At 71.1% G+C, this 115343-nt stretch carries 91 protein-coding genes (2 of these 91 only partly in view); 57 read left to right on the top strand and 34 right to left on the bottom strand.

Annotated elements, in window-relative coordinates:
- Positions 1-2568 carry the 3' portion of an efflux RND transporter permease subunit gene (locus tag K8625_RS07600; RefSeq protein ID WP_223782291.1) on the top strand. Its footprint begins 633 nt before the window's first position, so 2568 of the gene's 3201 nt are visible here — the last part of the coding sequence; its start codon lies beyond the left edge, outside the window; it ends in the stop codon at positions 2566-2568.
- A gap of 126 nt (positions 2569-2694) precedes the next feature.
- The gene (locus K8625_RS07605; RefSeq protein ID WP_223782292.1) at positions 2695-4659 is read left to right on the top strand and encodes a 4-alpha-glucanotransferase; all 1965 of its coding nucleotides are present in this window, start codon (positions 2695-2697) and stop codon (positions 4657-4659) included.
- Positions 4660-4825: 166 nt separating this feature from the next.
- On the opposite strand, the gene K8625_RS07610 is transcribed toward K8625_RS07605, so the two are convergent.
- Together K8625_RS07610 and K8625_RS07615 are read right to left on the bottom strand one after the other, a co-directional pair.
- Entirely contained in the window at positions 4826-5635 is an 810-nt protein-coding gene (locus K8625_RS07610) for a hypothetical protein (protein WP_223782293.1), read from the bottom strand.
- 108 nt (positions 5636-5743) lie between these two features.
- A complete protein-coding gene (locus K8625_RS07615; RefSeq protein WP_223782294.1) occupies positions 5744-6754 on the bottom strand; it encodes a DUF1028 domain-containing protein in 1011 nt (336 codons plus the stop codon).
- Positions 6755-7132: 378 nt separating this feature from the next.
- Between K8625_RS07615 and K8625_RS07620 the strand changes: the two genes are divergently transcribed.
- From K8625_RS07620 to K8625_RS07630, 3 genes are all read left to right on the top strand, one after another.
- Positions 7133-8431 carry a pyridoxal phosphate-dependent aminotransferase gene (locus K8625_RS07620; protein ID WP_223749812.1) on the top strand — a complete coding sequence of 433 codons (1299 nt, stop codon included), beginning with the start codon at positions 7133-7135 and terminating at the stop codon, positions 8429-8431.
- A gap of 152 nt (positions 8432-8583) precedes the next feature.
- Positions 8584-9879, top strand: a complete 1296-nt coding sequence (locus K8625_RS07625) for an NTP/NDP exchange transporter (protein ID WP_223749813.1) — start codon at positions 8584-8586, stop codon at positions 9877-9879.
- 45 nt (positions 9880-9924) lie between these two features.
- Positions 9925-11118 (top strand): NAD-dependent epimerase/dehydratase family protein, encoded by a 1194-nt coding sequence (locus K8625_RS07630; RefSeq protein WP_223749814.1) that lies wholly within the window; start codon positions 9925-9927, stop codon positions 11116-11118.
- Here the strand turns inward: K8625_RS07630 and K8625_RS44130 are convergent.
- The 3 genes from K8625_RS44130 to K8625_RS07640 all read right to left on the bottom strand — a co-directional run bounded on the left by K8625_RS44130 (position 11115) and on the right by K8625_RS07640 (position 13281).
- A complete protein-coding gene (locus tag K8625_RS44130; RefSeq protein WP_305070871.1) occupies positions 11115-11435 on the bottom strand; it encodes a hypothetical protein in 321 nt (106 codons plus the stop codon). The two genes, K8625_RS07630 and K8625_RS44130, sit on opposite strands and share 4 nt — an antisense overlap.
- A gap of 87 nt (positions 11436-11522) precedes the next feature.
- Positions 11523-12665, bottom strand: a complete 1143-nt coding sequence (locus K8625_RS07635; RefSeq protein WP_305070872.1) for a hypothetical protein — start codon at positions 12663-12665, stop codon at positions 11523-11525.
- Between the two features lie 79 nt (positions 12666-12744).
- Complete coding sequence (locus K8625_RS07640; protein ID WP_223782295.1) at positions 12745-13281, bottom strand: SHOCT domain-containing protein; 537 nt, start codon at positions 13279-13281, stop codon at positions 12745-12747.
- 170 nt (positions 13282-13451) lie between these two features.
- Here K8625_RS07640 and K8625_RS07645 point away from each other — a divergent pair, with 170 nt between their 5' ends.
- Positions 13452-14954: a hypothetical protein gene (locus K8625_RS07645; protein WP_223782296.1), complete on the top strand. Its 1503-nt coding sequence runs from the start codon at positions 13452-13454 to the stop codon at positions 14952-14954.
- Positions 14955-15245: 291 nt separating this feature from the next.
- Here K8625_RS07645 and K8625_RS07650 read toward each other — a convergent pair whose 3' ends face one another.
- Entirely contained in the window at positions 15246-15443 is a 198-nt protein-coding gene (locus tag K8625_RS07650) for a hypothetical protein (protein ID WP_223782297.1), read from the bottom strand.
- A gap of 548 nt (positions 15444-15991) precedes the next feature.
- On the opposite strand from K8625_RS07650, the gene K8625_RS07655 reads away from it, so the two are divergent.
- Both K8625_RS07655 and K8625_RS07660 read left to right on the top strand, forming a co-directional pair.
- Positions 15992-20767: a DNA topoisomerase 3 gene (locus K8625_RS07655; RefSeq protein ID WP_223782298.1), complete on the top strand. Its 4776-nt coding sequence runs from the start codon at positions 15992-15994 to the stop codon at positions 20765-20767.
- Positions 20768-21223: 456 nt separating this feature from the next.
- Positions 21224-22618, top strand: a complete 1395-nt coding sequence (locus K8625_RS07660) for an MBL fold metallo-hydrolase (RefSeq protein WP_223749819.1) — start codon at positions 21224-21226, stop codon at positions 22616-22618.
- 16 nt (positions 22619-22634) lie between these two features.
- Here the strand turns inward: K8625_RS07660 and cls are convergent, their stop codons facing one another.
- On the bottom strand, positions 22635-24089 hold the full coding sequence (gene cls, locus K8625_RS07665; RefSeq protein ID WP_223749887.1) for a cardiolipin synthase: 1455 nt from the start codon (positions 24087-24089) through the stop codon (positions 22635-22637).
- A 478-nt stretch (positions 24090-24567) separates the two neighbouring features.
- Between cls and K8625_RS07670 the strand changes: the two genes are divergently transcribed.
- Positions 24568-25386, top strand: coding sequence for a M57 family metalloprotease (locus tag K8625_RS07670; protein WP_223782299.1), 819 nt, complete (start codon positions 24568-24570; stop codon positions 25384-25386).
- 148 nt (positions 25387-25534) lie between these two features.
- Here the strand turns inward: K8625_RS07670 and K8625_RS07675 are convergent, their stop codons facing one another.
- Together K8625_RS07675 and K8625_RS07680 are read right to left on the bottom strand one after the other, a co-directional pair.
- Complete coding sequence (locus K8625_RS07675; RefSeq protein ID WP_046710694.1) at positions 25535-25918, bottom strand: DUF5335 family protein; 384 nt, start codon at positions 25916-25918, stop codon at positions 25535-25537.
- Between the two features lie 108 nt (positions 25919-26026).
- Positions 26027-27172, bottom strand: a complete 1146-nt coding sequence (locus K8625_RS07680; protein WP_223749821.1) for an AAA family ATPase — start codon at positions 27170-27172, stop codon at positions 26027-26029.
- Between the two features lie 198 nt (positions 27173-27370).
- Between K8625_RS07680 and K8625_RS07685 the strand changes: the two genes are divergently transcribed.
- From K8625_RS07685 to K8625_RS07700, 4 genes are all read left to right on the top strand, one after another.
- Entirely contained in the window at positions 27371-27868 is a 498-nt protein-coding gene (locus tag K8625_RS07685) for a hypothetical protein (RefSeq protein WP_223749822.1), read from the top strand.
- A 128-nt stretch (positions 27869-27996) separates the two neighbouring features.
- On the top strand, positions 27997-29865 hold the full coding sequence (gene treZ / locus K8625_RS07690; RefSeq protein ID WP_370641888.1) for a malto-oligosyltrehalose trehalohydrolase: 1869 nt from the start codon (positions 27997-27999) through the stop codon (positions 29863-29865).
- Between the two features lie 175 nt (positions 29866-30040).
- The gene (locus tag K8625_RS07695; protein ID WP_223749824.1) at positions 30041-31480 is read left to right on the top strand and encodes a M20 family metallopeptidase; all 1440 of its coding nucleotides are present in this window, start codon (positions 30041-30043) and stop codon (positions 31478-31480) included.
- 366 nt (positions 31481-31846) lie between these two features.
- The gene (locus tag K8625_RS07700) at positions 31847-33436 is read left to right on the top strand and encodes a carboxylesterase/lipase family protein (RefSeq protein WP_223782301.1); all 1590 of its coding nucleotides are present in this window, start codon (positions 31847-31849) and stop codon (positions 33434-33436) included.
- A 26-nt stretch (positions 33437-33462) separates the two neighbouring features.
- Here K8625_RS07700 and K8625_RS07705 read toward each other — a convergent pair whose 3' ends face one another.
- The 4 genes from K8625_RS07705 to K8625_RS07720 form a co-directional block, all read right to left on the bottom strand.
- Positions 33463-35103 (bottom strand): serine/threonine-protein kinase, encoded by a 1641-nt coding sequence (locus tag K8625_RS07705; protein ID WP_223749826.1) that lies wholly within the window; start codon positions 35101-35103, stop codon positions 33463-33465.
- A 99-nt stretch (positions 35104-35202) separates the two neighbouring features.
- Entirely contained in the window at positions 35203-35964 is a 762-nt protein-coding gene (locus tag K8625_RS07710; protein WP_223749827.1) for an ABC transporter permease, read from the bottom strand.
- An 81-nt stretch (positions 35965-36045) separates the two neighbouring features.
- Positions 36046-36987, bottom strand: a complete 942-nt coding sequence (locus K8625_RS07715) for an ABC transporter ATP-binding protein (protein ID WP_223749828.1) — start codon at positions 36985-36987, stop codon at positions 36046-36048.
- 158 nt (positions 36988-37145) lie between these two features.
- Positions 37146-37535 carry a hypothetical protein gene (locus tag K8625_RS07720; RefSeq protein WP_223782302.1) on the bottom strand — a complete coding sequence of 130 codons (390 nt, stop codon included), beginning with the start codon at positions 37533-37535 and terminating at the stop codon, positions 37146-37148.
- Between the two features lie 192 nt (positions 37536-37727).
- Here K8625_RS07720 and ettA point away from each other — a divergent pair, with 192 nt between their 5' ends.
- The 3 genes from ettA to K8625_RS07735 all read left to right on the top strand — a co-directional run bounded on the left by ettA (position 37728) and on the right by K8625_RS07735 (position 42177).
- On the top strand, positions 37728-39407 hold the full coding sequence (gene ettA, locus K8625_RS07725) for an energy-dependent translational throttle protein EttA (RefSeq protein ID WP_223782303.1): 1680 nt from the start codon (positions 37728-37730) through the stop codon (positions 39405-39407).
- Positions 39408-39559: 152 nt separating this feature from the next.
- Entirely contained in the window at positions 39560-40012 is a 453-nt protein-coding gene (locus tag K8625_RS07730; protein ID WP_223782304.1) for a hypothetical protein, read from the top strand.
- A 536-nt stretch (positions 40013-40548) separates the two neighbouring features.
- Positions 40549-42177, top strand: coding sequence for a LysM peptidoglycan-binding domain-containing protein (locus tag K8625_RS07735; RefSeq protein WP_223782305.1), 1629 nt, complete (start codon positions 40549-40551; stop codon positions 42175-42177).
- 580 nt (positions 42178-42757) lie between these two features.
- Here the strand turns inward: K8625_RS07735 and K8625_RS07740 are convergent.
- Together K8625_RS07740 and K8625_RS07745 are read right to left on the bottom strand one after the other, a co-directional pair.
- Positions 42758-43513, bottom strand: a complete 756-nt coding sequence (locus K8625_RS07740; RefSeq protein WP_223782306.1) for a PH domain-containing protein — start codon at positions 43511-43513, stop codon at positions 42758-42760.
- Entirely contained in the window at positions 43506-44111 is a 606-nt protein-coding gene (locus K8625_RS07745; RefSeq protein ID WP_223749834.1) for a PH domain-containing protein, read from the bottom strand. Before K8625_RS07745 ends, K8625_RS07740 begins: the two co-directional genes overlap by 8 nt.
- A 392-nt stretch (positions 44112-44503) precedes the next feature.
- On the opposite strand from K8625_RS07745, the gene K8625_RS07750 reads away from it, so the two are divergent.
- The 3 genes from K8625_RS07750 to K8625_RS07760 all read left to right on the top strand — a co-directional run bounded on the left by K8625_RS07750 (position 44504) and on the right by K8625_RS07760 (position 47574).
- Positions 44504-45211 (top strand): hypothetical protein, encoded by a 708-nt coding sequence (locus K8625_RS07750; protein WP_223749835.1) that lies wholly within the window; start codon positions 44504-44506, stop codon positions 45209-45211.
- Positions 45204-46253, top strand: a complete 1050-nt coding sequence (locus tag K8625_RS07755) for a GNAT family N-acetyltransferase (protein ID WP_223782307.1) — start codon at positions 45204-45206, stop codon at positions 46251-46253. Before K8625_RS07750 ends, K8625_RS07755 begins: the two co-directional genes overlap by 8 nt.
- Before the next feature lie 154 nt (positions 46254-46407).
- Positions 46408-47574, top strand: a complete 1167-nt coding sequence (locus K8625_RS07760) for an acetyl-CoA carboxylase biotin carboxylase subunit family protein (RefSeq protein ID WP_223749837.1) — start codon at positions 46408-46410, stop codon at positions 47572-47574.
- Between the two features lie 7 nt (positions 47575-47581).
- Here K8625_RS07760 and K8625_RS07765 read toward each other — a convergent pair whose 3' ends face one another.
- Both K8625_RS07765 and K8625_RS07770 read right to left on the bottom strand, forming a co-directional pair.
- Positions 47582-48154, bottom strand: coding sequence for a TIGR02265 family protein (locus tag K8625_RS07765; protein WP_223749838.1), 573 nt, complete (start codon positions 48152-48154; stop codon positions 47582-47584).
- Complete coding sequence (locus K8625_RS07770; protein ID WP_223782498.1) at positions 48151-48924, bottom strand: alpha/beta hydrolase; 774 nt, start codon at positions 48922-48924, stop codon at positions 48151-48153. The genes K8625_RS07765 and K8625_RS07770 overlap by 4 nt, the downstream gene beginning before the upstream one ends.
- 201 nt (positions 48925-49125) lie before the next feature.
- Here K8625_RS07770 and K8625_RS07775 point away from each other — a divergent pair, with 201 nt between their 5' ends.
- From K8625_RS07775 to K8625_RS07800, 6 genes are all read left to right on the top strand, one after another.
- Positions 49126-49323, top strand: a complete 198-nt coding sequence (locus K8625_RS07775; RefSeq protein ID WP_223782308.1) for a hypothetical protein — start codon at positions 49126-49128, stop codon at positions 49321-49323.
- Positions 49324-49478: 155 nt separating this feature from the next.
- The gene (locus tag K8625_RS43670; protein ID WP_255665507.1) at positions 49479-51515 is read left to right on the top strand and encodes a hypothetical protein; all 2037 of its coding nucleotides are present in this window, start codon (positions 49479-49481) and stop codon (positions 51513-51515) included.
- A 112-nt stretch (positions 51516-51627) separates the two neighbouring features.
- Positions 51628-53529 carry a lamin tail domain-containing protein gene (locus K8625_RS07785; protein WP_223782309.1) on the top strand — a complete coding sequence of 634 codons (1902 nt, stop codon included), beginning with the start codon at positions 51628-51630 and terminating at the stop codon, positions 53527-53529.
- The gene (locus K8625_RS07790) at positions 53517-54029 is read left to right on the top strand and encodes a thermonuclease family protein (protein WP_223782310.1); all 513 of its coding nucleotides are present in this window, start codon (positions 53517-53519) and stop codon (positions 54027-54029) included. Before K8625_RS07785 ends, K8625_RS07790 begins: the two co-directional genes overlap by 13 nt.
- A gap of 270 nt (positions 54030-54299) precedes the next feature.
- Positions 54300-56567 carry a PAS domain-containing sensor histidine kinase gene (locus tag K8625_RS07795; protein WP_223782311.1) on the top strand — a complete coding sequence of 756 codons (2268 nt, stop codon included), beginning with the start codon at positions 54300-54302 and terminating at the stop codon, positions 56565-56567.
- A gap of 125 nt (positions 56568-56692) precedes the next feature.
- Complete coding sequence (locus tag K8625_RS07800) at positions 56693-57532, top strand: hypothetical protein (protein WP_223749843.1); 840 nt, start codon at positions 56693-56695, stop codon at positions 57530-57532.
- A gap of 33 nt (positions 57533-57565) precedes the next feature.
- On the opposite strand, the gene K8625_RS07805 is transcribed toward K8625_RS07800, so the two are convergent.
- A complete protein-coding gene (locus K8625_RS07805; protein ID WP_223782312.1) occupies positions 57566-58495 on the bottom strand; it encodes a TerC/Alx family metal homeostasis membrane protein in 930 nt (309 codons plus the stop codon).
- 275 nt (positions 58496-58770) lie between these two features.
- Between K8625_RS07805 and K8625_RS07810 the strand changes: the two genes are divergently transcribed.
- A complete protein-coding gene (locus K8625_RS07810; protein WP_223749845.1) occupies positions 58771-59190 on the top strand; it encodes an arsenate reductase ArsC in 420 nt (139 codons plus the stop codon).
- A 160-nt stretch (positions 59191-59350) separates the two neighbouring features.
- A complete protein-coding gene (locus K8625_RS44400; protein WP_223782313.1) occupies positions 59351-60847 on the top strand; it encodes a DUF4173 domain-containing protein in 1497 nt (498 codons plus the stop codon).
- Here the strand turns inward: K8625_RS44400 and K8625_RS43680 are convergent.
- Entirely contained in the window at positions 60828-61673 is an 846-nt protein-coding gene (locus K8625_RS43680; RefSeq protein ID WP_255665508.1) for a TonB family protein, read from the bottom strand. The genes K8625_RS44400 and K8625_RS43680 overlap by 20 nt on opposite strands.
- 203 nt (positions 61674-61876) lie before the next feature.
- Positions 61877-62941: an ATPase, T2SS/T4P/T4SS family gene (locus tag K8625_RS07825; protein WP_223782314.1), complete on the bottom strand. Its 1065-nt coding sequence runs from the start codon at positions 62939-62941 to the stop codon at positions 61877-61879.
- A gap of 74 nt (positions 62942-63015) precedes the next feature.
- On the opposite strand from K8625_RS07825, the gene K8625_RS07830 reads away from it, so the two are divergent.
- Positions 63016-63561 carry a DUF1579 domain-containing protein gene (locus K8625_RS07830; RefSeq protein WP_223749848.1) on the top strand — a complete coding sequence of 182 codons (546 nt, stop codon included), beginning with the start codon at positions 63016-63018 and terminating at the stop codon, positions 63559-63561.
- Positions 63562-63714: 153 nt separating this feature from the next.
- Complete coding sequence (locus K8625_RS07835) at positions 63715-65325, top strand: hypothetical protein (protein ID WP_223782315.1); 1611 nt, start codon at positions 63715-63717, stop codon at positions 65323-65325.
- A gap of 5 nt (positions 65326-65330) precedes the next feature.
- On the opposite strand, the gene K8625_RS07840 is transcribed toward K8625_RS07835, so the two are convergent.
- Positions 65331-65693: an AraC family ligand binding domain-containing protein gene (locus tag K8625_RS07840; RefSeq protein WP_046710723.1), complete on the bottom strand. Its 363-nt coding sequence runs from the start codon at positions 65691-65693 to the stop codon at positions 65331-65333.
- Between the two features lie 39 nt (positions 65694-65732).
- On the bottom strand, positions 65733-66458 hold the full coding sequence (locus tag K8625_RS07845) for a hypothetical protein (protein ID WP_223749850.1): 726 nt from the start codon (positions 66456-66458) through the stop codon (positions 65733-65735).
- Positions 66459-66696: 238 nt separating this feature from the next.
- Between K8625_RS07845 and K8625_RS07850 the strand changes: the two genes are divergently transcribed.
- Genes K8625_RS07850 through K8625_RS07875 form a run of 6 tightly spaced genes read left to right on the top strand, consistent with a single transcriptional unit; the run spans position 66697 to position 77723 of the window.
- Positions 66697-67599, top strand: coding sequence for a DUF2135 domain-containing protein (locus K8625_RS07850; protein WP_223782316.1), 903 nt, complete (start codon positions 66697-66699; stop codon positions 67597-67599).
- Positions 67600-67631: 32 nt separating this feature from the next.
- On the top strand, positions 67632-68441 hold the full coding sequence (locus K8625_RS07855) for a DUF1175 family protein (RefSeq protein ID WP_223782317.1): 810 nt from the start codon (positions 67632-67634) through the stop codon (positions 68439-68441).
- Positions 68438-70060: a hypothetical protein gene (locus K8625_RS07860; RefSeq protein WP_223782318.1), complete on the top strand. Its 1623-nt coding sequence runs from the start codon at positions 68438-68440 to the stop codon at positions 70058-70060. Before K8625_RS07855 ends, K8625_RS07860 begins: the two co-directional genes overlap by 4 nt.
- Positions 70057-74775 carry an MG2 domain-containing protein gene (locus tag K8625_RS07865; RefSeq protein WP_223782319.1) on the top strand — a complete coding sequence of 1573 codons (4719 nt, stop codon included), beginning with the start codon at positions 70057-70059 and terminating at the stop codon, positions 74773-74775. The genes K8625_RS07860 and K8625_RS07865 overlap by 4 nt, the downstream gene beginning before the upstream one ends.
- 3 nt (positions 74776-74778) lie before the next feature.
- Positions 74779-77016 (top strand): hypothetical protein, encoded by a 2238-nt coding sequence (locus K8625_RS07870; RefSeq protein WP_223782320.1) that lies wholly within the window; start codon positions 74779-74781, stop codon positions 77014-77016.
- A 2-nt stretch (positions 77017-77018) separates the two neighbouring features.
- A complete protein-coding gene (locus K8625_RS07875; protein ID WP_223782321.1) occupies positions 77019-77723 on the top strand; it encodes a hypothetical protein in 705 nt (234 codons plus the stop codon).
- 2 nt (positions 77724-77725) lie between these two features.
- On the opposite strand, the gene K8625_RS07880 is transcribed toward K8625_RS07875, so the two are convergent.
- The 3 genes from K8625_RS07880 to K8625_RS07890 are packed head-to-tail and all read right to left on the bottom strand — an operon-like array spanning position 77726 to position 80157.
- Positions 77726-79108: a cell wall metabolism sensor histidine kinase WalK gene (locus tag K8625_RS07880; RefSeq protein WP_223782322.1), complete on the bottom strand. Its 1383-nt coding sequence runs from the start codon at positions 79106-79108 to the stop codon at positions 77726-77728.
- Entirely contained in the window at positions 79105-79821 is a 717-nt protein-coding gene (locus K8625_RS07885) for a response regulator transcription factor (RefSeq protein ID WP_223749858.1), read from the bottom strand. The genes K8625_RS07880 and K8625_RS07885 overlap by 4 nt, the downstream gene beginning before the upstream one ends.
- A 9-nt stretch (positions 79822-79830) precedes the next feature.
- Positions 79831-80157: a hypothetical protein gene (locus K8625_RS07890; protein WP_223782323.1), complete on the bottom strand. Its 327-nt coding sequence runs from the start codon at positions 80155-80157 to the stop codon at positions 79831-79833.
- 508 nt (positions 80158-80665) lie between these two features.
- On the opposite strand from K8625_RS07890, the gene K8625_RS43685 reads away from it, so the two are divergent.
- From K8625_RS43685 to K8625_RS07900, 3 genes are read left to right on the top strand one after another with little or no spacing between them, the layout of a single operon-like run.
- Complete coding sequence (locus K8625_RS43685) at positions 80666-80797, top strand: hypothetical protein (protein WP_255665509.1); 132 nt, start codon at positions 80666-80668, stop codon at positions 80795-80797.
- Positions 80798-80808: 11 nt separating this feature from the next.
- The gene (locus K8625_RS07895) at positions 80809-81030 is read left to right on the top strand and encodes a hypothetical protein (RefSeq protein WP_223782324.1); all 222 of its coding nucleotides are present in this window, start codon (positions 80809-80811) and stop codon (positions 81028-81030) included.
- Between the two features lie 34 nt (positions 81031-81064).
- Complete coding sequence (locus tag K8625_RS07900; protein WP_223782325.1) at positions 81065-81364, top strand: hypothetical protein; 300 nt, start codon at positions 81065-81067, stop codon at positions 81362-81364.
- Between the two features lie 13 nt (positions 81365-81377).
- Here K8625_RS07900 and K8625_RS07905 read toward each other — a convergent pair whose 3' ends face one another.
- Positions 81378-82607: a S9 family peptidase gene (locus K8625_RS07905; RefSeq protein WP_223782326.1), complete on the bottom strand. Its 1230-nt coding sequence runs from the start codon at positions 82605-82607 to the stop codon at positions 81378-81380.
- Positions 82608-82761: 154 nt separating this feature from the next.
- Positions 82762-83649, bottom strand: coding sequence for a zinc metalloprotease (locus K8625_RS07910; RefSeq protein ID WP_223749861.1), 888 nt, complete (start codon positions 83647-83649; stop codon positions 82762-82764).
- A 315-nt stretch (positions 83650-83964) separates the two neighbouring features.
- Here K8625_RS07910 and K8625_RS07915 point away from each other — a divergent pair, with 315 nt between their 5' ends.
- The 4 genes from K8625_RS07915 (at position 83965) to K8625_RS07930 (ending at position 88066) form a co-directional block, all read left to right on the top strand.
- On the top strand, positions 83965-84630 hold the full coding sequence (locus K8625_RS07915; RefSeq protein ID WP_223749862.1) for a DUF4142 domain-containing protein: 666 nt from the start codon (positions 83965-83967) through the stop codon (positions 84628-84630).
- Positions 84631-84785: 155 nt separating this feature from the next.
- Positions 84786-85766 (top strand): hypothetical protein, encoded by a 981-nt coding sequence (locus tag K8625_RS07920; RefSeq protein ID WP_223782327.1) that lies wholly within the window; start codon positions 84786-84788, stop codon positions 85764-85766.
- Positions 85767-85790: 24 nt separating this feature from the next.
- Positions 85791-86543, top strand: a complete 753-nt coding sequence (locus K8625_RS07925; protein WP_223782328.1) for an ATP-binding cassette domain-containing protein — start codon at positions 85791-85793, stop codon at positions 86541-86543.
- Positions 86540-88066 carry a glycine betaine ABC transporter substrate-binding protein gene (locus K8625_RS07930; protein WP_223782329.1) on the top strand — a complete coding sequence of 509 codons (1527 nt, stop codon included), beginning with the start codon at positions 86540-86542 and terminating at the stop codon, positions 88064-88066. The genes K8625_RS07925 and K8625_RS07930 overlap by 4 nt, the downstream gene beginning before the upstream one ends.
- Positions 88067-88070: 4 nt before the next feature.
- On the opposite strand, the gene K8625_RS07935 is transcribed toward K8625_RS07930, so the two are convergent.
- Positions 88071-89045, bottom strand: a complete 975-nt coding sequence (locus K8625_RS07935; RefSeq protein WP_223782330.1) for a heme A synthase — start codon at positions 89043-89045, stop codon at positions 88071-88073.
- 528 nt (positions 89046-89573) lie between these two features.
- Positions 89574-92519 (bottom strand): sigma-54 dependent transcriptional regulator, encoded by a 2946-nt coding sequence (locus K8625_RS07940; RefSeq protein ID WP_223782331.1) that lies wholly within the window; start codon positions 92517-92519, stop codon positions 89574-89576.
- A gap of 192 nt (positions 92520-92711) precedes the next feature.
- On the opposite strand from K8625_RS07940, the gene K8625_RS07945 reads away from it, so the two are divergent.
- On the top strand, positions 92712-93722 hold the full coding sequence (locus K8625_RS07945) for a hypothetical protein (protein WP_223749868.1): 1011 nt from the start codon (positions 92712-92714) through the stop codon (positions 93720-93722).
- A 4-nt stretch (positions 93723-93726) separates the two neighbouring features.
- Here K8625_RS07945 and K8625_RS07950 read toward each other — a convergent pair whose 3' ends face one another.
- The gene (locus K8625_RS07950) at positions 93727-95136 is read right to left on the bottom strand and encodes an NAD-dependent succinate-semialdehyde dehydrogenase (RefSeq protein ID WP_223782332.1); all 1410 of its coding nucleotides are present in this window, start codon (positions 95134-95136) and stop codon (positions 93727-93729) included.
- A gap of 135 nt (positions 95137-95271) precedes the next feature.
- On the opposite strand from K8625_RS07950, the gene K8625_RS07955 reads away from it, so the two are divergent.
- The 7 genes from K8625_RS07955 to K8625_RS07985 all read left to right on the top strand — a co-directional run bounded on the left by K8625_RS07955 (position 95272) and on the right by K8625_RS07985 (position 103036).
- Positions 95272-97005, top strand: a complete 1734-nt coding sequence (locus K8625_RS07955) for a sigma 54-interacting transcriptional regulator (protein WP_223782333.1) — start codon at positions 95272-95274, stop codon at positions 97003-97005.
- A gap of 217 nt (positions 97006-97222) precedes the next feature.
- On the top strand, positions 97223-97960 hold the full coding sequence (locus tag K8625_RS07960; protein ID WP_141331118.1) for a Dickkopf N-terminal cysteine-rich domain-containing protein: 738 nt from the start codon (positions 97223-97225) through the stop codon (positions 97958-97960).
- 107 nt (positions 97961-98067) lie between these two features.
- On the top strand, positions 98068-99120 hold the full coding sequence (locus tag K8625_RS07965) for a hypothetical protein (RefSeq protein WP_223749871.1): 1053 nt from the start codon (positions 98068-98070) through the stop codon (positions 99118-99120).
- Positions 99121-99166: 46 nt separating this feature from the next.
- Positions 99167-101455 carry a serine/threonine-protein kinase gene (locus K8625_RS07970; protein WP_223782334.1) on the top strand — a complete coding sequence of 763 codons (2289 nt, stop codon included), beginning with the start codon at positions 99167-99169 and terminating at the stop codon, positions 101453-101455.
- Positions 101455-102186: a hypothetical protein gene (locus K8625_RS07975; protein ID WP_223782335.1), complete on the top strand. Its 732-nt coding sequence runs from the start codon at positions 101455-101457 to the stop codon at positions 102184-102186. Before K8625_RS07970 ends, K8625_RS07975 begins: the two co-directional genes overlap by 1 nt.
- 66 nt (positions 102187-102252) lie before the next feature.
- On the top strand, positions 102253-102495 hold the full coding sequence (locus K8625_RS07980) for a hypothetical protein (protein ID WP_046710746.1): 243 nt from the start codon (positions 102253-102255) through the stop codon (positions 102493-102495).
- Between the two features lie 106 nt (positions 102496-102601).
- Complete coding sequence (locus K8625_RS07985) at positions 102602-103036, top strand: biopolymer transporter ExbD (protein WP_223749874.1); 435 nt, start codon at positions 102602-102604, stop codon at positions 103034-103036.
- Positions 103037-103053: 17 nt separating this feature from the next.
- Here K8625_RS07985 and K8625_RS07990 read toward each other — a convergent pair whose 3' ends face one another.
- A complete protein-coding gene (locus K8625_RS07990; RefSeq protein WP_141327902.1) occupies positions 103054-103362 on the bottom strand; it encodes a hypothetical protein in 309 nt (102 codons plus the stop codon).
- Positions 103363-103542: 180 nt separating this feature from the next.
- Between K8625_RS07990 and K8625_RS07995 the strand changes: the two genes are divergently transcribed.
- A complete protein-coding gene (locus K8625_RS07995) occupies positions 103543-104028 on the top strand; it encodes a hypothetical protein (RefSeq protein WP_223782336.1) in 486 nt (161 codons plus the stop codon).
- A 59-nt stretch (positions 104029-104087) separates the two neighbouring features.
- Positions 104088-104435 (top strand): hypothetical protein, encoded by a 348-nt coding sequence (locus tag K8625_RS08000; protein ID WP_223782337.1) that lies wholly within the window; start codon positions 104088-104090, stop codon positions 104433-104435.
- A gap of 30 nt (positions 104436-104465) precedes the next feature.
- Here the strand turns inward: K8625_RS08000 and K8625_RS08005 are convergent, their stop codons facing one another.
- Positions 104466-105032 carry a pyridoxamine 5'-phosphate oxidase family protein gene (locus tag K8625_RS08005; RefSeq protein WP_223782338.1) on the bottom strand — a complete coding sequence of 189 codons (567 nt, stop codon included), beginning with the start codon at positions 105030-105032 and terminating at the stop codon, positions 104466-104468.
- A 134-nt stretch (positions 105033-105166) separates the two neighbouring features.
- On the opposite strand from K8625_RS08005, the gene K8625_RS08010 reads away from it, so the two are divergent.
- From K8625_RS08010 to K8625_RS08030, 5 genes are all read left to right on the top strand, one after another.
- The gene (locus K8625_RS08010) at positions 105167-105871 is read left to right on the top strand and encodes a phosphatase PAP2 family protein (RefSeq protein ID WP_223749879.1); all 705 of its coding nucleotides are present in this window, start codon (positions 105167-105169) and stop codon (positions 105869-105871) included.
- 205 nt (positions 105872-106076) lie between these two features.
- A complete protein-coding gene (locus K8625_RS08015) occupies positions 106077-107825 on the top strand; it encodes a histone deacetylase (RefSeq protein WP_223782339.1) in 1749 nt (582 codons plus the stop codon).
- Between the two features lie 38 nt (positions 107826-107863).
- Positions 107864-108523 (top strand): DapH/DapD/GlmU-related protein, encoded by a 660-nt coding sequence (locus K8625_RS08020; protein WP_046710754.1) that lies wholly within the window; start codon positions 107864-107866, stop codon positions 108521-108523.
- Between the two features lie 240 nt (positions 108524-108763).
- The gene (locus K8625_RS08025; RefSeq protein WP_370641898.1) at positions 108764-110800 is read left to right on the top strand and encodes an ATP-binding protein; all 2037 of its coding nucleotides are present in this window, start codon (positions 108764-108766) and stop codon (positions 110798-110800) included.
- Between the two features lie 691 nt (positions 110801-111491).
- Entirely contained in the window at positions 111492-113066 is a 1575-nt protein-coding gene (locus K8625_RS08030; protein ID WP_370641890.1) for an LVIVD repeat-containing protein, read from the top strand.
- Here the strand turns inward: K8625_RS08030 and K8625_RS08035 are convergent.
- Both K8625_RS08035 and K8625_RS08040 read right to left on the bottom strand, forming a co-directional pair.
- Complete coding sequence (locus tag K8625_RS08035; RefSeq protein ID WP_141327915.1) at positions 113063-114217, bottom strand: hypothetical protein; 1155 nt, start codon at positions 114215-114217, stop codon at positions 113063-113065. The genes K8625_RS08030 and K8625_RS08035 overlap by 4 nt on opposite strands.
- A 116-nt stretch (positions 114218-114333) precedes the next feature.
- Positions 114334-115343, bottom strand: the 3' portion of a protein-coding gene (locus tag K8625_RS08040; protein ID WP_223782342.1) for a HEAT repeat domain-containing protein. It continues 952 nt past the right edge of the window; only the last 1010 of its 1962 coding nucleotides appear in the window; its start codon lies off the right edge, out of view; it ends in the stop codon at positions 114334-114336.

Raw genomic sequence — 115343 nt, forward strand, 5'->3', positions numbered from 1 at the left:
CAGAACCTGGCCGCGCCCGTCGGCCGCATCAACTCGCCGCTCGGGGAGGAGTCCATCCGCCTCAAGGGGCGCCTGGAGAACGTGGACGAGTTCCGCGACATGGTCGTGGCCACGCGCGACGGGCAGGTCATCCGGCTGAGGCAGCTGGCGGATGTCTTCGTGGGCTCCGAGGAGCCCCGCACGCTGGCGCTCTACGACGGCGCGCAGGCGGTGGGCATCGACGTGCTGAAGTCGAAGGGCTACAGCACCACGGAGGTCGCGGACGCGGTGCGAGCGCGCGTGGAGGCGCTCCAGAAGAAGCTGCCTCCGGACGTGAAGCTGGCCATCGTGCGCGACGCGGGCGTGCGTGTGGAGAGCGCGGTGGAGAACGTGCAGTCCGCGCTGGTGGAGGGCGCGCTGCTCACGGTGTTGGTGGTGTTCATCTTCCTCAACTCGTGGCGCTCCACCGTCATCACGGGGCTGGCGCTGCCGGTGAGCGTGCTGGCGGCGTTCATCAGCGTGTGGGCCTTCGGCTTCACGCTCAACACGATGTCGCTGCTCGGCCTGACGCTGGCCATCGGCATCCTCATCGATGACGCCATCGTGGTGCGCGAGAACATCGTCCGCCACATCGAGATGGGAAAGGACCACTACACGGCGTCACGCGAGGGTACGTCGGAGATTGGCCTCGCGGTGTCGGCGACCACGTTCTCCATCGTCGCCGTCTTCGTGCCGGTGGCCTTCATGTACGGCGTGGCCGGACAGTGGTTCAAGCCGTTCGCGCTCACCATCGCCTGCGCGGTGCTGGTGTCGCTGTTCGTCTCCTTCTCGCTGGACCCGATGCTCAGCGCGTACTGGGCGGACCCACAGGTGGAGAAGGGGGCTCGCAAGGGCTTCATCTCGCGCATCCTCACGCGCTTCAACGATTGGTTCGACCGGCAGGCGGACCGCTACAAGCGCGTCATCGCCTGGGCGCTGGACCACCGGCTCATCATGGTGCTGGTCGCGGTGGGCTCGCTCGTGGGCGCGCTGGTGCTCCAGGGCACCGTCGGTGGCGCCGGCTTCGTGCCGGTGAGTGACCGCTCGGAGGTGGAGCTGCTGGTGGAGACGCCGTCCAGCTCCAGCCTCGAGTACACGCGGCGCAAGGTGGAGGAGGTGACGCGCATCGTCCGCGCGCACCCCGAGGTCGCCTATACGTACAGCACCATCGGCGTGCCGCTGCCGCTGAGCGCTCCGGGCGTGGACCAGGCGTTGGTGTACGTGAGGCTCACGCCCAAGGCGGACCGTGATTTGAGCCAGGATTCGCTCGGCAGCAAGCTGCGCCAGGAGCTCGCGGCGGTGGGGGGCGCGAAGGTGTCTGTCTTCACCTCGGGCTTCGGCGGGGCGATGAAGCAGATCCAGCTGGAGCTGCGCGGGCCGGACCAGAAGACGCTCACGCAGCTCGCGCAGCAGGTGCAGCGTGAGGTGGAGCAGGTGCCCGGCGCGGTGGACGTGGGCCTGTCCACGCGAGGGCAGAAGCCGGAGCTGGTGGTCGACCTGAATCGAGGGCTCGCGGGTCAGCTCGGGGTGACGGTGGGGCAGGTGGCGCAGGTGCTGCGGCCGGCCTTCGCGGGGCTGGACGTGGGCGACTGGGTGGACCCGATTGGTGAGACTCGGGATGTGATGGTGCGCCTCGCGCCCGAGGCGCGGGACAATCCGGATGACCTGGCTCGGCTGCCCATCCGCGTGGGCGCGGTGCCGGGAGGGACGCCGCAGCTCGTCCCATTGGGACAGGTGGCGGACATCCAGCAGGCGCTCGGCCCCGCGCAAATCACGCACCTCAACCGCGAGCGGGTCATCAACATCCAGGCGAACGTGCAGGGGCGCTCGTTGACGGAGGTGATGCGGGACATCCAGGCGCGGGTGGACAAGGTGCAGATGCCCGCGGGCTACGAGCTGACCACGGGCGGTGAGTCCGCGGACCAGGAGGAGGTGTTCTCGCGGGTGTTCATCGCGCTGGGTGTGGCGGTGATGCTGATGTACCTCATCCTCGTCATCCAGTTCGGCTCGTTCCTGGACCCGCTGGCCATCCTCATCTCGCTGCCGCTGTCGTTGATTGGCGTGGTGGGCGCGCTGCTGATTACCGGGGACACGCTGAACATCATGAGTCTCATCGGCGTCATCCTGCTGATGGGCATCGTGGCGAAGAACGCCATCCTCCTCATCGACTTCGCGAAGTGGTCCCACGAGAAGGGCATGCCGTTGCGCGAGGCGCTCATCGAGGCGGGGCGCATCCGTCTGCGACCCATCATCATGACGACCTTCGCTCTGGTGGCGGGCATGATTCCGGTGGCGATTGGCGCGGGCGAGGGCGGTGACTTCCGGGCGCCGCTGGGCCGCGCGGTGATTGGCGGCACGATTACGTCCACGCTGCTGACGCTGCTGGTGATTCCGACGGTGTACGAAATCCTGGTGGATGGCCGGACGTGGATGGGGCGCAAGCTGCGCAAGGTGTTCCACTTCCGCGCGCCCCAGGGCCCGGGACATCAGGGCCCGCCGCAGAGTGGCGGTGGGGAGCCGCGTCCCGTGCCCCAGTCGCCGCAGAAGTGACACTGGGTCCGCTCCGGGTGTCCGCGTGCACGCTCGGAGTGTCGTCCTCGGACGGATGTTGAACGTCGGCTCAGATGAAGGGTTGGCGTGTCCGGCTCGGGCACCTAGGGTCGGTCGTCATCCGCCATGTCCCGAGCCCCGCTGCCTGAAGACCATCATCGACTCGTCACCCAAGCCCTGGCCGCGCTCGATGTCCGTAACCTGGTGCTGAGCATCCACGACCCCAGCTTCCCCAGCCTGCCGTCCGAGGACTCGGGACGGGGCTCGCCCTACTCCGAGGGCGCCGCACTCTTCCTGGAGTCCGCGCGCGCCCTGGGCTTCACCGGCATCCAACTGGGGCCCCAGGGGCAGACGACGGAGGCGAACGCGTCGCCGTATGACGGCACCCTGTTCTCACGCAACATCCTCAACATCGCGCTCGCGCCACTGGAGCACGAACCGTGGGGCGCGCTGCTGCCTCCTGGCCGCGTGGAGGCGCTCTCACGGTCCCGGCCCCATGCGGCCCATCCCGGGGAGCGCTACCGGTGGGCGTTCCGCGCGCAGCTCGCGGTGCTCGATGAGGCATGGGCGTCTTTTCGACGGCAGCGCGCGGAGCCGAAGCCGTCCGCTGCCATCCAGGACCTGTCCCGGCGCTTCACCTCCTTCCGGCAACGCCACCGCGCATGGCTCGTGCGCGATGCCCTGTTCGAGGTGCTGTGCGAGGAGAAGGGCGTTCCGGACTGGCGGCCCTGGGCGGACTCGCTGGACGGGCGTTTGTGGAACCCGGCTCCAGGTGAAGAGTCCGCGGCGGCGGCTCGGGTGCTCGCGCTGGAGTCGCGATACGGCGACACGTTGGAGCGCTATGCGTTCCTCCAGTTCCTCGTGCACACGCAACACGAGGTGCTCCGGGAGCGGACGGCCACGTGGCGCCTGAAGCTCTATGGCGACCTGCAGATCGGCTTCTCGCCGCGCGACGCGTGGGCGTGGCAGGGACTGTTCCTGCGCACGTACCTGATGGGCGCGCCGCCCAGTCGCACGAACCCCGACGGCCAGCCGTGGAACTACCCGGTGCTGGACCCGGAGCAGTTCTTCATGGAGGGCGGAGAGGGCCCGTCCCAGGGCTTCCGCCCGGGCGCGGTGCTGCGCTTCATGGATGCTCGGATGGACAAGATGCTCGCCGAGTACGACGGGCTGCGGCTGGACCATCCGCATGGGCTCGTGTGCCCCTGGGTGTATCGCTCCAACCAGTGGGACCCCGTGGCCGCCGTTCAACAGGGCGCGCGGTTGTTCTCGTCACCCGACCTGCCCGAGCACCCCGAGCTGGCGCGCTATGCGCTCGTGTCACCGGAGCAGGTGGACCGCTCGGTGCCTCGCTATGTGGACGGAGAGGTGAAGTCGCTGACGCCCGAGCAGGTGGAGCGCTTCAGCGTCCTCTTCGACACGGTGGTCGCCGCGGCCAGGCGCAATGGTCGCGAGCTGGGGGACCTGCTGGGCGAGGTGCTGAGCACGATGCCGTATCCGCTGGGACGCGTGCTCGCGCGATACGGGATGGGCCGCTTCCGCGTCACGCAGAAGGCGGACCTGCGCAACCCGGCGGACGTGTATCGCAGCGAGAACGCGGCGGCCGAGGACTGGATGATGGTCGGCAACCACGACACGAAGTCGCTGTGGCGCCTCGTCGGCGACTGGCAGTGGCGCGGGACGCTGCGGGCGCAGGCGGACTATCTGGCGACGCGGCTGTGCCCGGAGGTCGAGCACCGTGAGGCCTTCGCGCGCGAGCTGGCGACGGACCCGGGGCGACTCGCGCAGGCGAAGCTGGCGGACCTGTTCGCCAGCCGCGCGCGCAATGTCATGGTGTTCTTCACGGACCTGCTCGGGATGCCGGAGACGTACAACGAGCCGGGCACCATCGACGAGCGCAACTGGTCGCTGCGCGTGCCCTCGGACTGGATGCGTGAGTATCGCGAGCGGCTTCGCGGCGATGCGGCCATGAATCTTCCGGGTGTCCTGGCGATGGCGCTGCGCGCGGGGGGCGCTCCCGTGAGACAGAAGCACCGCGAGCTGCTCGCGGGACTGGACCGATTGGCGGCGGAGCTGCGTGGCGGGGCGTGAGGGGCCCCTGCCCGTTGCTTGATGACAATGGGGCCGACCCGCGAACGCATCGAGGCGAGCAGGACTCAGGGTGGGCGAGAGATGCGGTGAGGTGCTACCGCATCAGACTCGTTCCCGCGCACGACCGAGGGAGCGCAGTGCAAGCGCTCGCCCCGGAACAGGCACCTCAGTGCTTCACGTCCACCACGAGTCGCGTCGGCTCGCGCAGCTCCAGGATGCGGAACGGCGCGTGGCTCTTGTTGCCCAGCACCCACGTCACCTCGCCCTCGAAGTCACACGTGCGCTCCAGCTCGAGCAACACCGGCAACGCGGGCTTCAGCTCTCGCGTGGCCACCGTGGGCTCACCTGCCTCCGTATGCGCCTTCGCCGGCGTGAAGCTCACCTGGAGCTGGCCCTTGCCCGCCAGCGTCACCGGGTTGCCCGAGCCACACTGCACCACGGGCTCCTTCGCGTACTCCACGCGATAGCCCGGCAGCTGCGTCCCCTCGAACTCGAACACCACGCGGTCGTAATCCGGATGCGCTCCCGCGCGCACCGAGCGCAGCGTGGCCTGCGGCACGTCCCTGCGGTCCAGACTCACCGCGTCCGTGGTCCACTCGCGGTTCTTCGGGTTCTCGGGCGTGATTCCACCCGACCCACCACCCGACGGTGTCCCCGCGCCACCCGGTGCCGTGCCGCCCGTGCCTGACGGAGCGCCCGCGCCCGCCGACGGCGAGCCCGCTCCCGAAGGCGTCTCTGGCTCCGCACCAGGCTCCTCGGGAGGCAGCTCTCCCACGGCCACGGGAGGCTTCGCGGCGGCTTCACCTCCCCGCGCCACGGCGCCCTCGGACGCACCCGAGAGCCGCGCGGGAGTGTCATCGGGCGCTGGCAGCTCGGCCGCCGGATGCGGCGGGGCCTCTTCCTTCTTCGAGCACCCGGTGCCCACGAGGCATCCGGCCAGCCACAGCGATGACAGCCAGCGTCCCGCACGCTTCATCGTTCCTCCCCAGGGGGCCCGCGAAAGAGGGGCCACGGAGGACACCCTCTCTCACGACAGGGGGGCCACGTGCCAGCACCACCGGCCCGTGACGAGAAGCCGACAGTGTCACTCCGCCGAGGCCGTCGCCCGCGTCAGCGCCCCCAGGTCCGCGTCCCGCAGGAACTTCACCAGCACCCCGTCCATCTTCCGCGTGCCGTTCTCCACCACCGTCGGCTTCAGGAAGAAAAGATTGTTCCAGTTGAAGTCGTACAGCGCCTGCTCCGCCGCGTCGGACCAGCTCCCATCCATGGGCCCGCGGTAGTACCCGAGCTTGCGCAGCACCTGCTTCACGTCCCGCGCGATGTCCGCCGTCAGCGTCACGCGGTCCTGGGCGTACACGTCCGCGAGCGTGCCCTGGTAGCGGTTGAGCTGCACGCCCAGCTCCTGGAGCGCCTTCGTGCTGCCGTGCACCACCGCCTCCGCGAGCACATGCGTGTAGAACGCCGTCTCGCTCGTGGTGTTCCACACCCGGATGACACCCGAGCGCTCGCCGTTCTTGTCCCCGCCCACGCGCGCGCCGTGCGCGAGCGACGCATACAGCCGCTGCGGCAGGCTGCCCTTCGCGCGCTGGAAGCCCGCGGCCATGGCCGTGCACATGTCCGGCGTGGACATGTTGTTCGCCTGCACCACGAACGTCGCGCCCTGGATGGCACAGGTGTGCGCGCTCGTCTGCGCGCCCGAGCGCTGCCCCGTCGTCACGCTCCCGTCCGGGTGCAGCTTCACCGCGGCGAGCTGACGGATGGGCGCGTACGGGTCCAGCGCCAGCACCGCGTCGATGGCGGCCTGGGGCGCCTCGCCCGCGTCGATGCGCGCGATGACACCCTGGGCATCATCCACCGAGGGCAGCGCCATGGTGGCCACCGCGATGTCCGAGCGCCCATACGGCACCAGCCCGCTGACCCCGCTCGGGAAGGAGATGACGGCCATCCCGCACGACTGCTCCACCGCGTCACACGCGACGATGGCGCGCGTGCCGAACAGGCTCCGGTTGAGGGGCCGGCTGCCTTCCGCCGACGCCTGGGTGGAAGCGAGCAACAGGAACGCCATGAGCCACGAGCCCCGCTCGAACAGCTTCATACGGACACCTCTGGGCAAGGCGCTCCCGTGGCGGACCGCGACGTCCCGCGTGGAGGAGCCCTTCCTGTCAGGGATTGATGTCGGTGCGCGGAACCCGCCCACGCCCCGAAACTGCTGGAGCCCTGAACGGAAGGCCCTTCCGGGACATATCGGGAAGGCTCGCCAACCGTTGCGCCCGGCAAACACCCGTGGGCCGGGCCGGGGAGGGCCCGCCGGGCCGGGTGCCCCGCGTGTTCCGCTTCCGGTACGTGCGAAGCCGTGGCACTCCCACTCCGGGATTGCAGGACGCACCCCACAAGTTGCCGGGTGGCGGGTATGGTGCGCGCCCGGCCGCAGCCCGCGTCCCCCTTACGCGCACGAACCGGAGACACATCCCCCATGGCTCTCGACCTCACCTCCCTCCCCCGTCCCTCGAGGGACGACGCCACCGTCGGCACCATGGCGCGGGGCCTCGTCGGCAGCGAAATCCTCCGCATCGCCGCGGAGGTCCGGGAGCTCGTCGCCAAAGGTCGCAAGGTGTGCAACCTCACCGTGGGCGACTTCAGCCCGCGCGAGTTCCCCATCCCCGAGGGCCTGCGCACGCACATCACCACCGCGCTCCAGGCGGGCGAGACGAACTATCCGCCCTCGGACGGCGTGCTGGACCTACGCCAGGCGGTGCAGCGCTTCTACGAGCGCGCCCTGGGCCTGAAGTACCCGCTGGAGGGCATCGTCATCGCGGGCGGCGCCCGGCCCATCATCTACGGCACCTTCCGCAGCGTGCTCGATGACGGGGAGACGGTCGTCTACCCGGTGCCGTCGTGGAACAACAACCACTACATCCACATGATGAACGCGAAGGGCGTCGTGGTGACGACGGACCCCTCGCATGGCTTCATGCCCACGCTGGAGCAGCTCACGCCGCACCTGGGCACCGCGCGCCTGTTGTGCCTGTGCAGCCCGCTCAACCCCACGGGCACCATGATTTCGAAGGACGTGCTCGGCGCCATCTGCGAGCGCGTGGTCGCGGAGAACCGCGAGCGCGAGAAGACGGGCAAGAAGCCCCTCATCCTGATGTACGACCAGATCTACTGGGTGCTGAGCTTCGGCTCGGAGAAGCACGTGACGCCGGTGGAGCTGGTGCCGGAGGTGGCGCCCTACACCGTGTTCGTGGACGGCATCTCCAAGGCCTTCGCCGCCACGGGCGTGCGCGTGGGCTGGGGCGTGGGCCCGCCGAGCATCATCGCGCGCATGCGCGACGTGCTGGGCCACGTGGGTGCGTGGGCGCCCAAGGCCGAGCAGGTCGCCGTGGCCCGCTACCTGGACGACGTGCCCGCCACCGAGTCCTTCCTGAAGGAGATGCACCAGCGCGTGGACGCGCGCCTGGAGGCGCTGCACAAGGGCCTGTCGCGCATGCGCGAGGCGGGGCTGCCGGTGCGCCACATCGCGCCCCAGGGCGCCATCTACCTGTCCGTCCAGTTCGACCTGGTGGGCAAGAGCGGCCTGAAGACGAATGACGACATCCGCAAGCTCCTCCTGGAGAAGGCGGGCCTCGCGGTGGTGCCCTTCCAGGCGTTCGGCCTGAAGGAGGACACCGGCTGGTTCCGCCTGTCCGTGGGCGCCACGTCCGTGGCGGAAATCGAGGACGTGCTGCCCCGCGTGGAGGCCACCCTGCGCGAGGCGCTCGGCGCGAAGTAGTCGAGCCGGCTCGAAGCCCGGGCCCACGTCCCCCTGGACGCGGATGTGGGCCCGGGAATACACGGAAAGGACCGGAGTTCAGCCAGGGACGCGCCCGGCTGACGCATCCGTTGTCGCCGGTCCCCACCCGAGACGCGCGCGCCTTCGTGCCCATGCTCAAGCGATTCGTGGATGTCCGTGACGAGGAGGTCCGCGCAGTCCTCGGGTCGTTCGTCTATTTCTTCACGCTGATGTGCGGCTACGCCATCCTGCGCCCCATCCGCAACGAGATGGGGACGGCGGGCAGCGTGAAGGGGTTGCCGTGGCTGTTCACGGCGACGTTCCTGGTGATGCTGCTGGCGGTGCCCGCGTTCTCCGCGCTGGTGGCGCGCTGGCCCCGGCGGGTGGTGCTGCCGCGCATCTACCGCTTCTTCCTGGTGTCGCTGCTGGTCTTCTTCGCGCTCCTGAAGCTGGAGGTGGCGAAGGAGCCGGTGGCGCGCGTCTTCTACATCTGGCTGAGCGTCTACAACCTGTTCGTGGTCTCCATCTTCTGGAGCTTCATGGCGGACGTCTTCGCCAGCGAGCAGGGCAAGCGGCTGTTCGGCTTCATCGCCGCGGGTGGCACCACGGGCATGCTGGTGGGGCCGTTCCTGGTGGGGCGGCTGGCGGAGCCGGTGGGGCCGGTGAACCTCATCCTCATCTCCGCGGTGCTGCTGGAGGTGAGCGCGCAGTGCGTGCGGTGGCTGAGCCGCTGGGCGCGTGACGTGCAGCACCAGCCGCCCTCGGCCGAGGGGCCCGTGGGAGGCGGGGTGCTCGCGGGGCTGAAGCTGCTGGTGGCGTCGCCGATGTTGTTGGCGCTGGGGCTCCAGGTGCTGCTGTACGCGGCCACGTCCACGTTCCTGTACTTCCAGGAGGTGCAGCTGGTGGCGCAGGTGGGCAAGGACGCGGCGTCGCGGACGGCCCTCTTCGGGGACATCGACTTCTATGTGCAGTTGTTGACGTTGGCGCTGCAGACGCTCGTCACCGGGCGCATCATCTCGCGCCTGGGGTTGGGGGCGGCGCTGGCGGTGGCGCCGGTGGTGACGGGGCTGGGCTTCCTGGGGCTGGCGGCGGTGCCGGTGCTGGGCGTGCTGGTGGCGTTCAAGGCGCTGCGCGGGGCCAGCCACTACGCGCTGGAGCGGCCCTCGCGCGAAATCCTCTTCACCACGGTGGACCGCGAAGCGCGCTACAAGTCGAAGAGCTTCATCGACACGGTGGTGTACCGGGGCAGCGACACGGTGAGCGCGTGGTTGCAGGGTGGGCTCACCGCGCTGGGGTTGGGGATGACGGGGCTGTCGTTGGCGGCGGTGCCGTTGGCGGGGCTGTGGTGGGGGGTGTCGCTGTACCTGTCGCGGGAGCAGCGGCGGCTGTCTCGCGAGGGTGGGGATGAGCTGGCGCGCGCGGCGCCGGACAATGCCGCCGCCCGTTGAGCAATCTTCCTCGCAGTGCTTCCTCGTGGCAGGAGACGACACGCTATGAAGCTGTCTCGCAGGGATGTGATTCAGGGTGCCGTGGTCGCGGGCTCGTTGTTCGCCATGGGCTGTGCGTCCTCGAAGGGCGCGTCGGGTGGTGGCACGGCGGAGCCGGCGCCGCAGGGGCAGGGGAGCGGAGGGACGAAGGCGGACAAGTCCCTGAGCATCCTCATCCTGGGGGGCACGAAGTTCCTGGGGCCGGCGCTGGTGGAGTCCGCGCAGGCCCGGGGGCACACCGTCACGCTGTTCAACCGCGGCAAGACGAACCCGGGCCTCTTCCCCAACGTGGAGAAGCTGCAGGGAGACCGCGACCCGAACAAGGGCGAGGGGCTCAAGGCGCTCCAGGGCCGCAAGTGGGACGCGGTGGTGGACACGTCGGGGTACGTGCCGCGCATCGTGAAGGCGTCCGCGGAGCTGCTCGCGCCGAACGTGGGGCACTACACCTTCGTGTCCAGCATCTCGGTCTACAAGGACGCGTCGAAGCCGGGCCTCACGGAGACGGCGGCGGTGGCCACGGTGGACGAGCCGAACTCGGAGGACGTGAACAAGTACTACGGCGGCCTGAAGGCGCTGTGCGAGAAGGCGGCGGAGACGGCGATGCCGGGCCGCGTGTTCAACGTGCGCCCGGGGCTCATCGTCGGGCCGGACGACCCGACGGACCGCTTCACGTACTGGCCGGTGCGCGTGGCCCAGGGCGGCGAGGTGCTCGCGCCGGGCACGGGGCATGACCCCACGCAGTTCATCGACGTGAGGGATCTGGCCGCGTTCATCATCCTGGGCGTGGAGAAGAACCTGGCGGGGCCCTACACGGCGACGGGGCCGGACAAGCCGCTGTTGATGCGGGACTTCCTGGAGCGCAGCAAGAAGGCGCTGCGCAGTGACGCGACGTTCATCTGGGCGCACCCGTCCTTCCTGGCGAAGCACAAGGTGGAGGCCTTCGGAGACATGCCGGTGTGGGTGACGCCGACGGGCGAGGAGGCGGGCCTGCTCCGGGTGAACATCGACAAGGCGCTGGCGGCGGGGCTCACGTTCCGGCCGCTGGAGGAGACGGTGCGCGACACGGTGGAGTGGTTCAAGTCGGAGCCGCCCGAGCGTCAGGCGAAGCTGAAGGCGGGCATCGCTCCGGCGCGCGAGAAGGAGGTGCTCGCGGCGTGGCACCAGGAGCACGACCAGGGCACCGCGACTCCCACGCGCTAGGCGCGGATGACGGTGACCTGACGTCCCGAGGGCGTCCGGGCCTGTTCGGCCCGGGTGCGCTCGGCGATGGGCGGCTGGTTCGAGCGACGGTCGAAGAGCATCAGCCAGCCGCTGTCCAGACCCAGGCCCTGGAGATAGCCGTCGAGCTGCTCCAGGCCGTCGTTCAGCGGGTCCGACTCCCTGTCGCGCCAGACCTTGATTTCGATGGCGAGCGTGTCCGGTCCATGGCGCACGCACAGGTCCATGCGGCCCCGGCCGACGGCGTACTCGCGCTCGATGGTGCCCCCGCCGTTGACCACACGGAGGAGGAAGACCATGAGCACCAGATGCGGCGCCACCTCGTGGTACGGCGCCGTGGCGAGCAGCGGCTCGCCGTGCTGACGCCAGAAGGAGAGGAACGCCTCTCACAACTGTTCGAGGTCCATTCGCCCGTCGGCACGCAGCCACGATGGGTGGATGGAGGGAAGCGCCGCTCGTGACGGGAAGGCCAGCTCCCGGACGATGATCTCCCGATAGATGGGGTTGACGACCTCCAGGCCTCCTTCTGGTTTGAACCGGACGAGGCCCAGGTCGACCGCGAAGCGAACGTCATCCGGAGGCAACGGAGGCGGAATGTCGCCGGAGAGCATCGGCTCGAGGATGGCTTGGATGCGAGGCTCGCGAAGACGGGCCGCGAGGCTGTCCAGGTGGGTCTCCTGGCGATAGATGAGAGTCGCCTTGGCGCGCTCGATGTCCTGACGGCGCACGGGCTGGCTCACGTCGGTGACCAGCTCCTCCACGGCCACCTTGGCCAGCGCGTTGACGAGCCAGGGCTGTCCCTGGGTGAGTTCGAAGGCGAGTGAGATGGCCTCGGGCTCGAAGCCTTGTCCCGTGTCGGCGGTGTGCTGGGCGTAGAGCTCTGCGACCTCCTCCTCCGTGAAGTCGCGCACCGTCAGCGAGCGCACCTTGATGTTGAAGGGGCTGGAGGTTCCCAACCGGCTCGAGTCCCCCGAGGCCACGTTGTAGTCGCGGACGTCCCTCAAGCCGATGAGCGCCATCGACGAGGGGAAGTGCAGGGGGCGGTTGCGATAGCCGTCCCGGAGCTGGCGCAGCACGGAGACGAGGACTTCGTTCTTCAGTGCATCGACCTCGTCCAGGAAGACGACGAGCGGCTTGCCCGTGGCTTCGGACCAGGCCGAGAGCGCGGAGGCGATGCGGTATCCAGGAGGCGCGTCCGGGAACTCCGGAGGCTGCTGCGTGGCGGGCAGCTGTGCTCGCGCGGCGGACCGCCAGCTCGAGAGGGCGGCATCCTCGGCGGCGCCGGTGTCGTCGGGAAACCCCGCGCCCACCTCCATGCTGACGAGGGCCGCCACGTAGCGTCCCTCCATCGTGAGCTCGCGAGCGAAGGACAGCAGTGCCGTCGTCTTGCCCACCTGCCGAGGTGCGTGGACGACGAAGTAGCCCTGCTGCTCGACGAGCCGCCGGACCTCGGGCAGCCGGCGCATGGCCGGCAGCATGTAGTGGTGGTCCGGATTGCACGGACCGGCGGTGTTGAACCAACGGGGCATGCCCGGAAGGTACTTGCGTCTCCTTCCTGGGCAAAGGCCCATGGACCCGAGGGTGTCCGGACCTGTTCGGCCCGGATGCTCAGAGTCGCCCGAGGATCTCCGCCTTCTTGCGCTCGAAGTCGTCCATGGTGATGAGCCCCTCGCCCAGCATCCGCTGCAGGTCCGCGAGGGACTTCACCGGGTCCTTCGGAGCGCTGACAGGTTTGCCCGCCAGGAGCGCGGCGAGCTGGCTCAGGTCCTGCTCGACGACGGGCCCGACGACGGCGACCCGCTGGGGGTCATCGGGGGCGACCTTGACGTTGAGCTCCAGGCCCGGCGTGAACACCCGCACGTTCCAGTCGTGGTAGCGGTCCAGCACCCAGACCTCGTAGCTCGGGCGGTCCGGCAGGGTGACCTCGAGCAGGTGGTTGTAGCGGGCGCGCTTCTGGTTGCTCATCGCCGTGCGCTCGCTGCGCAGCAGGATGGCCCGGGCCGGCAGTCCCTGCTCACGCACCTTCCGGTGCTTGAGCCACGTCCCGAGGAGGTGAACGGTGATCCAAACGCCGACGCCGGTGCCTATCAGGATGAGCAGGGGAACCAGGAACCGGGCTGCGGACAAGGGCGTTTCGGCGTTCATCGTGCTCTCTCGACGGTGACGGCACGGCCCCGACCGCGGCCGCGTCCAGCGACTCTAAACGCCCGGCCTCCGACTCGAAACCCGTCATGTCCGCACGACATGCCATGATGTCGCGGAATGCGGGGCCGATTCCCGGACGCAGCGGCTCCGACAACCGAAGAGGACTCACGATGATGTCTCGCCTGTCCTGGTGCTCGCCCCGGCGGCAGGGTGCCGTCGCGCTGCTCGCCCTGTCGCTCGTGGCCTGTGGTGGCAAGGAGGTCCGTCCGGAGGGCAACGCGGGGACTCCGGACGCGGGCCCCGGTCAGGCACATCCCTGCGTCCCGGTGAGCCTGGAGCGCGACGTGGACCTGGAGGGCTTCCACACGGACCGCTACACGTGGCGCGACGGCGACTGCGCGCCCCGCTCGGCCTTCCTCGTGCGCAACGACGCCCAGGACCCCGCGGGCTGGCACGGCGGCTACCTCCGCCGCTACGTCTACGAGGCCCACGGCGCCGCGCGTACCTGCGACGGCGCCACCAACGAGGTCCCCGGCTGGGGCATGGTGACCTGCCACGTGCGCGCCGGCGCCGACTGGGGCAACTGGACCGAGAAGGTGACGGGCACGGGCCGCACCCTCTTCGAGGGACGCCACCACGCACTGCACGAGTTCCGCTGGCCACTGCCGCTCGATGGCCACATCGTCGACGTCACCGTCCACTACCTCTTCGCCACCGGACGCGACCACCCGCTCTACGCCATCACCCACGATGTCTCGCGCGTCGCGCCCGACGCGCTGGAGGCGGACGTGCGCTCGCCCTATGGCGACCTGCTCTTCGACGGCAACGCGAACGCCGAAATCGCCGGGCTGGGCTGGGGAGACCGCTACCGCTTCCGCACGCTCGCCTCGCCGGTGACGATGGCCAGCGGCTGGGACTACCGCGAGCCCAACGTCGTCCCCTTCACCCGCATGTGGACCACCACCCCGGACGCGGAGATGGGCGTGGTGCAGACGCAGACCTGGCAGCAGAAGCCCGCGGGCGGCTACTGGCTCTACTCGAGCTGGGGCCAGCGCAACGAGCGCGGCCCGCTGCCGGACGACTGGAACTGGACCTTCCAGCTCAACCAGTACCAGCTCCCCTCCACCACGCGCTCCCACCGCATGGCATGGGGCAGCAACTACGGCGCGCTCGGCCGGCGCCAGTACGCGCGCTACGGCGACGACGGCATGCTCTCCGGCCACCCCTACCAGAGCTACTCGGTCTTCATGGTGCTGGGCACGCACACGGAAGACTCCGTGCTCCGCCGCGTCTCGGAGGTCGAGTCCTGGCAGCGCGTGCGCCTCACCGCCACCCGGGGCACCGTGGTGACGCAAGGGCCCGGCGGCGTGGGCCGCACCGACTCCGTGCCCTTCGACGTGCCCGGCTACAACCCCGTCTACGCGACGTGGGAGGCCCGCGCCGCGGACAACCGCGCCGAGCTGCGCTTCGACACCGGCACCCAACCGCTCGAGCACCCCGTGCTGGTGCTGCGCGGCTACACCGCTACGACGCCCCCTTCGCGCGTGCTCCTGGACGAGCGGGTGCTCACCGCGGACGCGGACTACTTCGCCTCCGTCGACGACGCGGGCGACGCGCTGTGGCTCACCCTCCACCGCACCCTCACCGGCACCGCGACGCTGCGCCTGGAGTGACGTACCCTGGAAAAGCAACGGGGGATGCTCCGGTGTACGCGGAGCACCCCCCGGATGAATGACCCTGACTCGGAGTCCGCTCTCCCCCTCTGGCGAGCGTCACTCCTCCGGGTCCCCTGCCACGGATGACGCCGCCCCCGCGACGCCACCCTCCTACCCGCCCTGAGTGTCCGGAGGGCCTTGGACCCCTCCAGCGAAGACCTCGACTGCGACTCGAGCGCTCCCCCCGGTGCGCTCGCCGACGGCCGGACCCTCGGGTGCCCCAAGCACCCGGTGTCTCAGCTACCGGCTTCAGGGCCAGGACCGCGCCGGCTGCGAGATGGCTCGCATCCGCGCCAGCGTCTGGGCCCAACCGGACGTCTGCGGGCGCATGGAAGCCACCCGCGTCACGTGCTCCATCTCCTGCCTCAACACCCCCAGCGCCTTCGACTTCGTCAGCGCCACGAGCTCCCTGCGCTTCGCCCCCGCGAAGACAGCCAGCTCCGGCACCGCGATGTCCCCCTCTCGTGCTTCGAGAGCGCTGGGGTGTCCCCCCTGGATGCGACCCCGGGCCCTGTGTGCCGCGGCCCCCCGTCCCCTGTCCGTACGCTTCACACCGCCTGGCCCGCTGTTTCCCCCCGGAACCCGCTGGCCCGACTCATGCGCGACGTGCGACATTCGCCTCTCCCTTCGCACCCACTGATGACCGCCGTCCCCCCGGCCACACGCGCCGTGGCGTGTGTCGACCAGGGCATACTGGCTCAGTCCGTGGAACGAGTTTTCCGCGCTAGCGCCAAATGCTTGCGCGAACGCGCCAGCTTGTCGGCAGGGCTGGCGGCGGGACGAACGTGGCGGGTTCCACCCGGAGTGGAGGGAGACCTGGGAGGTGGGTGGGTGGAGTGAGAGGGTCCGCCTCGACTGGCGGAGGGGCGAGCGGGCGTCGTGGGTAGGGACAGTGAGGGGCTGGCCATGTCAGCCTGACGCGGTAGGGAAGACGGTTGCGACGTGTGCCTGGGGCGGATGTCCCGGGTATTGGGCGGCGGGAGGGGACAGGTTTCATGAGGTGGGAAGCGATGGGCCAGGTGCCCGGCGAGGACAGGCGAGGTGGGGAGGGCGCGGCGGCGCGGGGCGCGGGGCGCTCGTCGTTGCTGGCGGTGTTGGCGGAGAAGCCAGCCGTGGCGCGGGACATCGCGCGGGTGTTGGGCGCGCAGGAGCGGGGTGACGGCTTCCTGCGTGGCAACGGCTACGTGGTGACGTGGGCCATCGGCCACCTGGTGGGCCTGGCGCAGCCGCACGAGATAAGGCCGGACTGGAAGAAGTGGAGCCGCGCGCTCCTGCCGATGCTGCCGGAGGGCTGGCCCCTGGTGGTCTCCGAGCAGACGCGCTCGCAGTTCGACGTGGTGCGCCGGGTGCTGACCTCGCCGGAGGTGGGCGCGGTGGTGTGCGCCACGGACGCGGGCCGCGAGGGCGAGCTCATCTTCCGCTACATCTACGAGGCGGCGGGGTGTCGCAAGCCGGTGCGGCGGCTGTGGGTGTCGTCGCTCACGGAGCGGGCCATCCGGGACGGCTTCCAGAAGCTGAAGGACGGGCGGGAGTACGAGCCGCTCGCGGCGGCGGCGATGGGGCGCAGCCGGGCGGACTGGTTGGTGGGGATGAACCTGTCGCGCCTGTACACGCTGGCGCATGGCGGGCAGGGGGAGATGTTGAGCGTGGGGCGGGTGCAGACGCCCACGCTGGCCATGGTGGTGGAGCGGGAGTGGGCCATCCGCAACTTCGTGCCCCGCGACTACCTGGAGGTGGTGGCCACCTTCGCGCCCCGGAGCAAGGACGTGGCGCCGGGCGCGCGGTACGACGGGACGTGGTTCCGCTCGGGGCCGGATGGCAAGCCGGTGATTCCTCCGGGGATGGAGGGCGTGCGCGAGGCGCGCCGGCTGGACGCGGACGGGGTGGAGGCCCAGGCCATCATCGCCCGCGTGAAGCGGGGGCAGGCGACCATCGAATCGCTGGAGGCGGAGGAGAAGAAGATGGCGCCTCCGCTGCTCTACGACTTGACGGAGCTGCAGCGCCACGCGAACCGGCTGTATGGCTTCAGCGCGCAGCGCACGTTGGAGGTGGCGCAGGCGCTCTACGAGAAGCACAAGCTCTTGAGCTATCCGCGCACGTCGAGCCGGCACCTGTCGCAGACGGTGGCGGACACGCTGCCGGAGGTGGTGGGCACGGTGCGCGGGCCCTACGAGGAGGACCTGGCGCCGGGCACGGGCGTGCGTCCGCTGGGTCGGCGCTACGTGGATGATGGGAAGGTGACGGACCACCACGCCATCATCCCCACGCCCACGTCGCCGCACGGGCTGCGCCTGTCCTCGGACGAGCAGCGCATCTACGACCTGGTGTGCCGGCGCCTGTTGCAGGCGTGGCACGAGGACCATGTGTGGCGCGTCACCACGGTGGTGACGGCGGTGACGTCGCCCGGGCCGAAGAGCGCGGTGCCGGTGGTGGACCGCTTCCAGAGCACGGGCACGCAGGTGGAGCGCATCGGCTGGAAGGTGCTGGACATCGGCGGGGGCAAGAAGGCGCCGAAGCCGAAGTCGGACGCGCGCAAGGGGGACGAGGAGGCGGAGCCGGAGGATGACTCGCAGTCGTTGCCCTCGGGGCTGGCGCGGGGGCAGCCGCAGACGGTGGAGGACGTGGAGGCGGTGAAGAAGCGCACGCGTCCGCCGCCGCGCTTCACGGACGCGACGTTGCTGACGGCGATGGAGACGGCGGGTCGGCTGCTGGACGAGAAGGAGCTGGCGGAGGCGATGCGCGAGACGGGGCTGGGGACGCCCGCCACGCGCGCGGCCATCATCGAGGTGTTGCTGGACCGCGAGTACCTGGTCCGCAAGGGCAAGGTGCTGGAGGCGACGGAGAAGGGGCTGAACCTCATCCACGTGGTGCACCCGGACGTGAAGACGCCGGCGATGACGGGCCAGTGGGAAGCGTGGCTCCAGCGCATCGAGCGGGGCGAAGGGCAGCTCGACGAGTTCATCCGGGGCATCGAGAAGTACGTCATCGAGGTGGTGGGGCAGGGGCCCTCGGGGCCGGTGCGCGCCGGTGTCCCGGGTGGGCGCGGTGGGCCGGTGGCTCACGAGGGTGGGGTTGGAGGGTGGGGCGGCGCGATGGGGACGGAGCATCGTGCGGAGACCTCGTTCTCACGGGGCACTTCGGACGCGCCCGGTGGCGCACGACGTACCTCGACGGACTCGTTCACTGGCGCATCGAGGGATGAGGTGTCACGTGGAGGCGACTTCGCGACGGCAGGCCGTGGCTCTCCGCGCAACGCTTCGCTTGGAACTCCCGCCTCGTTCGGCGGTGGCTCCTCGGAGCTGGAGCCTGCTCGTCGCACGGCGCGAGGCACTTCGCCCGGTGGTGCCGCCGACGGTGGAGGGGCCTGGCGCGCGGAGGCCTCAGCCGGCTCGCGCTCCTCACAAAGTGCAGGGTTCTCGGAAGCAGCCGTGGTGTCGGCGCCTCGTCGGACGAGCGCTCAGGGCGCGTTCAACACGGGCGTGTCTCGTGGGCCGGGCTCCTCACGGGGCGGTGTCTCCGTGTCGACGGGGGGTCGCCCGGAGCGTGTCCCTCGCGCTCCCACGCCTCCGGACCGGCTCCGACCGCTCCTGAAGGAGGCCTTCGGCTTCTCCGACTTCCGTCCGTACCAGGAGGCCGTGTGCCGCGCGGCCACGGCGGGCGAGGACCTGCTGCTCGTCATGCCCACGGGCGCGGGCAAGTCGCTCTGCTATCAGCTCCCGGGTCTGGCGCGGGCGGGGACGACCATCGTCGTCAGTCCGCTCATCGCGTTGATGGAGGACCAGGTGCTGCGGCTCCAGTCGCTCGGCTTCGCGGCGGACCGCATCCACTCCGGCCGGGACCGCGCCACCTCGCGACAGGTGTGCTTCGACTACCTGGAGGGGAAGCTCGACTTCCTGTTCATCGCGCCGGAGCGACTCGGCGTGCCGGGCTTCGTGGAGTTCCTCGCGCGGCGCCCTCCCACGCTCATCGCCATCGACGAGGCGCACTGCATCTCGCAGTGGGGCCACGACTTCCGTCCCGACTACCGGCTGCTCGGCGCGCGGCTGCCCCTGCTGCGTCCCGCGCCCGTGGTGGCCCTGACCGCCACCGCCACGCCGGACGTGCAGCGGGACATCGTGCAGCAGCTCGGCCTGCTGGGCGCGGGAGGCAAGGCGCGCACCTTCATCCACGGCTTCCGCCGCACCAACATCGCCATCGAGGTGCGCGAGCTGAACCCCGGCGCTCGCGGAGACGCCATCCACGGGCTGCTCCAGGACGAGGAGAACCGGCCCGCCATCGTCTACGCGGCCACGCGCAAGCACGCCGAGCAGCTCGCGGAGTTGCTCGCGGGCGACTTCCCTTCGGCCGCGTACCACGCGGGCCTGCCGCCGGGAGACCGCGACAAGGTCCAGGCGGAGTTCCTCGGGGGCTCGCTGGAGGTCATCGTCGCCACCACGGCCTTCGGCATGGGCATCGACAAGCCGGATGTCCGCACCGTCATCCACGCCGCGCTGCCGGCCAGCCTGGAGGGGTACTACCAGGAGCTGGGGCGCGCGGGCCGTGACGGGAAGCCGTCTCGCGCCGTGCTGCTGCACTCGTACATCGACCGGCGCACGCACGAGTTCTTCCACAAGCGCGACTACCCCGAGGCGTACGTCCTGGAGCGCCTGTTCCAGTCCACGGCGCTGGAGCCCGAGCCGAAGCCGTCGCTCCAGGGCCGCGTGCGCACGGACCCGGAGGTGTTCGACAAGGCGCTCGAACAGCTCTGGATTCACGGCGGCGTGGTGATGACACCCGACGAGACGGTGCGGCGCGGACGTCCCAACTGGTCCGCGGCGTACAACGCCCAGCGTGAGCGCAAGCTCCTGCACCTGGAGCAGATGGGGCGCTACGCGGAGGCCCATGGCTGCCGGATGAAGCAGCTGGTCTCTCACTTCGGTGACACCCAGGACTCCGGTGAGGCGTGCGGCCTGTGTGACGTGTGCTCGCCCGAGTCGTGCGCCACGCTGCGCTTCGCCGAGCCGTCGGCGTCCGAGCGCCACTGGCTCGAGCGCATCCTGGAGTCCCTCCAGGAGCGGGATGGACAGGCCACCGGGCGACTCCACCGCGAGCTGTTCGGGGATGCGCTGCCCCGGCGTGACTTCGAGCGACTGGTGGGGGGGCTGGTGCGCGCGGGGCTGACGCGGCTGGAGGTCGACTCGTTCGACAAGGACGGCCAGGTCATCTCCTTCCAGCGCCTGTCGCTGACGGACGAGGGCCGCCGCACGCGCGTGGTGGACCCGCAGCAGGTCTTCCTGCCGCTGGCGCTGGAGAAGGCGTCCAAGAAGAAGCGCGGGAAGACGACCAGACGCGCGACGAAGAAGCGCGCGGGCTCCAGTCGGAGCGAGGCCGGCGGCCGACAGTGGCGGGCCTCCTCTCCCTCGGACGACTTCGAGCAGCGCTCCTCATGGAATGCGTCCAGGACCGCGCTGTCTCCCGAGTCCCGCATCCCCGTGGGGCGAGGCACCCCCGAGGAGCCCGTGTCACGGGGGGCTCGCTCCTCGCGCGGCCGTGGGGTGACGCAGGAGGAGGCCCCCGCGGGGCTGGTGGATGCGCTGAAGGCGTGGCGGCTCGCCGAGGCGCGCAAGCGCAAGGTGCCCGCGTTCCGCATCCTCACGGACCGGGTGCTGGGCGCCATCGCCGCCGCCCGGCCGGAGAACGGCGCCGCGCTGATGGCCGTCCACGGTGTGGGGCCCGCGCTCACCGAGCGCTACGGCTCCCAGATTCTCTCGCTCGTGGCTCGCAAGCGCTGAGGGACGCCCACGCTCGGAGCGGGGCTCGCGCCTGGGTGCCTGCTCCAAGCGCCGCGCCCCTCCCGAGCCATGTCTCGAACCGGGAGGCCCTGGTGTCTCCACTCGCGAACATCGTCGACGTGGACGCGGGTGGCTGCCTCCTCTCACGCGAGGGCGGTCGACCCGCCCGCCCGCGCCGTGCACTTGTCACCCGTGACGGTGTGTCCCTCGCGCGCGGCGACCCCTCGCGAGGCTCCATCGCGCCGTGTCCGTGCCGTTCCGGCTCCGCGGGAGGGCGTGCCCGATGCCGTGCCCGGGGAAAACATCTTCCCCTCCACCGGGCCTCGGGCAGCCTGCCGGGCGTGCAGTCCTTTTCGCTGCACGCGGGGGCAGTGGGTCTCTCCCCCGTTGCGCGTCACCTTCCGGCCTGTGACCGCGATGGCGAGCAACCGCGCGGGCCTGAGGGGGGAGCGGAAGATGGAACTCGGATTCGAGACAATCGGAAACGCCACACTCATCTGCCACGACAACGGACCGGTGCTGGTGACCGACCCGTGGACTCACGGTGCCGCGTACTTCGGCAGCTGGACCCTGTCCCACGACATTCCCGAAGAGCAGCGCGACACCATCCAGCGCTGCCAGTACGCGTGGCTGTCCCACGGACACCCGGACCACCTGAGCCCCGAGTCCCTGGAGAAGCTGCGCGAATTGACCATCCTGGTCCCCAACCACTTCGGCGGACGCATCCGCGATGACCTGCGCGAGCAGGGCTTCAACGTGCACGTGCTGGTGGACCGCGTGTGGACGCAGCTGTCGCCGCGCATCCGCGTCATGTGCATCCCCGACATGAACCAGGACGCGGTGCTGCTCGTCGACGTGGGCGGACGGCTGCTCGTCAACCTCAACGACGCGGGAGACCGGGGCTGGGGCCGCTTCGTGCGCGGCCTGGTGCGCCGGTATGACCAGTCCTACCTGCTGGCCCTGTCCGGTTACGGCGACGCGGACATGATCAACTACTTCACCGAGGACGGGCAGCGAATCGCGCCCTACGCCGCGGCGAAGACGCCCGTGGGGCGCACCATCGCCCGGCAGGCGGAGTTCTACGGCGCGCGCTACTTCGTGCCCTTCAGCTCCATGCACAAGTACCAGCGCGCCGACAGCATCTGGGCCTCCGAGTACACCACCACGCTGGAGGACTACTCGCGCGGCTTCGAGTCCCCGACGTGCTCGCTCCTGCCCGCCTTCGTCCAGGTGGACTTCGCCCAGGACGACGTGCGGCTCATCCGCCCCACCGAGCGCGCGCTGACGCCCGTGGACCCGACGGAGTTCGGGGACGACTGGGGCGAGATGCTCGAGGCCGACGAGTCCCGCATGCTGCGCGAGTACTTCGGCGCCATCGAGCACCTGGGCTCGGTGCTGGACTTCCTGCGCTTCCGCGTGGGCGGCCAGGACCACGTCATCGAGTTCCACCGCCGCCGCTTCCGCCGGGGCATCACCTTCGAGGCCCCGCGCCACTCGCTGATGACCGCGGTGCGCTACCGCGTCTTCGATGACCTGCTCATCGGCAACTTCATGAAGACGACGCTGCACGGCGACTTCGGCGAGGGCCGGCTCTACCCCGACTTCAGCCCCTACGTGGCCAAGTACGCGGACAACGGCAAGGCGCGCACGCGCAACGAGCTGCGCACGTACTTCTCCGAGTACCGCCGCAGGGACCCGGTGGGCTTCCTGCGCGGCCAGGTGGAGGCGCACTGCGTGCGGCCGCTCCAGACGCAGTCGGCGGAGCTGTTGCGCTCGTTCCTGCCGCCGGACTCGCAGGCCTTCCGCACCGCCAAGGAGGCCTTCTGGAAGGTGCGCCGCGTGCTGCTGTAGCGCGGCGCGCGTCGCTTCAGAGGTACGGGGACAACAGCCGCGCCAGCCCATCCCTCAACCGGATGGGCAGGGGCCGCGCGTCCACCTGCTCCCGGGTGAGGGGACGCGCGCGCGATAGCCGCTCGTCCACCACCGCATCCAGGCGCCGGGCCAGCCCGGCGTCGTAGCACTCCACGTTCAGCTCGAAGTTGAGCCGCAAGGAGCGCGGGTCCCAGTTCGCCGAGCCGATGAGGCCCCACTCGCCATCCACCACCATCAGCTTGGTGTGGTCGAACGGGGGCTCGGTGAGGAACACCCGGCACCCGTCCGCCAGCACCTGCCAGAGCTGCGCGGTGCTCGCCCACTGCACCACCGGCAGGTTGCCCTTCCTGGGCAGCACCACGTCCACCCTCACCCCGCGCAGCGCCGCCACGTTGAGCGCGGTGATGAGCGACGCGTCCGGCAGGAAGTACGGTGTGACGATTCGCACCGACGCCCGCGCGGTGGACAGCGCCCCGAGCAGCACCGTGCGCAGCGTCTCGAAGTTCTCGTCCGGCCCGTCCGGCACCACCCGCGCGAGCACCGCCCCCGCCGACTGCTGCTCCGGGAACCACGCGTCCCCGCTCAGCCGCTCGCGCGTGGTGAACACCCAGTCCTCGGCGAAGGTCTCCTGCAGCTGCGCCACCACCGGGCCCTCCAGCTTGAAGTGCAAGTCCCTCGCGGCCTGCTCCCCCGGCCAGAAGTGCTCGCGGATGTTCATGCCCCCGGTGAAGCCCACCTGTCCGTCCACCACCAATATCTTGCGGTGGTTGCGCAGGTTCATGAACGGCAGCCGGTACGGCATCAGCGAGGGCAGGAAGCGCGCGGCCGTCACACCCTCACGCGACAGCCGCCCCAGGATGGTCGGCCACGTGTAGCGCGCGCCCACCGCGTCCACCAGCACCCGCACCTGCACCCCACGCCGCACCGCCTCACCCAGCGCCCCCGCGAAGTGCCGGCCCGCCACGTCGTTGTCGAAGATGTAGCTGCACAGCGAGATGGAGGTCCTCGCCCGGGCAATCGCCTCCAGCATGGCGGGGTACGCGTCCGTGCGGGACTCCAGCACCGTCACCTGGTTGCCCGGCAACAGCGGCCGGTGCAGCACCGCGTCCCCCAGCCGCGCCAGGGGCGCCAGGTGCGCGGCCTCCGGCTTCACCCGGGACACGCCCTCGGCCACCACCGCCTCCACGCCGCGGATGGGCGGGAACATCCCGTGCCCGCGCCGGGGCGTCAGCGAGCGCGCGCGCCGTCGAATCCGGTTGATGCCCAGCACCAGGTACAGCGCCGCGCCCAGCACCGGCACCAGCCACACCAGCCCCACCCAGCCCACCGCCGCGCGGACGTCCCGCTTGTGCAGCACCACGTGCGCGCTGGCCAGCACGCTCACCAGCACCGTCAGCCCCGCCGCCAGGTGCGGCCACACCGCCTCCAGCCAGGACAACCACCACGCCATGTCGAACGGAAGAGGGCCCACGACGCCTTCGGCTATACACGACGCCACGGCGCGGCGCGCCGCGAGCTGTCCGCCGCGCCGCAGCTGCTTGACGCGCCCCGGCGGTGATTGCATGGTGCGTGGCTGATTGCGCCCCCAAGCGTGTGCGGGGAAACCCTGACCCGGTTTCCGACAGCCCCTGGGCGACTGACTGATTCGCAGACAGAACCGTCTGATTCCCGAACAGTCCCGGCGCGAAACGAAAACCCTCACCGCCACGCCGACTTCCACCGGACTTTGTCAGGCCCATTTACAGTCGGTCTGTTTTGACCTGGAGTGCTTACTATCCAGTTTGTGCTCGAAAAACAGTCTATCCAGCTATGTGGGCGTCGTTGGCCCGACAGTTGCTCAAGGCCGGGGCGCGCCGTTGCCGCGGCTGGTGGAGGGACCAGGTGGGGCGGCGCATCCCCCGCAGTCGTGTGTTTCCGAGGAAAGACCGATGCTCAAGTTCCGCTCCATGGCGCTGCTGGCTGGTGTGACGCTCCTGGGTTCCGCGTGTGGTCCCGACAGCGCCGAGACGCTGGCGCCGAAGATGACGTGGGAGGAGTTCAAGGCGGGCGCCGTGCAGGATCCGGAAGGCAAGTGGATCTTCGACATGGACCAGGCCGTGGACAGCGAGGAGGAGCTGCGCGCCTACTACGACAACAACGTGGTCGCGGACCATGGCAAGACCCAGAACGGGCTGGCCGTGTACAACAGCGGCGGCACCGCGGCGGGCGACATCAAGTGGAGCTCCGCGCAGAAGGGCAACCTGACGTACTGCATCAGCAACACCTTCGGCACCACCAACAAGGCGAAGATGGTGACGGCGATGAACAGCGCGACGGCGGCCTGGGAGGCCACCGCCAGCGTGAACTTCACGCACAGCACCAGCTACGACGCCAGCTGCACCGCGTCCCAGACGGGCGTGCTCTTCGACGTGCGCCCGGTGAACTCCGGTGGCCAGTACCTGGCGCGCGCGTTCTTCCCGAACTCGGGCCGCTCGGGCCGCAACGTGCTCGTGGACAACACGGCCTTCGGCAGCATCGCGCCCTGGACGCTGGCGGGCATCCTGCGCCACGAGCTGGGCCACGTGCTGGGCTTCCGCCACGAGCACACGCGCGTCAACGGCTCCTGCTACGAGGACGCGAACTGGCGCGCGCTGACGTCCTACGACCGCTCCTCGGTCATGCACTACCCGCAGTGCAACGGCACCCAGACGGGCGACCTCATCCTCACCACCCTGGACAAGCAGGGCGCCCGCGCGCTGTACCCGTGATTCGCGCTTGACGCACCGGCCGACCCCCATCCCCGTCGCGACGGCGGGGACGGGTGAAGGCCACAGGCCGGAAGGTTCCTTCTCCCGCGGAGGGGGGTGCCTTCCGGCCTTTCTGATATGGGCGCGGGGGGGGGGCGCCCTCCCAGGCTCAGTCCATCTTGCGCGCGCCGGCCGTGGTGGCCTGGCCGAAGTAGATGAGCGTCTTGGTGTTGTCCTCGCTGCTCTCGATGTCGAGGCACTCCAGCTCGCCGCTCTCGCTCTCGTCCGCGTAGATGTGGTCCGGCTTCTGGATGCGGTGGGTGATTTCGCCGCCGGGGCCGCCGACGATGATTTCCACCACGCCCCGGTCGCTGCCCTTCTCCTCCAGGCTGATCTCCACCAACGGCAGCCCCGAGGCGAGCGGCTGGTCTCCCAGCTCCATCCCCTCCACCTCGATGCGGACGGGCTGCTCCTTCTCCATGTTGCTGAGCAGGGCCAGATAGTCCGCCCAGCCCTCCCGGGGAATCTCTCGCGTGTGGTCCGTGTGCGCCATGTGTGCGACCCTCCGGTGTTCGTGTTCCCGCTCAAACCGTAAGGTGCGTGCGGGCGGGATGGAGGCCGGACCCGGTTCCCCGCTCGGTGGGGGAGGGAGCGTCGGGCGCTATTCCGTGCAGGAGCGCACCCGGTCACCCTCCAGCACCAGCCGCACGGTGGAGGCCGCGTCCGGGCGGCCGAAGTGCTCGTAGGCCGCCTGCTCCAAGAGCGGCGCCAGCGTGGTGCGCAGGCCGCGCGCGCCCGTCTCGCGCTTGAGGGCGCCAGCCACCACGTGCTCGCGCACGGCCGGCTCCACGTGCAGGCGCAGGCCCTCCTGCTCGAACTCGCGCTCGTACGCGCGCAGCACGTTCTGCTGGAGGATGTCGCCCAGCGTGGCCGCGTCCAGCGGGGTGAAGGAGACCAGGCGGTTGAAGCGGCCGATGAGCTCCGGGATGAAGCCGTAGCGGGCGAAGGCGGTGGTCTGCTCCAGCTGCTCCTGGGTGACGGCGGTGGCGATGGACTCCTCGGGCTCGCGGCGGGGCTCGCGGCCGAAGCCGAGCCGCTCGGTGCGCGCCATGCCCTCCGCCGTCGCGCGCAGGCCGCTGAACGCGCCGCAGGCGATGAAGGTGACACACGCCATCTCCATGGAATCCGGCGGCATCCGGCTGGTGAAGCCGAAGTCCGGCGGGAAGTCCGCGTGCGCCGCGGACAACAGATGCAAGAGGCTGCGCTGCACGCCGAAGCCGCTGACGTCCTTCGTCGTCTGTTGTCCGGCGAAGCGGCTGTCGGAGCGGCTGGTGGCGAGCTTGTCGAACTCGTCCATGCAGATGACGCCGCACGCGGCCCACTCGGTGTCGCGGTCGGCGGCCTCGTACAGGCGCGACAGCAGGGTGTTGACGTCGTCACCCACGTAGCCCGTCTCGGAGAACTGGGTGGCGTCCGCGAGCACCGTGGGTACCGCGAGGATTTCGCGGAAGAGCAGCTCCACGAGGAACGTCTTGCCGGAGCCGGTGGGCCCCAGGAACAGGCAGTTCTCCCGCAGGCCCGGCTCGGGGGCGAGCCCCTCCAGGTGGAGGCGGCGGATGCGGCGCAGGTGGCGGTAGGCGAGCACGGACGCGGCGCGGCGCGCCTCGGGCTGGCCGCGGTAGCCCAGGTCCGTGAGGCGCGCGTCGATTTCGCGCGGGGACAGGACCTCGATGGCGGCGACCCGCTCGACGACATCCTCGCCGCGGGGAGAGGGCCGGGGCTCCAGGCCATGGCGGACGACAGTCATCGAGGATGGCTCCGGGGGCGTCGGGCCGGAGGACCCCGGACCCGAGAGGCCGCATCATCCCGGCGCTCCGGGGTGTCCACAAGCAGCCCGGCGAGCTCGAGCCCCCTCCCGAGCGGCAGGGCCCGGCGCCCAGCCCCCGGGAGGGCGGACGGGCAGGTGCGCGCGGGCGCGGGGCGTCCGGCTGCATAGCGTGGGGGAATGAGCCTCCCATCCCTGTCCCTGCCCTCGCTCGTGCCCGTGACCCAGCCGCGCCGGTACGGGGAGTGGCGAGCGCTGTTCCGCACCCTCCCCACCCCCGCGCGCGACACGCTGCCGGGGCGCTACCGGGGAGAGCTGCTGGGGCCCGCCTGGTTCCAGGGCCTGGTGCGACAGGGGCTGGGGCTGCTGGGCTTGCGCGGCTGGTGGGGCAAGGACTTCGCGGCGGGAGGGCGCGACGGGGTGAACCTGGTGCGGCGCGAGGGGGGGCTTTCGCGCTCGGTGCCGCTGGTGCTGCGCGACGGCGTCTCTCGCGTGGACGGACGCGCCTCGCTCCAGGTGGAGTACCCGCGTGGGGCCGGCTGGCAGTGGCGTCCCTTCGTGGACGAGGTGCGCTGGCTGGAGGGGCACACGCTGCTGGCGATGACGCACCTGGAGCTGCCGCTGCTCCGCCACGTCATCATCCCCTTCCTCCTGCACCGCGAGCCCACGCTGCACTGAGGCGGACGAGCGGTGGCCCCGTGTCGGGCGGGAACGCCCACCCGTGAACATCCGCGGGGGACGGCTCGGACCTCCTCGCGCGCAAGTGCTCCCCAGGCAGGCCCGAGCGCATTACAGGGATGCCCCTCATGGGTGCTCTGTCGGAGAAGCGGAACGTGAAGCCGTCTCAAACCTCTTCGTTGGGTGCATGGGTGGAGGCGGGCCCCCGGGTGCGCTGGCGGGTCTGGGCTCCCAGTCACTCGCGGGTCGAGGTGGTCCTGTTCGACGCGAAGGGCGCGCCGGGTCGCGCGCTGCCCATGACGCCGGAGGCGGATGGCTGCTTCGGCGCGGTGCTGGAGGGGCAGGGCGCGGGCGTGCGCTACAAGCTGCGCGTGGACGGGGAGGGCCCCTTCCCGGACCCGTGGTCGCGCTCGCAGCCGGAGGGCGTGCATGGCCCGTCCGAGGTGGTGACGGCGGACTTCGCGTGGACGGACGCGGGCTGGGAGGGCGTGGAGCCCCGCTCGCTCGTCCTGTACGAGGTGCACGTGGGCACCGCCACGCCCGAGGGCACCTTCGAGGCGCTCATCCCCCGGCTGCCCGAACTCAAGCAGCTGGGCATCACCGCGCTGGAGCTGATGCCGGTGGCGAGCTTCCCCGGCCGTCACAACTGGGGCTACGACGGCGTGGACCTCTTCGCGCCGGCCCAGGTGTACGGGGGACCCCAGGGGCTGCGCCGCCTGGTGGACGCCGCGCACGCAGCGGGGCTCGCGGTGATGCTGGACGCCGTCTACAACCACTTCGGCCCGGACGGGAACTACCTGCGGGCCTTCTCGCCGCACTACTTCACCGGCCGCCACCACACGCCGTGGGGCGACGCGGTGAACTACGACGGCGAGCACAGCCGTTTGGTGCGGGAGATGGTGCTCGCCAACGTGGAGATGTGGATTCGCGACTACCACCTGGACGGCCTGCGGCTGGACGCGGCGCACGCCATCGTCGACGACGGCACGCCCCACCTGCTCACCGAAATCTCCGAGCGCGCCCGCGCCAGCGCTCCGGGCCGCCGCGTGGTGCTCATCGCCGAGGACGAGCGCAACGAGCGCAAGCTGATGTTGCCCGCATCCGAGGGCGGCCACGGCCTGGACGGCGTCTGGGCGGATGACTTCCATCACCAGATGCGCCGCGCCTTCGCGGGGGACTCGGAGAGCTACTACCAGGACTACACGGGCAGCGCGGAGGACCTGGCGCGCACGCTGGTGCGGGGCTGGTTCTACGAGGGTCAGCCGTCGAAGAACCTGGGCCACGCGCGCGGCACGAAGGCGGAGGGCCTGGAGCCGTGGCGCTTCGTGTACTGCATCCAGAACCATGACCAGGTGGGCAACCGCCCCCTGGGTGAGCGACTGGGCCACGACGTGTCCCCGGCGGCCTTCCGCGCCATGAGCACGCTGCTGCTCGCGTCGCCGTACACGCCGCTCATCTTCATGGGCCAGGAGTGGAACGCGAGCACGCCGTTCCTCTACTTCACGGACCACCACGCGGAGCTGGGGCGGCTCGTCACGGAGGGACGCCGTCGCGAGTTCGCCGGCTTCTCGCGCTTCGCGGGCGAGGAGGTCCCCGACCCGCAGGCCCAGGACACCTTCACGCGCTCCCGGCTCGACTGGAGCGAGGCCCAGCGGCCCGAGCACGCGGGCGTGCTGGCCCTGTACCGCGAGCTGCTCGCGCTGCGTGCCTCGGACCCCACGCTCACGGACGCGCGCCGGGGCACCTATGACGCTCGCGCGGTGGGCCCGGACGCGCTGGTGCTGGAGCGGCGCGGCGGAGGCCAGGTGCTCCAGGTGCTGGTGGCCCTGCGCGGCGAGGTGGAGCACGCGGTGCCCGCCGACGCCCAGGTGGTGCTGTGGAGCGACGCGCCGCGCTTCGGCGGGGACGTGTCGGCCTCGCCGCTCACCGGCGGCACGCTCCGGCTGCGCGGCCCCGGCGCCGTCGTCGTGCGATACGCGGATGCGAAGCGGGGCTGACCGCCCGTGAAGTCCCACGGGGGCACCGCGCGCTGACGCGGTGCTTCCTCGTGTGGGCGCCAGGGAAGCAGGTGACAGGCGCGCCGATGGGCCCCATCAGGGCGGCGCGTCATGGCCTTACGAGGGGCCTTGCCGGTGTCGACAGGGGGGCCCTCCCGTGCTCAGCATCGCGGCCATGAACGTCCTGAACGTCCAGACCGCCACCGAGTCCTCCGACCGCATCTGGGAGAAGGAGATCCTCCCGGCGCTCGAGCGCTACATCCGCATCCCGAACAAGTCGCCCGCCTTCGACCCGGACTGGGTGAAGGCCGGACACATGGAAGCCGCGGTGCAGCTCATCGTGGAGTGGTGCCGCGCGCAGGCCCCGCACCTGCCCGGCCTCACGCTGGAGGTCATCCGCCTCAAGAACGAGCAGGGCGCGGAGCGCACGCCGGTCATCTACATGGAGGTGCCGGGCACCAAGGGGGACGACACCGTCCTCATGTACGGCCACCTGGACAAGCAGCCGGAGATGACGGGCTGGCGCGAGGGCCTGACGCCGTGGACCCCCGTGCGCGAGGGCGACAAGCTCTACGGCCGAGGCGGCGCGGATGACGGCTACTCGGCGTTCGCGTCCCTGGCGGCGCTGCGCTTGTTGCGCGAGCAGGGCGTGGGCCACGCGCGCACGGTCATCCTCATCGAGGCGTGCGAGGAGAGCGGCAGCTATGACCTGCCGGCGTACATCGAGGCGCTGGCGCCGCGCATCGGCAAGCCGTCGCTGGTGGTGTGCCTGGACTCGGGCTGCGCCAACTACGACCAGCTCTGGATGACCACGTCGCTGCGCGGCATGGTGGCCGGCAACCTGCGCGTGGACGTGCTCACGGAAGGCGTGCACTCCGGTGACGCCAGCGGAATCGTGGCGTCGAGCTTCCGCGTGCTGCGCCAGGTGCTCTCGCGCGTGGAGGACGAGTCCACGGGCCGCGTGAAGGTGGACGGCCTGCACGTGGAGATTCCGAAGGAGCGCCGCGAGCAGGCGAGCGCCGCGGCGAAGGTGCTGGGCGAGGAGGTCTTCGGCAAGTTCCCCTGGGTGTCCGGCATGAAGCCCATGTCCGAGGACGGCGCGGAGCTGGTGCTCAACCGCACCTGGCGTCCGGCGCTGTCGGTGACGGGCGTGGACGGCCTGCCGCCCCTGCAGAGCGCGGGCAACGTGCTGCGGCCCTTCACCACGGTGAAGCTGTCCATGCGCATCCCCCCGCGCCTGGAGCCGAAGGCGGCGCAGAAGGCGCTCAAGGACGCGCTGGAGCAGGACCCGCCGTACCAGGCCAAGGTGTCCTTCGAGGGTGACAAGGCCAGCATCGGCTGGGACGCGCCGCCGCTGGCCAGCTGGCTGTCGCGCGCGGTGGAGTCCGCGTCCGGCACGTACTTCGGCCGGCCCGCCATGGCCATGGGCGAGGGCGGCACCATCCCCTTCATGGGCATGCTGGGCGAGCGCTTCCCGGAGGCGCAGTTCCTCATCACCGGCCTGCTGGGCCCGGGCAGCAACGCGCACGGCCCCAACGAGTTCCTGCACATCCCCACCGGCAAGAAGCTCACCTGCTGCGTGGCCAGCGTCATCGCGGACCACTTCCAGCGCTAGGCCCCGCCTCCGCCGGCGCGTGGCCCCCGCCGCTCCCCGCACATGGGAGCGGCGGTGCGGGGCCCGCCTCGCGAAGCCCGTCCCACGCCGACTCCAGGGCGCATCGATACATCCACCGAGACATCCGCCTCCGACCCGGGGGAGGGGCGTCGAGGTGTGTCTGTCTTCCAGCGCCCGTTCCACGAGACACGCGTGGATGCGTGGTTGCGAGGGATTGTCCCGAAGTCCTATCACCCGGCCCGCGCATCCAGATGGATTCACGGCGTTCGGGTCCGTGCTTCCCGACGAGCAGCGGTCTCGTCGGAGTCTGGTGGCGTGTGTCTTTTCACCCGAATGGACAGTCATCCAAGCAACGGAGCCAAGCGAATGAACGCCAGCAGGTCGCCCGTGGTCAGCACGAAGGAAGGGCAGGTGCAGGGTCTGGTGGAGGGCCCGGTCTTCGTCTTCAAGGGGATTCCCTACGCGCAGCCGCCGGTGGGCAACCTGCGCTGGAGGGCGCCGCTGCGGGCCCAGCCGTGGCGTCACATCCTGGATGCATCCGAGTACGGCCCGGCCTCCATGCAGTCGAGGCAGGCTTGCATCGAGTCCGGCGGCGGGGACCCCGGGGAGCCGGACGAGAACTGCCTGCACCTCAACGTCTGGACGCCGAAGCTGGACGCGGGCGCGAAGCTGCCCGTGGTGGTGTGGCTCCACGGCGGCGCCTTCGTGCTCGGCGCCTCGCGCTTCGAGGCCTACGACGGCTCGCCGCTGGCGATGAAGAACGTGGTGGTCGTCACCCTCAACTACCGCCTGGGCCACCTGGGCTTCTTCGCGCACCCGAAGCTGCAGGAAGAGCAGCCGAACGGCCCCGCCAACTTCGGGCTCCTGGACCAGATGCTCGCGCTGGAGTGGGTGAAGGACAACATCGCCTTGTTCGGCGGGGACGCCGGCAATGTCACCCTCATGGGCGAGTCCGCGGGCGCCAAGAGCGTGCTGGCCCTCTACTGCTCACCGCTCATGCGCGGCCGGGACCTGTTCCACCGGGGCGTGGCCATGAGCTCGTATGTGCTCGCGGAGAAGCCCCTGGCGGACGCGAGATACTGCGGCGAGGCCACCGCCCAGCGGCTGGGCCTGGACTGGCACGAGGTCTCCATGGAGAAGCTGCGGGCCCTCCCCGCGGAGCGCTTCTGGCCGCTGCCGTCGGACGTGAACAACGCCCCCTGCCCCATCGCGGGGGACTCCGTGCTGCCCCTGGGCATCCGGGAGACCTTCCTGGCCGGGGAGCAGCTGGACCTGCCGCTCGTCATCGGCAACACCAGCGATGATTCCAGCGTGGTGGCCTCCTTCGGCATCGACCCGGGCACCATCCTGGAGAAGCTCGGCGGGCTCGCGGACACGGTTCGCGCGCTGTACGGAAAGCAGCTGGGGGACCGGGAGATTGGCCGGAGGATGTGTCGCGACTTCGTGTTCGCCGTGCTGCCGCGCTACCTGGCCACGCTCCACGCGTCCCGCGGCAACCCGGTGTGGCGCTACGCCTTCGACTACACCGCGGAGATGCTGCGCCCCCGCAGCCCGAACGGTGTGCCCCACGGCCAGGAGATTCCGTTCTTCCTCGGGACGACGGAGCTGGGCCCGCCGAACCAGGGGTTCATGAATGACAAGGACAGGGCCTGGGCCGGCCACATGCTCGACGCCATCGTCCGCTTCGCGCGCGACGAGAAGCCGGGGAGCGTGGGCGGCGTCGACTGGCACGAGCACACCCAGGAGGCGGACCGGCTGCTGCGGCTCGCGCCCACGGTGACGGCGGAGACGGACTTCGACAAGGCCATCCTCGACGTGGCCACGCTGTGCATCCCCCTCATCGATGCCTTCGCCAAGCCCAAGCCCCCGGCGATGCCTCGGGGGGCCGCGGGCGGCTCGAAGGGCGCCACCTCCACCGCCGCGAAGAGCAAGGGGCGGCCCCAGGCCACCCCTTGAGTTTCACGCGGGGATGAGGCGGGCCGTCAGCGGCCCGTCTTGATGCCCAGGTTGCCGCTCGGGGTGCCCCCGGGCGGCCGCTTCGTGGTGCCAGGGGACTTGCCGCCCTGGCGCCGCAGCTCCAGGCGCAGCTCGTCGTCCGCGGCGGAGACCTCGCGCGTCACCGGCTCGTAGCCCGCGAGCGCGAGCGTCACCGACACGATGGGCGCGCCCTTCTCCAGCGCCAGCTTCATGGGCGTCACGCCGCGCTCCTCGCCGGCGATGCTCACCGTGGCGCCGGGCGGCTCGGTGATGACGGGCAGCTCCACCGTCTTCACCGGCTCCACGGGCGGCGGCTTCGTGGGCTGCGCGGGCGGCTTCTCCGGCTCCACCACCACGGCCTGCACGGGCGGCTTCTCCGTCGGCGGGGTGACGCTCGCGGGGCCGCGCAGGAAGACGATGGCGGCGCCGGCCACCAGCAGGGCCGCGCTCACGACGATGACGGGCACCCACGGCACGCGCCTGGGCTCCACCACGCGCTCCATGGGCGAGGTGCCCCGCGTGCGGTCCTGCACCACCGGCCCGCCCACCGCGGCGGCCACGGCCTGACGCGAGCGCGTGCCCGGCGTGACGTTGCGCTGCTGGCGCGAGGCCGACGTGCGCGCGCCCTGCGCGGAGGGGCCCACGCCGCTCAACGACGAGTTGGAGCGCGAGTCCAGGTCCGCGTCCTCGGCCAGCTGGTCCAGCTTCGCCGGGTCCGTCTCCGTGGAGATGCGCTCGTTGTAGAGCTCGCGCAGGTACGCGGACAGGTGCGCGCTGCTCGTGGGCAGCCGCAGGTTGAGCGCGTAGTCCTCCAGCGCCAGCCGGAACGCGCCGCAGTCCGGGTAGCGCTCCTCGGGCGTGGGCGCCAGGGCCTTGAGCACCACCTCATCCAGCCCCGGTGGCAGCTTGGGGTTCAGCTGCGAGGGCCTGGGCACCTGGCAGTCCTTCACCAGCCGCAGCGTCATCAGGTCGGAGTCGCCCTTGAACAGCCGCTTGCCGGTGAGCAGCTCCCACATCACCACGCCCAGGGCGAACAAGTCGCTGCGCGCGTCGATGGCCAGGCCGCTCGCCTGCTCCGGGGACATGTAGGGGTACTTCCCCTTCAGCACACCCGTGGCGGTGTTGGCGCTGCTGGTGGCCGCCTTGGCCACACCGAAGTCGATGACCTTCACCCCGCCGTCGAAGCCGACCAGGATGTTCTGCGGGGACACGTCGCGGTGCACCAGCCGCATGGGCCGGCCTTGCGGGTCTCTTGCCTGGTGCGCGTAGTGCAGCCCCGCGGCCGCGTCCGCGATGATGCGCAGGATGAGGCCCACCGACAGGGGCTTGCCCTGGGTCCGGGAGAACTTCTCCAGCCGCCGCACGTCGTCGCCCTGGACGTACTCCATGGCGAGACAGTGACGCCCTTCAATCTGCGTCAGGTCGAGGATGGTGATGAGGTTGGGGTGGGTGAGACGGGCCACCAGCCCGGCCTCGTCCAGGAACATGGACAAGAACTCATCGTCCTCCGCCAGGTGCGGGAGGATGAGCTTGAGGACCACCAGCCGCTCGAATCCCGTGCCGTGCTCACGGGCCAGGAACACCTGGCCCATTCCGCCCGACGCAATCTTCCGCAGCAACTCGTACTTACCGAATGGCACCGCCATGATGTGTCCGGGAGGATATCTCCCTTTCTCACCGTGCGGGAAATGGCCAGTCGTCTGTCACCCCACATTGACGGGATGGGGTGAAGGTCCGGGTGGGTCTCATGCCTTCATCCGGTAGCCTGAACGGAGCACGAAGTAAACGGCGGCGGTGGCCACCAGCGCGACGCCCGCGAGGATTCCGGCGCCCAGCGCGGGGGAGAACATGCTCTTGCCGAGCATGCCGTAGCGCAGCCCCTCCACCATGTAGACCATGGGGTTGAAGAGGCTGATGGTGCTCCAGGGCGCGGGCAATTCGCGCACCGAATAGAAGACGCCGCCCAGGAACGTGAGGGGCAACATCACGAAGGTGGGGAAGAAGTTGATCTGCTCGAACTTCTCCGCCCACACGGCAGCGAGCAGGCCCAGCACGCTGAAGACGTAGGAGGCGATGAGCAGGAAGTAGGCGGCCACCCACGCGTGCTCCAGGCTGAAGCCGGTGAACAGGCCGGCCACGGCCCAGGTGAGGCCACCGACGACGAGGCCGCGCACCATGGCGCCGCCGATGAAGCCCGCCATCAGCTCGCCGGGGCCCAGCGGGGCCACGAGCAGGTCCACCACGGTGCCCTGGATCTTCGTGATGAACAGCGACGAGGAGCTGTTGAGGAAGGCGTTGTTGGCGATGCCGAGGAAGACCAGGCCCGGCACGATGAAGTGCAGGTACGGCGAGCCCTCCACCTCGGCGACGCGGCCGGAGATGGAGTAGCCGAAGACGATGAAATACAGCGTGGTGCTGATGAGCGGAGAGAGGACCGTCTGCCCCGGCACGCGCATGAAGCGCCGGACCTCCTTCACGAACAGCGTCTGCATCCCGAGGACGTTCATGGTGGTGTCATGGCGGCGCGGCCCCGAGGCGTCGCCTTGGGAAGGCGCGTCCTCGTGGGCGGGCGCGAGAAAGGGGTGGGGTCAGGCGGCCTGGGGCGAGGGACGACCGCGGAGCACTTCCAGGAGGACATCCTCGAGGCGCGAGCGGCGCGTCTCCACGTCGGCGATGGGGAGCCCCTCCGCGTACAGCACGCGCAGCAAGTCCCCGGCGGGGGCGGCGCCCTCGCGCTCGACGTAGGTGAGCGAACGGCCGTCCTCGGACAGGCGCGAGGTGAAGCGGCGCGCGGCCTCCGACAGGCTGGACTGCGGCTCGGTGAAGCTGACGACGACGCGCTTCTCGCCGAAGCGGCGCAAGAGCGTGGCCTTGTCCTCCACCATGAGCAGGCGGCCCTCGTTGATGATGCCCACGCGGTCGGCCAGCTCCTCCGCCTCCTCCAGGTAGTGGGTGGTGAGGACGATGGTGGTGCCCTCGGAGGCGAGCTTGCGCACGTACGTCCAGAGGTCGCGGCGCAGCTCCACGTCCACGCCCGCGGTGGGCTCGTCGAGGAACACCAGCCTGGGCTTGTGCACCAGGGCCTTGGCGATGAGCAGGCGGCGCTTCATGCCGCCGGACAAGGCGCGCGTGAGCGAGTCCTTCTTGCCTTGGAGGTTGAGCGCGGTGAGCACCTCGTCCACGCGGGCCTCGTCCTGCTTCTGGCCGTAGAAGCCCTGCTGGATGCGCAGGGACTCCGCCACGGTGAAGAACGGGTCGAAGTTGATCTCCTGCGGCACCAGGCCCACCTGGTAGCGCGGGCCCACGCTGTCCTGGTCCAGGTCCTGGCCGAAGACGCGGATGGTGCCGGCCGTCTTGCGGACCAGGCCGCACACGCTGCCGATCATCGTCGTCTTGCCGGCGCCGTTGGGGCCGAGCAGCGCGAAGATCTCCCCTGCCCGGATGGTGAGGTCCATCTGCTGCAAGGCGGTGAAGTCGCCGTAGCGCTTGGTGAGTCCCTGGAGCTCCAGGGCGGGGGTGGGGGTCGACATGGCGCCGCCTCGTGTAACACCTTCGATGGCGGGGCGCTTGGCTTGTGAGAGCCCGCATGCGCCCGGGGATGACGAGGTGTGTCGTGTCGACCCTCACCCCGCGAGGAGGCAGCGTGCCTTGCGCCCTCGGGAGAGGGACGGCGCGTCCGGGCGCCCTGTCACACCGTGCAGGGGAAGAAGACGTCCGTGGTGACGGAGGCGCCCGCGGAGTCCCAGACGATGTACTGGACGTGGGCCTGGAGGCCGGCGGTGCAGCGGCCGTTGGCGCGCGACAGCACGTCGCCCATGGGCAGCATGGTGAGGATGGTGGCGTTGCTGACGCCGACCCAGTTGAAGCCGTAGGGCGGGGTGCCGCCGCTGATGATGCCCTCGCACGTGAAGGTGGGGCGACCGAAGCCCTGCATGTTGCAGTAGTTGATGGTGCCGGTGAGCGGCGTGGTCAGGGACTGCTGCTCGCCCTGGGTGGGGGCGGGCGTGTCCTGGGCGACCTCGGGGCCTCCGCAGGCACACAGGAGCAGGGGGACGGCGAACAGGGGAAGGCGGCGCATGGCGACCTCGGGGGTGCGAAGTGGGTCGTGGTGCCGGACGCGATGAGCCTGGGAGCCAAGCACGGCGGGGTGGAGAGGGGAAGGTGAGGCGGGCAGTGGACTTCCGCCGAGGGGCGGGACGCTCTCGCCTTGAGTGCGTTGTTCCACCCTGGTATCCGCGAGCCCCCACCCGCTCAGAGCAGGAAGCCCCAGATGGCCCAGAATTTCATCTTCACGATGCAGGACCTGCGCAAGGTCAAGAACGGCAAGGAGATCCTCAAGGGCATCTACCTGTCGTTCTTCCCCGGCGCGAAGATTGGCGTCATCGGTCCGAACGGCTCCGGCAAGTCGACGCTCCTGCGCATCATGGCGGGCGTGGACACGGAGTTCTTCGGCGTGGCCAAGCCGGACCCGGGCGCGAAGGTCGGCTACCTGGCGCAGGAGCCGCAGCTGGACCCGTCGCTGGACGTGAAGGGCAACGTGGAGCTGGGCCTGAGGGAGATTCGCGCCTCGCTGGACCGCTTCAACGAGGTCAGCGCGAAGTTCGCCGAGCCCATGAGCGACGCGGAGATGGAGAAGCTCCTGGCGGAGCAGGGCCGGCTGCAGGACGCCATCGACGCGGTGAACGGCTGGGAGCTGGACCGCACCATCGAGATGGCCATGGACGCGCTGCGGCTGCCGCCGGGCGACGCGGACGTGACGAAGCTGTCCGGCGGTGAGAAGCGCCGCGTGGCGCTGTGCCGCATCCTGCTGGAGAAGCCGGACCTGCTCCTGCTCGACGAGCCCACCAACCACCTGGACGCGGAGAGCGTCGCGTGGCTGGAGCAGGCGCTCAAGGAGTACAAGGGCACCATCGTCTGCATCACCCACGACCGGTACTTCCTGGACAACGCGGCCGAGTGGATCCTGGAGCTGGACCGCGGCGAGGGGGTGCCCTGGAAGGGCAACTACTCCAGCTGGCTGGACCAGAAGCAGAAGCGGCTGGAGCTGGAGGAGAAGTCGGAGAGCCACCGCCAGAAGACGCTCAAGCGCGAGCTGGAGTGGGTGCGCCAGTCGCCCAAGGCCCGCCAGGCCAAGAGCAAGGCGCGCATCGCGGCGTACGAGGAGCTGCTCAACCAGGGCCAGGAGAAGCGCGACGCCACGGGCGAGGTCATCATCCCGCCCGCGCCCCGCCTGGGCGGGCTGGTGGTGGAGGCCAAGGGCCTGCGCAAGGCGTACGGCGACCGGCTGCTCATCGACGACCTGAGCTTCAAGCTGCCGCCGGGCGGCATCGTGGGCGTCATCGGCCCCAACGGCGCGGGCAAGACGACGTTGTTCCGGATGATGACGGGCACGGAGAAGCCCGACGCGGGCGAGCTGAAGATTGGCGAGACGGTGGTGATGGCCTACGTGGACCAGAGCCGCGACGCGCTCAACGGCGACAACAGCGTGTTCGACGAGGTCAGCGGCGGGCTGGACCACCTGGACCTGGGCCGCGCGGGCCAGGTGCCCAGCCGCGCGTACCTGGCGGGCTTCGCCTTCAAGGGCCAGGACCAGCAGAAGCGCGTGAAGGACCTGTCCGGCGGCGAGCGCAACCGCGTGCACCTGGCGAAGATGCTCAAGAGCGGCGGCAACCTGTTGCTGCTCGACGAGCCCACGAACGACCTGGACGTGGAGACGCTGCGCAGCCTGGAGGACGCGCTCTTGAGCTTCGCGGGCTGCGCGGTGGTCATCAGCCACGACCGCTGGTTCCTGGACCGCATCGCCACGCACATCCTCGCGTTCGAGGGGGACAGCAAGGCCTTCTTCTTCGAGGGCAACTTCGAGGACTACGAGGCGGACAAGAAGAAGCGCCTGGGCCCCGACGCCCTCAATCCGCACCGCATCCGCTACCGCCCCGTCTCCAAGTCCTGAGCGCCGGGCCGCGCGTGGGAAGGTCTCCCACTCTCTCCTGGTAGAGAGGGTGTGGAGACCTTTCCGTTCTTGATGTGGCTTCACGGGGGGTTCTAGCGTCCCGGCGCATGAACCTTCGAACCCGTGGGCTGTTGAGTGTGGTGGCTGTCGTGATGTTTGGACTGACGGCGTGCAACGCCGGGGACGTGAGCGAGGAGCAGGGCGCGCTCGAGTCCTCCGAGGCGGCGCTGTGCAGCGTGGAGCAGTCCTGTCCGAGCGGGATTCCGGTGACGTGCTCGTCGGCGGGCAGCACGTGCACCTCCAGCCCGGACAACGGCGGCTGGGTGGAGTGTGATGGCATTCGCACCTATTGCCCGCCCGCGTGTACGTGCGGGAGCACGCGCTACACGGCGACGCGCTCGGGTGAGGGCGCCACCTGCGGCGCGGCGATGAGCCAGGCGCGCACGCTGCTGACCTCCACGGTGGCGGCGAACTGCCCGGCGGGCGGCTGCAACATCTCCGACACCCTGGGCCAGTGCATCCCGCTGGGCCCCAACCGGACGGATGGCTTCCGCGCCAGCGTGACCCGGACCTACTCGTGCAAGGAGCCGGCGAACTGCCAGTAACCCCCGTGGCACCGCGACGGTCCCGGTTTGACTCATTCGTGACATTCATTGAGGTCGGAAACTTTGAATGTCGTGGGATTGAGTCGCCGGGACCTGTCGCTGGCTGTGGCGTCTTGAAGCGCCCGTGAGTGCTCGACGCTGATTTCAGTCAGACAGAACCTTTCGGCTGCTACTGCGTCGCGGGCCTCGTCCGCCCGGGAAGCGTCGGCGTCCAGACAGACTCACTGTCGGCCAGAGCAGACACCCGACCCGCAAGTGATTGCAGGTGATTGGGTCAAAAAATAGTCGTGAGGCTGAAAATTGAGTGTGGCAATCAGGTCACGGGCTGTCCGGAATTCCCCAGATAATGCACCGCATTAACAGGCGGACCGGGGGTGCGGGAGCGCGTGGTTTCCCTCTGTAGGGGAAGGTGAATTTGGGTGGGTTCGCAACTTTAGGTGGGTGATCTGGAAAATCCGTTTGGCGTCTGTTGATGCGCTTTCCCGGCTGACAGCCATTGGGGAGGGGCGCGTCGGACCTCATAGGGAGCCATCCACATGTCTGTCAGGAACGTCAGCAACCGCGAGCGCGACACCCGCAGCTACAAGATCCAGGAGCGGGACACGCTCACGAAGATCGCCAAGCGCGAGGGCACCACGGTCGACGAGTTGGCCCGTCTCAACAACCTGGCGGACCCGAACAAGATTCGTGCGGGAGCCACCCTGCGGCTGCCCGGCCAGCAGGACGGCTTCGAGGCGGCGGCGTCCGCGCAGAACAACCAGGGCCTGCGCCGCCAGCAGACGCAGACCCCCGGCGACACCTTCGACGCGGGCACCACGGCGGCCGCGGGCATCACGTCCAACAACGTGTCCGGCACGCAGAACGGCTACCGCAACATCCAGGACCTGGGCGCCTTCACGCGCGGCGGCTCCAACTCCGAGGCGGCCATCATCGTCGGCACCTCCGAGGGCAACCGCCGCCCCGACGGCTCCACCACCTCCAGCTACGGTGGTCACACGGACCCGGGCAACGCGAAGCACAACCGCGGCTCGTTCTCCTACCAGGGCGGCGGTGCGCGCTCGCCCGAGCACGCGGACCAGATCTGGAACCGCGAGCTGACCAACGCCACCCCCGCCTACGAGCGCGCCGCTCGCGCCGCGGGCCTGGACCCGAACAACGCGCTGCTCGCGTCCACGTTCTTCGACCTGCACACCCAGTCGCCTCGCGCCGCGCAGAACTTCATCAACCGCGAGATGCCCAGGCTGGCCCAGGACCCGCGCGGCGTCACCCGCGACTCGCTCATCGACGCGCGCGTGAACGCGTACCGCAACGACCAGGGTGTCCTGCGCGCCGCGGGCTTCGACCACAGCGAGAGCCGCCTGCGCGCGGACCAGACGCGCCGCGAGACGGCGCTCGTGTCGGCGCTCGACGCGCGCGGCTACCGCACCGGCAACACCGACCAGGCCCAGCCGAGCAACGTCCCCATTCCCCAGCCGCGCCCGGTCTCCGAGCGCCCCACGTCGGACACGGTGCTGCCGGACAACGTGCCGATTCCCCGCCCGCGCCCGTCCTCGGAGCGCCCCGTCACCACGACCGGGGGCGCGACGCCCACGGACATGAGCGACACCGCGCAGGTCGCGGCGGCCACGGACCGCGCCGCGGTGCAGACGCGCACCCCGTGGATCAGCCAGTACGACGCCTCGCAGGTGGAGCGCGCGGGTGACAAGGCGTGCTTCCGCGCCGCCACCGCGATGGCCCGCCAGGCCGGCGCCAACGTGACGAGCGTCGACCAGCGCATCCAGGTCGCCACCAGCGAGGGCCCCAACGGAATCACGGTGGACCGCGCGGCGGCGGAGCGCGGGCGCAACTACATCGACCAGCAGCTGGCCGCGGGCAAGCCGGTGGTCGTGGGCGTCAACCACAAGACGGGCCGCAACGTCGGCAACGCGGACGGCATCACGGACCACTTCGTGGTCATCACCGGCCGCGGCACGGACGCGCAGGGCCGCACCTACTACACGTTCAACGACCCGGCGACCCGCAACCAGAGCCGCGGCGCGGACACCAACGCGAACAACCGCTTCTACGTGGACCCCAACACGGGCAACCTCACCCGCCCCGGTCCTCGCGACGGCTACGTGGTCGGCCGCCAGTTCGACGTGACGATGGTCCGCCCGAACGCGTAATCACCCGCATCGCATGGACGAAGACAGCCCGGCGGCCCCTGGTGGGTCGACCGGGCTGTTCCATGTCCAGGGCCGAGGGACGTGCCTCGCCGTGACGAGGTCTGGCCCCCGCCTCGCGCCCGGTGTGGGGCGAGCGACGTGGCACGAGTTCGGCATGGCTCCTCGGGAGCACCTCGCCGCGAGAAGCTCGACCCGGCTCAGGGCGAGCGCCTCGCCGCGACGAGGCCTGGTTCCTGTCTCGCGTCCTGATGTGGGGCAAGCGGCGCGGCACGAACTCGGCCCGGCTCAGCAGGAGGGCCTCGCCGCGAGAAGCTCGACCCGGCTCAGGGCGAGCGCCTCGCCGCGACGAGGCCTGGTTCCTGTCTCGCGTCCTGATGTGGGGGCGAGCGACGTGGCACGAGCTCGGCCCGGCTCCGCGGGAGCACCTCGCCGCGGGACGCTCGACCCGGCCCAGGGCCAGCGCCTCGCCGCGAGGAGGCCCAACGTCGGGCCCGACGCGCGCGCCGTGCGGCGCGCCTCCGTCACCTCGGGGAGGGTCGCCGTTCCGGAGCGGGCGCGACCTGCTCCCCGGACTCCACGCTCACGGCGAGCGGCGCGAGGCGAGCGCGCCCCTCAGCTCCCGCACCTCCGCGAGCAGCTCCTTCGCGGCCGCCACGGGGGACGTCGTGGCGACGGGCCCCTCGGGCCGCGTGATGAGCTCCGAGGGCTCGCCCAGGCCCGTGTCGCGGTGCATCCGCACGCGCTCCAGGATGGCGTCCCGAATCGCCTCGGGGTCGCTCACGCCTCGAAATCGCGCCTCGTGCAGGTGCTCGGCCGGGTCCAGGTCCGCGTCGTTGCCACGCGCGCCGCTGCCGCCACCCGCCGTCTCCACCTTCACGTCCGCGATGCCCAGCAGCCGCTGGAGCGGGTTCTGCTGGATGGAGATCTGCTGGATGTTGGCGAACGTCATCGTCTTCTCGCGCAGCGACATGACGCCCTCGTGCACGCGCAGGCTGCGGTCCGTGAGCGCGTACCAGCGCAGCTCGTAGTCCAGCCGGATGACGAAGAAGCTCACCGGGAACATCACCAGGTAGCCCACCCACACGAACGCCTCGAGCGCGTACATGACCGGCCGGGTGTACGGGAAGTCGAGGATCATCGGCACCCAACGGCTGATGAACAACCAGCCCACCACCGTGCCCGCGAGCACGCCCACCTGCTTGAGCGCGAGCAGCACCCGCCGGTAGTTCAGGTACGCGGGCGCCGCGTTGAACACCCGCACCGTGCCCTCGGGGAGCTGGCGCTCGGAGGGCACCTTCAACCAGCGCAGCAGCCATGCATGGGGCACGTCAGCCATTCGTCTTCTCCGGGGTGACGGCGGGCGTGCCCAGCTCCTGTCGCAGCGCGCGCACCTCGGCGGCGACCTCGCGCAGCGCGGCGGCCAGCGCCTCCGACTCACCGGACACCAGCGCTGCGGGCTTCACCTGCGCGTCCGCCTTCGTGTCCCGGGCCCCGCGCATCTTCGAGTAGAGCAGGTCTCTCATCGCCTCGAAGTCCTGCACGCCCTCGATGGTGATCTCCGCCTGGGCGCTGCCGCTGGCCGTCTGGATGAGGATGCGCGCGAGCCCCAGCCATCGCTCCACCACGTGGCTGGACAGGTGGATGTCCTGGATGCGCGCGTACGTGAGCGACACCTCGCGGCGGAAGAGGATGCCCCACCGCATGGTGATGCCCTCCTCGTCCAGCTCGTAGCGCAGCGTGCGGTACTTGAAGTACCGGATGAGCGCGAGGATGGGGAAGCCCGGCCCCGCCAGCAGCGAGCCCAGCAGGTAGTTGGCCAGGAGGTTCTGGTGGGGCTGGAGCACCACCGGCAGCTTCCACGGTGAGGCCGCTTTCGCGGGCGTCATCGCGTGCTGGGGCGGGCGCGAGGAGGTGGCGGGTCCGCCAGGAATCATGGATGGCTCACCAGGGTGTCTCGGACGGTCACTGTCTGTTCCCAACGCGGGAACCCGACACCCATTTCATACACCGGTCCACCCCCCCGTCGTCATGCCCCCGCCCCCGCGCACGCGCGGGCAGATGGATGCCCGGGAAGACAGGGGAAATGCTCCTTTCCGCCAGAGGTCGGGACCGCCGTGCGAACACCCCGGAAGGCAGCCGCGCGTCGCGCCATCGACACCGCGCCGCGGGTGCTTCCGCGGGGAAGGGGAGGCTGACCACTCGGTGACGCGCGGGCTGTGGAGCACGTCACGCTTGCCGAAGCGTGCTGACGTCTCAGAGACAACCTCGCGGGTTTCCACGTATCGGGCGCTTGGTTCAGCGCCGCGCGACCCTACCGTGGCGCCGCATGAACGTGATGCGCTGGTTGGGTCTCGAGGAGATGTTGTCGGGTCTGGATACGCCGGTGGGTTGCACGGCCGAGCAGCTCTCTCGAGACGACATCCCCCGGCTCACCACGCTGCTGTCCACCTGGTACCCGGACATCCGCGTGGGCACGGAGAGCCGTCACCTGGACCCCTCCTTCTACGAGCGTGAGGTCTACCTGCGCGGCGAGTCACCCGAGCGGCCGCTGTACGCCATCGTGTGTCGCGAGCAGCGCAGCGGGGACATCATCGGCCTGCTGACGCTGGAGCGGAACGTGCGAGGGCTCCAGCTCTCCGCGGCGCTGGGCGTCGTGGAGCCGTCGCGCCGGGGGGTGGGCATCGGCTCGCTGGGCACCTCGGCGCTGGAGGTGGTGGGGCGCAACATCGGCGCGGAGGTGGTGCTGTACTACTCCACGCTGAAGACGCCGCTGGGGCAGCGCAACGCCGAGGACCGCGGCTACACGCTGGTGGGGCTGGTGCCCGCCTTCGACGTGGACGCCATCGCCCCGGGCACGGTGAAGCGCGTCTACGAGGCGCTCTACGCGAAGGTGCTCGTCGCCGAGGAGCGCGTCCACGTGCCCGCGTGGGAGATGCTCACGCCTCCGACGCGGGCGCTCTTCACGCACCTGTTCGGTCCCCACCCCGCGCAGACCGCTGTCACCCCGGAGGTCCGGGAGCAGTGCCATGGTTGAGGTGCGGACGTACGAGGGCGGCGCCGAGGACGCGTCCCGCTTCATCAACCGCGTCTGGGGCGAGTACTACGCGTCCCAGGGGCCACTGACGGACTTCCAGCCGCGCATGCTCGACTGGGTGCTGTTCGGCAACCCGCTCGCCACGCCCGAGTACCGGCTGGGTGCGTACGTGCATGGCAAGCTGGCGGGGGTCTTCTTCGCGGAGCCCATCCGCCTGCGGCTCGGGGGCCAGGACGTGGATGGCACCTATGGGAGCTGGCTGAGCGTGGACCCGGCGTTCCGGGGCCATCGCGTGGGCCACAAGCTGGTCGAGGAGCTGGGGGCCCGTCAGCGCGAGCGCGGCGCGGCCATGACGCTGGCGTGCGTGGGGCTCGGTTCGGTGGGGGAGCGGTTCTGGAAGAGGGTGCGGGGCACCCGCGCCTTCGGCTCGCTGGGGCTGTGGCTGCACGTCTTCGACCCGGCCGCGGTGGCCCGCTGGGCGGCGTCCTTCCCCGAGCGCGCCTTCTTCTCGCTGGCCAGCCGGCTGCCACGAAGGCGGCCCGTCGACCTGGACACCCACGGCATCCGTCCCTACCGCCCCGAGGACCTGCCCGCCTGCATGGCGCTGGTGGAGCAGTCCATGGAGCACGTGAGCCTGGGCTACGGCTACACCGCGGAGCGGCTGGCCCATCAGCTCCAGTACCGCGACGTGCCGCGCACCCTGGTGCTGGAGCGGCACGGCGCGGTGCGAGGGCTGATCAACTCCTACCTGTTCCAGATGAACGCCCGGGACACGCTCACCATCGCCCTCGTCGACCTCCTGGCGCTGGACGCATCGGTGCCGCGCGAGGAGCGCAAGCGCTTCCTGCGTGTCGCCATGCGGGACATGGCCACGCGCGGGGCCCACTGCGCGGCGATGGTGCGCAGCCCCTGTGTCCCCGCCGGGCTGATGCTCGGCTCGGGGTGGGTGCCCTGGTCCGGAGGCATGCGCATCGTCTGCGCGCTGGCCTCTCCCGAGGTGGCCTGGCCCGCCTCGCCCCGCGTCTTCACGCACCTGCGCTGAAATTCCCTCGGGGAGCGTCCCCTCGCGCGGGGGGCCCGCTCGGCGACGGTAGAATCTACCGTCGCCTGGGGGCTCGGGGCTCGACAAGGAACTGGGAGAAGGCGCCCGGCGCGCTATGGTTCATGGAGAGCCGGGACTGTCGCCCCGAGGAGCCATGAACTTCGTCTTCATCTCTCCGCACTTCCCGTCCCACTTCTTCCACTTCGTCACCGCGCTGCGCGAGCGGGGCGTGACGGTGCTGGGCATCGGTGACGCGCCCTACGAGTCCCTGCGCCAGGAACTGCGCGACTCGCTGCGCGAGTACTACTTCGTCCCCAGCCTGCACGACGAGGACGCGCTCACCCGGGCGGCGGGCTACCTCACCTGGCGGCACGGGCGGCTGGAGCGCATCGACTCGCTCAACGAATCCTGGCTCGAAGTCGAGGCGCGCCTGCGCGAGGACTTCCACGTCCCCGGCCTCCACCCCGCGGACATCCACCGCATGCGCTCCAAGTCGGGCATGGCGCAGGTGTTCCATCAGGCGGGCGTACCCCATCCGGACCTCATCCGCGTGCGCGACGCGGCGCAGGTGAAGCAGTTCGCCGCGCGCGTGGGCTACCCGCTGGTGCTCAAGCCCGACGTGGGCGTGGGCGCCGCCAACACCTTCAAGGTCGCGAGCGACGCGGACGTGGACACGGCCCTGGCCCACCCGCTGCCCACGACCTACGTCGCGCAGCCCTTCGTGCGCGGCACCATCGTCACCTACGACGGCATCGTGGACCGCCACGGCGTCATCGTCTTCACGCTCAGCCACGAGTACAGCGACGGCGGCATGGAGACGGTGGTCGAGCGGCGCGACATCTCCTTCTGGAGCCACCTGGAGATTCCCCCCGCGCTGGACGTGCTCGGCCGTCAGGTGGTGGAGGCCTTCGGCCTGCGCGAGCGCTGGTTCCACCTGGAGTTCTTCCGGCTGCCCGACGGCCGCTTCGTGGTGCTGGAGGCCAACCTGCGGCCGCCCGGCGGCTTCATCCCGGACATGATGAACTACACGTGCGACATCGACGTGTACCGGCTCTGGGCGCGGGTGATGACGGGGGACCCGGTGGCGGACTTCCGCTACACGCCGCGCTACCACGTGTGTCACAGCGCCAGGCGCCACGGCCGGCGCTACCTGCACTCGCACGACGAGGTGGTGAAGAAGCTGGGACCCGCGCTCCTGCTGCACCGCGAGCTGCCGCCCATCTACCACAGCCTCCTGGGCGAGGAGATGTACCTGTCCCGGCACACCGACCTGGACGCGATGCGGGAGGCGGTGCGCTTCATCCAGGCCACGAAGAAGTGACCAGGCCTCAGCGCTCCTTCCACGTGAGCAGGTACGTGGTGTGGCCCTCCTCCACGGACAGCGTCGTCACCTTGGGGGACTCGGCGCCGCCCACGCGCAGCATGTTCTCGAAGAGGGACTCCGCGTAGCCCGGGGTGTCGAGCACGGAGTTCATCCGCATCTCGAACTCGGTGGGGCTTTTCTCCACCAGCTGCACCTCGGTGTAGTTGTCCGTGGCGCGCAGCGTCTGGGGCAGCCGCAGCACCAGCCGCCGGGGACCGAGCAGCCTCATGACGCCGAACACCGCGCGGCCGATGAACGTGCGTCCGTAGCCCTCCACGTGCGCGGCGGCGAGCTGGCGGAAGCCCTCCTCCAGCGTGAGACCGGGCCAGGTCTCCTCCACGATGACGCGCAGGCAGCGGCTCCACATCACCACCGGATAGGTGGGGTTCAGCGGCCCCTTCACGTTGATGCCGGCCTGCTCGAGCCGCTTCTGGAGCCGGGGGGAGATGCGGCCGGAGAGCCCGTGCTGCAACAGGCCCTCCACGACCTGCGAGTAGACGATGCGCTGCTCGAGGGGGACGGAGGTGCCGGACTTCACGCCAGCAGCCAGCGCATCGCCAGGGGCAGCCGACGCTGCCAGTCCCGCTCGTGGTGTTCACCGCCCGGCTCCAGCACCAGCGACACCTCGTGGTCCGCGTAGCCCAGCGTCTTGAGGTGCTCGTAGAACGCGCGCGTGCCGCGCCCGTAGTCGAGCGGGACGCCGTCGGCGTGGATGAACTCCTGCTCGCCGGCGTCCAGGTAGATGCGCGTCCAGCGGCGCGGGTGGGTGCCCCACTCGGAGAACAGCCGGCTGTTGCTCCACATGACGGTGGGCGACAGCGCGCCGATGCGGCCGAAGATGTTCGGGTAGCGCGAGCCCAGGTACAGCGACATCAGCCCGCCGAGCGACGAGCCCATGGCGCCCGTCCACTCGGCGCCCTCGCGGGTGCGGTAGTGCTGGTCGACCAGGGGCTTCAAGTGTTCGACGAGGAAGCGCGCGTAGGACTCGCCGCGCGCCTTCACCCGGCCCGTGGTGTCGTCCCAGGGGGAGTACTCCTGGAGCCGCCCCTGGCCCGAGTCCACCGCGACGATGATCCACGGCTCCAGGTGGCCCGAGTCCACCGCCTGTTCGAGCGCGAGGTTGGCGCACCAGGTGTCGAAGAGCGCGGACTCCGGATGGGCGAAGACGTTCTGCCCGTCGTGCATGTACAGCACGGGGAAGCGATGCCAGGGCATCGAGTCGTACGCGTCCGGCGTGTAGATGCGCACGGTGCGGGAGAAGCCCTCCTGGGGGGAGGGAAGGTCTCGGACGATGTGGACGTGGCCCATGTGGATGCGGCCGACAGCATACATGGATGGGCCCCCGGCGCCCGCTCCGGCGCGGCCAGGGGTTCTGGGGCGCACACCCGAGGGGTCATCCGCCTGACAGGACGGCTGGCCTCGGGAGTGCAGCCCGCCACGGGGACCTGGGGTCGTCGGTGCTTCCTGTCATACTGGGAAGGCAGCGGCCGCCCCCCTCCGGAGTCTCCCTTGTTGGAACTGAACCGACTGCACCTGTCCGCGTTGTTGATGTTGACCGAGGCCGACCTGGAGCAGGCGCGGTCGGCGCTGGATGGCAGTGACGAGGCGCGGCTGCGCTATGCGGCGGCGCTGGCCCGGGCGGTGGCGGCCCGGTCCGTCATGGAGGAGCTGCTGCTGGTGGACTCGCGGCATCAGGTCCTCGCCTGAGGCCTCGCGGGGTGTCCGGAGGCTGGACGCTCAATCCCAGGTCCGGATGCGGGAAGCGTGGGGCGCCACTGTAGGGAAGCGTGGTCTGTGGCGTGCAGTGCCGGCGCCGCGTGCATCGGTTCCTGGGGTGGTGGGGGTGGTTGTGGCTGTGGGGGATGTCGTCGGCCTGGGCGGCCCCGTACGAGGTGGAGCCCGACGTCGACGGTGAGCTGGAGCTGTTCGGGCTGTTGGAAGAGGGGACGCTCTCCGCCGAGAGCTGGGCGGCGCTGGTGGCGCTGCGCCGGGCGGGGGTCGAGCCGGAGCGGGCGACCCGGGACATGCTCCATTCGCTTCCGGGCCTCACATACGCGCAGGTGGATGCGTGGTTGCGTGCGCGTGACGCCGGTGACGCGTCAGCGCTCCTGACGGAGGCGGAGGCGCGGCGGCTCGCGCCGTTCCTGGTGGGGGAGGAGTCGGGGCGCGTGACGGGGGACGCGAGGTTGCTGACGGCGTTCGCGCTGTCGGACTCGCGAGGGCCTCCGGTGGCGCTGCAGATGCGGGCCGGAGGGCTTCGGGGGCTGCGCGTCGGAGTGCTCGCGGTGTGGGCGCGTCGCAAGGTGGGGATGCCTCGGCGGGATGCGCGGAGTCGGGCGCTCGTGGTGGAGGCGCCGGGCTCGGCGGTGTTGCTGCCCAAGTTCCATGCGCGGTGGACGGGGACGCGGGCCTCGGTGCTGGTGGGGACGTATCGGCTGGGGTTCGGTCAGCGGCTCACGCTGGACACCACCGCGCTGCCCTCGCCGGAGGGTGTCCTTCCGGATGATGGCGTGCGCCCTCCGGGGGCGCTCGAGCGGGAGTGCCTGCTGACGTCCTCGGCGTGTGACGAGGACGCGCGCGACGCGGACATCACCCCGGACTTCCGTTGGGACGAGGCCTTTCGCGGGGTCGCTGCGAGCGTGCGTGGGGCGCTGGGGAGCGGAGTGGAGCTGACGCTCACGGGCTTCGGTTCGTATCAGGGGCGCTCGGTGCGGCGCTCGGAGGTGTTGGACAGGGGCGGGTGTTCCTCGGGGGCGTGCGCGGCGCCGGAGGTGCTGGTGGCGGGGGCGCGCAGGGAGAAGCTCCGGGCTGGTTCGTTGCCAGGGGTGTTTCGTGAGTGGGCGGGAGGGGGCAACGCGACGCTGGCGGTCTCGCCGCGAGCGCGGCTCGGGGTGACGGGGTGGGGGGCGCGGCCTGGGTTCGCGGTGGAGGGCGCGGTGCTCGACTTCCAGCCGGGCGCTCGCTACCCGTCGGGCGGGGGCTTCGGCGCGGTGGGCGTGGATGCGGCGTGGGGGGCGGGGCCGGTGGATGTCTTCCTGGAGCTCTCGCGCAGCTTCGACTCCGTGCCGGGGGCGGGTGGGGGTTGGGCGGCGCTTCAGCGCACGGTGGTCTCGGGAGTGGGGCGAGAGCTGGAGGTGTCGCTGCGCTACTACGGACGGGGCTTCGTGAATCCCTACAGTGGCGCGACCTCGGGGGCGGACGTGTTGGAGGGGCAGCGGGTTCGCAACGAGCTGGGCGTGCGGCTGCGCTACCTGCACCGCGACGAGGGCGCGTGGCGGCTTCGCGGACAGGTGGATGGCTGGACGCTGCCCTCGGATGGCGTGGTGGAGGGGACCGCGGGGCTGACGCGTCTGAGGGCCTCGGCCCGGGTGGATGTGCTGGCCTGGACGTGGTTGCAGCCGTCGCTCCGGCTCGATGCGCGCTTGTCCGGCGCGGGGTTGTCCACGCTGTGCGCGGAGGTGGAGCGGGACGGGGACGCGGAGCCGGAGGAGATGGCGGCGTGCTCGAACGGAGGGCGGCAGGGCGCCACGGCGCGGGTGCGCTCGGTGTTGTCGGAGCAGGTCGAGGTGGCCTGGGAGTACGGCCATGCGCGCGTGGTGGAGACGGGGGCGACGACGGCGCGATGGGATGGGCGGGCGCTCGTCGAGCTGAAGCTTCGGCCGGCGGAGTCCTGGCGAGTGGGAGGTCGGGTCCAGTGGAGGGACGAGGACCTGTCTGAGAGGACGCGGCTCCGACAGGAGGTGCGCACGACGGTGGACCTGCGCTGGAGCGTCCTGGAGAGGACGACGATGCGAGGGCGCTACGCGTGGGTCGTGGACCTGAAGGACGCGCGGACCGCGCGCACGCCGCCGGATGAACCGCGCCACCTGTTCCAACTGGATGTGGAGACGCGGTTCTGACGTGGCCTGCGCTGAGCACCTTCGCGGGAGGACGAGGAGGGGCTGGTGGTGGAGACGCGGTTTCTGAAGCGTGGAGTGGTGGGGAGGGGAGTCGGTGATGAGGAGGGGTGACGTGAGGCGCTGGGGATGGTGGTTGTGCGTGGTGGGGTTGAGCGGCTGTGGGGCGCCGGCGGAGGAGTGGGCAGAGGACGCCTGCGCGGACCTGTTGCCGGGGGACGTCGTCATCACCGAGTACCTGAACGACCCCGACGGAACGGACACGGGGCGCGAGTACGTGGAGCTGCACAATCCGCTCTCGGTGCCGGTGAGCCTGGAGGGACTGACGCTCCATGCCTCGCGCTCGGATGGCTCGCAGGAGAAGACCTTCCTGTTCGACGCGCCGCTGTCGTTGGCACCCGGTGACTACCTGGTGCTGGGCGACGTTCGCGAGGGAGCCGTGCCCGCGCACGTGGACCTGTCCTACGGCGATTCGCTGGGCGCGCTGGGGAACTCGTCGGGACGGCTGGGGCTGCGGTGTGGGTCCCGGGTGGTGGATGAAGTCCCGCTCACGGCGCCCGCGAAGAGTGGTGTCGCGCGTGTGTATGACGGGCGACTGGTGCCGGACTCCGCCAGCAATGACGACCCGACGCGCTGGTGCGACTCCGAGGGCTCCACCGTGGGTGGTGGGTTCCAGGGGAGTCCGGGCTCGGCGAACGCGCCCTGTGCTCCGACGGAAGGAGCCTCCGGAGGCGAGGCGGGCGTGGAGCGCTGTTCCCCGCTGGAGGGCCTGGCGGCGCGTCCGGTGCGGTGGCCCCGCGTGGGTGAGCTGGTCATCACCGAGCTGATGGTGAACCCCATCGGCGATGACACCTCGGCCGAGTGGGTGGAGGTCCTGGCCCTGGCTCCGGTGGACCTGAATGGATTGACGGTGGGCTCGGACACCTCGGGGACACGGCTGCAGGGGACGCAATGTCTGTCGCTCCCCGCGGGAGGGTACGCGCTGCTCGCCCGTCGCGCGGATGCGGTCCTGAACGGAGGGCTGCCCACGCCGCTGGCCACGTTCGGTGTGGACCTCCGCAACGCGGGCGGTGTCGTGCTCGTACGAGCAGGGGACGTGGTCGTGGACGCGGTCGAGTACGGCCCCGCACGCGAGGGCGTGGCGACCCAGGTGTCGGTGGAGCGAGCGAATGCGTCCGACAACGATTCACTGTCGTCATGGTGTCCCGCACGGGAGCGCTATGGCGAGCGTGGCAACCTGGGGACTCCGGGACGCGGGAACACCCGATGCACCGAAGGGGACACAGACGCCGGGACCGCGGATGGCGGCGGAGGGGACGCCGGTGCATCGGATGCAGGGCGCGACGCGGGCTCTTCAGGTGGAGGCTCCACGGATGGCGGGCGCGATGCAGGTTCGACCTCGGACGCGGGGCCTCGCGACGCCGGTCCGCCGGATGCTGGACCGCCAGATGCCGGTCCCCCAGGCTCCACCTGCATCGACCGGGTCACGGGACGCGCTCGCGCGGTCCGCGTACCGGAGGTCGGCTCTCTCGTCCTCACGGAGCTCATGGCGGACCCGACCGTGGTCGCCGACGGCGTGGGCGAGTGGGTCGAAATCCTCGCGACACGCGAGGTGGACCTCAACGGCGTCACGTTGATGAACGAGAGCGGAGCGAGCACGCCGCTCGACGCCGCGCTCTGTTTGTCGCTGAGGACTGGCACCCGCGCGGTGCTCGCGCGCAGCCTGGACCCGGCGCTCAACGGGGGCCTGCCGGCGGTGCTGGCCACCTTCTCCTTCAACCTCGCCAACACCGCGGGAGCCCGCTCGCTCCGGTTGATGAGGGACGGCAGGGTGCTGGACGCCATCAGGTGGTCGAACGCCGCGACGCCGGGCGTGTCCTGGCAGGTGGACCCCGCGAGCAGTGATGCCCAGCGCAATGACCTGCCAGGCAGCTTCTGCGCCGCGCCTTCGAGCGCGCGCTATGGCCTGGGAGACCGGGGCACGCCAGGACTGGAGAACCGCGCATGCCCGCGCTGAACCCCATCCCCGCGACCCGGTGGCTCGTCCTCCTGACGGCATGGCTCGTCACGAGCGCCCTCGGGTGCGGTGCGGACCCGGGTGGCAGGTGTGGTCCCTCGACGGGGCTGGTGACGGAGGTCCTCGACGGTGACACCCTCGTCCTGGAGGGCGGCGTGCGTGTCCGCTATCTGCTCGCGGACACCCCGGAGCTCACGGCGGGCAGACACGAGTGCTTCGGCCGCGAGGCGCACGCGTTCAACCGGAGCCTTGTCGAGGGCCGCCAGGTGACGCTCGTCGACGCGGAGGCGTGTGAGGACCGCTTCGGTCGCCGGCTCGCCTACGTCTTCGTCGATGGCCGCGACGTGAGCGCGCTGCTCGTGGAGCGGGGCCTCGCCTGCGTGCTCCATGTCCCGCCCGCGGGTGACTCACGCCGTCGGGAACTCGAAGCCCTGGAGGCCCAGGCCCGGCGTGCCCGACGTGGCTTGTGGGGCGCCTGCTCGCCGGTGCCCTGCGCATGAATCACGCAGAGCACACGCAGCGCCCTGATGCCCGCCTCCCGAGCGGGGCTGCGTCCAGTCGGCACGAGAGGGCGAGGAGCCCGCAAGCCTCGGGCGCAATATCCCATTGCTGACGGCCATGCCTCCGCGCGAATCATCCAGCACGGTCCGCTCCCACGAGCGACCGGCCAAGGGCGGGCCAGCACGAGCGCGCCCCCGGGAGGACGCGCGCTGCGTGGCTGGGACGTGTCGGTCCTGGCCTCGCTCGAGACGGGGGAGGAGGGCGTGCCCATGAACCCCTGCCCCATGCCCACCAGCCTCCTGCTGGACCTCCTGTCCTCGCGACGGGAGGACATCGCCCGGCGCTGGGAGGCCCGCGCGGGCGCGGCGGCAGACGCGGCCCCGCGCCGACGCCTCGAGCAGCTGACGGGCTCCCAGGCCTGGGTGGACTCGGTGGTGGAGCTGCTGCGCGTGCTCAGCGTCTCGCCTGATTGGAGCGGTCCGCTGGCCCTGGGCGGGCGCGGCGCGGAGCATGCCCGGGAAGGCTCGGACATCGCCGCGGTGGTGCGCGAGTACGGCCTGCTGCGGGAGGTGCTCGTGGAGGTGCTGGAGGACGCGGGGTGGGCCCCGGACTTCGAGGGCATGCGCGCGCTCAACCGCGTCATCGACGTGTGCATCGCGGACGCGGTCCAGCGCCACTCCCACCAACGGGAGCGGACGCTGCGCGAGACGGAGACGAAGCTGCACGACATCCTGGAGCACGCGCCCGCCGCCATCTACGCGAAGGACGCCTCGGGGCGTTACCTCTTCGTCAACCGGGCCTTCGAGGTCCACGGCAGCGTGCGCAGGGAAGAAGCGGTGGGGCACTCCGATTACGAGCTGTTCTCCCGCGAGGTGGCGGACGTGTTCACCGCCAATGACCGCCGCGTCCTCTCGACCGGCCAGCCCCTGGAGTCCGACGAGCACGTGCGGCGCCCGGACGGCTGGCACACCTATCACTCGCTCAAGTTCGCCCTGCCCGGCGTGGGCGGACAGGCGCATGCGGTGTGCGGCATCTCCACGGACGTCACCGAGGCGCGCCTGGCGCAGAAGGAGCGCGACGAGGCCCGGGAGCGGCTGCGCCGGGTCATCACCGAGCTGCCCGTCGTGCTGTGGGCCACCGACGCCGTGGGCAACATCACCCTCTTCGAGGGACAGGGCCTGAAGGCCATGGGCGTGGAGCCCGGCACCATGGTGGGCCGCAACACCGCGGAGGTGTACGCGGGCCGGCCGGAGCTGCTCGACGCCGCGCGCCGCGCGCAGGCGGGCGAGACGTTCTCCCTGGAGATGGAGGTCGGCGGCGGGTGGTTCATGGCCTACGTCTCCCCGGACCTGGGCCCGGACGGGCGGGTGCGCGGCGTGTCGGGCGTGTCCCTGGACATCACCGAGCGCCGCCGCGCCGAGGAGGTCCTGCGGCAGTCGGAGATGCGCTACCGGCTGGCCACGCGCGCCACCAGCGACGTCATCTACGACTGGGACCTGGCCACCGGGCGCATCGAGTGGAGCGAGCTGGCCCTGCACCAGTTCCGCGTGGCGTCCCACGACGCGCCGATGGACATCGACTGGTGGACCCTCAGCATCCACCCCGATGACCGCGAGCGCGTCGCCCGGGACATGCAGGCCGTCATGGACCAGGGCCAGGAGCACTGGCGCGACGAGTACCGCTTCCGCCGGGGTGACGGCACCTGGGCCGTCGTCGAGGACCGGGGGCAGGTGGTGCGCGACGCGGCCGGCCGGCCCCTGCGCATGGTGGGCGCCATGCAGGACGTCACCGAGCGGCGCGCCACGGAGGAGGAGGCCCGGCGCCGCGCCGAGTTCGAGCAGCTGCTCATCGGCATCGTCGGCCACGATTTGCGCAACCCCCTGTCCGCCATCACCATGGCGTCCACCACGCTCCTGCGGCGCGAGAACCTGGACGAGCGCCAGCGCAAGGTCATCGACCGCATCCTCTCCAGCGCCAATCGCGCCACGCGCATGCTGCGCGACGTGCTGGACTTCACCCAGGCCCGGCTGGGCGGGGGCATCCCCATGCAGCCCCGTCCCCTGGACCTGCACGAGCTGACGCGGCAGGTGCTGGACGAGGTGCGGCTCGCGCACCCCGAGCGCACGCTGGAGCTCGAGTACGGCGGCAGCGGCGCGGGCCTGTGGGACGCGGACCGGCTGGCCCAGGTCATCACCAACTTGGTGAACAACGCCCTCAGCTACAGCCCCAGCCACTGCCCGGTGCTGGTGCGCACCCATGGCACGCGCGACTCCGTGGTGCTCTGCGTGCACAACATGGGCGACCCCATCCCCACCGAGCTGCTGTCGCGCCTGTTCGAGCCCATGAAGCGCGCCGAGCGCCCCGAGTCACGGGACGGCCGCGGCGGCCTGGGACTGGGCCTCTTCATCGTGAAGCACATCGTCGATGCCCACGGCGGCCGGCTGCGCGTGCGCTCCAACGCGCGCGACGGCACCCTCTTCATGGTCCGCCTGCCGCGTGTGCTCTCCGCCCCGGCGCATGTGGCCGCCTGGCCCTGACGCCTCGCCTGCCCTGGACGACTCGACGGGGTATTCCGGACCTGCCGAGCAGGCATGGCGCACTTGCTCCTGGGGACGCACCCGGATAGCACGGGGGGCATGACTCGTTTTTCTCGGAGGGGTGAATGAAGAAGGTCCTCATCGGGGTGGGAATCGGCTGTGGCGTCATCATTCTCGGCATCGTCGGGTTCATGGTGGTGGGCGGGCTGTGGGTCGCGAACAAGGCGAGCGACGGCCTGGCGGCCGTCAAGAAGATCGAGACGCAGCAGAAGGAGCTGGTGGAGCTGAACAAGGCCCACCCCTTCACGGTGCCCGCCGACGGTGAGGTGCTGGCGCTGAAGGAGGACCGGCTGACGACGTACCTCTCGGTGCGCGAGTCGTCGCTGCCCGTCTTCAAGACCTACGAGGAGAAGTCCAAGGCCTTCGGGGACAAGCACGGCTCGGGGGCGGACGCGAAGCCCTCCTTCGACTCCGCGATGGAGGCGATGAACCTGCTGGGCAGCATGATGGCGGACGTGCGCGCCGCGTACATCGAGAGCCTGAAGAAGCACGGCATGTCGCCCAACGAGTTCCAGACCATCACCTCCACCGTCTACGCGTCCATGGTGGCGGAGAGCTCGGCGGCGGTGCAGCAGATGAGCGCCAAGGCCGTGGAGGCCATGGAGAAGCAGGTCGCGGAGCTGGACAAGAAGCTCGAGGACGGCTCGCTGTCCGCCGACGCGCGCGCGCAGCTCGAGGAGGCGCGCACGGGCCTGGAGGAGCAGATCGAGGCGCTGTCGGACACCGCCAACGGCACCGGCGAGACGCTCTCGGAGGCGTCCAAGAAGGCCGCCGCGGCGAACATGGCGCTCATCAAGAAGCACGAGGAGCGCGTGAAGGTCATGGCCAACGCGGCCTTCGACGGCTTCGTGCTCGGCGACGCCACGGACGACCTGTCCGGCGCGGGCGCGGGCGTCGAGGACTGACGCCGCGCTGTCGCGTCCGGCTCCGGCCCCTCCTCATTGGGGGGTGGCCGGGGCCTCCCGGCGGCGGGCGATGACGCTGGCCACGACGGCGGTGCCCACCAGCGCGACGATGACGAGCACCGACGGCAGCGGCGGCACGTGGAACCAGGGCGTCACCACCATCTTCAGCCCCGCGAACGCAAGCACGCCCGCAAGCCCGTAGTGCAGGTAGCGCAGCTTGCCCAGCGTGCCCGCCAGCACCAGGTACAGCGCCCTCAAGCCGAGAATCGCGAAGGCGTTGGAGCTGTAGAGGATGAAGGTGTCCTTCGTTACGGAGAAGGCCGCCGGCACCGAGTCCACCGCGAAGAGGATGTCCGTCAGCTCCAGGCCCAAGAGCGCCAACAGGAGCGGCGTGGCCACGCGGCGGCCGTCCTCGCGACGGACGATGAACTTCTTGTCATGCAGGTGCTGCGTCACCGGCAGGTGACGCGACAGCCAGCTCACGGCCCGGTTGTCCCGCTGCTTCGCCGGGTCCTCGCGCAGCACGCGCCAGGCGGTGACCAGCAGGATGGCGCCGAAGACGTAGGACACCCAGGACCAGCGCTCCAGCGCGGCCGCCCCCACGAAGATGAAGAGCGCGCGGAAGATGAGCGCGCCGAAGATGCCCAGGAACAGCACCTGGTGCTGCGCGCGCACGGGGACCGACAGGCTCTGGAAGATGACGAGGAAGACGAAGGCATTGTCCAGGCTGAGGCTCTTCTCGATGAGCCACGCCGCCAGGTACTCCTGGCCCGCGTCGGCGCCGAGCACCGCCCACACCAGCCCGCCGAAAGCCAGGCCCGCGGTCACCCACACGCCCGTCCACATCCAGGCCGCCCGGCGGGACTCGCCGTGGTGGCCCCGGTGTCCGAGCAGGTCCACCACGAGCAGCGTCAACACCGCCGCCCAGAAGACGCCCCAGAGCCATGTGGGAATCGGGTGCATGGTCGTCGCCTGAACCTATGCATCCTCTCCTGCGGGGGGCCCGGTGTCCCGCAGACAAGCGTTGACCAATGGGGCAGGGCAGACACCCCCGGGCTGTCCGCTGTGGCCTTACCAACCCATACAGACGGACAAGGGCCTTTCCGCTCTCTTTGCGAGCATCCCTTCACGGGATGTGTCAGTTTCCGCGCGGGGCAGCCCATGAGGGGATGCCCTCATGACAAGCGTCGCGCGGGGGAGGGGCGCGGCGCGGCCAGGGATCAGGAGGAGTCGTAGCGATGAACAAGGTCATCTTCGCCTGCGTGCGGAACGCGGGTCGCTCGCAGATGGCGGCGGCGTTCTTCAACGTGCTGGCGGACCCGGACAAGGCACGGGCCATCTCCGCGGGGACGCAGCCTGGCGAGCAGGTGCACCCGGAGGTGCTCGAGGCCATGCGCGACGCGGGCCTGGACCTGACGGGCGCCCGACCCCAGCGGCTCACGGACGAGCTGGCGAAGGACGCGCATTGGCTCATCACGCTGGGCTGTGGCGAGGCCTGCCCGAGCGTGCCGGGGCTCAAGCGCGAGGACTGGCCGCTGGATGACCCCCAGGGCAAGTCGGAGGTGCTGGTGCACCGCATCCGCGACGAGGTGGCCGCCCGCGTGGTGGGGCTGCTGGAGCGCGAGGGGTGGCTGAAGGCCGGTCAGCCGGGGACGTAGGCCGGCCAGGTGGCGCGGGCGACCGCTCGCCCGCTCCGAAGCCCCGCGTGCACGGGCAGGACGCATCCTGCGGACGTCTTCAGCCGACGTCCGTCCGGGGTGCGCCGTCATGTCATCGTCCTTGCCTGCTGTTCCCACGACCGCCAGGAGCGCCGCTCCCGTGGAGCCCGTCGTCCGGCCCCGGGTGAAGCCCTTCGCGCCCCGGCGCACGCTCGGCGTGGCCCTGGCAGTGGGTGTGCTCGCGGAGGTGCTCCTGGGGCGGGAGCACTGGGGTGTGTCGTTCCCGTTGGTGGTGCTGGCGCTGGTGGGCGCGCTGCTCGGGGTGGGGGGCCGCGAGGGCTGGCAGCGCGCCGCGCCGAACACGTGGCTCCTGACGCCGCTGCTGGTGGTCGCGGGCTTCATGGCGGTGCGCGACAGTCCGTGGCTCCAGCTGTTGAACCTGCTGACGGTGGGGGCGCTGTTGGCGCTGGTGGCGCACTTCTGGGCCGCGGGCCGCGTGGAGCGGCTGGCGTTGGGGGACTACCCCGGCGTGGTGGTGTCCACGGTGTTCCGCAGCCTGGTGCAGCCGCCCGCGATGGTGCGCGAGGCGGTGGACCTGCGCGGAGCGATGGCGAGGGCGCCCGGGGTCTTCCCGCTGCTGCGCGGGTTGGTGCTGACGCTGCCGGTGGTGGGGGTGTTCCTGCTGCTGCTCGGGTCGGCGGACGCGGCGTTCGCCTCCGCGCTGGAGCGGGTGATGGCGCTGGAGGTGGGGGCGGTGCTGGAGGAGGGGGTGGGGCGGGTGTCGGGCGTGCTGTTCTCGGCGAGCGTCACGGCGGCGCTGGTGGGGCACGCGCTGCGGCGCCGGACGAGGAGGGAGCCAGGCGAGGAGGAGGTGGGCGAGGGGCGGGCGTGGCTGGGGCTCACCGAGGCACTGACGCTGCTCATCGCGGTGGATGTGTTGTTCCTGGTGTTCGTGCGCTTCCAGGTGGCGTACCTCTTCGTGGGGGACGCGGTGGCGCCGGCGCCGGGGTACTCGTATGCGGAGTACGCGCGCCGGGGCTTCTTCGAGCTGCTGCTCGTGTCGATGCTGACCTTGTGCCTCATCATGGGGCTGGCGCGGTGGACGGTGCGCGGGACGGCGAAGGCGAAGGTGGCCTTCCAGGTGGCGGCGAGCGTGATGACGGTGCTGACGGTGGCCATCCTCGCCTCGGCGATGAAGCGGCTGGGGATGTACGAGGATGCCTTCGGGTACACGCGGCTGCGGGTGTTCACGCACGTGTTCATGGTGTTCCTGGGCGGGGTGCTCGCGTGGCGCGGCGTGACGCTGTGGTGGCGGCCGGAGCGCTTCGCGGTGGGGGCCTTCGCCGCGGCGCTGGGGGCGGTGGTGACGGTGAATGTCATCAACCCGGACGCGCTCATCGTCCGGCACAACCTGGCGCGGGAGCTGGCGCAAGGGGCGGGCGAGGCGAGCGTGGACGTGGGGTATCTGCACGAGCTCTCGCTGGACGCGGTTCCGGAGCTGGTGCGGGGGCTGTCGTCGACGAGGCTGCTGAGCGACGAGTTCCGGGCCCGGGCGTGCGAGGACGTGTCCTGGCCGGAGTGGAGCCTGGCGCGGTGGCGTGCGTGTCGGGCGCTGCGCGTGTGGGCGCCGGCGCCGGTCAGCGCAGGTGGTAGTTGAAGGGCAGCTCCACGGTGACGCGGGGGCCGAGCGCGGACGGAGGCGGCGGGAAGGGGGCCGCCTCGCGCACGGCGGCCATCGCGGCGTCGCAGAGGACGTAGTGGGGGCAGCGGCCGACGATGGAGAGGGCGAGGAGCTGGCCTCGGGCGCCGACGGTGATGCGCAGCGCGAAGCGGCCCTCGATGCCGGCCATGGCGGCCTGGTGCGGGTAGCGCACGTTCTCGAAGCGGTCGCGGAACATCACCTCGAAGTAGTCCTCCTCCCAGGCGGCGCGCTGCTCGGCGGTGGGCGGGGGAGGGGTGATGGGCAGCAGGCCCGCGCTGCTCGCGACGAGCACGCTGTTCACCATGCCGCCGATGATGCCCCCGGCGACGCCCCCGGAGACGCCCCCGGGTGTGGCGGCGGCGACGGTGTCGAGCGCGGCGACCTGGGGCCGGGCCACGGGCGGGTCGATGACGGGCGGTGTCTCGGGCCGTGGGTGCTGGGGTCGAGAGAGGGTGGGCTTGGGGAAGGGTCGGGCGCGCCGGGCGGTGGCGAGGCGCGGAGCGGAGGGCGTGGTGGCGGCGGGGGCGGGCGGGGGCGGAGGTGGCGCGGCGAGCAGGCGCAGGACGAGGGTGTCCTCGTCCTTCGTGGTGAGCGTGGGGGTGCGCGTGGAGCCGTGCCAGATGCTGTCGAGGCCGACGAGGAGGAGGGCGTGGAGGGCCACCACGAGGGGGGCCACCCAGAAGGTGCGCGTGGTGTCGGCGGTGCTTCGCGAGCGGGCGTCGACGACGGAGGCGAAGAGCCTCGTGTCGGCGGCGTCGTCCTTTGGACTTGCGTCCGGCATGTCCATTCCCCCTTCCCTCACGCGGTAGACCGGAGTCTAGCGAAGGGCCCCATCCATCCGACACCGTGTTAGTGGCGAGCCCCTCGTTCGTGAAGGGAAGCTGCCCTCGGAGGCGAGGGGGCGATATCCTCCGCACGCGCTGGCGGCCCCCGGGGCCATGTGCCCGGTGCGCCGCTGCGGGCGAGCGCGGAGCTCGCGTTGCCTCAGCTTCCAGCGGGCGCGCGCCACGCTTCGACGAGCCCCTTCCCATCGTCGCCGTATCGCACGGTGTAGACCTCACGCCGGAGCGCGCCCGACGCCTCGCGCGAGTGGTGGACGATGAGCGGCGCCACGGGGAGCCCTGGAATCGCCTCGCGCAGCTTCTCGAGCACCCCCTCCGGGCTCGCCGCCTCCAGCACGAACGCAGTGGCGTGACCCGTGAGCGCGCAGTTGAGCAGCAGCTCCAGGTCCTTCACCGTCCGCGCCTCGTCCGCCAGCACCACATCCGGGTCCTGCCGCAGGAACGCGCGCAGCACCTGCGCGAGCGGCATCGACTCCCCCACGCGCGCCGTCCCCAGCCGCGCATCCGCCGACCTCGGCTGCTCCAGCGCGGCGAGCACATTCGTGAAGTCCGGCAGCACCTCCATCACCGCGTGCAGCGACGTGCTGCGCCCCGTGCCCTTCTCTCCCGAGAACACCACGGGCGTCCCCTGGAACAGCGAGTCCAGCCGCAGGAACCGCTCCGAGAGATACACCGCCTCCTCGCGTCCCATGCTCAGCGTGGAGAACGCCGGCTGGTCCGCGCGCAGCTGCCGGCTTCGCGCATGGGCGACGATGCTCGGCGCCACCTCGCTGTCCGCGAACGTCACCCAGAACAGGACCTCCGGGTCCGTCTCCACGTCGAACGGAGATGTCACCGTGCCGCGCGCGGGACGCGCCGTGTCCCGCCCCCGCTTCGACAGCTCGGCGATGGCCCGCCCCAGCGGTGCATGCAGCTGCCGCGCGAACGGCTGACGCACGGGCTTGCGCTGCTGACCGACCAACCCCTCATGCCCAGGCGCATCCGCGACCGGGAGGAAGAACGACGCGCCGGCCTCATCCGTCTCCGCGTCCGCCCACACCGAGAACACCAACGTCCCCGTGCGCGCAGCCAGGGAGAACAGCGCCGACGCGGCCTCGGCGGGGGACTCGGGCCAGGCCGCGGGCTCGGGGACGGCGAGGCCCTCGGCGGTGAAGCCCGCGTGCAGACCGGAGAGCAGCTCGACGAAGGAGGTGGCGGGGTTGCTCAAGGACGCTCCTGGGTGGGCAGCGATGATGACACGGGCGAGGGTGACGAGGGGACGGCCCCGGGTTACGAAGGGGCATGAGCCAGGACTGGAACGCCACCAACGCCCCCACGACGCAGTTCGACGCAGGGCCGCAGCACCAACTGCTGCACCGGATGACGGGCGACTGGGAAGGCCCCACGCGTACCTGGTTCGACCCCACCGCCACGCCCGAGGAGTCCCGCACGCACGCACGCATCGAACCGCTGCTCGGCGGCCGCTTCGTCCGCGTCGACTACCACTCCACCGCCATGGGCAAGCCGCACGCGGGCCAGCTCATCCTCGGCTTCGACAAGACCGAGGAGCACTTCACCGCGGCCTGGGTGGACAGCTTCCACATGAGCGCGAACATGATGCTCTCCACCGGCGCGCCCCGGGAGGACGGCCACGTGTCCGTGCTCGGCGGCTACACCGCGAGCATGTGCGACGAGCAGGGCGTCACCCAGAAGCAGCAGTGGGGCTGGCGCACCGTGATTCACCAGCCCGACGCGGACACCCTCGTCCTCCAGTCCTTCAACATCTGGCCCGAGGGCCGCGAGGACCGCGCGGTGGAGACCCGCCTGACGCGCCGCCGTCAAGCCTAGCGCCCCCAGCCCCGGGAGCGTCGACGCCCGACACTCGGGGGAACAGACGTGCCCACGCGGGCGCGAGGGCATGGGATAACGAAGGGGGACGGGTGCCCGTGATGGGAGGGACGCGTGGGCCGGAAGGCCCGCGGGTTCCGGGAGAGGACGTGCATGAAGCTGGATGACCTGGTGCTGGCGTTGACCGTGTCGCTGCTCCGCGTGGAGAAGGAGCGGTGGCTGGACGTCCTGACCCGCCTGGAGACGGAGCTGGGCTCGGGGTGGACGCTGCGGCTGTTGGAGGTCCCAGGCACGTACTCGGTGGGCGCCCGCACCAGGGAGGGACGCGAGCTGCCGCTGGAGGCGTGGCGCGAGGTGCTCGACGGCGAGGAGCTGGTGAGCGTGCGCGCCATGGACCTGGGCGGCATGGGCCCCGGCGAGATGCCGGACCACGTGGCCGCGGCCTTCGTCAACTCGGAGGCGCTGGTGCTCGACGTGCGCACCCAGCGCGGCAACAACCTGTACCAGCTGGAGGTCGTCTTCAGCAGCGCGTCGCTCATCACCCCGCGGCAGTTCGTGGACTTCGCGCGCGCCCAGCCCCACCCCGAGAAGGTCCTGGAGGCGCTCTCACGCGTCATCACGGACTCCAATCTATTGAACCAGCGCCCCGCCGTCGCTCCGTCCCAGGTGGCCGACTACCTGGCCTCGCGCGAGGGCTCCGCGCTGTTCGACCTGCTCGGCGGAGACCTGCTCAAGGAGCTGCAGTCCGCCGTGCTCCGCGGCGGCGCGCAGGTGGTGCTCACCGAGGCGTTCCAGCCGTTCTTCCGCACGCTGGACCCGGACGACTTCGAGCGGAGCCTGCTGCCCCCGGAGCGCCTGTCGGAGTTCGTGCCCTCCGACGAGCGCGTGTACCTGACCAGCCCCGACGCCGCGAAGGACTTCGCCACGCTGACGGACGCGCAGCCCTTCGCGGAGCAGGTCTGGGCGCGCGCGGCGGAGAACCTCAACCGCTTCCTGCCGGAGGGCGAGTCCCCTCACACCGGCGAGTCCCTGCGCGTGCTCCTGCGCGAGGGCCCCGAGGAGAAGACGCAGGGCATCCCCATGGGCAACCTCATGGAGGAGCTCCAGATGACGTGCAAGGCGCGCGGCGCGGAGCTCCTCATCCCGGACGGCTTGCGCGAGCGCGTCAAGTCCATGGGCCCCACGAAGGAGGAGCGCGCCCGGGACCCGGGGATGATTCCGGAGCGCGAGCGGCTGCGGCTGGCACCCAATGACGCCCGCTACCAGATGTATCTCTTCAACGCGCTGAAGGTGGCGCGCTCGCCGCTGCTGTCGCCGCGCGCGACGACGGACACCCGCGCGGAGCTGCTGTCGAGCCTGAGGGACACCGAGGAGTTCGCCGCGCGCAAGGGCTCCCCCTTCGCGGAGGCGTTCCGGCTGGCGCGCTTCGTCCTGGAGAACACCAGCTTCCAATTGCGCGACGCCACGCCCGAGCGGCTGGCCGCCGTGCGCGAGGCGCTGCGAGCCGAGGGCCTGGGCGAGCGCGCGTGGGACGTGTTCGAGCGCCGCTTCTCCCTGGTGACGCTGTTCCAGGTGTTCCCCTCGTCGGAGGAGCGCCTGCGGGGACTCTTCGCGTGCTCGCTGGCGGACGTGTTCGGCGGCATGGGCTCGTGGAACGACGAGTTCTTCGAGTCCGACGAGGACCAGGCCTGGTACGAGCGCGTCACGCAGCGGCTGTTCCGCGCGCTGCGCGAGTTCTTCGTGACGATGGTGAACGCGCGCTGAAGCGCTCAGTCGTCGCGGTGGACCGTCTTGGGGGAGAAGGCGGGCAGGCAGATGGCGACGTACTCGGCGCCCTCGGCCTCCGGGGTGCTGTAGCGCACCCACTCGCCGGGCTCGCAGATGACGGCCTGTCCGCCGCGCACGTCGAGCACGCCGCCCTTGTGCTCCACGCGCAGCACGCCCGCGAGCACCAGGGTGATTTCCTTGAACTCGGGCCGCTGCCCCGGCTCCTCCCACCCACCGGGGCTGTTCATGTGAGCCACGCTGACGTCACCCGTGCGCGTGGTGGCCTTGCCCACGAACTCGTGGATGAGCTTCGGCTTGTTGCCCACGGCTGTCACGCGCAACGGGGCGGGAATCAGGGTTGGCATCGAGCGCTCCGGGTCGGGGTTCTCGGCGAAGGCCGCACACTACCGCACGCGGCGCGCCTCACCCACCTCTTCGCTCTCGCCCAACAGCCCCCACACGTCGAGTCCAATCTGGGCCGGCGGCCGGTAGTCCGCGAGCCGGGGCATGGGACTGGGCTGTCCGGGCTCGCCCATCATGTCCGCGAACTCCAGCCAGCGCCCGTCCGGCGCGGTGACGCGGATGATGTAGTCCCATTCGAAGGCGTCGCTGAAGATGACGAAGCACCATCCGTTCGAGCACACGAAGGGCACGCCCCCGCTGGGCGCCTCCTCCGCGCGCAGGCGCTGCGCGGTCGGGATGGTGACCTCCTCCTTCTCCAGCGCGTACAGCACGGCGAGCACCTCGTCCTCGGTCAGCTTGTGCTCGCTCGGGTGCTCCTGGAACTCCAGCCGGTTGCCGAACGGGTCCTCGCCGTGGAAGCGCCGCACGTCGGGCACCTCGTGGCTCCACTTCACCGGCGCCTTCGCCTGGGACAGGCGCTCGGCCAGCAGGTCCAGGGTGAGCACGCGGAAGGCCGGGTGCGCCTTCTTCGCGGGGACGAAGGGCTCCTCCACGCCCAGGTGCAACCCGCGCCCGTCCGGGAGCTCGAACCAGAGGCCGCCGCGTTTCGCGAGTTCTGGCGGTTTGGGAATCTCTCTCAGTCCCAACAGCTCGCCGTAGAAGGCGCGGGCGCGGGGCTCACCGCCCGGGGGCATGGCGAGTTGGATGTGATCAAGCCCTTGAATCATCGCGTCGCTCCCCCTGTCGAGGGGCATGAGTCTGCCTGGACTCCGGGTGCGGCAGAAGGCCCTCGTCGGCGCCGGCGCGCGTGGTTGCCTGCCCGCGCCCATGACGCGCATCGACGGAAATCCGCGAGGTTCCGCCCCTATTGACGATTGGCAGGCGACTTGAAATGGAAGGTGGAGGGGGCGCAGTCTGCCCGTCACCGACACCTCTGTCGGGCCCATTTCCTATCAAGGACGCGTGATGCTTCCCGTCATCCTCGCCCTGCTCTTGTCGCAGACGCCGCCCGTCGCCAACCCGCGCCAGCAAGGTGTGCCCATCGGCAAGGGCAAGACGCTGCCGACGGTGCGCCTGAGCGCGCCCTCCGGTGGCTGGACGGTGGACCGGATGATGCTCATCGAGGGCACGGTGAGCGACGCCACCATCGACCCCGTCGTCGTGTCCATCAACGGCGACCGCTACCTGATGCGCACGTTCAACGGGCGCTTCAGCCGCAGCTTCCCCGCGGCGAGCGGGAAGAACGTCGTCACGGTGATGGCCACGAACCAGGCGGGCACCGCGCGCGCTCAGGCGACCAGCTACGCGCAGGTCCCGCCTGTGCCCTTCAAGGTCATCCTGACCAGTGACACGGATGGCGTGTACACGGACCTGCACGTCTACGAGCCCACGGACTCGAGCGTGAAGGACGGCCAGCTGACCATCTCGTCCATGGCGCACGTGTACTGGGCGGACACGGCGAGCCCGTCGGGCGGCACGTTCTACCTGAACTCGCAGGGCGGTGACTTCGACCAGCCCGCGTACGGCCCGTACCTCTACATCCACCGCGCGCCGCCCAAGGGCGTGTACCTGGTGGCGACGAACTACTGGCCCAGCGGCGACAAGGCGCACACCGTGGCCACGCTGAACCTGTCGCTGTTCGAGGGCACGCCGCAGGAGGTTCGCCGCATGGTGCGAATCCCGCTGGCGACGCCGGGCACCACGCGCGTGCTCGCGTGGGTGAACGTGCTCGGGGACGGACAGGCGGAGGTCTACGTGCCGTCGTCGGACCCCAAGCCCACGCGCGCCGGCTGGCCGAAGAACCTGGCCGAGGCGCTCAAGGAGCTCCAGTCGAACGGCGACAGCGGCGGCGGCGAGGGCGACTACTGACGCGTCCGTGTGACGCGCACCGGTCCTCCGTCATGCTCGCCCTGCCTCTCATCCTGCTCGTGAGTTCCTCCGCGCCCGTGTCCCTCGGGGCGCCGAGGGATGTGTCCGCGCTCGCGCCGCAGGCGGGCTCCGCGTCGCACGCGGCACCGTGGGAAGCGGCCGCGCTCGTGGCGCACGCGGCACCGCGAGAGGGCTTTGCGTCGCATGCGACGTTGAGGGATGCCTCTGCGCCGCTCGTGGCGTATGCCGCGCCGCAGGCGGGCTCCACGCCCGCGGCCACCTCGGGGACGCAGGCCGTGCTGGTCCCAGCGCCCGAGTCGCGCGACGTGCTCCTGCGCCGGCAGGTGGCGCAGGTGGCGCTCGCGCAGGTGCGCAAGCAGGACCCCGCGTGGCATCCGGACCAGCGTGACTGCGCGGGCCTCATCCGCTTCGCCGTGCGCACCGCGTACAAGCGCATCGCCCCCGCGCGGCTGGAGACGCCGCTGTGGACCGACGCGCGCGGCACGCCCACCGACTTCGCGGACGCGGAGACGCTGGTGCGCCGCAACATGGTGCTGCTGGGCCGCGACGACGCCACGCGCGAGTCGCTGCGCACCGGCGACGTGCTCGCGTTCCTCCACGAGCATGACTCAGGCCCCGTCTTCCATCTCATGCTGGTGGTGCGCCCCGAGGACCGGGCCCACGCGCCAGCGCGTGTCGTCTACCACCCGGGGGAGAAGGGCGCCCAGGTGCGCACCGGGCTCCTCCACAATCTCGCCGACGAGGCGCCGCGCGAGTGGCGCCCCGTGCCCTCCAACAACGCCTTCGTCGGCTATTTCCGTCTCAAGGAGTGGATGCCATGACGTCTGTGTCGAGCCCGCCTCCGGGCACGCCGCCGCCCCCGGCGAGCCCTCCGCCCCGCTCGGGCCCTCCCAAGGGAGTGCTCATCGGCGCGGGTGTGGTCGTCGTCGGCGTGCTGGTCGCCGGCGCGTTCCTGATGGGCCGTCGCACCGGTTCCTCCGGCGGTGACGGCACGCCCCACACGCCCCTCATCACCGGCGCGAGCGCCAACGGCTCCGTGCCGCCTCCCGAGGTGGACGGCCTGCCGGAGCCCACCACGGCCGACATGGAGGTGCCCGGCTCGGGCGCGCCCCCGGCCGTGTGGCTGGACGTGCACCACCCGGCCAAGGTGCGTGACGCGCTGGCGCGCAACGCGTGGCTGCGCTCGCAGCTCTCCCAGCCCCTGGGCCAGGGCTTCGTCGGAGGCTGGGCCGCGTTCTTCGGCTCCACCGGCGAGGACCTCAAGGCCGACTTCAAGGGCGCGGTGCTGGACCTGATGCTCGGCAAGCTCGGCGACACACCCTTCCGCGTGACGTGGTTCGCCGGTGACGCGCGCGCGAGCACGCCCGCCTTCATCGTCCCCGGCTCGCGGACCTCCATGGTCTCCGCCTACGACGTGCTGGACTCGGTGGCGAGCCGCGGCACGCTGACGGCGAAGACGTGCCCGGGCGGCACGCCCGCGCCGAAGGCGGACGGCGTGGAGCTCAAGCGCTGGCTGGTGGCGGAGCAGACGCTGTGGGCGGCCAAGGTCGCCGACCGGGTCGTCTTCGCGCGCCACCCGGTGGCGGTGCTCCAGGGCCTGTGCGCGGACCTTCCGAAGCTCGAGGCCAGCGACGGCGTGGACGTGGAGCTGGGCTTCCAGCCGCAGACCTTCGGCCGTGACGCGCACCTCTTCACCCACGTGCTGGGGCTGTCCGAGGACACGCGCCTGCAGTTCGGCGTGGAGGGCGACCGGCTGGTGGGCCGTGGCATCGCGGGAGCGCTGATGGAGGGCACCGCGCGCCTGGACACGGCGCCCCTGTCCGACGAGCTGCTGAAGCTGGTGCCCGAGGAGACGCCGGTGCTGCTGGCCATGCAGCTGAAGCTGCCCGAGACGCTGACGGCAGAGTCGCTCAAGGCGTTCTGGGCGTCCGGCGGCGAGGGGCCCACGCGCACGCGTCAGGTGGCGGTGACGTGGACGCCGCGGGGCGATGCGTCGCTGCCGCAGGAGGTGGCGGTGCTGTGGGGCCGCGCGGAGGACGCGCCGGCGCTGGAGGCCATCTTCACCGGCGGCAGCCACACCGTGCAGCGGGCCACCCTGTGCAATCACGTGGTGCTCGCGTCGAGCGAGTCGGAGATGAACACGCTGCGCATGTCGTGCTCGGGCAACAAGCCCAGCATGCTCGCGGCGGCGGGGCCGGTGGTTGCGGGGCTGCGTGAGCCCACCTCGCTGTCCTTCGGGGTGAACCTGGGACGGCTGTTCGGCGGGCTCACCATGGACGGGTACCTGTCCGAGTCCCGCGTGGGGCGTGGCGCGCCGATGCAGAAGGCGACGCCCCCTGAAATCGAAGCGGCGCGGCGCGACCTGGAGTCGCTGCCGTACCTGGGCCTGCGCGGCACCGTGCGCGGCGATTCGTTGGTTCCTGGAGGTTTCGGGTCATGAGGATGGTAGCTCGACTCGCGGTACTGGCGGCGGTGGCGCTGTCCGGCGTGGCGATGGCCAAGCCGCTCTACATCACCGTGCCGCGCGCCTATGGCAGCGGAGAGCCGGTGGCGGTGGACGTGGCCTTCGAGGACAAGGGGCCCGTGGAGCTGCGCGTGCTCAAGCCGGACAACCTGGACGCGTTCATCCGCGCCCAGGGGGATTTGCGGCGCGCGTACCAGACGCCGCCGACGATGAACAACCCGGGCCGCGCGCTCAGCCGCGGCGTCAACGCGGTGACGCTGCCGGGGCACTGGCTGCTCAACTCGCTCAACGTGGGCTTCCGCGACACGGTGAACGACGCGCTGCCCGAGGCCGCGGACGTGCCGGGCTCCAGTGAGCCGCTGGCCAAGGTGTCCGAGGGTCCCAAGAAGCTGGTGGGTGTGCCGGCGGGCTTCACCGTGACGCGCAGCCAGTGGCTCAACCTGGACCTGGGCGGCGCCGAGCGCGACTTCAACGTGCCGGGCTTCAGCTCCGGCGGGGGCTACGGCTTCCAGGAGCGCCGCGTGCTGCTGGCGCCGCTGCCCGCGGGCACCTACGTGCTCCAACTGGTGCAGGGGCTGGTCGAGGGCCAGGTGGTGCTGGTCGTCACGGACCTGACGGTGCAGCTGAAGCAGACGGACAACGAGGTGCTGGTGCGCGTGGCGGGCAAGGACCAGAAGCCCGCGGTGGGCGCGCAGGTGCAGGTGTTCCTGTCCAAGGGCAAGGGCCCCACGGGCAAGACGGACGCGAAGGGCGAGGTGCGGCTGGAGGTGACCGAGCCGCGCATCATCGCCACGGCGTCGGCGGGCGGGGACACGGCGATTGTCGACACGGACTTCTACTCGACGCTGGCGGTGACGCCGGACGTGTTCATCTACAGCGACCGCCCCATCTACAAGCCAGGCCACGAGGTGAAGTTCCGCGGCGTGGTGCGCCAGCCGGACACGTTCCTGGCGCGGCTGTTCACGCCGAAGAAGCGCGAGGTGACGGTGAAGCTCATCTCGCAGGAGGGCCGGGCCCTCACCACGCGCGCGTCGGTGGACGAGTTCGGCGCGTTCAACGGCACGCTCAAGGTGCCGGACGATTTGGGCACGGGCGTGCTGCGCGTGTCGGCGGAGCTGGACGGACAGCCGCACCAGGGCGAGGCGCGCGTGCAGGACTACGTGAAGCCGACGTTCTACCTGGAGGCGGAGCCGGAGTCGGAGACGGTGGTGCCCGGCCAGGCGCTGCGCGTGAAGGTGCGCGCGCGTCGGTACGCGGGCGGCGTGCCCGACGGCGCGAAGTACGAGGTGTTCCTCTACCGCAGCCTGCTGGACGCGCCCGCGTGGGTGGATGACGCCGGCAAGGGCGGGCAGGGCAGCGACGTGACGTACGGCTCGGCGTCCAGCACCGAGGGCAAGCTGAGCGTGCCCGAGCGGCTGTACTCCTCCGTGGCCGAGCGCGGCGCGAGCGAGGACCCGTGGGCGAGCGCCACCGCGTTCAGCGCGGAGGGCGAGGCGCAGATTGAAGTGGCGGTCCCGGAGCTCAAGCCCGGTGAGGACCGGCTGCCGTACCGTTACTCGCTGACGGTGCGCGCGCGGGATGACCAGGAGACGTTCGCCAACTCGACGACGTCGTTCTTCCTGTCGAAGGTGGAGGTGCTGGGCACGGCGCGCTACTCGGACGCGGTGGTGTCCAAGGGCGGCGAGGCGACGCTGTCGGTGCGCGCCACCACGCTGTCGGGCAAGGCGTACGGCGTCACGCAGGGCGAGGTGGAGTTCGTGCTGCGCCGCGCCGACGGCTCGGAGAAGAGCCTGGGCAAGCGCTCGTTCACCACGGCGGCGGACGGCACGCACCGCGAGACGGTGCCGACCTCCGACGTCGGCGCGGTGCTCTCGCGCGTGACGGTGAAGGACAAGCGCGGCGAGGTGTGGCAGGGCGAGGAGTCGCTCCTGGTCATCGGCTCGGCGGACGAGGCGGTGGCGCAGGTGCCCAACCTCACGCTGGCCTCGCTGTCGGGCACGCTGGAGCCGGGCGACACGGCGCGGCTGGTGGCGCTGATGCCGGACGGCTGGGGCGCGGGTGGACGCGACGAGGGCCCGGTGTGGGTGACGCTCGCGGGGACCACGCTCTTCGACACGCAGGTGGTGGCGCTCAAGGGCCGCACGCTGGTGCACAGCTTCAACGTGGAGAAGCGCTTCGGCGGCGCGGTGTACGCGTCCGTGGCGTACCCCACGTCGACGGGCCGCTGGGAGGAGCGCACGGTGGCGTTCCGGGTGATTCCGCGCGAGCGCACGCTCACCGTGGAGCTGCAGCCGCGCCGGGCCGAGGCCACGCCGCTGACGGAGCAGACCATCGACCTGCGCGTCACGGATTACGAGGGCAAGGGCGTGGTGGCCCAGCTCTCCGTGGGCGTGGTGGACAAGGCCGTCTACGCCATCCAGTCCGAGTTCCGTCCGCGCGTGCTGGACTTCTTCTACCCGCCGGCGCGCAACAACGTGTCCAACTTCTACTCGGCGGAGTTCCAGGGCTACGGCTACGGCGAGGCGCTGGCGCGCAAGATGGCGGGCCTGCCCGACCATGCCTTCGCGTCCATCAAGCCTCCGAACCGTCAGGCGAAGGACCTGGAGAAGGACACGGCGCACTGGGACCCGTCGGTGGTGACGGACCGCGATGGCCGCGCCACGGTGCGCTTCACGCTGCCGTCCAACCAGACGCTGTGGGTGGTGACGGCGGTGGCGGCGGACACGTCCGGTCGCTTCGGTGAGAGCACCTCCGAGTTCGCCACGCGCGGCGGGCTGAACCTGTACGCCGCGCTGCCGCAGTTCCTGCGCGAGGGGGACGAGGCGCTCGCCTCCATCCGCCTGTCCGCGGGGGAGAAGTCGCCGGCCAGCCAGCTGCTCGACGTGAAGCTCGCGTCCGCGGGTGCGCTGAAGGCGGACCAGTCCCAGCACAAGGTGGAGCTGGCCAAGGGCGGCGAGAAGGTGGTGCCGCTGACGCTGCGCGCCTCGGCGACGGGCGACGCGCAGCTGCTGGTGGACGTGGCGGGCGCGAAGGACCCGCTCAAGGACCGCAAGCTGTTCCAGGTGGAGCCGGCGGCGGTGCAGGACGTGGTGAAGGTGAGCGCCTGGGGTGGCGGCGCGCTGGAGGTGCCCGCGGCGAAGGAGGCGACGCTCGCGAGCGTGGAGCTGGTGCTCCAGCCGTCCATCGTCGACGCGGCGCTGTCCAACGTGCGTGAGCTGCTCACCTACCCGTACGGGTGCCTGGAGCAGCTGGTCTCCACGACGGTGCCGAACGTGGCGGTGTACCAGGTGCTGCAGCAGGCGGGCGCGGTGGCGAAGCTGGACACCGACACGCAGGCGCTCTTGGCGGAGGCGCGCAGCCGCTCGGTGCAGGGCACCGCGCGCATCCTCAACCTGTCGGTGAAGGGCGGCGGCTTCACGTGGTTCGGCGGCTACGAGACGCCGAGCCTGCCGCTCACGCTCATCGCGCTGGACGGCCTGGCGTACGCGGCGGAGGCGGGGCTGGTGGAGCGCACGGATCCGCGGCTGGTGGAGAGCGCGCGCTGGCTGGAGGCGCAGCAGGACCTGTCGCCCGAGTACGACGCGACGCGCGCGTACGTGCTGGCGCGGCTGGACGGTCCGAAGCAGGCGGCGCGGGTGCGCGCGCTGGTGGAGTCCTCCGAGTCCGGGGAGCTCTACCCGCTGGCGCTGGCGGTGCTCGCGGCGGAGAAGGCGGGCGTCATCAAGGAGCCGGCGCTGCAGGCGCGCATCAACGCGCTGGTGAAGCGCAGCTCCGAGGGCTTCACCACGCTGGCCGCGTACAAGCCGGGCCAGCAGCTGGAGCAGTCGGAGGCGTTCTTCCGCTTCCCGCTGCGCCGGGTGGGCCTGACGGCCATCGCCGCGCATGCGGCGTCGTTCGGCACGCTGGACATCACCCGCGCGCGCCGCCGCATCCTGGAGATGCTGTCGGAGCCGGACCTATCCACGTTCGACCGGAGCACGGCGCTCTTGCACTCGCTGTGGCTGTTGGAGCGTGACGCGAAGGCGTTCAAGGGCATGACGCCGCCGGAGGTGAAGGGCCTGAAGGGCGCGGTGAAGTTCTCGCCGCGCGGCATGGGCCTGGTCGCGACGCTGCCCGCGGGGACGCGGACGGTGGACGTGGGCGGCTTCGACGGCGTGGCGACGCTGCAGGCCACGACGCTCACGCCGCTCTCCGCGGTGCGCGAGCAGTCCGAGGGCATGTCGCTGCAGCGCGCCTACTACGTGCTGCGCGAGGGCGGGAAGGTGAAGCTGGGCGCGGGCGACACGGTGGCGCAGGGCGAGGAGGTCTACGTGGAGCTGACGATGGACGCTCGCGGCGGCAACAAGGTGCGCTCGGCGTACTACGTGGTGGAGGACGCGGTGCCCGCGGGCTTCGTGGCGCTGCAGGAGGACAAGGCGTTCCGCGGTCCTCCGCACTCGCTGCCCCTGGTGCCGGAGGCGCTCAAGCGCCGGGTGCTGAGCCCGGAGCGCGCGACGTTCTTCTTCGAGGAGCCGGCGTGGTGGAGCGACAGCCCGCGCACGGTGGGCTACGTGCTGCGCGCGCAGTTCCCCGGCACGTTCTCCGCGCCGCCCGCGCGCATCGAGGACATGTACGCCGCGAGCATCCGGGGCCGCACGGCCGCGGACTCGCTGAAGGTGGTCCCGTCGAAGAAGGGCACGGGAGACCTGTAGTCGATGGGGTGGGCTTCCATGGTGGCCGTGTTGCTGGCGGCCACCCCCACCTTCGTCACGCGAGGTGACGTGACGCCCGAGTCGGAGCTTCGCCGCGAGGCGGAGGCCGGCTGGGCGTCGCTGGAGGCGGTGTATTCCGCGGAGGCGGGTGGGGCGCCGACGAAGGCCCCGGTCTCCATCCTCCTCCAGCGAGGCGCGGCCCTGTCCCCCGAGCGCAACGCGCAGGGTCGGCCGGGGCTCGTCGAGCTGCGGCAGAACACGCCCGGCGTGTTGGATGAGCGGCTGCGCGTGGCGCTGCGGCACGAGCTGGCGCACCAGCTGCTGTGGTGGGCGTGTCCGCAGTCGAGCGAGGACCGGCTGTTCCACGAGGCCTTCGCGGTGGCCGTGAGCGGTGAGCTGCCGGCGTGGCGCGAGGGCGGCTATCAGTCCCTGTCCCGCGCGGCGTCGGAGCTGGCGTCGTCGCCGGCGGTGGACTCGACGCGGGCGCGGCGGGCGCTGGCGCGGCTGCTCAGTGAGTCGGTGGGGTTCCCCAAGGCGCTGTCGCGCCGGCTGCGTCAGTGTCACGACGGCGCGCGGTGGGTGGTGCCGCTGTCCATCGACGAGCTGGCGGAGGTGGAGGTGCGCGCCGCGGGGCCGGCCACGGTGGTGGTGAGCCGGCACTCGGGTGAGGTGCTGTTGTCGGAGGGCGAGGCGCGGCGCGCGCTGCCGTATGGCTCGGTGCTCAAGCCCTTCGTGTACGCGGCGGGCGTGGGGCACCCGGTGCTGGCGCCGCGCGTGGACGTGCAGGAGTGGAGCTGCGGGCCCGGTCTGCCGGCGAAGGTGGACGCGCGCACGGCGCTCCTGCGCTCGTGCAACGGGTACTTCCTGGACTGGGAGGCGGCGGGCTCGGCGCCCAGGGCCTTTGGTGCCTGGGGCCCGGTGTTGTCGGCGCTGGGGCTGACGGGGACGCCCGCGGACATGGCGGACATGGTGGGGCTGCGCTCGACGCTGTCGCTGTCGCCGTGGGGCGTGGCGCAGGCGTATCGGCTGCTGGCGGAGGCGCGGCCGGACGTGCTGGCGCTGCTCGCGGACAACGCGGACCGGGGGACGCTGGCGGAGCTGCCCGCGTCGAAGGCACTGTCGGGCGTGTCGACGAAGACGGGGACGGTGCGGGACGCGGCGAGTCGTCCGCAGTACGGCTGGATTGCCGCGGTGGACGGGGACCTGGTGGTGGTGGCGGTGCGGCCGGGGAAGATGCCTCGGCAGTTCGCGGAGGAGATTCCGGCGGCGCTGGCGCGCGCGCGCAAGCAGGCGGGAGTGGAGGCGGCGCGGGTGCAGGTGTTGGGCCTGGTGCCCGCGCGGGAGGTGGAGGCGCGGTGTCCGGGCGTGGGGTTCTCGGTGGACGGTGGAATGCCGAAGCCCTCTCCAGTGGAGTGGACGCAGCTGGAGACGTTGACGACGAAGGGCGCGGCGGTGTGCCTGGGCGCGCCGTGGCGCGTGCGCTTCCCGAAGGGGCCGGAGGAGGGGCGCGACTACGCGGGCGTGTTCACCTGGTCCCCACCGCCGGCGTACCGGCCGCCCGAGGGGGTGCCCACGTCACCGAGCGCGATGAAGGCGCGGCGGGGCTCGGACTTCGTGTTCCGCACCACGCGGCTGCAGTACACGGCGGGCGTGGTGGCGGCGGAGGACGTGACGCTGAAGGGCGAGCCGCGCGTGGCGCTGGCGCGTGTGGTGGCACACAACGAGCGACACAGCCGACACCCGGGCCGCGCGGTCTGCGACACGACGCACTGTCAGGCCTTCCGGGGCACGGTGCGCGTGCAGCGCGATGACGCGAAGGCGCTGGGGATGCCCGCGCTGAAGTGGAAGGAGTGGCTGCTCTTCTCGCAGGGCGGCGAGGAGCCGTGGAGACAGGAGCGTCCGCGTGGCGAGGTGGAGCGGCTGCTCGGGCGCGGGCTGGTGTCGCTGCGCTTCGAGGCGGGTCGGGTGAACTACCTGCTCACCGAGCGCGATGGGACGGCGACGTACGAGGAGGGGCGCTCGCTGCCGTGTGAGCTGTTGCGCTCGGGGTTGAAGCTGCCGTCATGTCCGCGCACGGCCTCGTTCAACGGGAGCGTGCTCGTGTTCGAGGGGCGCGGACGTGGCCATGGCGAGGGGCTGGACGTGGAGGCCGCGAAGGCGAGCGGCCTGCGCAGCGATGCGATTCTCGACGCCGCGTACGGGAAGAAGCGCCCGGAGCCTCGCGACGTGGATGGGGAGTAGGAATGGATGCGAAGACGTTGGACGGGATGGGTCGGGAAGTGTCCTTCGAGGAGCTCGCGGATCGCTTCAAGGGCCACGACATGCGGGACTGGCTGCTGGAGAACCGCACGCTGGTGAGCGCGGAGCCCAGGCCTCGGCTCATCGAGGGCGGCCTCCACGTGGACCACGACCTGATGACGGGGGATGGGCCCTGGGTGCTGGTCATCGACGGCGACCTGGTGACGACCGGTGACCTCGTCTGCACGACGGACGACTACGCGGTGAGCACGTTGTTCGTCACGGGCCAGCTCCGCGCCCGCAACATCCGTTTCCAGAGCAGCGCGCGCGTGTCGGTGGACGGTGACGTCGTGGCGTCCGGAGTCATCGTCGGCACGGGTGGCGATTCCGAAGCGAGCCTGGGCACGAGCAGCACGCTCACCGCGAGGGCCGTGGTGCTCGACTCGAACACGGCCATCTGGGCCAAGGCCGGCAAGCCTCGCTCGGTGCCCGAGGCCTACCGCGCGCTCATCGTGGGAGGCAAGGGCTGGCAGTCCTTCACACCGGACGTCGACGTCAGCGACCCGTCGCATCACCCGCAGACCTTCGTCCCCGAGGTCATCCGGGGCGGGGTCCTGGATGCGTACAAGACCTGGTCCCATGTGCGGACGGGCGGCGGCCCGTTCCTCCCCGAGGTCGAACAGGCGCTGAGGCATAAGAAGGGTCTCTGACCTCAGGCCGCGGATTGGAGGCCCGGCGACTTCGGAAACACGAGCGTCGCGCGGGTGCCCTTCTCGGCGGCGTGCTGGAACGACAGCGTGCCGCCGTGCGCCTCGACGATGCGGCGCACCAGCGTGAGCCCCAGCCCGACGCCGCCTGTCTCCCGCGCGCGGCTGCGGTCCGTGCGGAAGAAGGGCGTGGTGAGCTGAGGCAGGTCCGTGGCGCTCACGCCGATGCCCCGGTCCTCGACCTCCATCCGCACCGTGTCCCCGTCCTCGGCGGCCCGCAGCGTCACGGCGCTCCCCGGCTCCGAGTACTTGCGCGCGTTGTCGAGCAGGTTGTGGAGCGCGCGTCGCACCAGCACCGGGTCCACCTCCAGCGTGGGCAGCGTCTCGGGCAGCTCCAGCGCGAGCGGGCACTCGGGCGCGGTGCGCTGGAAGCGCTCGGCGGTGTCCCTCAGGAAGTCCGGCAGGGACACGCTCACCCGCTGGACGCGCGGCCCGGGCTGTCCCGCCTGGTTCGTCTCCAGGTCCAGCCGCGCCATCTGCATCACCCCGTCGACCAGCTGCTGGAGCTCGCCGATGTCCCGACGCAGCTCCGGGAGTCGGGTCGCCAGCTCCTCGGGCTGACCGTCCTCGACCAGGTCCAGCGTCACGCCCAGGCGTGCCAGGGGCGTGCGCAGCTCGTGGGAGACGTTGGCCATCAGCTCCTTCTGTCCCCGGATGAGGGCCTCCTTGCGCGCCGCCATCTCATCGAAGGCGTGGCCCAGCATCGCCACCTCGTTGCGTCCCTTCAGGTTCGCGCGCGCGGACAGTCGACCCTGGCCGAACTCGCCCACCACCTTCGTCAGCCGCTCCAGCGGAGACGCGATGGCGCGCGCGAGCGGAATCGACAGCAGCGCGAGCACCAGCAGGACGACGGTCACCACGAGCCCGAGGAACATGTAGCTGCGCCGGGTCGCGGAGGCCTCGCGGAGCATGTAGCCATCCAACGTGGAGCCTCGCCACGTGAGCGTCACCCAGAACAGGGTCCCCTCGCGTGTAATCCAGCTGTAGCCCAGCCGGATGGTCTGCCACTCGGTTTCATCGAGCATGCGCGGGGGAGGATTCGCCGTGCTCCGCCGCAACCGCCCCTGGACGTCGAACAGGGTGATGTGGTGCCCATGCTCCGCGACGATGGACTGCATCAGCGGCTGGAGCTCGGGAGCATCCGTCGGCGCGAGCTTCACCACCTGCTCCAGCTTGTGGTCCAGCTCCTTGATGCGTCCGCCGCCCTGGGCCTCGATGGCCTCGGCGACGATGGCCAGGGCGATGACGGAGCCCCCCAGCATCAGCAGGCCATACAGGTAGATGCGCCAGAACATCCGGCGCGGGCGCAGCTGCTCGGAGAGCTTCATGACTCCTCACCCTGCTCCAGCACGTACCCCACGCCGCGCACCGTCTTGAGCATGCGCGGGTTGCGCGCGTCGTCCCCCAGCTTCTGGCGCAGCCGGGACACGTGCACGTCGATGGCCCGGTCCACGGGGCCGTCAGGGTCGCCGCCCTTCGCCAGCTCCAGCAGCTGCTCCCGGGACAGCACCCGGCCCGCCCGCTCGGCGAGCCCCAAGAGCAGCGTGAACTCGTGCCGCGTGAGCGACAGCGCCTGTCCGTGCAGCGAGGCCCGCATGGCGCTCCGGCTCAGCGAGAGGCCACCCACGCGGACCACGTCGCGCGTGGGGCCCAGGTGCCCCCGGCTGCGGCGCACCAGGGCCTGGATGCGCGCGAGCAGCTCCCGCGAGGAGAAGGGCTTGGGCAGATAGTCATCCGCGCCCAGCTCCAGCCCCATCACCCGGTCCGCCTCCTCGCCGCGCGCGGTGAGCATGAGGATGGGGACCGCCGAGCGCTCCCGCAGCTCCCGGCACACGGTGAGCCCGTCCTTCCGGGGCAGCATGATGTCGATGAGGATGGCGTCGAACGCGCGGCGCGAGGCCTCCACCAGCCCCTGCTCCCCGTCCCGCGCGAGGCAGGTCTTCACGCCCTGGCGCTCCAGGTACTCGGCGGTGAGCCGCGCCAGGTGCGCGTCGTCCTCGATGAGGAGCACTTCGATGGCGGAGGCGGGTGACGAGGCCATGGGTCCAGTCTAGTTCCGCTCGGCGCGAGCGCCCGAGGTCAGCAGCTGCTCCACCCACGCCCGGGGATGCAGCCTGCGCAACTGCCACACGCTCCCGTCCACCAGCCACTGCCCCCACTGCGCCGGGCTCGAGGGGCGGCGCCACAGGTCGACCAGGGCCGCGTGGTGCACGGACAGGTCCGTCAGCGGGGAGCGGGACACCGCTTCGGTCCAGGCATCGGCGCGAGGGCGCTCCCGCAGGACGGCATACGTCGACGTCGCCACCAGCAGGCAGGCGGCGGGGGCCAGGAGCACGGCGCGGGACACATCGGTACGGCAGGTCTGACACAGGGACATCGCGAACCCCCAGGAACCTTCGGACCGCTCGGGATGGTGCGTACTCAAGACGCGCGATGTCGCGTGGGTATGTGGCGAATGTAAACGATTGTAACGACGGGACGGGCACACCCTGTCTCCGGATGGGAATTGGCGCGTCGGAGCGGATGGGCCCTGGTCGCGCGCAGAGGGGCAGTCCATCCGTCTTGGGGAAGGCGACATGCCAGCCCATCCGCTTCGAGTCTCGCGAGTCGGGCAGGCCGTGGGGCGGGTTGCTCCTCGGCGCGGGAGGTTCGGCGCGGCTGGCATGGGGGGTGTTCTCGGGGGGCGGGGCACCCGAGGCGGCGCAGGCCACGGTGCGGGTGACCGCGGGCGCGGAGCTGCCCGGTCCCCGCCGCTGTTCGTCCTGCACGTCACCATCGAGAGTTCGCAGGGACCCGGCATCGTACTCAACGGCACGGCGGGGTTCGCGGAGGGCTCCTCGGACCTGACCATCCGGGGCGCGGGGAACGAGGCGCGGCCCCATCCGATGATGGTCAATCCCAACGCCCTGGAGACGCTGCCCGCGGGGACTTATACGGGCAACGTGGAGGACACCGTCTACGTGGGGCCGTCCATCGCGTCGTCGTCGGTGTACTACCCGGGGCGGACGCGACGTTGAGGGATTTGGGGGTGCCGTATCGGCTGGAGGGGCTCCAGGTGGGTGGGCCGGACGCGCCCGCGAAGCTCACCATCGAGGCGGGCGTGGAGCTGCGCTTCGAGCCGGAGACGCTGCTGCGCGTGGTCGACGCGAGCAGCACGCTCGTCGCGGCGGGCACGGCGGCGAAGCCCATCGTCTTCACGTCGGCGCGGGAGCAACCCGTCCGCGGGCGCCTGGGCGGGCATCGCCTTTGACGAGCTGAACCCGGAGTCCTGGCTGGAGTCCGTGGTGGTGCGCTACGCGGGCGGGCCGTGCCAGTGCTCGGGGTTCGGGTGCAACGACCTGCCGGACTCGTTCGACGTCAGCTCGGCCATCCTGGTGTTCAAGGAGTCCGTGGCGCCGTTCATCGCGAACGCGCGCATCGAGGACAGCGCGGGGCACGGCATCCTGCGCGGGTGGGATGGCGCGGACGTCGACCTCGCGGCGAGCACCACGTTCGCGCGCATCGCGGGGTGCACGCAGACGGCGCCGAAGGACGCGGGCGGCCGCTGCCCCTCGGAGCCGCCCGCCTGCCCGCGCAGTCCGTGACGGAGGGCCGGGCTCAGGGGCAGGGCGTGCCGGGGTCCGCGTACTGGCAGCGGTCCGCGTACGGGTACGTGTAGGCGTGGCAGGCGGTGGGCAGCGGCACGGTGCGGCTCGCGAGGAGCGGGCGCACCTGCCGGCCCCGACACGCGAGCCAGGTGCCCTGGCTCCGGTCCGCCCCGAAGGCCACGTCCCGGGCGGCGGTGTCACCGGTGAAGGCGTAGACGGCGAGCGCATGCAGGGGGCGCCAGACGGCCTGGCGGTCCTGGCTGTTGAGGACGTTCTCCGGGTTCTGGGTGAGGCTCGCGCGGGACATCGGCACGGTGTGCGTGGCGTTGAGCCCGCAGCCACACGCGTCGCTCACCACCGTGTGCCACGCGCGCTCCAGCCCCGTGGGCAACTTGTTCCAGAGGTCCTGGACGGCCGTCGCGTGGTCGTTGACCTCGTCGTCCGCGTACACCTGGATGACGGCGCGCACGTCGGGCGGCAGCGTCGCGTAGTCGCGGCCCCACGAGTACCAGGGGGCCATCGAGAAGAGGAACCGCCCGTTGCTTCCCCAGCCACGGTCGACGAAGCCCCGGCGCGCCATGTCCGGTGTCGCGGCGCCGCCGTAGCTGTGACCGAAGAACCCCACGCGCGTCAGGTCGAAGCGGCCCTGCTGCTGGGCGACGGCGGCGAGGAAGCCCTGCCACAGACAGTCGTAGCGGGCTTCGTTCGGACGCTCGACGTCCGGGGTGAGCGGGTAGGGGACGAAGACCACGGCGTAGCCCTGGCTCGCGAGCATCTGGAACAGCTCGGCGTACAGGTCCGCGTCCGTGGCGCCGAACGCGTGCGAGAAGAAGAGCACGGGAACGGAGGTGAGCCCCGTCGGGCGATAGGTGATGACCTGTCCGCGTGCCACCGGGTGCGGATTGGCCACGCGCTCCACGGTGACGGCGTGGGGGCCAGGGACGCCCCAGTCGCTCACCGCGGTGACGAGTGTCCCGGGCTGCGGCTCGACACAGGGCGTGGGGAAGGGAAGGGTGGAGCAGACGCCCGCGGTGATGTCCTCGCCCTCCGTTCCGGCGTCAGCGGTGGGGTCCACGGGCGTGCCGCCGTCCGTGGGGAGGCCTCCATCCTCCGGGAGGCCGGCATCCGGGCCCGTGAGGACGACCTCGTCGGGAGGTCCCCCTTCGGAGTCATCCGTTGAGGAGGAACAGGCTGCGACGAAGGGCACGGCGAGGAGGGCCAGCAGGCGAAGGCGGGACATGTCGAGGCTCCGGATGTCCCCATCAACCCGCGTGCACCCGATTGGTTACATGCGACCCGGAGGAATCGCACGCAACCCGACATGACGACGCCGGAGCCTCCACGTGGGAGACCCCGGCGTCGGGTCCGACTTTTCGGTCTGTCGGACGGTGCGACTAGCGGTACGCCGCCGCCATGTCGTCGGCGCGCGTGACCTGACCGGCGCTGAAGGTGTTCATGCAGCTGTCGTCGGTGTAGTCCATGAAGTTGGTGATGGGGTCCAGACCGCCACCCGAGCAGGTGTCGCGGCCGGTGGGGCAGCCGTACGCCGGCGAGGCCTCGGCCGGGGTGTCGCTCACGCTGTCGCCCGTGGCGGTGCAGCCGCCCTGGAACGTGTGGTACAGGCCCAGCCAGTGGCCGACCTCGTGCGTGCCCGTGTCACCCTCGTTGTAGGGCGCCGCCGTGCCGCCGGGGACGCTGCTGTAGAGGATGACCACGCCGTCCTGCTGCGGGTTGGACGCGTAGCTGGAGGGGAACGTCGCCCAGCCGAGCAGCCCGCCGCTCAGGTTCGCGGAGTAGATGTTGAGGCTCTCCTTGCCACCCTGGCGCAGGGCCTTCTTCATGGCGCGCTCGTTGGCGCTGCCGCTCTTGAGCGCGTACCACTTGGAGTTCGTGGTGCGGGTGATGCCCTGCAGCACGAAGCGGAACGGCGTGTTCTGGTAGGCCGCGTTCAGCACCGCCATCTGCGCGTTGATCTGCGACTCGGGGATGTCACCGTTCGCGATGCCCGTGCCCTTGTTGACGACGTGGAAGTACGTCGGCACCGTCACCGAGCCCACCGCGCGCAGCTGGCTCTTGCGCGAGGCCAGGAACGCGTCGATGGCCTGACGCTCCTCCGTCGACGGCTCCTCCGCCGCGCAGCCGCGGTGCGCCGCGACCTGCTCCGTGGTGTCCGCCGGGGCCTCCGCCTCCGGAGCCTCATCTCCGCGACACGCGGCCAGGCTCAACAGTGCACCCGCGACCACGGCCAGACGACCATTCCTCTTCGCGACGCTGCCAATCATTGTCAACTCCAGGGAAGTTGGTGATTCATTGGATACTCGAATGATTCAACCAGAGTCAATCCCTGCCCAGACGGAAGCTCATGCGGGCCGGTATGTGAGACATGGATGCACCAATGGAAAATCTGTATGTAAAATGTCTTTAATTGACGCGAAAATACCCGGAGAGCGGCCACGGGAAATCGACGACGCCCGGAGCGGGAGCGTCGGGCGGCGCACGCGGGCGCGGGGCCCGGGGGATGGGCTGACGAGCGGGCGTCGTTTGCCGGGGCGCGGGGGCCGGACCACTTTCGGGCAATCCCTGTCCAGGAGGACGGCATGGCTCGAAGGATTCGTGGTGGTGGGGTGGCGGCCCTGGCGGCGGCCCTGGTGTTCGGCTCGATGACGGGCTCCGCGCTCGCGGACGACGCGAAGAAGGACCGCAAGGAGCAGAAGCGCATCGGTGAGGCCGTGGCCGAGAAGGAGCTGTATGTCGGCAAGCTGGCGCTCTTCGATGCCAAGCAGATTGCCCTGGGCAATCTGGCGTTGGAGAAGACCCAGGACGAGCAGGTGCGCACGTTCGCCCAGAAGCTGGTGGATGACCACAAGCAGCACCTGTCGGGCCTGAAGGCGTGGGCGGACAGCAAGCAGATCGAGGTGGCCACCATCGACCTGAACCAGCCCGCGTCCGGCACGGGCGGCTCCGGCGCGATGCAGGAGGGCTACGACAAGAAGATGGAAGGCGTCGACGAGCGCCTGAACAAGGCCATCACCGAGGCCGAGAAGGACCTGGACAAGCTGCGCGAGAAGAGCGGGAAGGACTTCGACAAGGACTTCCTGTCGCGCGTCGCCGATGACGGCAAGAAGGGCCAGGACATGGTGGCCGATGGCATGAAGAAGTACGAGACCGACGCCGCCTTCAGCGAGCTCTTGCGCCGCACGCGCCAGGGCATCGCCAGCAACGAGCGGCAGGCCAAGGAGATGGAGAAGGCCCTCCGCCGCTAGGACTCGCGCGCTCGACGCATGACAGCACCCGCGCGGTGACCCGGTGCTTCCGGCGTCACCGCGCGGTGTCGTCTCGGGGAGGCGCTGTGTGCGCCGCTGGGCGCCTTTCGCGCTCCCGGGTTGACGCGGTGGGCGGTGGGTGTTTATCCCGACGCATGGCGAATGCCTGGAAGTGGGTAGCTGCCTGGTGGTGTGTCGTCCTGTGCTCGTGCGCGACGTCCGCGCCCCAGGTCCCGCCTGTCCCGCCGGAGGGCGCCACGCCCGTGGGGCCGTTCCTGCCGGCGGCGCGCGCGCTCTTCGCGGGGTGCACGCCGGTGCCCGACGGCCCCACGTCGCGTGTCTATCAGTGTGGCGACTCCACGGTGTGGCTCGTCGAGCGCAAGGCCGTGACGTCCGAGCGTGTGCTGGCGCTGGCCCGGGCCCGGCTGGTGGAGCGGCTGGGCGAGCGCGTGGTGGTGGCGGAGGGCGCGCTGCCGTTGGCGGACCGCTCGTGGCCCGCGGCCCGCTTCGCGGTGTGTGACGCGGAAGGGGGAGGCACGGAGGCCTCGACGCCCTGCCGCGCGGGCGGGTACCTGGTGTCCGTGGCGGGGTCGCTCGGCCGACAGCGGGAGCTGGGCTGCGTGGCGAAGAACAACGCCCAGCCCGCCGTGGCGCGCTGCCTGGAGCTGTTCGAGTACCTCGCGGCGAAGGGCAATCCCGAGGGGGAGTTGCTCGACGAGCAGGCGATGTTGCTGCCGCCGCGCCTGCCCTGGCGCTCGCTGGCGGTGCCCGAGAAGTGTCAGCCCTCCGAGTCCACCAGCCGCGCGGGACGCATCCGCTGCGACGACGCGTCCTTCGTGTGGAGCGTGTATCGGCCCGCGCGCACCGAGGTCACGGTCCGCTGGAGGGACCAGAGCGTGTCGGAGCTGCGCGCCGCCCTGCCCGGCGCCGGGCCCGTGAAGGAGGTGGCCTGCCTGCTGGAGCAGCAGCCCGCGCGGTGCCTGCGCTTCACCGCGCCCACGTCACTCGGGCCCCTGGTCGTCTGGGCGGGGGCGACACACTGGGATGACCGCGCGGTGTTCGCGGCGTGCAGCTTCCTCGAGTCCGAGGAGCCCGCGTTCCCCGCCGTCTGCAATGGCGCCTTCTCCGTCCCCTGAACGCAGCGAGGAAGGAGTCCGCCCGTGTACGCGTTGCAGCAGGTCTCCAAGCGCTTCGGTGACACCCTCGCGCTGGACGCGGTGACGCTCACGCTCCAGCCGGGGCGGACCACGGCGCTGCTCGGGCCGAGCGGCTGCGGGAAGTCCACGCTGGTGCGCCTGCTCAACGGGCTGCTGCGTCCGGACACGGGGCAGGTGCTGTACGCGGGACAGCCGCTGCCCACGGACGAGAAGGCCTTGCTCGCGCTGCGCCACCGCGTGGGCTACGCGCTCCAGGGCGGGGGACTCTTTCCTCATCTCACGGGTGAGGAGAACGTCGTGCTGATGGCCCGGCATCTGCGCTGGCCGGAGGCGCGCATCCGGGAGCGCCAGGCGTTGCTGGTGGAGCTGACGCGGTTCCCACCCGAGGCGCTCGCGCGCTACCCGGCGCAGCTGTCGGGAGGACAGCGGCAGCGCGTGGCGTTGATGCGCGCGTTGATGCTGGACCCGGAGGTGCTGCTGCTCGACGAGCCGCTGGGCGCATTGGACCCGCTGGTGCGGCATGAGCTCCAGGCGGACCTGCGCGCCATCTTCGCGCGGCTCGGCAAGACGGTGGTGCTGGTGACGCATGACCTGGCGGAGGCGGGGTTCCTCGGAGATGACATCGTGCTGATGCGGGACGGGCGCGTGGTGCAACAGGGCTCGCTGACGCAGCTGGAGACCCAGCCCCAGGACACGTTCGTCACGCGCTTCATCCAGGCCCAGCGGCTGCCTCCCGGGGGAGGCGTCACCGGATGAGCGCTCGCGCGAGGTGGACCTTGCTGGTGCTCGTGCTGTCGATGGGGGCCTGTGCTCGCGCGTCGAGCACGCCGGAGGGCACGGCGTCCGTGCGCGTGGGCTCCAAGAAGTTCACCGAGTCCGTCATCCTCGGGGAGATGGTGACGCAGCTCGCGCGGAGCACGGGGGCGAGCGTGAGGCATCGGCGCGAGCTCGGCGGCACCGCGGTGCTCTGGGAGGCGCTCAAGCGGGGCGAGCTGGATGTGTATCCCGAGTACACCGGCACGCTGCGCCAGGAGCTGCTCTCCGGCCGCGCGCTGCCCGATGACGCGGCCCTGCGCGCCGCGCTCGCCGAGGTGGGCCTGCGCATGAGCAAGCCCCTGGGCTTCAACAACACCTATGCCCTGGGCATGAAGGAGGCGGAGGCCGAGCGGCTGGGCATCCGCCGCGTCTCGGATTTGCGCGAGCACCCGGAGCTGCGCTTCGGCTTCAGCAACGAGTTCATGGAGCGCGCCGACGGGTGGCCCGCGCTGCGAGACACCTACAAGCTCCCGCAGCGCGACGTGCGCGGCCTGGACCATGACCTCGCGTACCGGGGACTGGAGGCCAGCTCCGTGCAGGTGACGGACCTGTACTCCACGGACGCCGAAATCGCGGCCTACGGCCTGCGGGTCCTCGAGGACGACGCGCGCCACTTCCCCGCCTACGACGCCGTGCTGCTGTACCGCGAGGACCTGGAGTCGCGCGCCCCCGACGCCCTCGCGGCCGTGCTGCGCCTGCAAGGCCGTCTCTCGGAAGACGCGATGGTGAAGCTCAACGCCCGCGCCCGACTGGAGCGCGTGCCCGAGCCGCGGGTGGCCTCCGACTTCCTCGCCGCGAAGCTGGGCGTCTCCACCGAGGTCCATGGCGAGGGGCTCGTGTCGCGCGTGCTGCGCCGCACCCGGGAGCACCTGTTCCTCGTCGGCGTGTCGCTCCTGGCCGCGCTCGCGCTCGCCATCCCGCTGGGTGTGCTCGCCGCGCGCAGCCCTCGGCTGGGGCAGGGCGTGCTGGGGCTCGCCGGCATCATCCAGACGATTCCCTCGCTGGCGCTGCTGGTGGTGATGATTCCGCTGCTGGGCATCGGCTCGCGACCGGCCATCGCCGCGCTGTTCCTCTACAGCCTGCTGCCCATCGTTCGGAACACCACCGCGGGCCTCACGGGAATCCCGCTGGAGGTTCGCGAGTCCGCGGACGCGCTCGGCCTGCCTCCGCGCGCCAGGCTCTGGCGCATCGACCTGCCCATGGCCTCGCCCTCCATCCTCGCGGGCATCCAGACGGCCGCCGTCATCAACGTGGGCACCGCCACGCTGGGCGCGCTCGTCGGCGCGGGAGGCTACGGGCAGCCCATCCTCACCGGCATCCGGCTGGACGACACCCGCCTCATCCTGGAGGGCGCCGTCCCCGCCGCCGTGCTGGCCCTGCTCGTCAGCGGCCTGTTCGAGGCCCTGGGCCGCGCGCTCATCCCCAAGGGCCTGCGCCTGCGCGCCGAGTCGGAGTCGCGCTGACGCCTCAGGCGGCCGAGGCGTGCGTCGGCACCGGCTCCGACACCGGCTCCGCGCGGGGCGCGTCCTTCGACAGGCCCGCCGCGCACAGCCGCACCACCGTCATCCACACGAAGTCCGCCAGCAGCAGATGCACCAGCTGCAGCCACACCGGCGCGAGCAGCACCACGTTGACGAGCCCCGCCCCCAACTGCAGGACGTAGAGGCCGGTGAGCAGCATCGCGGACTGCTTCACCTCCGGCGACGGCCGCAGCCGCGACATCCACCGCCCCACGTACACCAGCGCCGCGCCCATCAGCACCGCGATGATGGGGTGATAGATGCGCCGGCGCACGAAGAGGTGGGCCTGGTCGTTCGCGTGCTGCGCCAGCCCCTCCGCCAGCGTCTCCGAGGGGAACAGCGTGTCCCCCAGCGCCGCCACCGCGCCGCTCACGCCCAGCAGCATCATCCCGGCCACGCACACGCCCACCAGCACGCCCACCCAGCCCTGGCCCCGGAAGGCCAGGCTCGCCCGCCCCTTCGAGAACCACACCACCAGCGTCTGCGCGCCCACCAGCAGGAACGTGTTCACCAGGTGCACGCCCATCCACACCGCGCGGCCGACGGACGCGTTGTCCGCCACGTACTGGAGCAGCACGATGCCGGCGCCCACCAGCGCCTCCGTCATCATGAAGAACAGCGCCCAGTTCGCCGCCTTGCGCACCGGGTGGCCCTTGGCGTGCGCCCGCATGGCCCACACGCTCAATGCCACCGCGAGCAGCATCACCACGCCGCTGGTCAGCCGGTGGGTGTACTCGATGAGCGTCTGGACCGTCGGCTCGCGGGGCACCACCTGCCCGTTGCACACCGGCCAGTGGTCACCACAGCCCGCCCCGGAGCCCGTGGCGCGCACGAAGGCGCCCCACAGAATCACCCCCAACGTGAAGACGAGCACGCCGAGGCTGAAGCGCTGGAACGAGCGGGTCGAGGCGGGATGAGTCATCGCGCTCACCCCTTATCGCAACCGCGCTCCACCCGCCGCCCGCGCACCCCATCCAGCGTCACCCCGCCCATCAGCCCGCCTGCTCGGCTCCTCCCTCGCTCGGCGCCGGGGCATATCCGGATAGGGCCCGCCGGATGTCCCACCCGTCCTATTGGATATGCCTGCTCCCTTTGACTACCTCATTGGATGATGTCCATTGGACACTTCCCTGCCTCTAAGGGCTGGCACGTAGAGTGCTTAGCGATCGCTCAGTGCGCGACGGACCTCTCCGGAGGCTGGCGACACACGGTTTGAACAGGTGACCGCCCTCGGGCGGTCCCGGCACCCAGGGTCGAAGCTTCCCCCCTCTTGGGCCCATGGGTGTGTTCTTTGAGAGGCAACAGTCGGAAGCAGTACCGCGCTTCGGGCCGGGGTTCCCCCCCTCCCCGGCCCGGAGCGGACCTCTTCCGACGCGCGCCTCATGAGGTTCCCACAGGGGTGTGGGGAAACAGGGCGGGGCGCATCGCGGGTTGGGGTGGTTCCTCGACTTCAGCCCGCGATGCGCATCTGCTTTGCCCCCAGCACCGCCGGCAAGGGCCCGTACGCCATGGAGCGCTCGATGACGTTGCGCAGCTCGCGCACGTTGCCGGGCCAAGGGTGGGCCATCAATGCCTCCAGCGCGTCGGAGCCCAGCTGCGGTGGCGGCTGTCCCTCGGGCGTGAGCTGCCGCACGAAGTGCCGCGCCAGGGCCACCACGTCCTCGCGCCGCTCGCGCAGGGGCGGCACGCGCACCGGCACCACCTGGAGGCGGTAGTAGAGGTCCTCGCGGAAGCGGCCCTCGCGCACCAGCTGGCCCAGGTCCCGGTGCGTGGCGGCCACCACGCGCACGTCGACCTCCACCGGGCGCGTCTCGCCCAGGGGGAAGACCTCGCCGTTCTCCAGCACGCGCAGGAGCTTGGGCTGCACGTCCAGCGGCAGCTCGCCAATCTCATCCAGGAACAGGGTGCCGCCGTGGGCCGCGCGCAGCACGCCGGGGTGGTCCGTGGCCGCGCCGGTGAAGGCGCCCCTGCGGTAGCCGAAGAGCTGTCCCTCGAAGAGCTCCTTGGGGACGGCCGCGCAGTTGAACGCGACGTAGGGCCGCTGCGAGCGCGTGGAGAGCAGGTGCAGCGCCCGCGCGACGACCTCCTTGCCCGCGCCGGACTCGCCCGTGACGATGACGGTGGAGCGGCTGGCGGACAGGCGCGAGAGCTCCGCGCGCAGCCGCTTCATCGAGGGGGACGCGGCGATGAAGCCCGGCAGCTCCGTCTCGCGCCCGGGCTCCTCGGACGCGGGCTCGCTCGTGCCCGACACGCCCGCTTCCACCGCCGTGAAGCCGCGCAGCGTCGCCACCTCCAGCGCGAAGCCTCCCAGCCGGGACAGGAGCGTGAGCAGCGCGCGGCCATCCACCGGCAGCGGCCCCACGACGCCCAGCCGCAGCCTGCGTCCACACCCGTCGCCGAACTCCACCTCGTCCGTGGCCGGCCGCGCGTCCAGGCCCGCGAGCACCGTGACGCGGCCCTGGGAGTCCACCTCTTCCAGCCGGGGCGCGCAGCCGGGGAACAGGCCCTCCAGCACGCCGAGCAGCTCGCGCTGGATGAGCGGCGCGCCCATGCCGCGCACGGACAGCCGCTCGAAGGGCACCACCAGCGCCTCGGAGCCCAGGCGCGTCGTGGCCCCGGGCTCGGAGGCGGGGCTGCCCGAGCCGGCCGGGCGCGCCGTGGCGGGGATGAAGTTGGGCTGCGGCGCCATGCCGATGCGGCGCAGCTCCGCGTCGCTGGCGGCCAGCAGCTCGTCGGCGGCCGGGTCTCCCTCGTGCTTGGCCAGCCACGCCAGCAGGCTGCGCGTGAAGGCCGCCATGCACACGTCGCCGGAGAGGCGGAAGGTGCCCAGCGAGGCCTCGAGCAAGTCGCGCGCCTCGCGCGTGCGGCCCTCGACGACCAGGAGCATGCCCTCGAAGCGGTGGAGCAGCGCGGAGTGCCACGCCGACGGCATCCGCTCCAGGAAGGCGCGCGTGCGGCGCAGCACCACCCGGCCTTCCTCCCGCTGCCCGGCGTAGGCGCGCGCGGCCGTCTCGTACAGCAGGCACTCGCGGCGCAGGTAGGGCCAGCCGCCCAGCTCCATGCCGCGCGCTCCGGCGGCGGCGAAGCCCGCGGCGGCGCGCTGGGCGGTGCCCTCGCTCAGGTCCGCCATGGCCTCCACGAAGAGGGCGTACGCGCCGGTGAGCGAGCGCTGGATGTTGCCGTCGTACGAGGACAGGCGGGAGGCCAGCTTGCGCAGCTCCGCGGGCCGGTTCACCGTCAGCCACAGCTTCGCGCGCGTCACCGCGAGCTGCAGCGGCGTCCAGCTCAGCTCCTCCACCACGGCGTCGGCCTCCTCCAGCGCGGCCTCCGCCTCGGCGAAGCGCGCCAGGCGAATCAGCGCCTCGGCCTCCGCGCGCGCCGCGAAGATGAACGAGAAGCCGCGCGCCATGCGTCCGCCGTACGCGGCCTCGCGCGCGCGGCGCACCAGCAGCAGCGCCTCCTCCGGCTCGCACGCCTCGTCCAGCCGACGCTGCGCGAGGAAGGCGAGGTTGCGCGCCTCCAGGAACGCGTACCCCAGCCGCGCCGCGCCCTGGGCCACTTCACGGAAGCGGCGCGTGGCCTGCGTCGTCTCGCCGCGGATGGCCTCCTCGTGCGCGCACACGTCCTCGGCGAGCAGTCGCAGCGCCGGGTCCGTCACGTGGGTGAGCGCCTCCGCCACGCGCCCCGAGTAACGCGCCACCCGCTCCGTCTCACCCAGGTAGAAGGCGCCCGCCGTCTGCGCCATGCGCAAGAGGCAGCGCGCGTCCGAGTCCGGGTCCTCGACCAGCAGCGCCTCCGCGCGGGCCACGTGCGCGTCACTCTTCACGGCGTCGAACAGCTTCCCATCTGGCGACGCGTAGAGGTTCGCCGCGAGCGCGTGCACCTGCAGCTCCACGCCCCGCGGCAACAGGCCCATCTCCGCCTCGCCCAGGTGCGGCAGCAGCGTGGCGAGCGCGCCCCGGCTGTCCTCGCGTCCCCAGCGCTGCAGGTGGGACAGCCCCACCGCGGCGAGCGCCCTCGCGCCCGGGGTCCGCAGCACGCCCGACGCCAGGAGCGTGAGCAGCTCCTCCTCCGCCGCGCGCCACTCGGCCCGCTTCAGTCGGTCCAGAGCAGGCTGCAGCCGCTGGCTCTCCTCGGGGCGCAGCTCCTGGCGGGACAGGGAGGGCAGCTGAGCGCCCGTGAGCCCGCCACCCTGCAGCTGCTTGAGCGCCTGCGCCACCCGACCTCGGGGACGCCGCGCCTGGGGCGCGTCTTCCGGCAGCTCCCAGCGATACACCGTCAGGGGGGTGACTCCCAGCATCCGGGCGAAGGCAGCACGACTCTGGCCCCCACGCAGCGCGCGGATGGCCTCGGGGCTCAGCTCCCCGCCTTCCCCCTTTTCCTCGATGCTCTCCACGACACCGAACCCCTTGTGCCCCCCGCGAACACAATCTCATGGGCCTTTTCCAGGGGGAATGCAAACGATTGAGCATTTCCCCGGATTACCCACGAGTATCACCCGTCTCGACTCGGTGCGGGGGAGCACGAAGCGCCCAACATGATGTGGGATTCACCTCCCCGATGGCGGGGGAGGTCGTTATCGTATCGCGTGCCCCGAGCCTCCGAGCCACCTCCTCCGAGCGCGCCTCCCCGCCAGCAGGACGAGCGCCTGCGCCGTCTGGAGGACGCCTTGTCGGAGGGCCAGGCCCGCGAGGACGCGGCGGTGGAGGCGTGGGTGCGCAAGACGGGGCGCCTGCCTCCCCGGAAGGTCCGCCGGCAGTGGGAGAAGCAGTGGCGCAAGGAGGCCCGGCGGGACGCGCGCAAGGCGACGCGGCCCCGCTCACGGCGGCGCTCCTCGAACGCCTCCAGGGACCCGGTCAAGGCGGCGGCCTTCATCGCGCCGGCGATCGTGTGCCTGCTCATCGCCATGGGACAGCCCCGTCGGCTGTGGTGGCTCGTCTTCGTGGCGCTGGGACTCTTCCTGGCGTCGGCGAAGTACCTGAGGCGCCCCACGGAAGAAGAGGAGGCGCAGGCCACCGGGCTCGGGGTGAAGCCCGCCACGTCCGCCGAGCCCGTGGACCCCAAGGTGGCGCGCGTGGACGCGGTGTGCGCGAAGCTGCTGGCGGAGCTGGCCCAGGGGCCCGCGGTGCTGCGCGAGGTGGTGCACGCCCCCGAGCGCACGGTGGAGGCGCTGCGCCAGGGCTGTCACGCGCTGGCGAGCCGGGAGCGGACGCTGCGCGCGCTGGCCACACCCGAGGAGGCGAGCCGGCTGGAGGAGGAGCACCGCGCGCTGTCCGCGAGGGTGGCGACGGAGCAGGACGCGGTGGTGCGTGAGCGGCTCCAGGGCGCGCTGTCCGCGCTCGAGTCGCAGCGTCAGCAGCGCGCGGAGCTGTCCACGGCGGCGGACCGGCTGGAGGCCGAGTACACGCGGCTGTTCTACACGCTGGAGGGCCTCTACGCGCAGGTGCTGCGGGTGCGCACGGCGGACGCGTCCGGCGAGGACGTCGCCGGACTGGGTCTGCGCCAGAGCGTGGAGCAGCTCGGCGCCGAGGTGGAGGCCGTGACGGAGGCGCTGGAGGAGGTCCACCGCCCGCCGGACGGCCGGGTGCGCACGCGCTGAAGCGCTACTCGCTGAGCGCGCCGCCGCGAGCCGCAGGCGCGTCCCCACCGGTCGCGACGCGCACCGTCTTCGCGTTGAGGAACTCGTGGATGCCCAGGTCCGCGAGCTCGCGCCCGTGGCCGGAGTTCTTCACCCCGCCGAAGGGCAGCCGCGCGTCGGACACCACCATCTGGTTGACGAACACCATGCCGGACTCGATGCCGTCGATGAAGCGGCGCTCTTCGCCCGCATCGCGCGTCCACACGCTGGCGCCCAGGCCGAAGGGCGTGGCGTTGGCCAGCTCCACCGCGTGCTCCACGTCGCGCGCACGCAAGAGCGTGGCCACCGGGCCGAACAGCTCGTCATGGAACGCGGGCGCGGAGGGCGGCGGGTCCGCGAGCACGGTGGGCGGATAGAAGTTGCCGGGCCGCTCCAGCGGCTTGCCGCCGAGGAGCAGCCTCGCGCCGGCCTTCACGCTCGCCTCCACCTGCGCGTGCAGGCCCTGGAGGATGCCCTGCGTGGCCAGCGGGCCCAGGTCCGTCTTCGGGTCCATGGGGTCGCCCACGGTGACCTTCTTCAGGCGCTCGACGAAGCGGCGCTCGAACTCGGCGGCGATGGGCTCGGCGACGATGAAGCGCTTGGCGGCGATGCAGGACTGGCCGTTGTTGATGAGCCGCGCGGACGCGGCCGTCTCCACCGCCTTGTCCAGGTCCGCGCTGGGCATGACGATGAACGGGTCGCTCCCGCCCAGCTCCAGCACCACCTTCTTGAGCGACTTGCCCGCGGACTGGCCCACCGCGCGGCCCGCGCCCTCGCTGCCGGTGAGCGTCACCGCGCGCACGCGGGCGTCCTCGATGACGCGGTTGACGTCGGCGGTCTCGATGAGGAGCGTCTGGAACGCGCCCTTCGGGAAGCCCGCGTCCAGGAACAGCGTCTCCAGCGCGAGCGCGCACTGGGGCACGTTGTGCGCGTGCTTGAGCAGGCCCACGTTGCCCGCCATCAGCGCGGGCGCGGCGAAGCGCACCACCTGCCAGAAGGGGAAGTTCCACGGCATGATGGCTAGCACGGGCCCCAAGGGTTGGTAGCGCACGAAGGCGGTGTCTCCGCCCACGTCGATGGGCCGGTCCTTGAGCAGCCCCTCCGCCTTGGCCACGTAGTAGCGGCACGCCGTCGCGCACTTCTTCGCCTCGGCCTTGGCGGCCTCCAGCGGCTTGCCCATCTCCTCGGTCATGATGCGGCCGTAGTGGTCCGCCCCCGCGTCCAGCAGCTCCGCGGCGCGGCGCATCCAGCGGGCGCGCTCGGCGAAGGGCGTCTGGCGGTACGCGCGGAACGTGTCCGAGGCGAGCTGGAGCCTCGACTCCAGCTGCTCCGGAGTGAGGGCGTCGAACGTGCGCAGCGTCTTGCCGGACGTCGGGTCGATGGTGGCGATGGCCATGGGAGGCTCCTTGCGGGAGCGCGGTGATAGCAGTCGGGCGCGCGTGCACAATGCCCGGTGGTGGCCAGCGTCAGGGCCCGCACGCGCCGGGGCCCCCGTGTTCCTGATATGCGACACATGTCGCCCGCGTCCGCCATGCCCCAATTCCTCGTCCTGCCCGACGGCCACCGCCTCCCCCTGGACAAGCCCGTCCTCTCCCTGGGCTCCGACGCCACGTGCGACGTGGTGCTCACGGGCACGGGCGTGAAGCCGAGCCACGCGCTGCTGTTTCGCGACGCGCGCGGCTGGAGCGTGTCCCCGGCGGGGCGCGGCTGTGACGTGCGCGTGAAGGGCCGGCGCGTGGACCTGGCGCCGCTGGAGCCCGGTGACCGCGTCCGCCTGGGCACGGTGGAGGTGGAGCTGGTCGAGATGGGGGAGGGGCGCGCGGAGGGCTCGCGGACGCCCGAGCCCCGGCGCCTGGTGGCGGTGATGGCGGAGCTGTCCTCGCGGCTGCTCGCGCAGCGGCCACCGTTGGAGTTGCTCGACGTGGCGATGCGGGGCCTCGCCGACGTGGTGGGCGCGGACGTGGGCTTCCTGGTCGCGGCGGACTCGAGTCAGGGGCCCCGGCGCGTGTTGTTCGCCACCGGCGCGAAGGCCGACGCTGGGGTGGTGGACAGCCTGGTGGACCGGGTGCTGACGTCGGGCGCGCCCGTGCTCGTGGCGGACGTGGCGGCGGACGCGGCCTTGGCGAGGGCTCCGAGCCTGGAGGCGCTGCGCTTGGGCTCCGCGCTGGTGGTGCCGCTGCGCGTGGAGGTGGTGCCGTTGTCGGTGGTGTACCTGGGGCGCAAGCTCGGCGCGCCCGCTTTCACCTCGGCGGACCTGGAGGAGGCGCTGGCGCTCTGCGCGATGACGGCGCTGCTGCTGTCGACGCGGCGCGAGCTGACGGAGCTGCGCTCGCGCGTGGAGGGGCTCACTCGGCGCATCGAGGCGGCGACGTTCGAGGGGCTCATCGGCGAGTCCCCGGCGATGCGCGCGCTGTATCGCCAGGTGGAGCGGCTGGGCCCCACGCCGCTCAACGTGCTCATCCAGGGAGAGACGGGCACGGGCAAGGAGCTGGTGGCCCGCGCGCTCCATCGCCGCGGAGGGCGTCCGGGGCGGCTGGTGGCCATCAACTGCGCGGCGCTGCCGGAGAGCCTCATCGAGCGCGAGCTGTTCGGCCACGCGCGCGGCGCCTTCACCGGCGCGGGCGCGGAGCGGGCGGGGCTGGTGGAGGCGGCCGACGGAGGCACGCTGTTCCTGGATGAGATTGGCGACATGCCGCTGTCGCTCCAGACGCGCCTGTTGCGCGTGGTGCAGGAGCGCGAGGTGACGCGGCTGGGGGAGCACACGCCGCGCAAGGTGGACGTGCGGGTCGTCTCCGCGACGCACGTGCCGCTGGAGGAGGCGGTGCGCAAGGGCACCTTCCGCGCGGACCTGCGCTACCGGCTGGAGGAGGTGCGCGTGGACGTGCCGCCCCTGCGCGAGCGCGGTGACGACGTGCTCCTGCTCACGCACCACGTGCTGACGCAGGAGTCGCGCAAGGCGCGGGGCCTCACCCAGAAGGCCATGGAGGCGCTGCGAGGCCATCCGTTCCCCGGCAACGTGCGCGAGCTGGTGTCGCGCGTGCGGCGCGCGGCGGTGCTGGCCACGGACGAGCTGCTGCGCCCCGAGGACCTGGAGCTGGGCGCGGAGGACGGGCCCATGGTTCCGCTGGAGGAGGCACGCGAGGCCTTCGTCCAGCGCTACGTGCGCGAGGCGATTGCCCGCTGTGGCGGCAGCAAGAAGGACGCGGCGGCGGCGCTGGGCATCGGCCTGCGCTCACTGTTCCGCTACCTGGGCGAGGGGGACTGACACGCCGCCTCCTCGGGAGGCCCTGTCCGCGTGCCAGTCCTGGCACGTTTCCCCCGCCGCGATGCGGCTCGCGGCGTCGTTCAGCGCGCAACCCCTCGGAATCGCGGGGCTTCGCGCTCGCGTGAGCCCGCGGCACGGCGGTTGCGATGGGGCCTGGCCATACGCCGCTGACGGAAAGGGCCGGCGCGCGGCGAGAACGACCTTCACGGAGACGAACATGAAGCGATGGCTGATGGCGCTGTTCCTGGCGGTGGTGGTGACGGGCTGTGGCAGCACGAGCGAGGACGACGACAAGAACCCCAACAACCCCGACCCGAACGACCAGGAGAAGATGCTCTGCAGCGCGAGCAAGGCCTGTCCCTCCGGGCAGTTCTGCTTCAACGGCTTGTGTGCCCTGGGCTGCCAGTCGAACGCGAACTGCGCGGCGGACCAGTACTGCGACACCGAGGACACGGGCGCGCTGGCCTCGTACTGCAAGAACAAGAAGGTGCCGACGTGCACCTCCGACACCCAGTGCCTGAGCAACCAGACCTGCATCGAGGGCCTGTGCAGCCTGCGTCCGCCCGCGAACCCGCCCACGTGCGACCCGAACACGTCCGACTTCAAGGATGGCTGCGACACCTACTCGGTGTGCATGGACCCGGATGACGACGGGGCGCGCCAGCCGTACTGCGCCAGCTTCGCGCCGTGCGCCGAGGACGGGGCCTGCCCGGTGGGCCTGGGCGGCGCGGTGTGCAACGACGGCTACCTGTCGAACAAGGGCCGCTTCTGCATGCAGGGCCTCTGCCGCGACAACTCCAACTGCCCCTCGGAGTGGAGCTGCGTGAAGCCCTTCACGGGCTCGGTCATCGGCTTCTGCAGCCCGGGCGCCTTCGGCTTCCCGTGCCAGGAGAACTCGCAGTGCAAGAGCGGCCAGTGCTTCGGCGCGCCGGGCTTCATGGGCACCTGCATGTAGCAGGGCGCTGAAGTCGGTCCTCGTGCTTCCAGGGAGCACGAGGGCCGTGCCTCGCGGGGGCTCGCGCTCCCGCGGGGATTTGCGCGTAGAGTGGCGAGGCCTTGCTGATGCGTCGCTTCCTTTCCTGCTGTGGGCTGGTCGTGCTCGTGCTGCTGTTCGCGCCGGGCTGTCCTCTCGACATCCGTGTCCGCTGTGACGAGTCACACGCCTGCGCCTCGAACGAGGTCTGCGTGCGGGGAGGCTGTGAGCCTCGGGCCGTGGAGCGGGTGGGGGAGGACTGTGACGGGGACTCGGAATGCGGCCCCGGGCTCACCTGCGGCCTGGGCTTTCCGGGGGGGTACTGCCTGCTCGAGTGCTCCGCCGACGCGCCATGTCCCTCGGGCACCGTGTGCGCGAAGGACCTGGGGGTCTGCCTGCTCGGGTGCGGCGAGGACTGCTACCGCCCGGGCTACGGCTGTGGCCCGGTGCCCGACTCCTCGGGACTGCTGAACGCCTGCGTGCCCGTCGCGACGCAGGCGGATGGGGGTGGCTCGGACGGCGGCGGTGGCGCGGATGGGGGTGGCGGCCTGGATGCCGGGTGCACGACCGCGGTTTGCGAGGCGCCGGACGCGGGCTGCTCGGGGCCGACGTGTGGTTCGTCGGATGGGGGCTGCGCGGCCACGGTGGGGATGGGGGGCGCGTGTACTCGCGCCTGTGAGTGCCTGGAGGCAGCCGCGGCCTGCGTGGAAGGGCGGTGCGCGGAGACGTGCACGTCCGACTTCACGTGCCGGGATGGGCGACGTTGCAACAACGACGAATGCGAGGTGGGGCCCCGGTTGGGTGAGGCCTGCAAGGACCCGTTCGACTGCGCGGACACCGCGAGGTGCCGTCCGGAGCGGCCCCGGTGCGAGGAGTCCTGCAACCCGAACGCGGGAGGCGGCATCTGTCCCGCGGGCTACCAGTGCGCGTTGGATGGGCTGTGTGTGCGGGAGTGCACGGGAATCCCTGAATCGACGGGGGAAGTCTGCGAGAACTCGTGGGACTGCGCGACGTGCGCGGTGTGCCTGAGCTCGGGGGCGGAGTCGCGGTGTCGGCGCACCTGTCGGCTGGACAGGGACTGCCCCGGGGGTGCTGTGGGAGCGTGCGAGCAGGTGGGCGAGACGAAGGCCTGCCGGCTGTAGCACTTGGGTTGCTCGCGGGAGGCGGCTCCCCGAGAATGCGCCCGTGATGAAGGGTGAGGTGGTTTCGGGCCGCTACCGACTCGAGCGGGAGCTGGGGCGTGGGGGGATGGCCACGGTCTTCCTGGCCGTGGACCTGCGCCTGTCCCGGCCCGTGGCGTTGAAGCGGATGCACCCCGGCAAGGACCCCGGGCGCGTGGAGCGCTTCCGACGCGAGGCCGAGCTGGCGGCCTCCCTGCACCACCCCAACATCCTGGAGGTGCACGACTTTGGTGAGGACGCGGAAGGGCCGTTCCTCGTCTGTGAGTGGGTGCGGGGCGAGGACCTGCGCAGCCTCGCGGCGAGGCTCGGGCCGGTGCCGCCCGAGGCGGCGCTGGTGCTGGGCTGGGAGCTGGCGCGGGCCCTGTCCGCGGCGCACGCGAGCGGCGTCGTGCACCGCGACGTGAAGCCGGACAACGTGTTGGTGGCGGAGGGCGGGCCGCTGAAGCTGGCGGACTTCGGGCTGGCCGCGCTGGAGGACCAGGAGCGGCTGACGAGCACGGGCGCCGTGACGGGCTCGCTGGCGTACATGGCGCCCGAGCGCATCGACACGGGCGCGTTCACCCCGGCCTCGGATGTGTATGCCGTGGGGGTCATCCTGTTCGAGCTGGTCTCGGGCGGGACGCCGCACGCGGGCAAGGGCGCCGCGCACCTGGCGGCCTCGGTGATGACGCGGGATGCGCCGTCGTTGACGGAGGTGGTGCCGGGGACGCCCGAGTCCCTGTCGGCCCTGGTGTCGAGGTGTCTGGCGAGGGATGCCCGGAACAGGCCGACGGACGGCGGCGTGCTGGCGGCGGAGCTGGAGGCGCTGCTGCGGCAGGAGGTGGGGCCGCCCGCCGAGGTGGCTCGCGAGTTCTTGAGCAACCCCATGGCGGGTGCCATCCAGTGGCGGAAGTCTCGCTTCCAGCGATTGCTCGCGGAGGGGCGTACGCTGCTGGCGAAGGGCGAGGGTGCTCGCGCCGCGAAGGTGCTCAACGCCGCGTTGGCGTTGGAGCCTACGTCGTCCGAGGTGGTGGCCTTGCTGCGGGAGCGGCAGCGGCCCAGGAACTCGCGGGCGTGGTGGGCCGCGGGGTTCGTGCTCTGCGCAGCGACGGGGTTGGGTGGATGGACGTTGTCTCGCCATCGCGAGGCGTCGCGAGCCGAGGATGTGCTTTTGGTGCCAGGGGCCGGGGACTCGACGCTGTCCCCGGATGACGCGACACAGCTCCGTGAAGGTCCGTCGGGTGCACGCGCCGACGACGCGACGTCGCTCCGTGAAGGTCTTTCGGGTGCGCGGGCCGAGGACGCGACCTCGTCCCGGGATGGACAGGCAGGCGCAGAGGGCGAGGGCTCGACGCCGTCCCGAGGGGAAAGGGCGGGCGCACGAGCCTCGGACGTTGGAGAGGCAGGCGCGGGGAAGGCGTCGTGCGCGGAGGGAGGCTCCTCTTCGGAATGTCTGAAGGCGCTCGCGCGAGGGAGCGAGGACGCGGGGCGCGGAGCCGAGCCCCTCCTGGATGATGGGCTGGGAGGCGAGAGTGTCAGCGCGGCGCGCGAGGCTCTCGCCGAGCTGTCGCGGACGCAGGCGAAGAAGTCGATGGGTGCTCGGTCCACCGGAGGCCCTTCGGGGCGCGCTGGGAGCGCCTCCGTGCCTACGGCTCCGCGTCCGAGCACCGTGGGCGAGACGACCGCGGGGGCTTCGACGCAGCCGGAGCCGACCCCGGACACGGACGTCGCGGACGCTGGCGAATCGAATACACGGGGAGACGTGACGTCGGTAGCGCATGCCCCCGTGGGAGATTCAGTGAAGCCGGAGTCGATGGAGGGCTCCCCTGTCGTTCCCGTGACGGGTGACCCCGCGCCGACGGCGAGTTCGGACGCGAGTGCCGCCGCGCCCGCGAGCCCCGGGGTGCTGAAGCTGACGGCGCGCCCGTGGGCGGAGGTCTTCGTGAACGGAGAGAGCCGGGGGTACACGCCTCGGGTGCGCGAGGTCTCGTTGCCCGCGGGGACGCACCATCTGCGCTTCGCCAACTCGTTGTGTGACGAGGTGGAGATGCAGGTGTCGCTCGCGCCTGGGGAGACGGTGACGCGGGACGTGGTGTTGCCGTTGCGCAAGGCGGAGGTGCTCATCCTCGCGCCCGTGGGCTCGCGGCTCTTCGTGGACGGCCGGGAGGTGGGCGTGGCGCCGCTGGCGAGCGCGGTGAAGGTGGAGCATGGCCGCCACACCGTGACGGCGCGGCGCGCGGGTGCGCCCGTGTTGCAGCGTGAGGTGGACGCGGTGGCGGGACGGCAGCTCGAGGTCTCGATGGAGGGGCCGCCGTGATGATGGGGTTGGCCCTGGTGCTCGGGGTGCTCGCCGCGTCGCCGTTGGATGGCGCGCGGGAGGCCTACCAGTCCGGTGAGCTGTCCCGGGCGCGCGCGGAGCTGGAGTCATTGCTCTATCCATTGCGGCTCGATGGCGACGAGCTGGAGGCGCATGCGCACCTGCTGCTCGGGGCGACGTGGCATGCGCAGGAGGAGCTGGCGCGCGCCGAGGACGAGGTCGTGCGCGGGCTGGCCGCCCACGAGGGCGCGGCGTTGGACCCGCTGTTGTATCCGCCGGACTTCCTCGCCTTCGTGGAGCGCGCGAGGACCCAGCATGCCTCGCGCATCGCGGAGCTGCGGGCCGAGCGACGTCCTCGCCTGATGCCTCCGCCGACGCCCATCGCCACGCCGGTGCGCGAGGTCGCGACACGAGAGGCGCATCCGACGATGTCCCGGGCCTGGTACCTGGCGCCGATGGGCGTGGGGCACTTCAAGCAGGGACGCTCGGGGATGGGGACGGCGTTGGCGGTGAGCCAGGGCCTGGGGCTCGCGATGGCGGGCGTGTCGCTGGGGACGTCGCTGTCGCTGCGGGGACCGGATGGGCGCTACAGCGCGAAGGACGAGGGGACGGCGCGCACGCTGAACGTGACGTACCTGGTGGGCGCCTATGCCTTCGCGGTGGCGTATGCGTATGGTGTGTTCGACGGGCTGGTGCTGACGCCCGAGCCGCCCGCTCGCCCGGTGCCCTGAGGGACGGGCGGGATTTTCGTGCCGCGCCGCGCCCTTTTAGGGAAGGCAGGAGGACTGGAGACCGCCATGACGACCGACATCATCCGCGAGCGCCGCTTCAACCCCATCATCGCTGGTGTGTTGTCGTTCTTCTTCCCGGGGTTGGGGCAGCTCTACAAGGGGCAGCTCTTCCGGGCCATCCTGTGGTTCTGCTTCGTGGGCGCGGGGTACTGGTTCTTCGTGTTCCCGGGCATCGTGCTGCACTTCTTCTGCGTGCTGGGCGCCGCGTTCGGCAGTGCGGGGCAGGACCGGTTCCGGCTGTCGCGGTAGCGGCGCGCCGTGACGGAACGATGACCGCTCGCGGGACGTCCGCCCGCCAGCCGCGTCTCGCGTCCGTGTACCCAGGTGACTGTCCCTTCCAGCAAGGAGCAGCCGCATGGGTATGTCCGTCGGTGGTGGCCGGGGTGGCGTGAAGAGTGAGATCAACGTCACGCCCCTGGTCGACGTGGTGCTGGTCCTCCTCATCATCTTCATGGTGGTGACGCCGATGATGCAGCGAGGCCAGCAGGTGGCCCTTCCTCCGTCGCGACAGCCGGACGAAGAGAAGGCGACCCCGAGGGATCCGCTCATCCTCTCGATGACGTCGGACCGCCGTCTGTTCGTGGAGGCGGAGTCGTACGCGGACGAGAAGGCCTTCCAGGCGAGGCTCCAGGCCGCGATTCGAGCGGAGCCAGGCCGGGGGCTGTTGCTCAAGGCGGACCAGTCGCTCACCCACGGTGATGTGCTGAAGGTGATGCGACTGGCCCAGGGCGCCGGGGCGAAGCAGGTGGCGCTCGCGGTGGTGAAGCCCGGAGAGGGCGCTTCACCGTAGGCCCGTGTGTCGAGCGGCTACTCCAGCTCCAGCTCGACACCGCCTCCGAGGCGCAGCGCGAGGTTGACCAGGGCGCCGGTGATGAGGCCGAGAACGAAGCCCGCGAGGCCGTAGAGGATGACGGCTCCCACCATCAAAAGGAGCCCGCCACCCAGTCCCAGCTCGCCCAGGTGCAGGCCCTTGCCGAGGATGGCGTAGGTGCGAGGCGAGCCGAGCAGCAGCACCGCCATGCTCGTCAGTGTTCCCACGGTGACGCCAATCAACGCATAGAAAGCACCCAGACACTTGCCGAGCGAGATGGCGCCGACACCGCGAATCACTGTCATTCCAAGTCCCCCCCTCCGCCAGGACTGGCGGCACTTCGCTCCCCTCTAAGGGGCCGTGGACCTGGACGAAAATGAAGCTGCCGCGGAGGTGCTACCTTCGTCATGGCGACCCAGCGAGCGAGCCGGCATAGTGGCCTTTCGCTGTAGAACATGATCTTGGTGGGTTCCATGAGATGGGCAGTGCTGGTGGTGACGCTGGCGTCGGCCAGCATCGGTTGTTCCCACACTCGGCAACTGGAGCGGCAAGTCCACGTCATTTCCGAGGACGCTAACGGTGTCGGCGTTGACCACGGGAGTGGAACTGGCGGTTCGGGTGTGGAGGCGTACTGCAACGAACTGCAAAGGCAGTGCTTCCAAAAGTGCTGGGATCGCAAGCCAAGTATTTCAAGCATCAAGAAGGGCTCTGCGATGCACCATCATCACTGTACCCAGATATGCCGCGAAGAGTTCATGAGGTGCGTCGAGAAGCAGGAGGAGGCAGAGCGGCAGGATTCTTCGCAGAAGGAGAAGCTTCACTTCCCCACGATGGATGTCGCGCTCGTCTGGCTCAGGGAGCACAAGTCCGAGGTGGCGATTGGAACCGTGGTCATCATCGCGGGCGTGGTTGCCGCGCCCTACGTCATTACCATCGCAGCGGGCGGCGCGCTGGTTCTGGCCCCGTTGTGAGCAAGTGACCTATGTCCCGTGACGATATGGCGAACACCCTCGGTCTCGATTTGGACAGCATGCTGCTGGCGCTGAACCCCTTTATAGACAGTCAGGAGGAGGGCTCGAAGGAGCAGGAAGCTCTCAAGCTTGCCCAGGCTGCCCTCCTCTACATTCGAGACAGTGCGAAGGAGGCTGAGTTCGCCAGGTACTACGCGCAGTTCTCCGAGACCTCCTTCACGGTCGAGGTCTCACAGGACTTCGAGTCGAGAGCGGAGGCGGACCAGTGGCTCGCCAGCGGGAAGGCCCGGGACTCCGAGCGGGTGAGAATCGCGGGCGAGGGCTTCATGGTCGTCCAGGCGCAAGGACGGTTGTTGTTCATGGCCGCGCCTCTTCCCGAAGAACTGAAGGCGGGTGAATCCGAGTAGGAACCCGGTCCGCCTCAGGGCATCCCGCCGTCAGTCGGACTCCTCCTCGTCGAAGAGGCCGGTCGGCAGGCCGTCGATGCTGTGCGCGTTCTTCTTGCGCCGGTACTCCGTCAGTCCCTCCTCGCCCTTGCTCTCCGCCCAGCGCGTGAGCGTTGGCCTCTCGGCGGTGAACTCGTACAGGGGCACGCTGTAGCCGCAGGACTTCTGCACGAGGTCGATGTCAAGCTTCACCATCTGCCGCGCCCCCAGCGGCTCCACGCCGCCGAACTCGTGGGCCAAGAGCCGCGTGTACTCGGCGCTGCCCCGACGCAGCACCTGTCCCCGCCCATAGAGGCGCAGAATCATCGGCGGCCCCTCGAAGGCGCAGAACATGAGCGTGAGTCGCCCGTCGGCGCGCAGGTGCGCGGCCGTCTCGTTCCCGCTGCCGGTGAGGTCCAGGTAGACGACCTCGTTGGGCCCGAGCACGCGCAGCGAGTCGAGCCCCTTGGGGGACAGGTTCACCCGTCCCGTGCTGGCGGCGGAGGCCGTGAAGAACATCCGCTGGCGCAGGATGAAGTCGCGGTGGAGGGGCTCGAGGTGCGGATACTGGGTGGCCATGAGGAGTCCCGAGGGCAGGCGCGTCGAAGGCGTGGAGGACAGCGGACACTCAGCGCTTCCCAGGCGTCTCGGGGCGCACATCCATGCATAGTGTCACGAACATGTGGCGTGGCTTGTGGGCTCAGTGGGCGCGGATGTCGGACCGGAACGTGGCGGTGACGCGGCTTTTCGGGATGCTGCTGCTCCTGGCGGTGTGCTGCCTGGGCTTCATCGCGCTCTCGGACGAGGTGACGGAGGGCGAGACGCAGGACTTCGACGAGCGCGTGCTGCGCCTGCTGCGCAGCCCCCAGGACCCGTCCCTTCCCCGAGGCCCCTGGTGGCTGCGGCTCACCGCGGAGGACGTGACGTCGCTCGGCGGCGCGCCGGTGCTCTTCCTGGTGACGCTCGCGGTGTGCGGCTTCCTGCTCCTGGTGCGTCGCTACCGGACGTTGCTGCTGGTGCTCGTGGCCACCGTGGGCGGCACGCTGCTCAACGGCCTGCTCAAGCAGTTCTTCTCTCGCCCCCGTCCCTCCGTGGTCCCGCATCTCAAGGAGGTGATGACGACCAGCTTCCCGAGCGGCCACGCGATGCTGTCCGCCATCGTCTACCTCACCCTCGGCGCGCTCCTGGCGCAGCTCACCGAGCGCCGACGCCTCAAGGCGTACATCCTCACCGTGTCGCTCCTGCTCCCGGTGCTCGTGGGCCTGACGCGCGTGTACCTGGGCGTGCACTACCCCACGGACGTGTTGGGCGGCTGGGTGGCGGGGCTCGCGTGGGCGCTGCTCACCGCGCTCTCCGCGCGGGGCCTGCGCCGTCGCAGCCCGGCCCTGCGTGAAGAGGCCCGGCGTCAGGTGGAGTGAACGCCGCCCTCGTCCACCAGGGCCGCTTGGTCGCCCGGTCGCCGACTTCCGGACCCTCTCAGCGGCTGAGAGCAAACGACCCCCGTCTGCGCGCCCACGAAAAAGCCCCCATGGGCCTCCCGCTGGGCGAAAGTCGCGCTCCCGTGCGCCGTCCATCCCGCTGCCCTCCGAGTCGTCCGCTCCCACCTCGCGCGAGGTGCGCGGCATGAGCGTGTGGCGCTGGCTGGGCCGGTGGCTTCCCTTCGCTCGCGGCGAGCACGTCCCCATCTTCTACGACGAGGACTACCGCCTCCCGCTCACCGGCATCGAGACCACCGTCGGCGTCGAGCCTCGCGGCGTGGACTTCACCACGTGGTATCTCCTCGAGAAGCACGTCGTCCGCCCCGAGGACGTCTACCACCCCAGGCAGGTCAGCTACGCGGAGCTGTCCCGCGTCCACGACGCCGCCTACCTGGAGTCCCTCGGCCAGCCGGAGACACTCGCTCGCATCTACGCGGTGGACCCGTCCGAGGTCCCCGTCGACACGCTCCTCTCCAACGTGCGCCTCGTCTGCGGCGGGACCCTGGGCGCCGCCCGGCTCGCGTTCGGCCGCCGAGGCCCCGTGGTCAACATGGCCGGCGGCTTCCACCACGCCGCCCCGGGACGCGGTGGCGGGTTCTGCGCCGTCAACGACATCGCCGTGGCGCTCGCCGCCCTCCAGGCCGATGGCTACGAAGGACAGACGGTCGTCCTCGACCTGGACGCCCACCCACCCGACGGCACCGCCGAGTGTCTCGCCGGCCACCCCAAGGTGTGGATCGGCTCCCTGTCCGGCAGCGACTGGGGCGCCCTGCCCGAAGGCGTCGACGAGACGCGCGTCCCCGAGGGCGTCACCGACGAGCAGTACCTCGCCCTCCTGGAGGCGATGCTCGAGCGCATGCCCAAGCCTCGCCTCGCCTTCGTCATCGCGGGCTGCGACGTGCTCGCCGGAGACCGCTTCGGCCGCGTGGGCCTCACCGTGAAGGGCGCGCGGCGCAGGGACGAACTGCTCGCCCGGGCGCTGCGCGGCGTGCCCAGCGTGTGGCTCCCCGGCGGCGGCTACCACGCCGAGTCGTGGAAGGTCTTCGCCGGCACGGTGCTCGTGCTGTCCGGCATGGCGGGCCGTCGCATCAAGGCGCGCTATGACCCGATGAGCGCCCGCTACCAGCGCATCTCGCGGATGCTGTCCCAGGAAGGCGCGCCGCTCGATGAGCCGCTGACGCTCGAGGACCTGGAGGGCTCGCTGGGCCTGGGCGGCGCCGTGCAGCCGCGCGTGCTCGGCTTCTACACGGCGCAGTCGCTCGAGTACGCTCTGTTCCGCTACGGCCTGCTGTGGCAGGTGGAGCGCCTGGGCTACAGCCGCCCCCGCGTGGAGGTCAGCTCCACCGGCGCCGGAGACCGCATCAAGGTCCTGGGCCGCGCGGGCGGCGAGGAGCACCTGCTGGTGGACGTCGTCGTGGAGAAGCGCTCCATCACCGGCGCGCCGTACTTCTTCGTCAACTGGCTGAGCCTGCGCCACCCCCGCGCGCGCTTCAGCGAGCGGCGTCCCCAGCTCCCCGGCCAGGACGTGCCCGGCCTGGGGCTCGCGCGCGAGGCCACGGAGATGTTCGTGCTCATGGCCAGGCGCCTGGGGCTCGCGGGCGTGGCCTTCCGCCCCATGTGGTACCACCTGGCCGTCGTGGCCCGCGCGCGCTTCCGCTTCGCCGACCCCGCGCGCCAGGGGCGCTTCGAGGCGATGATGCGCGACCTCGCGTCCATGCCGCTCCTGGAGGCCACGCGCGCGATGGCCGAGGGCCGCGTGATGCTCGACGGCGAGCCCTACCGCTGGGAGGCCGACGACATGGTGCTGCCGCTCGAGCCCATCCCCGTCGACACCGACGCCATCACCGCCGAGCGCGAGCGCCACCACTTCACCGTGGCGCCCCGGCTCGGCTGAGCCCCCGCGCCCCCGCGCGGACATGGTAGGCAGTGGGCGTGGACCTGGACGCGCTCCGCCGTGAGCAGCACAAACGCCGCCTCTCCTGGATGCCGTGGCTCTACTTCGTCCTCAAGCCCCGCCACCGGGGCTGGGCGGAGGCGTGGCAGCAGGAGGTCCAGGCACTCCTGATGGAGCTGGAGACCGTCACCATCGCCGAGGGCTGCTTCGTCGCCCCCGAGGCCCGCATCTTCGCCGAGCCCGGTCGCACCGTCGCCCTGGGCCCCGGCTGCAGCATCGCCGCGGAGGCCTTCGTCCACGGGCCCGTCACCCTCGGTCCGCGCGTGAGCCTCAACGCCCGCGTGAGCCTGGATGGTGGCGCGGCCGGCATCCGCGTGGGCGAGGGCACCCGCATCGCCAGCGGCGCCACCCTCTACGCCTTCGACCACGGCCTCGCCCCGGACCGTCCCGTGCGTGACCAGCCCGTCACGTCCCGGGGTATCAACGTGGGCGCGGATGTATGGATAGGTGCCAACGCGGGCGTGACGGATGGCGTCACGATTGGCGACCACGCGGTGGTGGGCATGGGGGCCGTCGTCACTCGCGACGTGCCGCCCTGGGCCATCGTCGGAGGGGTGCCCGCCCGTGTGCTCGGCGACCGCCGCGAGCGCCCCCGCTCGGGGATGCCGGGCGGGTGGGAGCCAGGCGACCAGGGGTGAACCTTCTCCGCCTTCATTGACTTCCCGACATTCGCCGCCCCTATGCTGGAGGGGAGGTCGCCACCGGGAGGGGCACAGGGTCTGGAGCGGTTTTCACCCGACCCCCCGACGCGGGCGCAGGAGGCCGAAGTGGCAGACGAGCGGCGGGACGTGGGGCGCGTCGAGGCCCTGGCACAGGTTCCCGAGGCGAGCACGAGCGGCCTGACCGCGCGGCCCGCGTCCACGGATGGAGGGGCTGCGGTGGCGCGGCGGCTCCAGTCCCTGGATGGGCTGCTCAGCGAGGTGGTCTTCCAGCTCGACGCCCAGGGGCGTGTCACGTGGCTGGGGCCCGGGTGGGAGAAGCTCACCGGGACGCTGGGCGTGGTGTCGCAGGGACATCCGCTGACGGACGTGGTGCATGGGCTGGACCGCGAGAGCGCGCGTCACCTGCTGGAGTCGGTGGCCACGCAGCAGGTGTCGGACGCCCGGCAGGAGCTGCGCCTGTTCGTCGGCGGCGAGTCGCGCTGGGTGGTCCTCACGGCGCGCGGCGTGCCGGGGCAGCCCGGTGAGGTGGTGGGCACGCTGCTGGACATCGACTCGCGTCGGCGCGCCGAGGAGGCCGTCGCCACGCGCGAGCGCTACCTGGAGACGATGGTGGAGGTGCAGCGGCGGATGATGCCGCACCAGGACCCTCGGGACTTGTACACGTCCGTCGTCGAGCCCCTGGGGCGCGTGTCCGCCGCCTCCCGCGTCTACGTCTTCGAGATGCACCGCGCGCAGAACGGGGCGCTGCTCGCCTCGCAGCGCGCCGAGTGGTGCGAGCCGGGCATTCCTCCCAACCTGGAGGACCCGAACATGCACGGGCTGCCGCTCCTGGAGGCGCTGTGGCCCGAGCAGGCCGCGGACCTGATGCGCGGCGAGCCGGTGCAGGGCTTGCCCCAGGACTTCACCGAGGTGCTCACGCCCATGCTGGAGGCGCAGGGCGTGCGCTCGGTGCTGCTGTTGCCGCTGCACGTGCACGGACAGCTCTTCGGCGTCATCGGCTTCGACAACTGCCGGGAGGCGCGGCCCTGGGGGCCCATCGAGGTCAATCTCCTGTCGGGCGCGGCGGGCACGCTGTCGCTCGCGCTGGAGCAGCGCAACGACAAGGCCCTGCGCGTGCGCACGGAGACGACGCTGCGGCGCACCGAGGCGGGCGTGCACCTGCTGCTCGAGTCCTTCCCGGACCCGGTGATGGTGCACGTGGGGGACGGGGTGTTGCTGTCCGTCAACCCCGCGCTGGTGCAGTACCTGGGCTATCGGGACGCGTCGGAGCTGCTCGGGCGGCACGTGCTGGAGCTGGTGCGCGAGGAGGACCGGAGCGCGGCGCAGCTCTACCTGGGGCAGGCGCTGGAGGGGAAGGGTGCGGCGCGCGCGGTGGAGGTGCCGCTGGTGCGCCGCGACGGCGAGACGGTGGTGGCGGACCTGGTGACGCTGGCCGTGGTGTTCGACGGGACGCCCGCGTGGGTGACCATCGCGCGGGACTTCACCGAGCGGAAGCGCTCGCAGGCGCAGCTGATGCTCGCCGACCGCATGGCGTCCATGGGGTTGCTCGCGGCGGGCATCGCGCACGAGCTGAACAATCCGCTCGCGTATGTGTTGTCCAACCTGGACTTCCTGCACGCCACGGTGGGCCCGCGCGCGCGGCCGCTGACGCCGGACGACCTGGTGGAGTGTCGCCAGGTGCTGGACGACGCGCGCGAGGGCGCCGAGCGGATGCGGCAGATTGTCCGCCAGCTGCGGGTGTTCTCGCGGGTGGACGACACGCGCGAGGAGCCGGTGGACGTGCACCGGGTGCTCGACTCGGTGGCGCAGATGGCGGCCAGCGAGGTGCGGCCCCGCGCTCGACTGGTGAAGAGCTACGGCGAGGTGCCGCCGGTGCGCGGCAACGAGGGCAAGCTGTTCCAGGTGTTCCTCAACCTGGTCATCAACGCCGCGCACGCGATTGAAGAGGGCCAGTCGGAGACGAACGAGATTCGCATCACCACGCGGCCGGACGACGGCGCGCGCGTGCTGGTGGAGGTGAGGGACACCGGCGGCGGCATCCCCCCGGAGCACCTGCGCCGCATCTTCGACCCGTTCTTCACGACGAAGTCCGCGGGCATCGGCACCGGCCTGGGCCTGTCCATCTGCGACACCATCGTCACCGCGCTCGGCGGACACATCTCCGTCGAGTCGTCCGTGGGCGTGGGCACCACCTTCCGCGTGGCCCTGCACGCCGCGCCCCCGGGCATCTCCGACGCCCACCGGGGGCTGTGACGCGCTGTCCGGTGACACGCCACCGGGTGTGGCGTGTCGTCGAGACCTGAGCAGGCCTGTCCGGTGAGTCGTCACCTCGCGCGGCGAGTCGTCGAGACCTGAGCAAGCCTGCCCGGTGATTCGTCACCTCGCGCGGCGTGCCGACATGGCTTGAGCAAGCCCGTCCGGTGACACGCCACCTCGCGCGGCGAGTCGTCGAGACCTGAGCAAGCCTGCCCGGTGATTCGTCACCTCGCGCGCTGTCGTTGGACGGAGCCTGCGCAATCCCGTGCGGTGAGACACCGCTCGCGTGGCGCAGGAGTCGAGTCATCCTTCTGGGTGGTTCGTCGCCTCACCCGATGTTCGGTGGGACAGCGCGCTCCATGACACGGGCGCGCTCGCGTCATGCCTCGCGGTCGCGGGTGGCTCGACATGCAACCGTGACACCACCAGGGCTGTCGACGTGCTCGTTTTCGGCACGCGCATGCGGTTCCCCTCCACGGCGCAACTGTTTCCGCGCGCGACGCGAATCCGACGGGTCCGCCCCTTTGATTCGTTGCCCGCACTCTTGCGTGGCGTATCCCCTCGAGGTCTCCCGATGCCTTTGTTCCTCCGCTCGTCCTGGGTGCTCTCCGTCACATGGGGTCTGCTTCTCTGCGCATCCCCAGGCTGCCGCGACAAGTCAGACCCCCCACCCGATGCCGGCTCGCCCGTGGATTCGGGCACCCCCGACGCCGGGTCGCCACCCTGGGATGGCACGTACACCGTGCTCGAGGAGCTCGGCGACGGCACGGGAGACCCGGGGGCGCTCGCGCCCTGCGACGTCGTCCCCCAGGTGGGTGAGAGCCCCGCCGGTGGATGCCTGGACCCGTCCGTCTTCGACCTGTCCGCCTGCGACACCTCGACGCTCGCGAACGTCCCGGCGGACGGCATCTTCCACACGCGACTGCGACGGGAGACCGCGCAGCCGGACGGCGGCCTGGTGGGCTCGTACTACACCGTGACGATGGACCTGGTCGGCGACGGCGGCCCCAGCAAGTTCTACTACGCGCCCGTCACCCATGAAGTGCGCGAGGCGAACCGTCTGCTCCTCGGCATCCACACCGTGGGCCGCGACGGAGGCAGCACCACCACCGTGCTGGCCGGCTGCGAGGCGCCGGACCACCGCTCCTTCACGGGCTGCTTCGCCCGGTGCACCAACGGCCGGGTGACCCAGCGGGCCACCGCGCACGCCGACCGCATGCTGTGGCGTGAGGGCGAGGAGGAGTCCTCCGGTGGCCTCTCGCTCGTGTCGGAGACGTACGTCGCGCAGGGCACCCCGCTGGACATCTACGTCGCGAAGAACCACGCCTATGTCGTCTCCGCCAACGCGTATCTGCGCCCCGGCAAGCCCGGCGGCATCACCGTCTTCGACGTGACGGACCGGAGCCACCCGGTCCTGAAGAAGGTCATCAGCCTGCCGGACGACCAGCTCTGGAACAGCGTGTGGGTGAAGGGGGACGCGCTGTACGTCGCGAGCCAGGACACCGGCATCGTGGTCTTCGACATCTCCGACCCCGCGGACCCGAAGCTCGTGCGCCGCGTGCCCTCCAGCGCGCCCTACGCCGTGCACACCGTGCTGGTGGATGGAGACCGGCTCTATGGCATGGGCCTGTGGCCCTCCAGCAACACGCTGGTGTTCGACGTGTCGTCGCCGCTCGAGCCCGTGCTGCTCCAGCGGCTCGCGTTCCCCCTGGCCGGGGCCTACGACGGAGCCCATGACGCCTTCGCCTATCAGGGCCGGCTCTACATCAGCCACTTCGAGGGCGGCCTCAAGGTGGTCGACGTCGCGAACCCGGACGCCATGCCGCTGCTCGGGACGTACACGTACCCGAACACCACCGCGCACCACAACGCGGTGGGCACCTTCGCCGGCCGCACCCTCGTCTTCGAGGGCGGAGAGAACCACGGCGCGCACCTGCGCGTGCTGGACGCGACCGACCCGGCGAACATCGTGAAGATTGGCGAGTTCCGGCTGCGCCCCACCACGTCCATCCACAACATGCTCCTGGTGGGCTCACGCCTGTATGTCGCGTGGTACCAGGAGGGCGTGCGGGTGCTGGACGTGTCCAACCCCACGCAGCCCCGGCAGATCGCCTACTACAACACGCACCGCGAGACGGACCCGGAGCGGACCGATGACGTCTTCGAGGGCGCCATCGGCATCCGCATTCCGGGGGACGGCTACGTGTACGTCGTCGACACGTCACGCGGCCTGCTCATCATGAACGAGCTGGCGGGCCCCTAGCTGCAGATGCCCAGGGGCTGTGAGCCCTCCACGCCGAGCAGCGGTATCTTGTGGGTGATGCCCGCCCACTGCGCGATGGTGATCCACCAGGTCTTCTTGAAGAAGAGCACGCGCACCTTCGCGTAGGCCTTGAGGGTGCCGGACAGCGCGTTGAGGTCCAGGTCCGTGCGCAGCTTCCAGTCGAGCGAGCACACGGGCCAGAACACCTCGCCGGAGGCGGGGAGCGTGGCGTTGATGAGCGCCAGGCTCCCCTCCACGCCGATGGCCACGACGATGACGTCCACCGACGCGGACGCGGTGACGTTGGACCAGCCCCCCGGCGTCGCCGACAGCCGCGCCACCGTGGGGCCCACCAGCCCGTGCACCGTCAGCTTCACGCCGCCGGACAGCGAGCCCTTCACCGTGACGGGCACCGGTCCAATCATGAACGTCTTCGACGCGGAGAAGAACGTGCGGCTCCAGTTGATGGGCGGCGGCGCGTACGTGGCGTACAGCGGCGTGGACCACACCTCCTGACCCACCACGTACAAGGCCGCGGTGCCGCTGTTGTCGCCCCCGTTCTGCCCCACCACCTGCGCGCGGCCGCGCACCAGGTCGTGCTCCGAGGAGAACACCTGGGCGAACAGCTTGCCCTCCGCCACGGCCACGACCTTCTTGTCCGCGTTGACCGTCGCCGTCTCCGCCGTCAGCACGGCGTTGAGGTGATAGCCCGCGCCGAACAGGCTGTTGCCGAAGCGCTCCGTGCGCACGTAGGACTTGTTGAACGTCTGAGACGGATTGGTCCACGGCATGATCTCCGTGGGCGGCGGCACCATCGGCGTGAAGGCCTCCGGAATCGTGGCCTGCTGGATGTCGATGTTGTGCGTGAAGTCCGTGGCGTCGTACTGGAGCTGGCCTCCCGTGCGGTTCGCCTCGTCCTGGAGGATGGCGTACTCCTGCGTGACGCTGTAGCTCGCGGCCGGCGAGAAGGGCGCCACCTGCGACTCCCAGGGCACCTTGTCATTCAACGTGTAGCCCGGCGCATACGTGACGAAGGGGTACTTCGAGGGCTGGACGACGTACGGCGTGGAGTCGACGTAGCTCTGCGCCGCGACGAGCCCTGGAACGACGACCAGCATCAGCGCGAGCGCGCGCGATACCGCCTTGTTCATGGGACCTCCCGAGGGGTGGATGGAGAGGTCTATTTACTCCGAGTGAAGTCGAGGATGTGATTGAAAGCGGCGGCCTCATCCCGGAGTGAGGCGTTGTGTCTGCCTTCTCACGCTCGTCAGGGTTGAGGTGTGGTGGGGGTTTCCACGTAGGTGTTGGCCATGCGTCGCAAATCAGGGTTCTTCTCGTGCTGGCTCGCCCAGCGCAGCAGGGCCAGGGCGCCCGGGGTGGCGTGGCGGTGCTGGCCGAGCAGCTGGAGGATGTCGGAGCGCACGCCGTCGGAGGGGTCCTCGCGCAGGGCCTGTCCCAGCACGGGGAGCAGCAGCGGCTCGAGCGGGCGGAAGCCGCAGGCGAAGACGGCGGCGCGGCGCACCTCGGAGGCGGTGTCGTTCACCAGCCGCTCCACGAGCAGCCGGTCCGCCTCCGGGCCAGGGATGTTGCGCAGCGCGACGAGCGCGGCCTCGCGCACCCGGGAGGCGTCGGAGCGCAGCGCCTCGGTGAGCGTGTCGAGCACGCCCGGCGAGCGGGTGTTCCCCAGCGAGCGCAGGAGCAGGGCGCGCTGCTCGGCGTCGCGCGCGGCGCGGTAGTCGTTCTTCAGCTCCTGCACGAGCGCCTCCGCGTCGCGGCCCGCGGTGTCGCTCATCTGGAGCGCCGCGTTGCCCAGGGCCAGCGTGGCGGTGCCGCGCAGCTTGGGGTCATCGGTGCGCGACAGCTGCCGCAGCGTGTCCACGCCCTCGCGGATGGGGTTGTCCGCCATGCCCAGCGCGGAGACCGCATCCATGCGCACGTCCGACGTGAGCGCGGTGTCCCCCGTGGCCTGGACGAGCGCGCGCAAGGACTCCGGCGTGCTCGCCGCGGAGAGCGCGCCCAGCATGGAGCTGGCGGCCAGCGGGGACAGGCCCTGGGTGCGCAGCAGCGCGGGGATTCGCGCGGCCTCCTCGGGGCGCAGCAGCAGGAGCGCGCGCAGCTGCTCCAGGGCGCGCGTGCGCGCGTCGTCGCGGGCCTTCTCGTCGGACGGCAGCGAGAGCAGGTCCGCGAGGATGTCCTCCAGGCGGCGCTTGCCCAGCACCTGCCGGTGGTGCGCGAGCGGGTCCGCCGCCTGGCCCTGGAAGCTCGCCAGCGCGGCGG

Source organism: Myxococcus sp. AS-1-15 (genome assembly GCF_020037055.1).
In the GTDB taxonomy this organism is placed as follows: Bacteria; Myxococcota; Myxococcia; order Myxococcales; family Myxococcaceae; genus Myxococcus; species Myxococcus fulvus.

Excerpts from the sequence above, each read along its gene's own strand:
- K8625_RS07605 (WP_223782292.1), top strand. The coding sequence starts at position 2,695 with ATGTCCCGAGCCCCGCTGCCTGAAGACCATCATCGACTCGTCACCCAA.
- K8625_RS07610 (WP_223782293.1), bottom strand. The coding sequence starts at position 5,635 with ATGAAGCGTGCGGGACGCTGGCTGTCATCGCTGTGGCTGGCCGGATGC.
- K8625_RS07615 (WP_223782294.1), bottom strand. The coding sequence starts at position 6,754 with ATGAAGCTGTTCGAGCGGGGCTCGTGGCTCATGGCGTTCCTGTTGCTC.
- K8625_RS07620 (WP_223749812.1), top strand. The coding sequence starts at position 7,133 with ATGGCTCTCGACCTCACCTCCCTCCCCCGTCCCTCGAGGGACGACGCC.
- K8625_RS07625 (WP_223749813.1), top strand. The coding sequence starts at position 8,584 with ATGCTCAAGCGATTCGTGGATGTCCGTGACGAGGAGGTCCGCGCAGTC.
- K8625_RS07630 (WP_223749814.1), top strand. The coding sequence starts at position 9,925 with ATGAAGCTGTCTCGCAGGGATGTGATTCAGGGTGCCGTGGTCGCGGGC.
- K8625_RS44130 (WP_305070871.1), bottom strand. The coding sequence starts at position 11,435 with ATGGTCTTCCTCCTCCGTGTGGTCAACGGCGGGGGCACCATCGAGCGC.
- K8625_RS07635 (WP_305070872.1), bottom strand. The coding sequence starts at position 12,665 with ATGCCCCGTTGGTTCAACACCGCCGGTCCGTGCAATCCGGACCACCAC.
- K8625_RS07640 (WP_223782295.1), bottom strand. The coding sequence starts at position 13,281 with ATGAACGCCGAAACGCCCTTGTCCGCAGCCCGGTTCCTGGTTCCCCTG.
- K8625_RS07645 (WP_223782296.1), top strand. The coding sequence starts at position 13,452 with ATGATGTCTCGCCTGTCCTGGTGCTCGCCCCGGCGGCAGGGTGCCGTC.
- K8625_RS07655 (WP_223782298.1), top strand. The coding sequence starts at position 15,992 with ATGAGGTGGGAAGCGATGGGCCAGGTGCCCGGCGAGGACAGGCGAGGT.
- K8625_RS07660 (WP_223749819.1), top strand. The coding sequence starts at position 21,224 with ATGGAACTCGGATTCGAGACAATCGGAAACGCCACACTCATCTGCCAC.
- cls (WP_223749887.1), bottom strand. The coding sequence starts at position 24,089 with ATGGCGTGGTGGTTGTCCTGGCTGGAGGCGGTGTGGCCGCACCTGGCG.
- K8625_RS07670 (WP_223782299.1), top strand. The coding sequence starts at position 24,568 with ATGCTCAAGTTCCGCTCCATGGCGCTGCTGGCTGGTGTGACGCTCCTG.
- K8625_RS07675 (WP_046710694.1), bottom strand. The coding sequence starts at position 25,918 with ATGGCGCACACGGACCACACGCGAGAGATTCCCCGGGAGGGCTGGGCG.
- K8625_RS07680 (WP_223749821.1), bottom strand. The coding sequence starts at position 27,172 with ATGACTGTCGTCCGCCATGGCCTGGAGCCCCGGCCCTCTCCCCGCGGC.
- K8625_RS07685 (WP_223749822.1), top strand. The coding sequence starts at position 27,371 with ATGAGCCTCCCATCCCTGTCCCTGCCCTCGCTCGTGCCCGTGACCCAG.
- treZ (WP_370641888.1), top strand. The coding sequence starts at position 27,997 with ATGGGTGCTCTGTCGGAGAAGCGGAACGTGAAGCCGTCTCAAACCTCT.
- K8625_RS07695 (WP_223749824.1), top strand. The coding sequence starts at position 30,041 with ATGAACGTCCTGAACGTCCAGACCGCCACCGAGTCCTCCGACCGCATC.
- K8625_RS07700 (WP_223782301.1), top strand. The coding sequence starts at position 31,847 with ATGAACGCCAGCAGGTCGCCCGTGGTCAGCACGAAGGAAGGGCAGGTG.
- K8625_RS07705 (WP_223749826.1), bottom strand. The coding sequence starts at position 35,103 with ATGGCGGTGCCATTCGGTAAGTACGAGTTGCTGCGGAAGATTGCGTCG.
- K8625_RS07710 (WP_223749827.1), bottom strand. The coding sequence starts at position 35,964 with ATGAACGTCCTCGGGATGCAGACGCTGTTCGTGAAGGAGGTCCGGCGC.
- K8625_RS07715 (WP_223749828.1), bottom strand. The coding sequence starts at position 36,987 with ATGTCGACCCCCACCCCCGCCCTGGAGCTCCAGGGACTCACCAAGCGC.
- K8625_RS07720 (WP_223782302.1), bottom strand. The coding sequence starts at position 37,535 with ATGCGCCGCCTTCCCCTGTTCGCCGTCCCCCTGCTCCTGTGTGCCTGC.
- ettA (WP_223782303.1), top strand. The coding sequence starts at position 37,728 with ATGGCCCAGAATTTCATCTTCACGATGCAGGACCTGCGCAAGGTCAAG.
- K8625_RS07730 (WP_223782304.1), top strand. The coding sequence starts at position 39,560 with ATGTTTGGACTGACGGCGTGCAACGCCGGGGACGTGAGCGAGGAGCAG.
- K8625_RS07735 (WP_223782305.1), top strand. The coding sequence starts at position 40,549 with ATGTCTGTCAGGAACGTCAGCAACCGCGAGCGCGACACCCGCAGCTAC.
- K8625_RS07740 (WP_223782306.1), bottom strand. The coding sequence starts at position 43,513 with ATGGCTGACGTGCCCCATGCATGGCTGCTGCGCTGGTTGAAGGTGCCC.
- K8625_RS07745 (WP_223749834.1), bottom strand. The coding sequence starts at position 44,111 with ATGATTCCTGGCGGACCCGCCACCTCCTCGCGCCCGCCCCAGCACGCG.
- K8625_RS07750 (WP_223749835.1), top strand. The coding sequence starts at position 44,504 with ATGAACGTGATGCGCTGGTTGGGTCTCGAGGAGATGTTGTCGGGTCTG.
- K8625_RS07755 (WP_223782307.1), top strand. The coding sequence starts at position 45,204 with ATGGTTGAGGTGCGGACGTACGAGGGCGGCGCCGAGGACGCGTCCCGC.
- K8625_RS07760 (WP_223749837.1), top strand. The coding sequence starts at position 46,408 with ATGAACTTCGTCTTCATCTCTCCGCACTTCCCGTCCCACTTCTTCCAC.
- K8625_RS07770 (WP_223782498.1), bottom strand. The coding sequence starts at position 48,924 with ATGGGCCACGTCCACATCGTCCGAGACCTTCCCTCCCCCCAGGAGGGC.
- K8625_RS43670 (WP_255665507.1), top strand. The coding sequence starts at position 49,479 with ATGTCGTCGGCCTGGGCGGCCCCGTACGAGGTGGAGCCCGACGTCGAC.
- K8625_RS07790 (WP_223782310.1), top strand. The coding sequence starts at position 53,517 with ATGCCCGCGCTGAACCCCATCCCCGCGACCCGGTGGCTCGTCCTCCTG.
- K8625_RS07795 (WP_223782311.1), top strand. The coding sequence starts at position 54,300 with ATGAACCCCTGCCCCATGCCCACCAGCCTCCTGCTGGACCTCCTGTCC.
- K8625_RS07800 (WP_223749843.1), top strand. The coding sequence starts at position 56,693 with ATGAAGAAGGTCCTCATCGGGGTGGGAATCGGCTGTGGCGTCATCATT.
- K8625_RS07805 (WP_223782312.1), bottom strand. The coding sequence starts at position 58,495 with ATGCACCCGATTCCCACATGGCTCTGGGGCGTCTTCTGGGCGGCGGTG.
- K8625_RS07810 (WP_223749845.1), top strand. The coding sequence starts at position 58,771 with ATGAACAAGGTCATCTTCGCCTGCGTGCGGAACGCGGGTCGCTCGCAG.
- K8625_RS43680 (WP_255665508.1), bottom strand. The coding sequence starts at position 61,673 with ATGCCGGACGCAAGTCCAAAGGACGACGCCGCCGACACGAGGCTCTTC.
- K8625_RS07830 (WP_223749848.1), top strand. The coding sequence starts at position 63,016 with ATGAGCCAGGACTGGAACGCCACCAACGCCCCCACGACGCAGTTCGAC.
- K8625_RS07835 (WP_223782315.1), top strand. The coding sequence starts at position 63,715 with ATGAAGCTGGATGACCTGGTGCTGGCGTTGACCGTGTCGCTGCTCCGC.
- K8625_RS07840 (WP_046710723.1), bottom strand. The coding sequence starts at position 65,693 with ATGCCAACCCTGATTCCCGCCCCGTTGCGCGTGACAGCCGTGGGCAAC.
- K8625_RS07845 (WP_223749850.1), bottom strand. The coding sequence starts at position 66,458 with ATGATTCAAGGGCTTGATCACATCCAACTCGCCATGCCCCCGGGCGGT.
- K8625_RS07850 (WP_223782316.1), top strand. The coding sequence starts at position 66,697 with ATGCTTCCCGTCATCCTCGCCCTGCTCTTGTCGCAGACGCCGCCCGTC.
- K8625_RS07855 (WP_223782317.1), top strand. The coding sequence starts at position 67,632 with ATGCTCGCCCTGCCTCTCATCCTGCTCGTGAGTTCCTCCGCGCCCGTG.
- K8625_RS07860 (WP_223782318.1), top strand. The coding sequence starts at position 68,438 with ATGACGTCTGTGTCGAGCCCGCCTCCGGGCACGCCGCCGCCCCCGGCG.
- K8625_RS07865 (WP_223782319.1), top strand. The coding sequence starts at position 70,057 with ATGAGGATGGTAGCTCGACTCGCGGTACTGGCGGCGGTGGCGCTGTCC.
- K8625_RS07870 (WP_223782320.1), top strand. The coding sequence starts at position 74,779 with ATGGGGTGGGCTTCCATGGTGGCCGTGTTGCTGGCGGCCACCCCCACC.
- K8625_RS07875 (WP_223782321.1), top strand. The coding sequence starts at position 77,019 with ATGGATGCGAAGACGTTGGACGGGATGGGTCGGGAAGTGTCCTTCGAG.
- K8625_RS07880 (WP_223782322.1), bottom strand. The coding sequence starts at position 79,108 with ATGAAGCTCTCCGAGCAGCTGCGCCCGCGCCGGATGTTCTGGCGCATC.
- K8625_RS07885 (WP_223749858.1), bottom strand. The coding sequence starts at position 79,821 with ATGGCCTCGTCACCCGCCTCCGCCATCGAAGTGCTCCTCATCGAGGAC.
- K8625_RS07890 (WP_223782323.1), bottom strand. The coding sequence starts at position 80,157 with ATGTCCCTGTGTCAGACCTGCCGTACCGATGTGTCCCGCGCCGTGCTC.
- K8625_RS43685 (WP_255665509.1), top strand. The coding sequence starts at position 80,666 with ATGATGGTCAATCCCAACGCCCTGGAGACGCTGCCCGCGGGGACTTAT.
- K8625_RS07905 (WP_223782326.1), bottom strand. The coding sequence starts at position 82,607 with ATGTCCCGCCTTCGCCTGCTGGCCCTCCTCGCCGTGCCCTTCGTCGCA.
- K8625_RS07910 (WP_223749861.1), bottom strand. The coding sequence starts at position 83,649 with ATGATTGGCAGCGTCGCGAAGAGGAATGGTCGTCTGGCCGTGGTCGCG.
- K8625_RS07915 (WP_223749862.1), top strand. The coding sequence starts at position 83,965 with ATGGCTCGAAGGATTCGTGGTGGTGGGGTGGCGGCCCTGGCGGCGGCC.
- K8625_RS07920 (WP_223782327.1), top strand. The coding sequence starts at position 84,786 with ATGGCGAATGCCTGGAAGTGGGTAGCTGCCTGGTGGTGTGTCGTCCTG.
- K8625_RS07930 (WP_223782329.1), top strand. The coding sequence starts at position 86,540 with ATGAGCGCTCGCGCGAGGTGGACCTTGCTGGTGCTCGTGCTGTCGATG.
- K8625_RS07935 (WP_223782330.1), bottom strand. The coding sequence starts at position 89,045 with ATGACTCATCCCGCCTCGACCCGCTCGTTCCAGCGCTTCAGCCTCGGC.
- K8625_RS07950 (WP_223782332.1), bottom strand. The coding sequence starts at position 95,136 with ATGGCCATCGCCACCATCGACCCGACGTCCGGCAAGACGCTGCGCACG.
- K8625_RS07955 (WP_223782333.1), top strand. The coding sequence starts at position 95,272 with ATGCCCCAATTCCTCGTCCTGCCCGACGGCCACCGCCTCCCCCTGGAC.
- K8625_RS07960 (WP_141331118.1), top strand. The coding sequence starts at position 97,223 with ATGAAGCGATGGCTGATGGCGCTGTTCCTGGCGGTGGTGGTGACGGGC.
- K8625_RS07965 (WP_223749871.1), top strand. The coding sequence starts at position 98,068 with ATGCGTCGCTTCCTTTCCTGCTGTGGGCTGGTCGTGCTCGTGCTGCTG.
- K8625_RS07970 (WP_223782334.1), top strand. The coding sequence starts at position 99,167 with ATGAAGGGTGAGGTGGTTTCGGGCCGCTACCGACTCGAGCGGGAGCTG.
- K8625_RS07975 (WP_223782335.1), top strand. The coding sequence starts at position 101,455 with ATGATGGGGTTGGCCCTGGTGCTCGGGGTGCTCGCCGCGTCGCCGTTG.
- K8625_RS07980 (WP_046710746.1), top strand. The coding sequence starts at position 102,253 with ATGACGACCGACATCATCCGCGAGCGCCGCTTCAACCCCATCATCGCT.
- K8625_RS07985 (WP_223749874.1), top strand. The coding sequence starts at position 102,602 with ATGGGTATGTCCGTCGGTGGTGGCCGGGGTGGCGTGAAGAGTGAGATC.
- K8625_RS07990 (WP_141327902.1), bottom strand. The coding sequence starts at position 103,362 with ATGACAGTGATTCGCGGTGTCGGCGCCATCTCGCTCGGCAAGTGTCTG.
- K8625_RS08000 (WP_223782337.1), top strand. The coding sequence starts at position 104,088 with ATGCTGCTGGCGCTGAACCCCTTTATAGACAGTCAGGAGGAGGGCTCG.
- K8625_RS08005 (WP_223782338.1), bottom strand. The coding sequence starts at position 105,032 with ATGGCCACCCAGTATCCGCACCTCGAGCCCCTCCACCGCGACTTCATC.
- K8625_RS08010 (WP_223749879.1), top strand. The coding sequence starts at position 105,167 with ATGTCGGACCGGAACGTGGCGGTGACGCGGCTTTTCGGGATGCTGCTG.
- K8625_RS08015 (WP_223782339.1), top strand. The coding sequence starts at position 106,077 with ATGAGCGTGTGGCGCTGGCTGGGCCGGTGGCTTCCCTTCGCTCGCGGC.
- K8625_RS08035 (WP_141327915.1), bottom strand. The coding sequence starts at position 114,217 with ATGAACAAGGCGGTATCGCGCGCGCTCGCGCTGATGCTGGTCGTCGTT.